Origin of the sequence: Streptomyces stelliscabiei, assembly GCF_014873495.1 — a bacterium.
Classification (GTDB): domain Bacteria; phylum Actinomycetota; class Actinomycetes; order Streptomycetales; family Streptomycetaceae; genus Streptomyces; species Streptomyces bottropensis.
Map to the genome: position 1 here is coordinate 230,687 of NZ_JADBGF010000001.1, position 113,305 is coordinate 343,991.

A 113,305-nucleotide genomic window follows, 5' to 3' on the forward strand; every position below is an offset into this window, starting at 1 on the left:
GCGAACTCGGCGAGCACACTCACGGTGCAAGTCATCCGCGATATCCCGGTCCTCTAGAGCAGGCGGCAGACGGTGTCCGTGAAGTAGGGAGTGAAGCGGGTCATGACGTCAGGGTCGTGGCCGGCCACGACCCTGACGCCCTGCTGTTCCAGCTCCCGGATGCGGTCGTAGGCCCGGTACATCGCGGGCACGTCGGCCACGATCCCGAAGGGACGGTCCCGTTCGTACTCCTCGTACGTGTGGATCGCGTCGGAAGCCAGCGCCACGGTGCCACCCGCCCCGCGCACCAGGACGACGAGCTGGCCGGGAGTGTGTCCGCCGAGCTCCAAAAGCTCGACGCCCGGAGCCAGTTGATACGTCTCCTCGACGAGGGTCAGCCTGCCCGTCGTGCGCAGACTCGAGAGATGGCGGAGTTCCGCGGTCTCCGTGGGGATCGCGAAGTGCCCCCGGACCGCGAACGGCCCCTGCCAGAACTCGTGTTCGCGGCGGCTCATCACCACCTCGGCGGAGGGGAACCGGGCGAGGTTGCCGATGTGGTCGTAGTGGGCATGCGTCACGACCACCGTGCGCACCGTCGACGCGTCCACGCCGAGTCGGCCCAGCAGTTCCATCGGATCGGCCAGGACCTCGCGTCCCCGACGCCTGCCTACCTCGGGGGCGAAGCCGGTGTCGACCACGATGGTTCCGGCGGGGCCACGGATTACCCAGAAGTAGTAGTCCATCGTGACGTCGTCGTCGGGCTCGCCGTATCCGGCGTAGTTCAGGTAGAAGGCGCTCCGCCGCAGCCTGTGACGGCCGAAGCGGACGGCGAAGGCCTCCCAGGAGTCAGTCACCGACGTGCGAGGCGGCGCGGATGCTGACACCGTGACGTGCCTCCAGCGGGCGGACGATCTCTGTGTGGTCGGCATCGGGCGCCAGTTCGGCAGCCAGTTCGCGCCAGCGTGCCTGCACCGCCTCGGCGAGCGGCAGCTCGACGGCCAGGTCCTTGCCGAGCAGAGTGGCGATTCCGACGTCCTTCGCCATGAGCGCCGCGGTGAAGCCGGAGTCGAAGGTCCCGGTCAGCACGAACTTGGGAAACTTGGCCTCGGTGGAGCCGCTGCGACCACTCGCCGAGTTGACTACGGCGAGTGCGGTGGCCGGGTCCATGCCGAAGCGTGTCGCGACGGTCATGGCCTCTGCGGTGATGAGCATGCTGCACGCCGACATCAGGTTGTTCAGCGCCTTGATGACGTGTCCGGCACCGACTGGGCCGACGTGCACGATCGACGAACCGAGCGGTTCGAGGAGCGGCCGGACCCGCTCGTACTGCTCCGCCGTCCCACCCACCATGAGGGTCAGCGTGCCGGCCACGGCACCGCCGACGCCGCCGGAGACCGGCGCGTCGACGAGTTCGATGCCCGACTCGGCCAGACGCGGGGCGAGTCGGCGTGTGCGGCCCGGCTCGGAGGAGCTCATGTCGATGATCCGCCTGCAGCGGGCGCCGGACCGCACGGCGGCGGCGATGCGCTCAGCGACCTGGTCCACGATGTCGCTGTTGGGCAGCATCAGGATGATGTCCTCGGCCGCGTCCGCCAGTTCGTCGACCGACGCCACCGGGGTCAGTCCGTCCGCCGCGAGAGCGACCCGGAGCCGTTCGTCGACGTCGTAGCCGTGGACGGCGTAGCCGGCCGAGACCAGGCGTCGGGCCATCGGGGCGCCCATCTTGCCGAGTCCGGCAAGGGCGGCGGCCCGCGTCTTCTCGGGCAACTCACTCATCTCCCAGCTCCGCGATGACCTGCTGCGCGGCGCGCGAGGCCTCCAGCGCGGCCGGGACCCCGCAGTAGATGGCCGCCTGGAGCAGCACTTCCTGGATCTGCTCCACGGTGCAGCCGTTGTTGAGCGCTCCGCGTACGTGCAGCCGCAGTTCGTCGGGCTTGCCCAGCGCCGTCAGCATCCCGATGTTGAGCAGGCTCCGGGTGGCCGGTTCGAGGCCGGGACGAGTCCAGACCGCTCCCCAGCAGTACTCGGTGACGAGGTCCTGGAGCGGCCGGCTGAAGGGGCTCGCGTTGGCGCGCGAGCGGTTGACGTGCTCGTCGCCGAGCACTTGACGCCGCATGGCGTCACCCGCGGCCAGCCGATCGGTCGTATCCATGTGAGCAGTCACGCCAGTGCCTTCCGGTCAGCGGTTCGATGGCAGCACGATAACCGAGACCTGGACTGAAAGCAGATAGCAGCTGTCAGACAAAGCGCGAAAGATGTCACCTAGCGGCTGTCGGACAGCTGCGGACCTCACGTATCCTCGGCGCATGACCGACATGCAGGTGCAACGACATGCCCCCATCCGCGAGCAGGTCGCGAACATCCTGCGGGACGCCATCGTCGATCAGCGGCTGACACCCGGGCAGCTGCTCGTCGAACGCGAGCTGTGCGAGATGACCTCGGCCAGCCGCGCCTCGGTGCGCGAGGCTCTACGGCAGTTGCAGGCCGAAGGGCTGGTCGAGTCGCACAACGGCCGCGGTACCAGCGTCACGGTCATCTCCACCGCGACCGCCCGGCACGTCTATCAGGTGCGGTCATCCCTCGAGGGACTGGCCGCCCGGCTCTTCGCCGAGCACGCGAGCGACCAGGACCGGGCCGCCTTCCGGGCGGCCGTCACCGAGCTGGCCGAGGAGACCGCGAAGGGTGCGGACGCCGCCGCTCTCCTGAAGGCCAAGTCCAGGGCGTACGACGTGTTGTTCCGGGGTTGCGGCAATCCCGTCCTGCACCAGACCCTGCAGACGCTCCAGCATCGCGTGACCCGGCTGAGGGCGCTGACTCTCGCCCAGGAAGGCCGGGCGGAGCGCAGCGCGGACGAGGTGACCGCGATCGCGGACGCCGTCGACGCACGCGACGGAGAGGCGGCCCAGGCCGCCGCCATGACTCATGTCGAGGAGGCCGCGCGCGTCATGCTCGCGGCCGCCGAGGGCCCGCCTTCGCACTGAGTCCGGAGCGGGGCCCTGTCGTGGCCCCTTGCACCCACCCATTGTCTGACAGCTGCTAGCTGTTCTATACATAGCCGAACGCATGAATCGTGAAGAAGGGTGCACCACATGACTTTCACAGTGGTGGGAATGCGCACTCCGCCGACGACCTACGCATGGAGCCGCTTCGGCGCCCCCGAGTACACCGACTGGCTCGACGAGTCGATGTCGTGGAAGGAGACCTGCTACATCGGCGACTGGTCGTTCCTGTGGCAGCACCGGATCAGCGGACCGGACGCGATCAGGCTGCTGGCGGACACCTCGGTGAACAGTTTCTCCGTGTTCCATCAGGGGCAGTCGAAGCACGCCATCCACACGAACCGCGACGGCAAGGTCATCCACGAGGGGATCGTCACCAAGTTCGGCGACGACGACTACGTCATGCACGGCCGCGGTGGCTTCTGGGTGAATTACCAGCTGTCCAAGGGTGGGTACGACGCGAAGATCACCCCAGGAGGACTGGTTCATCTTCCAAGTGTCGGGTCCCAACGCGGTACGGGTGCTCGACCGGCTGGCCGGGGAGAACCAACTCCGGGACACCAAGTACATGCATGTCACCCCGCTCAGGATCGCGGGACACGACATTTGGGCCCTGCGCCAGGGCATGGCCGGGGAAATCGGTTTCGAGCTCCAGGGGCCCCGCGAATTCGGCGACAAGGTGCATGCCGCGGTAATGGAGGCGGGGCAGGAATTCGGTATTCGGCGGCTGGGCGCCCGCGTCACGATGATCAATCACCTGGAGGCCTGTTTTCCCACGATCGCCACGGATTACATTCCGGCGATCTTCGACGAGGACATGGCCGAGTACCTGGAAATCTTCCGGAGTTCGATGCCCGCTTACGCGCAGCCGGCATATATCGCGGGGAGTTTCGACGGCAGAGACATTTCGGAGTACTACCGCAGTCCTGTAGAGCTCGGCTGGGGCAGGAACATCAAGTTCGACCACGACTTCCTGGGGCGGGCCGCGCTCGAACCGGAGAAGGCGCAGCCGAGACGGGTCATACGCACGCTCGAATGGGACGCGGAGGACATCGAGGACGTCTATGCGTCACTGTTCCGGCCCGGCGCCAACTACCCGTTCATGGACATGCCCCGGGACCAGCGCGGGTTCATGTGGGCGGACAAAGTGACAGCAGACGGCGACCTCGTCGGCGTGGCCACCTCACGCGGTTACAGCTACTACTTCCGCAAGATGCTCTCGCTGGCCACGATCGAGGTGGCGCACGCGGACATCGGCACCTCGCTCACCGTGCACTGGGGCAATCCGGAGGGGCCTCAGAAGCCCATCCGCGCCACCGTCGCACCGGCTCCCTACAAGCAGGACCGGAGCCGGATCGATCTGCATTCCGCCTGAGCCCAGACAGCCATTGCGCCGCCAAGGCCCACCCTGCCCCGGGTGGGCCTTCGTCGTTGCGTCCGTCCGCCGTACCCGTCCGCGCCGCGGAAACGCGGCGGAAACAGGTAGCCGGATCAGGTAGTTCCCCGCGTTTACCCACCGGACCCCGCGCGGCAGGCTGCGACCACTTCGGAAAGAGGTGCTCATGCCTGGACTCACCGGCTCAGCCGCCGTGGCCGACCCGCGCTTCCGCTCGTGCGAGCGCGCGCTGTTCGGTCACCCAGGCGGCGATCTGGGCACGCGAGGTGAAACCCAGCTTGCCCAGGATGCGCTGGACGTGGCCTTCGGCGGTCCGGGTCGAGATGACCAGCGCGGCCGCGATGTGCTTGTTGCCCTGGCCGCCAGCCACCAGTTGCGCCACTTCCCACTCCCGCTTCGACAGCGCCTCCGGAACGTCCGGGGCGGAGACAGGGGCGCCTGCGGGCATACGGCGTCCGCCGGCGACGACCTCGGCCGCCTGAACCAGCGTCAGCGCCCTTCCCTCCTCGATCAGTTCGACGAAAGCGGCCCCGCCCAGCGCGTCGCGGACGTCGTCGACGCAGCCGCGCCGCAGTTCGTCGAGGACCGTGAACGCGGGGAAGCGGTGGGTCTCGGCGGCACCCATGAGGAGCGCGGCTTCCTTGTGGCGTCCCGTCGAGGCGAAGTACAGCGCGGCACTCTGCACACAGGAGCCCATGCCGAAACGGTCGTCGAACCGGCAGGCCAGCTGGGCACTGTGCTTCTGGGCGAGACGCGCGCTGAGGAAGCTGCCGTGCTGCCACTCGGCCAGTGCCGTCGTCCACTGGATGTAGCCGAAACCCCAGTTCTCGCTCGAGGCTGCGGGCATGGCGAGGAACTCCTCGCAGTACCCTCGGCCACGCTCCCAGTCGCCGTTCAGCGTCCAGGCCATGCCGAGCAGGCACAGCGTCTTGCCGGTGCTCATCCTGCTTCCGGACACCCGGAACGCGTCGAGCGCGAGGTCGAGCTTTGCGCAGGCGGTGGCGAGGTCGCGCTGGTGGATAGCCAGGAGCCCTTCGACGAACCGCAGATTTCCTGTGACGGAGGGGTCCGCGAGCTCGGCCGCCGTCGCGTTCGACGCTGCCAGCAGATCGTCGGCGCTGTCGCCACTCATGACGGCGAGATACGCGGCGACCGTGAGGGCCAGCGCGCGGCCGGGCGTCGGCTCGGACGGTGCGATGCCCAGACCTCGTTCCAGCCATGCGCGCCCCTCGGCGACCAGGCCGGTCATCACCCAGTGGTACCAGAGGGCCGCGGCCAGCCGGAACCCGTCCTGCGCCCGCTGCTTGTCCTCGAAGCAGTAGTCGAGCGCCGCGCGGATATTGGCGTGGTTGCCGCGGACCTGGCCGATCCAGTCCTGAGAGCGCTCGGTCAGCAGACCGTCGGAGGCCTGGCTCGCGAGCCAGAGGCACCACTGCACATGGCGTCCGCGCAGCCGGTCCCACTCTCCCGGCTCTCCCGCCCCGGTCACCCGTTGCAGCGCGTACTCGCGCAACAGACGGGGGAGTCGATACCACGACCCGCCGGTCCGCTCCTCACGGACGAGCACCGACTTGTCGATCAGGCCGGCCACGAGGTCGAGCACCCGCTCGTCGGAGATGACCTCGTCGGTGCACACGTGCTCGACCGCGGGGAGGCCGAACCGGCCGGTGAAGACCGTGAGTCGTTCCCACAGCAGCTGTTCCTCGGACGAGCACAGCGCATAGCTCGACTCGACCAGCGCCTGCAGCGTCCGCTGCCGCTGCGGAGCGCCCCGCTTGGCGGAGACCAGCACGCGGTAGGCGTCGTGGAGACGGCCGTCGAGTTCGTCGAGCGCCAGGACGTCGAGGCGATCTGCGGCGAACTCGATCGCCATGGGCAATCCGTCAAGGCGTCGGCAGATGCGTGCGATTGTAGCCAGCCGGGCGTCCGAGTCGACGACGTCGGCCCGCACGGCGGCAGCGCGTTCCACGAAGAGCGCCACCGCGTCGTATCCCATGAGTGCGACGGCCTCGGCTTCCGGCTCGTCCGCGGGCGGGACCGGCAGCGGGCCGACGGCCACCACGGCCTCACCCTCGACGTGGAACGGCCGGCGGCTGGTGCTGAGCACCTTGAGGCCGGGCGCGGCACGCAACAAGCTGGCGACGAGCCTCGCGCACGCGTCGACCACGCCGTCGCACCCGTCGAGCAGCAGCAACGCCTGCTTGGCACGGAAGTGGTCGGCCAGCCGGGCCTCCAGGGGGGCGCCGCCGTCGTCACGCAGCCCGAGGCCGAGCAGCACGGTGGACGGCAGGAGGGCACCGTCGGCGAGATCGTCGAGCTCGATGAGCCATGCCCCGTCGGCGAAGGAGCCGGACACCTCTGCGGCGACCCGACGGGCCAGCCGCGTCTTTCCGACACCCCCGGTGCCGGTCACCGTGACCGCGCGAAAGCGTTCCAGCGTTTTTTTCAGAGTGGGCAGCTCCGCCCGGCGGCCGACGAAACTCGTCACCTCGGCGGGCAGATTGCCTCGTTGCAGTCGTGCCACAGCCGCACCCTAACGAATTGTTTCGGACAGATGAAGAGCCGCAGACAAAAGAATCCGTCTCTCCGCGGCAACCTCGGTTACCCGGTTCACAGAAAAGGCCGGCGGACGCCATGAATTTCCGTGGCCCGAAGGGTTTGCCGATCACCGATCGATGTCTGGTGATGGGCATCGTCAACACCACGCCGGATTCCTTTTCCGACGGCGGCGACTGTCTCGACCCGACGCGAGCAGTCGAGAGAGGACTCGCGCTCGTCGCCGCGGGCGCGGACATCGTCGACGTGGGCGGTGAGTCGACCCGGCCGTCCGCGCGGCGCGTCCCGGAGTCGGTGGAGCTGGAGCGCGTCCTGCCGGTCGTGCGCGGCCTCGCCGCGTCCGGCGCCGTGGTCAGCGTCGACGCCATGCGCGCGCGGGTCGCGGCCGCAGCGGTCGAGGCGGGCGCCTCGCTCGTCAACGACGTGAGCGGTGGGCTCGCGGACCCCGACATGGCACCCGTCGTCGCCGAGGCGGAGGTGCCGTATGTCGCGACGCACTGGCGTGGAAACAGTGCACATATGCAGAAGCAAGCGCACTACGACGACGCCGTGGCGGAGGTGATGGCCGAACTCGGCGGACGCCTCGCCGTCCTCGCCGACGCGGGGGTCCACCCCGACCGCGTCGTGCTCGACCCGGGCCTCGGCTTCGCCAAGACCGCCGAGCACAACTGGGAGATCCTCCGCCGCCTGCACGAGGTGCGGGCGCTGGGACGTCCACTGCTGGTCGGAGCGTCACGGAAGTCCTTCCTGGGCGCACTGCTCGCGAAGGGCGGCCCACCGCCGCCGCCTCTTGAGCGCGACCGGGCCACGGCCGCAGTGTCCGCCCTGGCCGCGGCGTCCGGCGTCTGGTGCGTCCGGGTGCATGACGTCGCCTCCACCGCGGACGCGGTCCGGGTGGCGCGACAGTTCACACATTTCACATCCGCACATATCCATAGTTCATCCCTGAGAAAGGCACTGGCATGACGACGGTTCCCCGCGGGACGACCCCGGCCGCGCTCGACAAGGCGCTCGCCGCCTTCACCGCCGAACTCGGCGACGCCGCCGTGATCAGTGAACCCTCGGCTCTGCGCGAGTTCCGCGACCCCTACACCTACCGGGAGTCCGACGAGTTCGACGCCTCGGCCGCGCTGCTGCCCACCAGTACCGAGCAGGTGCAGGCCGTCGTCCGGATCGCCAATGAGCACGGGGTGCCGCTGTCGACGTTCAGCCAGGGCCGTAACAACACCTACGGCGGCCCGGCCCCGCGGCTGCGCGGCAGCGTGCTGGTGAACCTGCGGCAGATGAACAAGATCCTAGAGATCAACCACGATCTCGCCTACGCGGTCGTCCAGCCGGGCGTGCGCTGGCAGGACCTGTTCGACGGTCTGCAGAAGGACGGCGGCGACCTGTGGACCTCCATCCCGGACCTGGGATGGGGTAGTGTCATCGGCAACTCCCTAGAGTACGGCATCGGTTACACGCCGTTCGGCGACCACGCGCGCAACCTCTGCGGCCTCGAGGTGGTCCTGCCCGACGGGTCCCTGCTGCGCACCGGCATGGGCGCGATGGAGGGCAACCCGGCCCGGTACACCTACCCGCACAGCTACGGCCCCTCCTTCGGCGGGTTGTTCCAGCAGTCCAACCTCGGCATCGTCACCAGCGCGGGCTGGTCGCTCATGCGCCGCCCCGAGACCTACGCGGCCTGCTGGGCCCGCTTCCACGGCTACGAGACCCTCGGCAAGGTCGTCGACGCGCTGCGCGGGCTCATGCTCGACCGCACGATCGAGAACCTGCCGATGCTCAACCGCGGTGTGGAGATCGACGAGAGCGGCAACTTCTTCCTCGACCCCGACAGCGACGGCTGGTCGGCGCGCTTCGCCCTGTACGGCCGGACGGCGATGGTCGACGCCCAGTTCGCGGTGATCGAGGAGACGCTGCGTGCGATACCGGGGGTGGAGGTCGTCCGCCGCACCTTCGACGCCACGGACCTTGCCGGGCCCGCGAACCACGACGAGGGAGTCCAGCGCGGCATCCCGGACATGGACCTGCTCGACCCGAAGATGCTGCCCTACGGCGAGGTGACGGGCCACCTCGACTTCTCGCCGGTCGGCCCGTGCCAGGGCGACGCGGTGGTCCGCGCGGAGAAGCTCATCCGCTCCCTCTACGCCCGGCACGGCCACACCTACGTCAACGGCCTGTACCTCACCCCCCGCAGCGCGCTGCACATCAGCACCACCTTCTTCGACCCCCGCGACGAGGAGCAGACCCGCGGCGTCTACGAGGGGTACACCGACCTGGTCAAGGAGCTGGCCGCGATCGGCTACGCGCCGTACCGCACCAACCTCCAGCACATGGATCTTGTGGCGGAGCAGTTCGCGTTCGGCGACCACGCCCAGCGCAGGCTGGCCGAGACGATCAAGGACGCCATGGACCCGAACGGGATCCTCGCGCCCGGCAAGTCCGGGATCTGGCCGAGTCGGCTGCGCGACCGCGCCTGAATCACCGCGCGCGACCGCGCCCGAACCACCCTCATCGACAGTCAAGGAGGACCGTCATGTCCGTCGACGTAACCGAAACCGACGCCAAGGTCACCCGGCCGGCGCCGGACGCCGGCTTCCCGCAGTCCGCTTCGCCGACCCAGGACCTGGGGCGACTGCTCATCCGCTGCCCGGACCGGCCCGGGGTGGTGTCCGCCGTCAGCACCTTCCTCACGGAGGCGGGCGCGAACATCGTGTCGCTGGACCAGTACTCCACGGAGCCGGTCGGCGGCATGTTCCTGCAGCGCACCGCCTTTCGCCTGCCCGGGTTGAGCGCCGCCTGCGCCGAGTTCGAGCGGGAGTTCGGCGAGACGGTGGCGGCCGATTTCGGGATGGACTTCCGGCTGACGGAGGCGTCGAAGCTGAAGCGGGTCGCGATCATGGTGTCGAAGACCGACCACTGCGTCCTGGACCTGCTGTGGCGCAACCGGCGCGGCGAGCTCGACATGACCGTGGCGATGGTGATCAGCAACCATCCCGACCTCGCCGACGAGATCCGCCCGTTCGGTGTGCCGTTCATCCACACCCCGGCCACCCGCGACAACCGCGCTGAGGCCGAGCAGCGCCAGCTCGAACTCCTCAAGGGCAACGTCGACCTGGTCGTCCTCGCCCGCTACATGCAGATCATCACCCCGACCTTCCTCTCGGAGGTCGGAGCGCCCCTGATCAACATCCACCACTCCTTCCTGCCCGCCTTCATCGGCGCGGCCCCCTACAGGCGGGCTAAGGAGCGGGGCGTGAAGCTCGTCGGGGCAACCGCGCACTACGTGACCGAGGACCTCGACGAGGGCCCGATCATCGACCAGGACGTCGTACGGGTCAGCCATCAGCACACCACCGCCGACCTCGTGCGCCTGGGTGCCGACGTGGAGCGGGCGGTGCTGTCGCGCGCGGTGCGCTGGCACTGCGATGACCGCATCGTCCGGCACGAGAACCAGACCATCGTCTTCTGAAGCCCGCTGGGAGATACGACAGTGACAAAGCCGTCCACCGACGTTCTGGTCGTCGGCGCGGGTCCGGTGGGCCTACTCACCGCACTCGGGCTCGCCCAGGCGGGACTGAACGTGACCGTGCTCGAACGCGACTCCGCCATCGGCGACTCGCCGCGGGCCATGACCTATCTGTGGTTCGTCCTCGACGGACTGGCCGAACTCGGGGTCCTTCCCGACATGGAGCGCGAAGGCGTGCGCTCCCTCGACGGGCTGACCCTGCGAGTGCTGCGCACCGGCGAGGTCATCGAGTGGGGCAAGGTCTCGCTGGAGGAGACCACCGGGCGCCCGTACAACAACATCCACCTGGGCCAGGACCGGCTCGGCGAGATCACCCTGCGCCACCTTGAGAAACAGCCCGGTGTCTCGGTCCACTGGAACACCGCCGTCACCGGACTCGCCCAGAACGACGACGGGGTCCGCGTCACCGCCGACGGCCCGGACGGGCCCATCGAGTACACCGCCTCCTGGGTGGTCGGCACCGACGGCGCGAGCAGCACCGTCCGCAAGTCCCTGGGCCTTGGCTTCGACGGCATCACGTGGCCGGAGCGGTTCGTGGCGACCAACGTCCGCTACCCGTTCGACGCGTACGGGTTCAACGACGCCAACATGGTCGTCGATCCGCGGTACGGCGCGGTTGTCGCGAAGATCGACGACGAGGGCCTGTGGCGGGTGACGTACGCCGAGGACGCCGACCTGCCTGCCGAGCAGGTCCTGGAGCGGATGACCGCCTGGTTCGATGCCTTCCTGCCCGGCTCCAAGGATTTCGAGCTGGTGCATCACTCGCCCTACCGGCTGCACCAGCGGTCCGCCGAGCGGTACCGGGTCGGCCGGGTGCTGCTGGCCGGGGACGCCGCGCACGCCACCAACCCGACCGGCGGCCTGGGCCTGACCTGCGGCCTGCTCGACCTGTACGTGTTGTACCCGGCGCTGGCTGCCGTCGTCCGCGGGGAAGCTCCTGCCGACGTGCTCGACCGCTACGCCGAGGACCGGCGGCAGAAGTTCCTGGACATCGCCTCGCCCATGGCCAGCCAGTTCAAGCGGCTCGTCTACCACTCGACGGATCCGGCGAAACTCGACTCGGACCTGGCCGGGCCGCGCTCCGTCGCGGGTGATCCGGAGAAGGTCCGCGCCGCCCAGCTCGGCATGGCACAGCTGCGCTCCCCGCAGCTCGTTCCGGTGGAGGCGTCATGAGCCGGGGCTTTCGCTGGGTGGGAGGCAGCCGCACTGACACCCCCATGGGCAGAGGACTCAGCGGCGCGATGTACGTCGAGTGGGAGAAGCCGGAGGGGCCCGGCAGCTCCACCCCGGTCGTGCTCGTCCACGGCGGTGGCGGTCAGGGCACCGACTGGCTCGGCACCCCGGACAGTCGCCCCGGATGGGCCCCGCTGCTGGTCGAGCGGGGCCGGTCGGTGTACGTCGTCGACCGGCCCGGATACGGGCGCGCGGCAGGCACCGCCCCGGAAGGCGAGAAACGCGGACCCGCGCCGACGCTGGAGATGACGGCGGGGATCTTCGCCGCCGGCGCCGACCCCCGGCACACCCAGTGGCCGGGGCCGGGCGGGCCCGACGACCCCGCGGTCGTCAATCTCGCGGCGAGTTCTGCGAGCGTCCCGCTGGACCAGGCAGCCGCCCAGCAGCGGGACGGCGACCGGTTGATCGAACTGCTGGAGAGCATCGGCCCCGCCGTGCTGATCACCCACTCCCTGGGGGCACCGGCCGGCTGGCTGGCCGCCGCCGCCCGCCCGGACCTGGTCAAGGCCGTGGTGGCCCTCGAACCGCCGGGACCGCCCTTCCTGAACGCGCCGCAGATGGGCCTGTCCCTGGACTGGGGACTCACCTCCGCTCCCCTCCCCTACGAACCGGCCGTGAGCGCTCCGCAGGAGTTGCGCGAGGGGTCGACATGGACCGTTCCGGGGCTGCGGGGGCTGCCGGTGGCCGTCGTCGAGGCCGAGGCCTCGCCGCTGGGAGGGGGCGCGGGGGCCGTCGCGGACTACCTGCGCCAGGTGGGAGCGCGCGCCGACCACATCCGGCTCGCCGACCACGACGTGCGCGGCAACGGCCACGGCATGGTCCTCGAACTCAACAACCACGACATCCTCGACGTCGTCCTGCGGTGGCTGGACTCCGTCGGTCTCTCCTCATGAAAGGCGCTCCCATGCAGACCGCACAGCAGGACATGGCCGGACGGGTCGCCCTGGTCACCGGGGGAGGCGGCGGCATCGGCCGCGCCACCGCCCACGCCTTCGCCCGCCGCGGGGCACGGGTCGCCGTCCTCGACATCAACGGCGACCTGGCCGCGCAGACACTCAAGGAGATCAAGGCGATCGGCGGTTCCGCCGAGGTGTTCATCGTCGACGTGTCCGACGCGGAGTCCGTCGAGAGCGCCGTGGGCGCCGTGGTCGACCGCTTCGGCCGACTGGACTTCGCGCACAACAACGCCGGTGTGGAAGGCGAGGTGACCCGCCTCGCCGACGTCACCGAAGCCGACTGGAACCGTGTCATCGGCATCAACCTGACCGGCGTCTGGCTGTGCATGCGCGCCGAGATCAAGGCCATGAGCGCCAAGGGCGGCGCGATCGTCAACACGGCCTCCGCGTCCGGGCTGGTGGCGCGTCCGGGCGGCCTGTCGACCTAACGTTGCCAGCAAGCACGGTGTCGTCGGCCTGACCAAGGCCGCGGCGGTGGACTACGCCGCCGACGGCATCCGTGTCAACGCGGTCCTCCCGGGCCCGATCGCCACACCGTTCACCGAAGACCTGCCCCAGGAGATCAAGGACCAGCTCCTGTCCCTGACGCCGATCCGCCGGTTCGCGCAGCCCGAGGAGGTCGCCGAGTCGGTGGTGTGGCTGTGCAGCAACGCCGCCTCGTACTTGGCGGGCGCGGCCCTCGCGGTGGACGGCGTCGTCGTCGCCTTCTGACCGATCCCCCTTCGGAACCCAGCACGGCAGGAGGACGAATGAAATTCGCCATCGGATTCGCGACCATCGGAGCGTCGATGGAGCCGGGCGGGCTGGCAAGCCTCGCACGGACCGCGGAGGAACTCGGCTACGAGTCGATCTGGTCCGTGGAACATCCAGCCATCCCGGAGAACTACACCTCCGTCTACCCCTACAGCCCGACGGGCCGGATCGAGGCACCGTCGGAGGCTCCTCTCCCCGACCCCTTCACCCCGCTCGCGTACGCGGCAGCGGTCACCACGCGGCTGCGGCTGGCCACCGGGGTCTGCATCCTTCCGCAGCACCACCCGATCCAACTCGCCAAGATCTGCGGCACACTCGACACGCTCTCCCAGGGACGCCTGATGCTCGGCGTCGGGGTCGGGTGGCTGCGTGAGGAGTACCAGGCCCTCGACCGTGACTTCGACAACCGCGCGGCACGGGCGCGGGAGTCCGTGGCGGCGATGCGCTCGCTGTGGAGCGAGTCACCCAGCGAGTTCCACGGCCGGTTCTTCGACTGGCCGCCGATCTACTCCTCCCCGAAGCCGGTGCAGAAGGGCGGGGTCCCGATCCACGTGGGCGGCCACACCGAACTGGCCGCCAAGCGCGCCGCCCGCTACGGCAACGGGTTCTTCCCCGCCGTCCCCGGACCGGAGGCCATGGCGCCCCTGCTGGAGACGATGCGGGCCGAGTGCGACAAGCTCGGACGCGACTACGACGAGATCGAGATCAGCGCCGGCGCCACCCAGAACCTCACCGCCGACGTCGTACGCGGATACGAGGAACTCGGCGTCTCGCGCGTGTTCGTGGTTCCGAACGGCTCCTCCCAGGAAGAGGTGCGCGACGGGCTGGTCCGCTACGCAGAGACGGTCATGGCGGAGGTCGGCGCCGAGCAGCCCGAGGCGGTGGCGTCATGAAACTCGAGGAACTGGCCGACCGTCTCGAGATCATCGAGCTCTACGGCCGCTACGTGCACGCCGCGGACGCCAAGCGGGCCGACCTGCTCGACGAGGTGTTCCTGCCGGACTGCGTGATCGACTACACCGACGCCGGTCTGCCCGCCCCCTTCACCTGGGAGCAGGGCAGGGACGGTGGGTTCCTGACCGGCGAAGGCTTCGACCACGTCTTCCACATCTCGGTCAACCAGGTCATCGACTTCGAGGACGACGAGCGGACGATCGCGCACGTCAAGGCCAAGACGATCAACCCGTGGGCACGTCGCAACGACCAGGGCGAGGTCCGGGCCTTCCAGGTCCAGGGCTGGCACACCGACGTCCTGGTGAAGACCGGGAAGGGCTGGCGTTTCCAAAAGCGGCGGTGGACCACTGAGTGGGTCAGCGGCTGGTTCGGCGACGAGCTGCGCGTCTTCCGCGCCGCCGCAGAGATGATGGACTGAGATGGCCACCGCATCGGCGAGCAGCGCCGAACAGCTGCCCCGCGAACAGGCTTGGGTCATCCAGAAACCCTCGGTGGGCCACTACACGCCGGACTGCCTGCGCCTGGAGGAGCGGCCGCAGCGCCCCCTGGAAGAGGGCGAGATCCGGGTGGGCACCGTGTACCTCTCGCTCGACCCCTCGTACCTCACGCAGTTGCGCCTGGGTGACGCGGCGTACGTCGTGCCCCTCGACGTCGGCGACGTGATGAAGGGCGTCGTCCTGGGTGTCGTCGAGGAGACGCGCGCACCGGACTTCGCGCCCGGCGACGTCGTCTCCGCGCTGGCGGACTGGTCGACGCATCCGGTCCTCACGACCGGTGCCGGAGGGCCGATTCCGCCGACCAGGATCGAGCGGCAGCCCGGGGTGCGGCTGAGTGCCCACCTGACCGTCTTCTCCCACATCGGCCTGGTGGCGATGATCGGGATGGGTGAGATCGCCAAGCCGGAGGCGGGCGAGACGGTCCTGGTCTCGGCTGCCGCCGGGGCGGTGGGGACGATCGCGGCACAGATCGCCCAGGCCTACGGCTGCCGGGTGATCGGGATCGCCGGCGGCGAGGAGAAGTGCCGGTTCCTGCTCGACGACCTCGGACTCGACGGTGCCATCGACTACCGCTCGGAGAGTGTGGACGAGGCACTGGGCCGACTGTGCCCCGAGGGTGTCGACGTGTACTTCGACAACGTCGGGGGCGAGATGCTCGACACCGTCCTACTCCACCTCGCGAAGCGGGCGCGCGTGCTGCTGTGCGGGGCGATGTCGCAGTACGACCTTCCCGATCCGTCCCAGCACTACGGGCTGAAGAACACGTTCCGCCTCGTGCTGGCCAGTGCCCGGATGGAGGGCTTCATCCCGCCGGACCACGTCGACCGCTACGAGGCGATCTTCGGTGAGCTGGGTCGGCTGTCCATGACCGGGGCCGTCCGGCACCGTCCGCACGTCGTGGCCGGCATGGAGCAGGTGGCGTCCGCGCTGCAGCTGCTCCTCACCGGCGGCAACCAGGGCAAGCTCATGGTTCAGGTGTCGCACGACCCGTGGGATGGCGTCTCCGGCTGACTTGGCGCGAACACAAGTTGCGCACTGAGGCGCCGCTGACCAACGGAGAGATGACCCGGGTGGTCAGCGGCGCCTCTACCTGTCCGTCACACGGGTGTGTCCGGCACACGGGTTCGGCGGCCGCGGTCACAGACTGCCGGGAACGGAACCGCGCCACGCGCGTTCGAGAAGGGCGCGCACCGCCGTCTCCTCCACGGGGGCCGGATTGGCGTAGGGGGAGGCCAGCACGCCGCGGGCCACGTCGTCGAGGGCGTCGTGGCGCAGTCCGAGATCGCGCAGCCGGGTCGGTGCCGCCATGGTCACGGCGAGCTCGTGCAGCGCGAGACCGGCCTCCGCGCCCGGCCTGCCCAGGGCCGTTGCGACCACGTCCGCGGCCTGCGGGGCGGCGCCGGCGTTGTAGGCGAGCACGTGCGGCAGCACGACTGTGTGCGCCGAGGCGTGCGACAGGCCGAGCCCACCGAGTACATGACACAGCTTGTGGTGCAGGGACATCGTGGTCGAGTCCAGGGCGGCCCCGGACAGCCACGCTCCGCGAAGGGCCTCCGACCGGGCCTCTGGATCGGTCGCGAGTCGTGGCAGGGCACCGATGATCCGCCGTACCGCCTCCCCCGCAACCAGGTCGGTCATGGGCGTGCGGTCCGGGGCGTAGAGCGCTTCCACCGCGTGCGCGAGGGCATTGAAGGCCGAGGGGACCGCCAGTACGGCCGGGAACGTGGCGAACAGGGCCGGGTCGTACAGGACGGTGCGCGGCGCGACCACGGGGTCGCGGCCGGTGCGCTTGACGCCGTCCCGGGATATGCCCCACACCCGGGTCATCTCAGAGCCCGAGTACGTCGTCGGAACGGCCACGATCGGGATGCCCAGGGTGAGCGCGACGGCCTTGGCCAGGCCGACCGCCGAGCCGCCGCCCACGGCCACGAGTCCGTCGGCCTCCGCGTCGGCACACTGGGCCCGCACCGCCTCGGCCTGCTCCACGGGAACGTGCATACGCGCGTCCTCGACGGCGGTCACCAGCCGGGAACTGAGAACGTCCGCCGTGCGCCCGGCATGGCGGGGGCCGGCGATTGCCGCCACCCTGGTCAGTCCGAGCCGGTCCGTCTCGGCCGCGAGGTCGTCGAGCGCGCCGTCACGGAAGACCACCCGGCCCGCTCGCTGCTCGTGGACGAACACGTCCTTCGGGAGGTCAGGCACCCTCATCCCTCCTCGGGTCGCAGGGCGATCTCGACATGCGCGTGCCGGAACGGCACGGGGAGGTCGTGCGCGGCGGCCAACTCGCCTCCGCTCACCTCCTCGAAGTCCAGCACCAGACTCTCTTTGACCCCGAACACCGCGTCGGAGTCCAGGTAGTCGGAGCCCGCGACGAACACATGGGTGGTCAGCGGCTGGTGGCCCTCGGCGCCGACGATGAAGTGGATGTGCGCCGGTCGGTAGGGATGCCGGGCAGTGGCTTCGAGCAGCTGCCCGACCGGGCCGTCGTCGGGGATCGGGTAAGCCGCGGGCAGGATCGTCCGGAAGTGGAACCGGCCCTGCTCGTCGCAGGTGAACAGGCCGCGCAGATTGCGGTCCGGGACCTCGCCGGGACGCTGGACGTCGTAGAACCCCTTCTCATCCGCCTGCCACACGTCGATGAGCGCCCCTCCGAGCGGGCGGCCGTCGGGACCGAGGACCTGGCCGGTGACCAGGGTGGGTTCGCCGCCCTCGGCGAGGGAGATGGAGTCGCCGAGGGCGCGCGGCGGGGAGTCGACCATGTGGAACGGGCCGAGCACCGTCGACTCGGTCGTCGTCGGGCCGGGGCCTGCGTGGTCGAGGGAGTCGACGAGCATCGACATGCCGAGGACGTCGGAGAGCAGTTGGAACTCCTGCCGTACGTCGGTGCAGGCGTGGCCGGTCCGGGTCAGGAAGTCGATCGCGGTGTCCAGTTCCGCCTGAGTGAGGTCGACTTCCTTCGCGAAGGCATGCAGGTGCTCGACCAGTGCGGTGATCACCGTACGCAGTCGTGCATCCGGCGTGTCGCTGAAGGCCTGGGTCACGACCTCGGCGGATCGCTCTGCGGAGAACAACGGGCGGCTACGGGGCGCTGGGGGCACGATGTCAGTCCCTCGGGTGTGCGGCGGTCGCGGCCGCCAGGGTGTTGGACAGCAGCATGGCGATGGTCATCGGGCCGACTCCGCCGGGCACGGGGGTCAGCAGGCCAGCGACCTCGGCGACGGCCGGTGCGTCCACGTCGCCGATCAGACCGTCGGGGGCGCGGTGGATGCCGACGTCGATCACGGTGGTGCCCGGGGCGACCGCATCGGCGCCGATGATCCCCGGCTTGCCGGCGGCCACCACGAGGACGTCGGCCGACCGGCACATCCCCACAAGATCGCGGGTGCGCGAGTGACACACGGTGACCGTGGCGTTCCGCTGCTGGAGCAGCTGTGCCATGGGCTGCCCCACGAGCACCGACCGGCCCACGACCACGGCGTGGGTTCCCTCCAGGGGAACGTCGTACGCGTCGAGGATCCGCATCACGCCGGCCGGGGTGCAGGGGCGCAGGCCTGGGCGCCCCTGGGCCAGAAGGCCGGCGCTCGTCGTGGTCAGGCCGTCGACGTCCTTGGCCGCCGGGATGCGCTCGACCAGCGTCGGTGCGTCCAGGTGCGCCGGGAGCGGCAGCTGGAGCAGGATGCCGGAGACGGCCGGGTCCGCCGCCAACTCGTCGATGAGCGCTGCGACTTCGGCCTGCTCGGCAGTGGCGGGAAGACGGCGGTGCAGGTCGAGCATGCCCGCCTCGACGCACAGCCGACGCTTGTTGCGGACGTACACCTCCGATGCCGGGTCGTCGCCCACGAGCACGGTGGCGAGTCCGGGCGTCGTACCGCCCGCGGCCCGGAACGCCGCCACTCCCTTCGCGACCTCTTCGCTCACCTGGCGGGCCAGGGCGGTGCCGTCGAGTCTTCCTGCAGTCATGCGTCGTCCTTCGAAGTGTCCCCGCGTCGGTCTGCCCAGCGGCCCGCAAAGATGTCTGACAGCTGACAGCCGACGATTGTCTGCCGTCGCACGCTAACCGACGCCTGCGTCCCGCGGCGGGCCTCGTACCTGGAGCAGGTACCGCTAACGCGTAGTTCTGCCCTATCTGGCGGTCCTGGGCCGGGCGCAGCATCCACGGGACTTCTCCGCAGGACTTCATCCAGGGAGAGGGAGCCGTTCACCGGTGCCGACCACAGCGTCGTACCGCACCGAGCCAGAGAGGTTCGACATGGCCGAGATGCCGCAGAGCAAGACCTTTCCCCACACCCCGTTCGTGCCGTACGACCCCATCGTCCAGTTCCACGAGACGGCGGCCTGGTGCTTCGGCGGCGACGCGGAGGCGTGGGAGTACACGGGCTGGCGGGACGAGGTGCTGGCCGCGACGACGACCGTGTCGCTGCACGGCCACCTGAACCCCTCGCCGACGCTGCGGCTGACCGGACCGGACGCGCTGGCCTTCCTGTCCAGTGTGTGCGTCAACAGCCTCGCCACCTTCCGGGTGGGCGCGTCCCGGCACGCGATCATGACGGACGATCAGGGCCGGGTCGCCGCGCACGGGATGCTGCTGCGGCTGGCCGAGGACGACTTCGTCACGTACTGGCTCTCGCCCTACCTGGGCTACCGGCTGGCGCAGCGCCCCGACCTCGATGTGACCGCCGAGGACCTCACCGGCCGGGTCTTCCTCTTCCAGCTCAGCGGCCCGCGTTCGCTGGAGGTGCTGGAGGGCGCCGCCGAGGAGAACCTGCACGACATCAAGTTCCTCCGGCACCGCCTGGCGACGATCGCCGGCGCGGAGGTCCGGGTCATCCGGATTGGCATGTCGGGCACCCTCGCCTACGAGGTGCACGGTCCGGTGGAACACGCCATCCCCGTGTACGAGGCGCTGATGGCGGCCGGCGAGGAGTACGGGATCCGCAAGATGGGCGTGCAGGCCTACATGTGCCAGCACACCCAAGGCGGCTTCGGGCAGATGTACTACCACTTCCCGCTGCCCTGGGGCGAGGACGAGAACCTCCAGGCGTTCTTCGCAGGCCTCGGCTTCCCGCCGATCGGCAAGGACCTGCGGCTGCACGGCAGCGCGGGTAAGGACCTGGACCGCCGGTACCGGACCCCGTACGAGCTGGGCTGGGGGCACATGGTCAAGTTCGACCACGACTTCATCGGGTGCGAGGCGCTGGCGCGGGAGGCCGCGGCGGCGGCCAGGACCATGGTCACCCTGGTCTGGAACCCCGAGGACATCGCCGATGTGTACCAGTCGCAGTTCCGCAAGGGCGCGGAGCACCCGTACATGAACATGCCCAATCACTTCATGTACGAGGTCGGCGACCGCGAGCACCAGCAGAGCCTGTGGGCGGACCGCGTCCTGGTGGGCGGGCGGGACGTCGGCACGTCGTCCGGCCGGTGCTTCAGCGTGCACTCCGGCGAGATGCTCTCGCTCGCCACGGTGGAGACCGCCGTCGCCGACGAGGGCACCGAGGTCGTCGTGCTGTGGGGCGATCCCGGCACCCGCCAGAAGGAAATCCGGGCCACCGTCGCCCGCTTCCCGTACCTCGTCGATCCGGTCCGCAACGAGAAGTTCGACGTGTCGACGATCCCGAGCAAGTACGAGCCGGCGGCGGCCGCCGCGGGCGAAACGCGTACTGCCAACGCGTAGTTCTGCGCTACGGCGCCATGCGGCAGGAATTCGAGGATCACCTCACCACCGGGTAATGACGGAAGGAAGACGATGAAGTCGTTGCGGGGCAAGGTCGCCGTCGTGACAGGAGCCGCGAGTGGTGTGGGCCTGGGCCTGGCCGAGAGGTTCGCGAAGGAGGGGATGAAGGTCGTCCTCGCCGATGTCGAGGACACGCCCCTGCAGGAGGCCGTCGAGCGGATCCGTGCCCGGGGCAGCGAGGCGATCGCGGTCCGTACGGACGTGCGCTTTGAGGAGGAGGTCCAGCGGCTGGCCGACGCGGCCGTGGAGGCGTTCGGCGGCGTGCACGTCCTGTGCAACAACGCGGGCGTCGAGACCGGCGCCGAGTTCTCCGCCATCGCGGCGGAGAGCTGGAAGTGGGTCCTGGACGTCAACCTCTGGGGCGTCATCCACGGCTGCCGGGTCTTCCTGCCCCTGCTGCGGCAGCAGGAGGAGGCGCACATCGTCAACACCGGTTCCGGTGCCTCCTTCTCGGCCCAGCTGCCGACCTTTGCCCCGTACATCACGTCGAAGTTCGCCGTCCTCGGTCTGAGCGAGAGCCTCGACATGGAGCTGCGGGCCAACAACGAATCCGTGCGGGTGTCGTTCCTCGCGCCGATCGCCAAGACCCGGATGCCGGAGGCGGAGCGCAACCGGCCCGAGAACGTTCCCTCCAGCGAGGGAGACGCGCTGCGCGGCAAGGTGCTGGACACGATTCGCGCGGTCACCGCCCAGATCGGGCTGGAGCCCGCGGAGTTCGCCGAGCTGGTCGTGGACGCTCTTCACGAGAACCGGTTCTTCGTCGTCGTACGCCCTGAGGACTCCGTAGCAGCGCTGGAGCAGCGCATCGCATGGCTGAAGGGCGGCCCGGCACCCGAGCAGGCCAGGCCGTGACCATCGACAAACTGCGCCTGCGGGTACGGGACCGCTTCGCCGCCTCGTCGACGGTGGCCGGGATCGTGCTGGAGCACCCGGAGGACGCCGCGTTGCCGGCCTGGGCTCCCGGCGCTCACCTGACGCTGCATCTGCCGACCGGTCTGGAACGCCAGTACTCGCTGTGCGGAGACCCGTCCGACCCCACCACGTACCGCCTCGGCGTGCTCCTCGAACCGGCCGGGCGCGGCGGGTCGGCCTGGGTGCACGAGCACCTGCACCTCGGTGAGCACATCACCGTCAGCGGGCCGCGCAACAACTTCGAGCTGGTCCCGGCCGCCCGCCACCACTTCATGGCGGGCGGCGTCGGGATCACACCGATCCTGCCGATGGTGCGGGAGTGCGTGGAGCGCGGAACGGACTGGCGGCTCACCTATCTGGGCCGGTCCCGTGAATCGATGGCGTTCCTCGACGAGTTGGGCCCGTTCGACGGGCATGTGCGTGTGCACGTCGACGAGGAGTCCGGCGTCGCCGACATCGAAAAGCTCCTCGACGGCGTCGACGAGGACTGTCTCATGTACGCCTGTGGGCCGGAAGGCCTGCTGCGGGCCGTGGAGGCCGCCATGACCTCTCGGCCGGCGGGGAGCCTGCGCGTCGAACGGTTCGCGCCCCGGGAGCCCGGCCCCTCCGTCGACCGGCCCTTCACCGTGACCTTCGCGAGCTCCGGGATCACGGCGGAGGTGCCCGCCGACGCGTCGATCCTCGACGTGGCCGAGCGGCACGGGCTGCCCGTCGACTACTCGTGCCGCGAGGGCACGTGCGGCACCTGCGAGACGGCGATCCTCCGCGGTCGGGCGGACCACCGGGATTCGGTGCTGTCGGCCGAGGAGAAGGGAATCGGCGAGACGATGCTGATCTGCGTCTCCAGGGCCCTGACCGCCGAGATCGCACTCGATCTCTAGTTCCGGAACTTGTGAGGAGAACACCCACCGATGGGCCAGACAGGTTTCGCCCAGGACCGCCTAGACCACTTCTGCGAGGTCGTCGAACGTGATGTGCGGTCAGGGCTCTACTACGGCGGCGCCTTCCGCATCGCGCGGGGCGGGGAGACCGCCCTGGACGTCGCGATCGGCCACGGCGATGCCGACGGCACCGTCCCGGTCCGCACGGACTCCGTCTTCTCAGTGTTCTCGGTGACGAAGGCGTTCATCAATGTCCTCGTGCTACGGGCCGTCGAGCGGGGCCAGTTCGGGCTGACCACCAAGATGGTCGACCTGGTGCCCGAGTTCGCCGGCCCGCCCCGGGACCGGGCCACGATCCTGCACTTCCTCACTCACACCACCGGCATGCCGGGTGTCTGGGAGCCGAAGGCCGGGCAGCCCTGGGACCGTCTGGACGAGACGTTCGCCGCCGTGTGCGAGCTGATCCACGGCACCAGCGAGCCCGGCACCCGGTGCGACTACGCGCCCATGGCCAACCACGCCCTGCTCGCCACGGCCCTGGTCCGCACCGACCCGCAGCAACGCTCCATCACCGAGATCCTGCACCAGGACCTCTTCGACCCGCTGGACATGCGCGACACGACTCTGGGCATCCGCCCCGAGTCCCGGGCCCGGCACCTCGTCCCCGACACGCGCGGCACCGTCCCGATCAAGGTGCTGTCCCACGAGAACGACGACGAGTTCGGGCTCTTCACCGCGGAGCGCAACGAGTGCACCTGGGCGGGCGCCTCTTCCACCTCGGGCGACCTGTTCCGTCTCGCCGAGATGCTGCGGGGCGAGGGCGCCCTCGGGGAGGCGCGCATCCTCTCCCCCCGGACCGTGCGCATGGCCCGTCGGGTGTGGACCGGGGACCTGCCCAACGAGCTGTACAAGGCGGTCGCCCTGCGCGCGGGCTACCCGCCGCCCCCGGCCAACATGGGCCTGGGCTTCAACGTCCGCGGCTCCGAGCTCGTCAACCACCAGCTCGGCACGCTCACTTCGCCGGAGACCTTCGGCAACTACGGTGCGGGCAGCATGGTCTTCTGGATCGATCCCGAGCTGGACATCACGTTCGTCGGCCTGACCGCCGGTCTGCTGCCCCAGGCCCGCAACATCGAACGCTTCGAACGACTCGCCGACATCGTCGTCGGCGCCGCCCTGTGACCCGGGAGCCACCGATGACCCTCACCGACGTGCCCTGGATCACCGCGGGCACCACCGATCTGCGCGAACTGGAAAAGGCCCGTGTCAAGAGTTGGATCGCGCGCAGCGACCGGGGTTACGAGGTGCTCAGGTACGGCCCCGGCCTGGGCGTCCTGGAGCACCCGTCCCTCCTCAAGGGCCCCTCGTTCCTGAAGCGGCTCGACGACCTGGGCATCGTCGACGGTGAGCTCCGCAGGTTCTGGAACCAGGTCGTCACCACCACCGAGGGCGATCAGCGCAAGCGGATGCGGGTGCCGCTGGCGAAACTCCTGCGGCCGATGCAGATCTCGAAGCTCAAGGACACCGTCCGGCAGACCGTCCACGACATCCTCGACGAGGTCGACGACCCCACCGACGTCGCTCTGCTCGACGGGCTCGCGTGGAAGATCCCCTCCCGCCTCTACTGCCACCTGGTCTCGGCCCCCGTCGAGCTGGCCCCGACGGTGGCCCGGCTCTCGGACAGCGTGCTCGGCCCGCTACTCAACAACGAACTCGACCGCAGGCAGGAGTTCATCGACGCCACCTGGGAGGCGATCGCTCTCGCCCGTGACCACATCGGGGCCCGGCGCCGGGACCTCGGGGACGACTTCACCTCGGCGATGATCAGGCAGGAGGAGGCCGGTGATCTGACCGAGGAGGAGGTCCACGCAGAAGCGGTGGCCATCCTGACGGCCAGCATCGACAACACGGTCCACCAGATCGGCATCACCTTCGGCAAGCTCCTCGAAGAGCCCTCCCGCTGGCAGGACGTCGTCGCCGATCCGGCGAAGATCCCCGCCGCCACCGAAGAGGCCATCCGACTGCGCCCGCGCTTCAACACGATCTTCCGGCTCGCCGCCGAGGACGTGGAGATCGACGGGTTCCCGATCGAAGCCGGCGCCTGGGTGTACGTGTCGGTCCGCGCCTCGCAACGGGACCCCGAGGTGTTCAACGACCCCGGGACCTGGCGCCTGGACCGTCCGACCGTGCGGCAGATGATGTTCGGCGCCGGCCCTTACAACTGCCTGGGCCAACACCTGGCGCGCCTGGAGATCAACGAAGCGGTGCTGGCCGTTGCCCAGCGCTTCCCGGGACTACGGCTCACCGAGGACTTCACGACCCGGGAGAACAACGCGGTTACGGAGGTCACACGTCTCCAGGTCTCGCTCGTCTGACTCCCCACTCCGTCAAAGATCTCCTCAAGGAAACGATCAATGACCATCACTTCCAAGGTCGCCGTGGTGACCGGTGCCGGACGCGGGATCGGCCGAGCCGTCGCCGCTCGGCTGTCCAAGGACGGCTTCCACGTCGTCGCGGCGGACCTCGACGCACAGGGCGCGCACGACTGCGCCGAAAGGGTACGGGATTCGGGCGGACAGGCCGAGGCCCTGGCCCTGGACGTCACCGACCGCACCGCCGTCCGGGCCGCGTTCGCCGACATCCACCAGCGCCTGGGACGTATCGACGCGCTGGTCAACAACGCCATGTGGATCAAGTACGCACCCCTCGTCGACTTCGACGAGGACGCCGTCGACGCGATGTTCGGCATCGGGGTGAAGTCCTCGATCTGGACCATGCAGGCCGCCATCCCCGTCATGAAGGCACAGGGCGGCGGAGCGATCGTCAACCTGTCCTCCCCAGCCGCCATACGCAGTGTTCCCGGCGGCGCCCTGTACTCGGCGGTCAAGGGCGCGGTCACCAGCCTGACCCTGCAGTCGGCGGGCGAACTGGGCCGGGACGGGATACGGGTCAACGCCGTCATGCCCGGCTCCGTGCCCACCGAGGGAGCCAGGGCCGTGGTCGACGACTCCGGGTTCGAACTCCGCAAGACCCGCACACCGGTGGGCCGCCTCGGCCGCCCCGAGGACATCGCCGCCGCCATCGCGTTCATCGTCTCCCCCGACGCCGACTTCGTCACCGGGCACGTGCTGGCGGCGGACGGCGGATTCAGCGTCACCTGAGCCAGGCGTCAACGGTGACGCCCACGAAGAAAGCAGATACTCATGAAGACTCATGCCTGGGTTGTCGCGGAAGCTTCCGTGGGCAAGTACGACCCCAAGTGCCTGCGCTGGGAGGAACGCGAAGTGCCTGAGCTGGCCGACGGTCAAGTCCTGGTCAGAACCACCCTGCTCTCCATCGACCCCACCTCCCGCAACTGGCTCAAGCTCGACCCCGAAACGACGCTCATCCCGATCGGCGTGGGCGACGTCATGATCGGCGCGGCCGTGGGAGAGGTGGTCGCATCACGCGTCGCGGGGTTCGAGCGGGGTGACCTGGTCAGCGGTCTGTGGGGCTGGGCGCGGTACTCCCTCGCCGACCCCCGGTACATCCAGCGCCACGACCGGGACGAACGCATCCCCGAAGAGGCGTATCTGTCCGTCTTCTCCCACGTCGGCCGGGCGGCCGCGATCGGCCTCGTCGAGATCGGCCGGCTCAAGCCCTCGGACACGGTCGTCGTCTCCGCGGCGGCGGGGGCGACCGGGTCGCTCGCAGTGCAGATCGCCAAGGCGAGGGGCTGCCGGGTCATCGGCATCGCCGGCGGGGAGCGCAAGTGCCGCCAGATCGTGGAGGAGTTCGGAGCCGACGACGCCATCGACTACCGGACGGCGGACGTGCGAGCGGCTATCGCCGAGAAGTGCCCGCAGGGTGTGGATCTCTTCTTCGACAACGTCGGCGGCCCGATCCTCGACGCTGTTCTGGCGAACATGGCGTGGAACTGCCGGATCGTCGTCTGCGGCGCGATGTCGCAGTACGACCTCTCGGGCCCCGAAGCGGCGTACGGCCTCACCAACGTCCCGCTCCTGCTGTACAAGTGCGCCCGCATGGAGGGCTACGTGGCCGCCGCGTACGCCGACCGCTACGAGGAGTTCGACGCCGTCCTGCGCACTCTGTACCTCGACGGTTCCCTCACCGCCCGCTCTCACATGATCCAGGGCTTGGAGAACGCACCGGACTCGATCTCTCTGCTGCTTGACGGCAGCAATGAGGGAAAGCTCATGGTGAAGGTCTAGAAGCCCACCGCGGCGGGGCCAGTCCGCTGTCCCCGCCGCCTGGTTGCTACGGCTCATCTCCGGCTCACCCGCCCCAGTAACCCTGCCAGACGGTCAGCGCTCTGCGGCGTTTCGGTGGCGCCCTCCCTTCTTGGCATTGCCGAAGCGGACCCGCAAGGTCTCGAGGAGCTACCGATAGGTGGGCGTCATCGTTCTACGCCCGCCGAGCGAAGCGCGACGTTGGTGACGAACTTTGCGATCGAGTCGTTCACGACCGCCTCTGCCTCGTCCATGATGAAGTGCCCGGCATCGCGAATGAGAACGGCTCGGAAGTCCGCGATGCGACCGGCAAGATCGTCCAGGTATGGCGTGGAGGTCTCGTCGCTGCGAACACGACGCATCGGGGTTGCGGCGTCGACGTAGGTCGCCTGCAGGGCGAGTACGGGAACGGTCGGCCCGATGCGGTCGATCGCAGCGTCGAACTGGTTGAGTCCCAGTGCTCGATGGCCTGACCGTAGCTCATGAACTCCGGGGCGGGCGTGCGGTCCATTTCCGCGAGCATCTTGGCGCGGCCCTTCGCGTCCGGGTCGGTGTGCAAGGCAGCGAAGGCGCTGCGCACGAAGCCCTTGAACTGCTCGTCCGTAAGATCAGACACGTCAGTGAGATCGGCCATCCTGCTCCCATCGAGGAGAACGACCCCGAGCGTGCGATCCGGCCGGTCTGCGGCTATCTGCAGCGCAACGCGGGAACCGAGGCTGTGACCGGCCACAACGACATCTCTGAGGTCGAGCGTGTCGATGAGGTCCTCGATGTCACGCGCCGACTGGTCGACGCTGAAGTCCACATACTCGCCTGAGGATTCGCCATGACAGCGCTGATGCGCGGCGATCACGGTGAACCGATCGCTCAGCCTCGTCTCCCGAGCCGTCGTCGTCGCCACCGGCATCACCGAAGACGGCAATCGCGAGGTCCTAGGGCGGCCTCCGACTACCTCAGTGATGAGGACTATGACCAGCTCGCTGATGACTGGGCCGAGAAGGCAAGAACCGCTCCTACCTGAAGATATGAGGGCCGGGCCCCCTTCCGTGCTAAGCCCGGTGGATTCTGTATCCGGGTCCCATGCGAACTCGGGAAGGAGGCCCGGGAGCCGACCAAGGCGGTGGGATCAACGTCAACAGGAAGCCGTCAGCCGGTCCTGTTTTGCCAGGGCGGTGTGCGGCGAGTTGTGCCCGCACAGGTACACGTGCTCGGCAAGGCGTAGGGGAAAGGGATCAAGTGCCGGGGGCGGTCCGCGCGTGCCGTGCCGGATCGATCGGGTGTGGCATACGTCAGTTGTTCGCGGGCACGTAGTTCGCGGGCACGCCGGTGGCGCGGCGCATGAAGGCGTCGAAGGTGCGGTTGGGCAGCGTGTTGTGCAGGAAGATCATGGGCTTGGCGCCGAAGCCGACGGCGTAGCGCGTCTTGGGCCGGCGTGCCCGGACGGACTTGACGATGGTCTTGGCGATCAAGTCCGGCGAGGACAGGCGGCGTTCGTTGGCCTCCGAACTGAGCGAGTCGGCCACGGCGTTGGCCTGCGGGGCGTACGGGCCGGTGCCGGAGACGGCCCGGGCCTTCTGCGCGGCGATGCCGCCCCACTCGGACTTGACCCCGCCCGGTTCGATCACCACGACGTCGATCCCGAAGGGCTTGAGCTCCATGCGCAGGCAGTCGCTGAGCGCTTCCAGCGCGTACTTCGTGGCGTGGTACCAGCCTCCCAGTGAGGTGCACATGCGGCCACCCACCGAGGTGATGTTGACGATGGTTCCCGAGCGCTGCGCCCGCATGTGCGGCAGGACAAGCTGGGTCAGGCGCGCCGCGCCGAACACGTTGACCTCGAACTGTTCCCTGGCCTCCTGCAGGGGGACGTCCTCGACGGCGCCGTAGGAACCGTAGCCGGCGTTGTTGACGAGGACGTCGAGCCGGCCGGTGTCGGCGATGAGCTTCTCGACGCCTTCCCGCATGGAAGTGTCGTCGGTGACGTCCATGGCCAGCAGCCGGATCCCCTGCTCGGTCAGGTGTTGCATGCGCTGCACACGCCGCGCCGCGCCGTAGACGGTGTAGCCGGCCTCGCGCAGCTTGAGCGCGGTGGCCTCGCCGATCCCCGACGAAGCTCCGGTGACGAGTGCGACCTTGCGGGTCATGGTGGCGATCCTTTCGGTGGACGTGGTGACCTTTCGCCGTGAACGCTAGAAGTGGATCTGCGGCCAGGCACTAGCGTGGTGCGCCAACTCACTTGCATATGACGCCAGCTTTCGGCGGCGCGTTTGGCGAGAGGAATGGCGCCATCTGTTGGTGACAGGCCTGTCGGCGGCCGTTACGCTCCCGTCGTGAGCACCGGACGATTCACCCTGGATCCCAGCATCAAAGCCCTGCTGAAGGACCTCGGCGTGTCATCCACCCGGGTGCTCCGGCGCGCCCAGCTGCCTGCCGACCTGTTCGGCCGCGGCCCGGTCGACCTCCCCCTCGAGGAGTACTTCCGGCTGTGGGAGGCGCTCGACGCCGAGAGTGGCGATCCGGACCTGGCTGTCGCGATCGGCCGGTCGATCTCGGTCGAGATGTTCAACCCGCCGATCTTCGCCGCCCTGTGCAGCCCCGACCTGCGGACCGCAGCTGAGCGCATCGCCCTCTACAAGCCCCTCATCGGCCCCCTGCACCTGCGGCTCGACAACGGCGACGAAGGCTTGACGATCAGCTTCCGGTGGCCGCCGGACACGCCCCCGCCGCCCCAGCTGGCCGCCGCCGAGATGGTGTTCTGGGTCGCTCTGGCCCGGATCGCGACCCGCCACGACGTCCGGCCGGTCCGGGCCGTCGATCCCTGGCTGCCTGCCGAGCACGCCGGCCTGGACGACTACCTCGGCGTAGAAGTCCACAAGGGACAGACGCACGCGATCACCTTCGCGCCCGCCGACGCGAACCGCCCGTTCCTCACCGAGAACGAGCAACTCTGGCGGTTCTTCGCCCCGGAACTCCGCCGACGCCTGTCCGACCTGCAGGCGACGGCCAGCGTCGCCGAGCGGGTGCGGGCCGCGCTGCACGAAACACTTCCCGCCGGCGGCAGCTCCATGACCGCGGTCACCCGTCACCTCGCCGTCAGCAACCGCACCCTGCAACGACAACTGCAGCTCGAAGGAACCAGCTTCCAGGAAATCCTCGCCACGACCCGCGAAAACCTGGCCCGCCACTACCTCGGCAACAGCACCATGCGCATCGCCGAAATCGCCTACCTACTCGGCTACGACGACACCAACTCCTTCTACCGCGCCTTCCGCACCTGGACCGGAACCACCCCCGACGCCCTCCGGACCGCAGCAGTCGCCGGAGTCTGAATGGGCCGTCGCGGGACCTCGACCGGCTCGCTCATGCGGCCCATCGGATCGCGAGCGACGAGATGGCGGCGGAGTCATCAACGAGTACAGGCACGCCGCGTGAGGTGCCGCGATGACTTATCGAGCGGCGCATGATCGGGCGACCTCGTCCACCTTCCGGGAGCAGGGTGCCGACCTGGCCTGTCACTCCGCGGGGCTCGGAACCTCCGGTACCGGGAGCAGGCGTCGCAGCAAGGACTCCTCCAGTTCGATCAGGATGGCCTCATTGCCGGCGGCGGAACTCGGCAGGGTGCGCCACAGAACGAGCTGACCGTGCAGGGCGGTCCACAGGTGGACACCCAGGTCCTGCGCCTCGGCCCGACGGCCGGGGACCACTTCGGCGAGGTAGGCGTGGTCGGTGGTCGGTGGCCGGTGGCCGGTCGGGCTCGTACTCCAGGCTGAACATCAGCCGGTAGCGGCCGACCCGCCGGCCTCGCTCATCACGACGGCCAGTGCGCGGTAGGTGACGTCGAGCACTGTGGTCACCAGTTCGGCCTTGTTCTTGAAGTGCCGGTAGACGCTGGGTGCGGAAATGCCGACCTCGCGGGCGCCTCCCCCGCAGGGAGAGCGCTTCCTCGCAACCCCGGGCTGGTCAGGGCTGGAACCCCTCCCTGGTCGGGGCTGGTTCCCGCGGCACAAGCCAAGGCGGTTGCGGGCGACCTACCACCGCACCCGCGGTGTTCGGCACCTGCTCGGTGTGCTGGATCTGGCTACCGGGAAGATCCACTACCGGATCCGTGATCGTAAGCGGCGTCAGGAGTTCCTCGGGTTGTTGAAGTCGCTGCGAGTCCGCTGGCCCGACGACAAGCTCTACGTCATCGCCAACACCTTCTCGGCCGATGTCCGGGACTGGGCCGCAACTCATGACGTGGAACTGGTGTTAACGACTCCCGATGCACCTGGGGGCGGGGAGGCCGAGTGCGGCGGCCTCGTCGCGAACGGCGACGAACTCGTCGCGCAGGAGGCGCGCGTGTCGTTCGGCAATGCTGTGGTCGAGCTGGCTCATGAAATCCCTCGGGTCGGCGGCGCAGTGCGTCGAGCCTCGCACGCGAGCGACACGCGGTCAACTATCTAGTTGATTTCAATCAACTAGATAGTTGTAGTCGCGCTCGAGCGGCCTTATGGTCGCCGCACAGGCTCGATCGTGCGACGTGCCCGACCTCGAAGTCACCTGTGCTTTTGTCAGCGACGACAAGAAAGAGTGATCATGGGGATCATCGATGAACTGAAGGGTCCGTGGGACCTGGTCGTGGTGGGACACGGTTTCGCCGGTCTGTCCGCCGCGCGCGCCGCCCTCGAGGACGCGGCAGCCGAGGGGCGGTCGCTCCGGGTCGCGGTGCTCGAGCGTGCCGCCGCGGCGGACCGCGGCGGCTCGACGGCGTGGACGCACGCGTACCTGCGACTCACCGGCGACGGAGAGCTGGACCCGTCGTGGCAGCGGAACGTGCGGGAGAACGCCGGTGCCCGCGCCAACGAGGACTACATCGAGGCGTTCGGCAGCAACGTGCCCACCACGCTGCGGTGGCTGCGCGAGGCGGGGGTGCGTACCCCGAGCTCGCCGAGCCCCTTCTCGCCGTCGGGTCACAGCTGGAACATCGAGGGCGGCGGCCGGGCGGTCATCGAGGCGTACGTGCCCCGAATCACCGCCGCGGGCGGTTCGTTCTTCTACGAGACGACCGCGCGCGAGCTCGTCGTGGCCGAAGACGGCTCGATCGCCGGTCTCGTCGTGACGGCCCTCAACGGCGCCATCGTCACGATGGAGTCCCGCGCCGTCGTGCTGGCGTGCGGCGGATTCGAGGGCAACCCGGAGATGCTGACCCGCTACCTTCCCAATGCACACCAGCTCACGACGGTGTCGCCGGGAACCGACAACAACCGCGGCGACGGCATCCGGATGGCGGTCGGGGCGGGAGCGGACACGGCCGGACAGTTCGACGGTGCGCACATCGAGCCGTGCGACCCGCGGGTCACCGGTCCGGAACCGCTCGTGGGTGCGTGGTACTACGGCATCCTCGTCGACGGCGACGGCCGTCGGTTCATGGACGAGGCTTGCCAGGGGTACGACCTGCAGTTCGACCGGGTGGCCAACGAGATCTTCCGCAAGCAGATCGGCACCGCGTACGCCATCATCGACGTCGGCGCCCAGCGCACCGTGCCCTGGGCGACCGCGATGAACGACGGCGCGGCGGAACCCGTCGTGGCCGAGACGATCGCGGAGCTCGCGACGCAGCTGGGCATCGACGCCGCCGCCCTCACGCAGACGGTGGAGGAGTTCAACGCGGCGGTCCAGGGGAACATCATCAACCCGTTCACGCCCCTGGACGGCATCGGCACGCGCGGCCTGTCGCCGGCCAAGAGCAACTTCGCCGCGCCTCTCACCGAGGGGCCCTACTCGGCGTGGCCGATCGCCCCGCGCATCTGCTTCACCTACGGGGGGCTCCGCGTCGACGGCTCGAGCCGCGTGCTCACCCCGGCGGGCAAGCCGGTCCCCGGCCTGTACGCGGCGGGGGAGATCGCCGGCATCTTCTACAACGAGTACCCCGCGGGCAGCTCGGGCCTGCGGTCGATGACCTTCGGGCGCCTCGCGGGCAAAGCGGTCGTCAGTGACGCCGCCGTCGCGCTGACGGTCTGAGCCGTCGCGCGAGGGGTCGGGTGCGAAAGCGCCCGGCCCCTCGTCTTTCCGCGGCTCGCGCCGCACCGCTATTCCCGAGTCGCCGCGTTGCGCGCCGCCCGGTCTCTGTCAAGGATGACTCCCGGCGGCCAAGGATGACTCCCGGCGGCATCGTGACCACGCCGGCCCCGATGAGCGACAGGCCGAAACCTCCGACGCTCTGGGGCCTCTCGAGCAGCTGCGGATGGACGATGCTCGAGGCGAAGAGCGAGAACCCGACCGCGAACGAGGTCAGATCGGTCACGACCCACCCGGCCAGCACCATCAGCGCCGCCGCGGACGTGAGGAAGGTGGCCGGCGAGGTCCAACCCCACGTGGCCCCGTAGGACAGCAGCACCAGGAGCGCACTGGTGACGAGGGCCAACCCCGCCGCGTCCAGGGCGTCGAACCGTCCGCCGCTGCGCCGCGCGCTCTCGGGGACGGCCGCCACCACGAGCGCCGCGAAACCGCGGTCGCCCCGAACGTCCAGCGCCAGCCGGTGAGCTGATTGACGATCGCGCTGATCGGCAGTCCGAGGACGCCTCCGACGCCGAGCGTCGCGCTCATCAGAGCGATCGAGGTGTCGAGGCGGCGCGCGGGAACGGTGTCGCGGAGGATGGCGATCCTCACCGGGATGATGCCGGTCGTCGCCCCCTGCAGTCCGCGGCCGAGGACGAGCATCCACAGCTCTTGTGCGCCCGCCAACACGACGACGGAGCCGAGGGCCAGCAGCGCGAGGAGCGCGAGCACGACGCGGCGTTTGCCGATCATGCCGGCCAGCCGCCCCGAGATCGGGGTGAGGACCGCCGCGACGAGGAGCGTCGCCGTGACGGCCCACGCGGTCTCTTCGCGTCCCGACGCGAAGAGGTCGAGCAGGTGCGCCTGGATGGGGGTGATCGCGGTGAAGGCGAACGACGATCCGAGGCCCGCCACGGCGAGCAAGGCGACCACCCTACCCGGGTGCGGGTGATGGTCATCCGCTCGGCGCGCATCGAACGGCTCGTCCACGGTGGCTCCTCTGTGTCGGCGTCGGCCGCGCGCGACCCGGCTTGGCGGGTGCGACCGCCGAGCAGGTCCTTGAGGGCGCGTCCTCGACGATCGACCACCGCGAGACTCGACGGTGTCGAATGACGGCCCTAGTATGAAGAAATCAACTAAGCGGTTGAAGTGGCCGTGGTGGCCCTCGCCGCATCGAAGAAAGGCCGGTCGATGACGACTTCACCCGCCACCGCCCCGACCCGCTTCCCGGAGATGGACCCGGAACGGCGATACGGAATGATCATCGACGGTCGCAGCACGCAGGCCGCCGACGGCGCCGTCTTCCGCTGCTTCGACCCGTACGAGGAAGCCGAGTGGGGGTACGTCCCGGAAGCGTCGGCGCACGACGTCGACCGCGCCGTCGCGGCTGCCCGTGCCGCCCAACCCGCGTGGGCGGCGACCTCCCCGTTCCAGCGCCTCGCGCTGTTCCAGCGCTGGGCGGCTCTCGTGCGCGAGCATGTGGCGGAGATCGCGCGCATCCAGGTGCACGAGAACGGCAAGACGCTGACCGAGATGACCCTGGCGATGGGCTCGATCGCCAACGCGATCGAGTTCTGCGCGCACTACGCCACGACGCTCCACGGCGACACGGTGACCCCGATGATGCCGGGGCACCGGGCGTGGACGACGAAGGTGCCCGTCGGCGTCGTCGCGGCGATCACCCCGTGGAACAACCCCATCGGTCTGCTCGGGTGGAAGCTGTTCCCGGCCCTGGCGGTCGGCAACGCGGTGATCGTGAAGCCGAGCGAGGTCACTCCGGTCTCGACGGTCCGGCTCGTCGAGCTCGCCGTCGAGGCGGGCTTCCCCCCGGGCGTCATCAGTGTCGTCACCGGCGCTGGCGCGGCGGGCGCGGCGCTCGTCGAGCACGAGGGGATCGACAAGATCGCCTTCACCGGCTCGACCGCGACCGGTCGCCGGATCGCGCAGGCCGCCTCCGGCCGTCTCGTTCGCACGACCCTCGAGCTGGGCGGCAAGGGGGCCAACATCGTCTTCGCGGATGCCGACCTGGATCGCGCCGTCGAGGGTATCGTCGTCGGCCTCACCGCGGGGACCGGTCAGGCCTGCAACGCGGGCTCGCGCGTCCTAGTCCACGAAGACGTCAAGGACGAGGTGCTCGAGCGGCTCACGAAGGCCCTGGCGGCGCTACCCATCGGCGACCCGCTCGACCCCGGCACAGCGATCGGGCCGATCGCGTCGCGCCCTCAGTACGCGAAGGTGTGCGGCTACCTTGACGTCGCCGAGTCGGAGTCCACGACGCGGCTCGTCGCCGGTGGGCGCCGCGGAGCGGAGCCGTTCGGTATCGCCCGGGGGCTCTTCGTGGAACCCACGCTGTACGAGACCCCGGACGAGCAGTCGCGCCTGCGGCGGGAGGAGATCTTCGGCCCCGTCGGTTCGCTCATCACCTTCGCCACCGATGACGAGGCCGTGCGCATCGCGAACGAGAGCGAGTACGGCCTCGTGGGCGGACTGTGGACCACGGACGTGGACCGGGCGCGCCGCGTGTCGGAGCGACTCGACGTCGGCGTCGTGTGGATCAACACCTGGCGCGCCTTCAGCGGAAACGTGCCGTTCGGGGGACGCAAGAACAGCGGTGTCGGTCACGAGATGGGCCTCGACCTGTTCGACGAGTACACCCATGTCAAGGCCTACTGGCTGGGGCCGGAGGGGCGCTGATCCTCTGAGGTGCGCGCCAGCAGCGCAGCGATGACCTGATCGACCCCGTCGGCGACCGCGGGGTCGTCGGGCTCGAGCCCCGTCACGAGCTTGGTGATCTGGGGGAAGGCGGCGGAGCCCAACGAGGCGAAGATCAGCAGCAGCGAGGCGAAGCGCGCATCGACGTCGGCGGGGAACGCGCCGCTCTGCTGCGCGCGCTCCAGCACTTCCCGCTGATTGTCGTACGCGGCCTTGCGGATGTCTTCGCGATGCACCGGACTGTCGCGGTTCTCCCAGTACTCCAGGCCTTCCCAGGCCAAGAGGCGCCGCCACATGATGCCGTCGCGCGCGTGCTGGGCGCGCAGGCGGATCATGTCGTCGAGGCTGCCCTCGCGCATCGCGGCCCACATCGGTCGATACGTGTCGACGAGCCGATCGAGGACGGCGTCGTACAGGCCCGACTTCGACGAGAAGTAGTAGTAGATCAGCTGCTTGTTCGCGTTGGCCCGCGCAGCGATCGAGTCGATGCGCACCGCCGCGAACCCCTTCGAGGAAAACTCCTCTACGGCCACGTCCAGGATGCGCTCGCGCGCGGAGGCGTTTTCCGATTCCGTGGACGCGCGTGTCGAAGAAGAAGACATGAGGTCATTCAACCATCGGGTTGGACGGTTCCGTGTCGCCAGGGGCCTCGTCGTTGCGGAACTTTCGCTGCTCCACTATGTTTCAACTATCTAGTTGATTGACCGAGGATGATCATGACTGAAGCTCCCTTGTCTGCACAGACGCAGAATCCCGACGAGCCGCTGGTGCTCATCGATGACCACGACGGGTACGCCGTGCTGACCCTGAACCGCCCGGCCAAGCGCAACGCGATGAGCCGCGAGGCGGTGCGACAGCTGCGCGAAGCCCTGGCCGTGGTCCGGGACAAGCAGGCCGTCGTCCTGACGGGTGCCGGCCCGGCCTTCTGCGCCGGAGTCGACCTCAGTGAGCAGACGGGAGACGGGTTCTCCTCGCGCTCCAGCCAGCAGACGCACTACTGGACCGAGGTGCAAGCCGACATCCGCTCGCATCCCGCGATCTTCATCGCCGCCGTCAACGGCTACGCCCTCGGCGGAGGATCGACGCTCATCCACAGCTGCGACCTCGCCATCGCGGCGGAATCGGCGCAGATCGGCGCACCGGAGATGGGCTTCGGAGGATTTCCCTCTCACGCCGGCCCGGCGGCGGTGAAGCGGCTCGCGCCCAAGTACGCGGCACAGATCATCCTGCTGGCGCGCCGGGTCGACGCCTACGAGGCCCTTCGCATGGCGATCGTCAACAAGGTCGTGCCCGACGACCAGCTGCTGGCCGAGGCCACGGACTGGGCCAAGCAGCTCGCGACGTTCAACCCGGTGGCGCTGGACTGGGGCAAGCGCACCATCCAGGCGATGGAGAACCTTTCGTGGGACGACGCGATCGCCTACACCGAGATGACGGGTCGCATCGTCAGCGGGCAGACGCCGGCCTCCCGCGACGGCATCGCAGCGTTCCTGCGCGGTCACCGGGGAGTGGGGCAGGGAGCGTGAGCACCGCCGACTCGACGCGTGTCACCGGGCTGCTCCCGGCCTCTACGCGTGTCGTCGAGCTGGGGGAGATGTTCTCGACGGCTCTCGCCGGGCGCTTCCTCGAGCGACTGGGCGCCCACGTGACGCGCGTGGTGCCCACCGGCGAGGAGGCCGAACTCGACACTCTCGGGCCGCGGCTCGGCGACGATGAGCACGGCCCGTCGGCGGCCGGAGTCTGGTTGCGTCAGAACAAGGACACCATCGACCTTGATCCGCGCGCGCCCGAGGCGCGCGCGCCTCGACGACCTGCTGGGCGACGCTGACGTCGTGCTCATCGCCGGGACTACCTCGCGGTGGAGCGAGAAAGGGATCGACCTCGACGACGTGCGTCGCCGGGCCAGGAGGGCCGTCATCGGCCATGTGACGGCGTGGGGCGATGACGGACCGCGCACGCACCTGCGCTCGAACGAACTCCTCCTGCAGGCAGCGGGCGGCTTCATGAACCTCATCGGCTCGGCGAGCCGCGAGCCGGTGCGCCTGGGCAGTCACCCCCTGCAGGCGACGGCGGGACTGCTCGTCCTGGACGGCGTGATGATCGGACTCTTCCACCGTCAGTCGACCGGCCAGGCCACGTCGTTCGAGACGTCGGAGTTCGAAGCGGCGACGCACGTGGAGTGGAAGATCGCCAGCACCTTTCAGACCGGCCGGCCCATCGAACGGCGGGGCGACGAAGGCGGGGGACCGCTGGTCGCGCGCACGCGCGACGGGCACTTCGGCTTGTTCTTCACCCCCCGCGACTGGGACGGCGTGAAGGAGATGCTGGGCGACCCGCGCCTCGACGATCCCCGTTTCGCGACCAGCCGTTCTCGAGCGCTCCACGAGAGAGAGCTCAAAGAGTTCGTCGAGGAGACCACCCTTCCGATGTCGAAGAAAGAGCTGTACGCCCACACACAGGCGAGGAGCATCCCGTCGGGGTACGTCGCGACGATGTCGGATCTGCTGGATTCTCCCCAGTACCGCGCGCGCGACTTCTTCCAGCGGGTCGAGGTGCCCGGGGTGGGATCGGGGGAGATCCCGGACGCCCCGTGGATGGTTCGGACCATCGACGATCTCGACGAGGAGGATGCCGTATGAGCGGGCTGTTGCAGGGGCTGAAGGTCGCCGATCTCTCGATCGTCACCGCGGGAGCGGCGGCCACGCAGGTGCTCGCCGACTTCGGAGCGGACGTCGTGAAGATCGAGAGCGGGAACCGGCCGGATCTCTACCGGCTGGGCTTCACCGGCGACAAGGGCGGCTCGAGCGACCTCGCTTTCCCCCCCTTCCGCGTCGCCAACCGCAACAAGCGGGGCCTTGCGGTGGATCTGAAGACCGAGGAGGGGCACGGGATCGCCCGCCGGCTCATCAGTCGCAGTGATGTCGTGGTCGAGAACTTCCGCCGGGGAGCGATCGAGCGGCTCGGGTTGGGATTCGCCGATCTGGTTGCTCTGCGCCCCGACATCGTTCTCGTCTCGATCTCCAGCCAGGGCGCCACCGGCCCCAATCGGGGCTTCACCTCGTTCGGCACGACCCTGGACTCCCTCGGTGGCATCCAATCGCTCAGCGGATACGACGCGAACACTCCGACGTGGTCGAGTGGCCGGATCAACTATCCCGACCAAACGGCCAACTCCCTCGCGCCCGCGGTGATCCTGGCGGCCGTGATGGCCGCCCGGGCCGACGGTCGAGCCCGGTGGGTCGACATGTCGCAGCGTGAGACCGTGACCAGCCTGCTCGGAGACCACATCCTCGCCACGTCGCTCGGCGCCCCGAACCCGCAGCCCGACGCCAACAATGCGCCGGGCGCACCGGGATGGCTCTCGCGCTGCCTCGGCGACGACCAGTGGGTCGCGGTCTCGCTCGAGACCCGCGAGGACCGTTCGCGCCTGCACGCGGTCGTCGGTGACGCCGACGAGGGCGACGACGAGGCGCTGCGCCGTGCCACGGATGCGTGGGCCGCCGGACGCACCCGGGAGGAGGCCGCCGCAGAACTGCAGGCGGCGGGCCTGGCAGCCGCAGCGGTCGTCAGCGGTCACGAACTGCTCGAGGATCCCGACCTGCACGAGCGGGGCTGGTGGCAGACGGTCGAGCTCGCCGAGGGGGGAACCGAGAGGCAACGCGGACCGGTCGTGCGCTTCGCCGCGAACGACCCGCTCATCCGGAGGCGTGCCCCCCACGTCGGAGAGCACACCGCCGAGGTGCTCGCCGAGCTCGAGTACACCGCAGACGAGATCGATGCCCTGCTCGCGCGGGGCATCGTGTCGGCACCGCAGGCGACGACAACACCGAACTGAGAGACGAAGACACGGTGGAAGACATCCGCGGCAAAGTCGCGATCGTCGGAGTGGGACACTCCGACCAGGGCACATTCCCGGGAAAGAGCGCCGAACGGCTGTCGATCGAGGCCATCACGGCCGCGCTGGCCGACGCGGGCATCACGCGGGAGCAGGTCGACGGCCTCATCACGTGCAAGTCCATCCAGGGCGGGAACGCGGACGTTTCCGTCGGGCCGCTGTTCGGAATGAGTCCGAAGTACGCCCAGACGCTCGACTACGGCACGTGCAACTTCTCGCTGCACCTGGCGGTACAGGCGATCCTCACCGGGCTCGCCGAGACGATCGTCCTGGTCTACGGCGCCAACGCTCGCTCGTCGAAGGTCAACTTCGCCGCCCCCACGCCGTCTCTCGAGGGGGCGTCGGGCTTCGTGCACATCGCCGGGCAGGCGGGCATGGCGTTGCAGCGCCACAAAGCGCTCTACGGGACGACGGATGAGGAGTTCGGCTGGTTCGCCGTATCGGAACGCGAGTGGGCGCAGCGCAATCCCCTGGCGATCTTCCGCGATCCGCTCACGATCGAGGACTACCTGGCCAAGCCGTATCTCGTCGAGCCGCTGCGGCGCGAAGACGTCACGATGATCTCCGACGGCGGGGTTGCGCTGATCGTCACCAGCGCCGAGCGAGCAAAGGACTACCCGAACAAGCCGGTGTACATCCTCGGCATGGCCGAGGGGACGGAAATCATCGGTGATCGCTTCGCCGACTTCCCCTCCCGGCCCAACATCGGGGGCACCGCCGCCCGCATCTGGCAGAACACCGGGTTCACTCCGTCGGACATCGACATCCTCTACATCCAGAACCCCACCGCCGTGTGGAACCTGCAGATGGTCGAGCACTACGGATTCGCGCCGGTCGGCGAGGGCGGGCGCTGGGTGGCCGAGGGGCACACCCGGCCCGGGGGAGACATGCCGCTCAACACCAACGGCGGTCAGCTGTCCGAGAGCTACATGTGGGGCTGGCTCCACATGGTCGAAGCCGTACGTCAACTGCGCGGGACGGTCGAGCCCGACCGCCAGGTGCCCCACCCCGAACTCGCCCTCTACTGCTCCACCATGGCGTTCTTCAAGAGCGCCGCCTCGATCATCGGGACTTCGCAATGACCTACGCACCGACCTCGAACGCGACGCCGCAGAACCTTCCGGACGTCACCGACCCCGCCACCGCCGCCTTCTGGGAGGCGGCACGCGAGCACCGGCTCCTGGCGCAGAGCTGCGGCGCGTGCGGCGACCTGCGCTATCCGGCGACCGAGATCTGCCCCCGGTGCTGGTCGGACTCGCAGTCGTGGGTGCCGATCGCGCCGACCGGCGAGCTCTACACCTACGTCGTCTACCACCGCGCGCTCGACCCGTCGATGAAGGACGAGATCCCCTACGTCGTCGGACGCGTGCTCACCGATGACGGCGTGGTCTTCACGGTCCGTCTCGACCTGGAGCCCGACGAGGCGCGAGTGGGGATGCGACTGGTGGCGTCGTGGAACGACGTCACCGATGCCGTGTCCCTCCTCCGATTCGCGGCACCGTGACATGCCCGCCATGACGGCGCCCGGCGGCACGCTCGACTGGGTCGAGCGGAACCTTGCCGTGCCGGCCCGCGAGTACCGGGTCGCCGTGGGCGGCGCTCAGATCGCCTACTGCGCATGGGGTCCGCGAGATGCGGACGGAATCCTGCTCGTGCACGGCGGGCTGGCGCACGCGCGGTGGTGGGACCACATCGGGCCGGCTCTCACCGGCTCCCGGGTGGTAGCCATCGACCTCTCCGGCAACGGCGACAGCACGCACCGCGACGCCTATGCGATCGACGGGTGGGCCGACGAGGTGGCGGCCGTCGCGCGAGCCGCCGGGCTCCGCCGCACCGTGCTGGTCGGGCACAGCATGGGCGGTGTTGTCGGCGTCGCCGCGGCCATACGTCATCCGCGGCTGTTCCGGACGGTCGTGACGGTCGACACCCGCTTCAACGATGCCGGTTGGCCGGGGCGCGACAAGCCCAGTCCGCGCTTCGATTCGGCGGAAGAGGGCATCGCCCGATTCTCGACTGGCCATTCGCGCACCGACGCGCCCCTCCCCGAGGTGCTGCGCCGCCATCTGGCGCAGACGTCCCTCCGGCGCGAGGGCGACGGGTGGCGGTGGAAACGTTCCGATCGCCTGTGGATCGAGAACGCGTCGCTGCGCGACCTCCTCCGTCGGCTCGTTGTGCCCCTCGCCATCATCCGCACCGACGGGGGAGTGCTCGACGCGGATGCCGCGGCCGAGATGCGGGCCCTCACCCCGGCTCCATCCGCGGAAGCCGTCATCGCGGTATCCGGTCACAACCCGTTCCTGGATCAGCCGGTGGCCTTCGTCGCGGTGCTGCAGGCCCTGATGACCACTTGGCTGCCCGCGATCGAGCAGCTGGAACCGCAGAACACTTCCCGTACCCACAGAGGAATCGGATGATCATGTCCCATACCTTCCCCGAAACCCACCGCCTGCTGAGCCACTTGTGGAGCGCTCTGGGCGGCGACGCCGAGCTCACGAGCAACGTCACCTTCACCGGCGAGGGGGCCATGCCCTCGCCCTTCGCGTTGACCGATCTCGCGGGCGCGTCCAACGCCCTTGTCGCCACCGCCGTGGGCGAACTCCTCGGCGAGGTGGGTGAGCCGCACCCCGCGATAGAGGTCGACCGCTACATCGCCAGCGGCTGGTTCCGCCTGCCCCTCGGGCCCTCGCAGCCGCTGGGCGAACCGCTCATCGTCCCCATGCCGGCGAACCTCGACTTCTTCACCGAACTGCCCACGGCCGACGACCGGTGGCTGCGTCTGCACGGCATTTTCCCCTCGGCCCGCGCGCGGATCGTCAAGGCCCTCGGTGTCGCCGACGACATCGACGCCGTCGCGGCCGTCGTGAAGGCGGCCCCGGCCGACGAGATCGAGCAGCGGCTCGTCGACGGCAACGCCATCGTCGCCGCGAGCCGGACGCCCGAAGAGTGGCTCGAGACGCCGGCGGGGCGCGCGGTCGACGCCGAGCCGCTGGCGGCGTACACCGAGCACCCGGCGTCGGGTTCCCTGTGGCGGCCCACTCCGGGCCGGCCCCTGGCGGGGATCAAGGTCCTCGACATGACCCGTGTGATCGCGGGCCCGGTGGGAACGCGGTGGCTCGCCGCGCTCGGCGCGGAGGTGCTGCGCATCGAGCGGCCCGGCTCCGACGAGGCCATCAGCCACGGGGGCCGCGGCGCAGAGATGGTGCTCGGCAAGCGCTGGGCCTTCCTCGACATCAAGACGCCCGAGGGCCTGGAGCAGTTCAAGCGTCTGCTCGCCGAAGCCGACGTCTTCGTCCACGGCTACCGGCCCGGGGCGATCGACGCGATCATCAGCGAGGAGGAGCGGCGCGTGATCAAGCCCGACCTCGTCGAGGTGGCCGTGCGTGCCTACGGCTGGACGGGCCCGTGGGCCCTGCGCCGCGGCTTCGACACCGTGGTGCAGTTCAGCGTCGGGCTGGCGAACGAGACGCAGCGGTGGGCGCTGGAAGACCCCGAGACGCGCGTGCCGATCTCGGTGAACGGGCTGATGGTCGACGCCTCGCGTCCCCGGCACACCACGGTCGAGGGGCTCGATTTCACCACGGGCCACATGATGGCCGCTGCGGCGATTCGCGGCCTGACCACGCGCGCCCGCACGGGCGCCGGATCGACGTGGAAGTTCTCGCTGGCGCGAACGGCCTCGCTGGTCATCAAGGACGCACGGTCGACGGCGGATCCGGGCCCGGCCATCCAGATCCCCATCGACGGGCCGTGGGAGGACCGCATCTACGCGGGTCCGTTCGGCCCGGTCAAGCGGCTCGTGTTCCCGGTGCGGATCGAGGGGACTCCCCTGTTCTGGGAGCGCCCGGCCGAGCGCGTGGGCTCCGCGACACCGAATTGGGCCTTCTGAACCGGGCACGCGATGCAGGAGGGGATGCCATGAGCATCACGTCATCACCGGTCCGGCGCCCTCTCGAGCAGTAGTCGAAGCTGAGGAACGTCCTGCACGGGATCCGTGGGAAGGCAGTCGTCGCTGCGCAGTCCGGAGAACAGCCAGGTCAGCGTGAGCGCCGAACCAAGTCCATTAAGGCAGTAGCTGCCGGCGGGGTCACCAGGTAGGTCAGCGGCTTGCAGGTTCAGCCCAGCCCAGCTCGGCCCACACCTCGTCGGCGATCCCCCTGGGGTCGGCGCCGATCAGCGCGGCGACGCGGCGCGGCACTGCCAGCGCGCGGGCCGGGTCGAACCGGCGGGGAATCCACTCCCACTCCTGCAGATCGCGGAAGATTGCGCGGACGGCCATCAGATTGTGGGACTTGGTGCGCGGAGAGATCGGTTTGCCGACACGGCCGCGCAAGTGGTCGCGCCGCTGCACGTAGTCACCGACGCTCATGCGGCCCACCGCCGCGACCCGGGCGGCGCAGGTCGCCCACGTCCACTGCGCCGGTTCGTGGATCTCTGGGTGCTCGGCGGCCGGCTAGCGGCCTGCCTTGGCCACGACTGTGCGGATGATCGAGCGGACCTTGGGCGTCAGCGTCGAGGTGTCGTGTCAGCGCTGGATCCAATCCGCCCAGGCAGGATCGGTGCCCGCAATGGCAGGAGCAGGGTTGAAACCCGGCCGCGTGGGCACGGGACCTGTCCCGGACTCCTCTCCGCAGCGATCGACGCCTCAGGCCAGGTGTCCGGGAATCCGGCCGGGCCCCTGGATCCCTCGCGCTCGACTGATCGCATGGCGCGATCAGTCGCGTACGCAACCTGCTCGGTGTTCCCGATTGCGGTAACCAACTAGTTGATTTACTGTGTGCGCGAGGTCTACGCCGACCTCCCGTCGCCTCAAGGAGGATGCGATGTCGACGACCGCTCAGGCCCTGTTGCCTGATCTGACCGACCCCGCAAGTTTTCAGGATGCAGTGCCGTTCGACGCCTTCGACCACATGCGAAGCCAGCCTGGCTTCTACTGGCAGGACGCATCGATCGGCGTCGCGAACGGTGGCTTCTGGGCCGTCACACGGTTCCAGGACATTCTCGACATCGAAGCGCGGCCCGACCTCTTCAGCTCCGTCCCGGGCGCGGCTTGGCCGGGCACCAACCTGCCTGCCGATCCGCAGCTCAACCCCAACATCGACCTGTTGATGCACATGGACCCGCCCCGCCACAGCTCGGTGCGTCGCGTCGCGGCGAAGGCGTTCGGTCCCCGGGTCGTGAAGAACTTCGACCCGTGGGTCCGCGAGATCGTGGTCGAGACGCTGGATCACATCGGCACGCTCACGTCCTTCGACTACATCACGGAGGTCGCTCAAGTCGTTCCGGCCCTGGTGATCGCGCAGATCCAAGGGGTGCCGCGTGAGCAGCGGCAGTGGATCGTCGATCGCACGCTCGACGCGTTCGCTGCACAGGGGACGGGTGACCTCGCCCAGACGGCAGAAGCGATCGAGAAGACGATGGCGTACTACCGCGAGGAGCTCATCCCTCTGAAGCTCAGGGAGCCGCAGGACGACATGACGACCGTGATCGCCCACGCGATCGAGCGAGGCGACGTCACGATCGACGAGGGCCACAGCTTTCTGAACCTGCTGCAGGGCGCCGGCTTCGAGACGACGCACACGTTGATCGGTCAATCGATGCGGCTATTCCTCGAGGATCCGGAGGTCGCGGAGAGGACGGTGCGTGGCATCGACGAACTGGGCCCCGACAAGGTAGTCGACGAGTTCCTGCGCATTATCACGCCAGCCATGTTCATGTCACGGACGGCGACCGAGGACACCGTGGTCGGCGGCCAGGAGGTGCGCAAGAACGACCTCTTCAACCTGTACTTCATCGCGGCGAACCGCGACGAAAGGGTGTTCGATCGCCCCGATGAGTTCGACCCGTGGCGCACGGAGACGGCATCGCTGACGTTCGGTTCGGGAACACATCGCTGTATCGGCAACGCGCTCGCGAAGCTGGAGTTGCGGATCCTCTTCGAGGAGATGTCGAAGCGCGGGTTCTCGCTCAGGCTGGACGGTGAGCCGCAACGCGGCCGGTCCGTCTTCATCAATCAGATCCGATCCCTTCCGGTGGCCTGGTCATGAGCGCGGTGGAGACGAGCCTGGACGGCCAGACGGCTCTCGTGACCGGAGCCGCCACCGGCGTCGGCAAGGCCATTGCGACAGAGCTGGCGCGCCGTGGAGCGTTCGTGGTCGTGAGCGACATCGACGACGAGGGCGGACGGAGGGCGGCCGCGGACATCAACGGGTCCGGTGGACGCGCAACGTACGTCCACGCCGACGTGACGTCGACCACCGACCTGGCGGGCGTGCTGAAGGCGGCCGGAGTAGCCCAGGACGGCCTCAATATCGTGGTGGCCAACGTCATGGGGGGAGGCGCTTCCGGCTCAATCTGGGAGACGGATCCGGAGACCGCCCGACGCACCTTCGACATCATGGTGTTCGGTGTCTACAACGTGATCCGCGCATTCGCGCCGGCTCTGATCGGCACGTCCCGTTCCGGGTCCCCGGCCCGCCTCCTGGTCGTGGGGTCCGAGCACTCACTCGGCGTGCCGCCGCATGTCTTCCCCGCCAGCGTTTATACGGTGGCGAAGTATGCGTCGCTCGGGCTGGTGGATACGGCCCGGCGCGACTTCGCCGACTCGGGGGTCTCAGTGACTCTGCTCGCCCCGAGCTGGGTGAGGACCGAGAAGCTGGTCGAGCTGATCCACTCATCGCGCGAACTCGCCGAAGCCATCGAGCCGAACGCTCAGAACGCCGACGAGGTCGCCCGGCAAGCGGTTGACGGCCTGATGAAGGGCGACTACATCACCGCCACCAACCCCGTGACCCGGGAGTTCGCTCTCGAGCGTGCGCGTCAGGTCATGGCGTCGGTCCAAACGTTGCCCGTCGTCGGTCCTTCCGACGATGCGTCTGTGCACGACGGCACCGGTGATACCGCGAAGTGTCCTGTCGCCGGGCACATGTGACGTCCTGACGGCACCGATAGGGAAGTAGCGAAATGCCCGAAGTTACCTTCACGCAGCCCAGCGGGGAACGCATCACCGTCTCGGCCGATGTGGGCCGAAGCTTGATGAAAGTGGCGGTCGAGAATCTCGTAGCTGGCATCGTCGGTGAGTGCGGAGGAGACCTGTCCTGCGCTACGTGTCACGTCTTCGTCGACGATCCGTGGCTGGCGAAGCTGCCCCCGATGACGGCGGAAGAGGAGCAGATGCTCGACGTGACCGCGGAGGAGCCGACTGCCGCCAGCAGGCTCTGCTGCCAGATCACCCTGACGGAGGACCTGGACGGCTTGTCGCTCCACGTCCCCGAGACGCAGCGATGACCGCCGACAGCGACCTCCTGATCATCGGCGGGGGGCAGGCTGCCGGAGAGCTGGCCGCCGCCCTGCGATCTCGCGATTGGGGTGGCAGCATCGCCATCGTCGGGGAGGAGGACCACGTCCCCTATACCCGACCGCCGCTGTCGAAGGCATACCTCCGAGGGGAGGTCGAAGCGGCCGACCTCTACCTGCGCCGGCCCGATTTCTACGATCGCCACGGTATCGCGGTCTCGGCCGGTGTCGCCGTGGCCGACGTCGACGTCGAGGCTCAGACCGTGACCCTCGACGACGGACGTGTCCGGACCTGGCGGAAGCTGGTCTTCGCGACCGGCGGCCGACCGCGACGGCTGCCGGACTCCATCCTGCGATCGGCGCCCAACGTTCACTACATCCGCACGTTGGCCGACGTCGACAGGCTGAAGGCGGTGCGAACGGACGGCGCGTCCTTCGTGGTCGTCGGCGGGGGCTATGTCGGACTCGAGATCGCATCGGTGCTCCGCTCCCTCGACGCTCAGGTGACGCTTGTCGAGGCTGCAGATCGCCTGTTGGGCCGGGTCACATCGCCCGTCGTGTCGGAATTCTTCCGGCGCCTCCATCGCGACCGAGGCGTCGACGTGCGCGTCGGCACGGCGGTCGTCGAGTACCAGTACTCCGACGCCGGGAACGTGATCGGAGCCGTCCTGAGTGACGGCTCGCGGGTTGCCGTGGATCAGCTCCTCGTGGGAATCGGAATGGTTCCCAACGACGAGTTGGCGGCGCGCGCCGGGATCGACGTGGACGGTGGCATCCTGGTCGACCGCTTCTGCCGGACCAGCGCGAACGACGTGTTCGCGGTCGGCGACGTCGCGAAGGTCACCGATCTCGACGGCCAAGCGCCGAGGAGACTGGAATCGATGCCGAACGCGGTCTCCCACGCCCGCGTCCTCGCCGATTACCTCTCGGGAGTGGAACAGCCGGCCGTCGACCCGCCCTGGTTCTGGAGCGACCAGTACGATATCAAGCTTCAGGCCGCCGGCCTCGTCGTCCCGGACGACGAGCTGGTCATCCGGGGCAACCCCGACGAGCGCAGGTTCTCGGTTTTGTACCTGTGCGATGGAGTCGTCACAGCCGTAGACGCGATCGGCTCGCCTGCCGACTACGCGGCGGCGCGGAAACTCATCGCGCAGCGCGTCCCGGTGGACGCCGGCATCGCCGCGGATCCGGGCCGCCGCCTTCTCGAGGCTGCGCTGGCGAGTGCCGGCACCACGGACTGAGGGTACAGCCGAGCCGACCGTTGAGACCAGTTCTCATGCCGACCAGGGCTGACGGGTCGGGGAGGCTTCTCCCTGACCCGTCACTTATGCCGGCGTGGCAATACCGAGCACACTCAGCACGAGGCCGAGCACGCCGAGGACGAGTACCACGGCGTCCGCCCTGACACCCGGATTGCGCTGAACACTCCCGTTGTCGGCGTACACCTGAACGTGGCCCGGCAAGATTTCCGTGAAGCAGGCGCATGCCACCGTGCGCCGGTGACGCTCCGTCACACATAGCGGCGTCGGAGCAGGGCCATGAGGATGACACGGTGGCGGAGCAGCGGGACTCCCGCGCGTCCGGCCATGATCCGCTTCTGGAGCTTCAGATCGGTGATGCGGCCTTCATCGACGCCGGAGTTGAACCGGGTGGTGATGCCCTGCACGACTGCGGCTGGTGCTCGCGGATGGCTTTGGCCAGGCTGGCCAGGGCCGGGATATCACGCCACAACTGATCCCCACCGTGCCCGACTCGAGTGCCGCACCAACGCGCAGCGCCCGTTCCAGATCACGGGTGTAAATCTCGGCACGCTCGCGAGCCGGGGTGGCGGCCCACTCGGGCTGCGCCTTCGCTGCGGCATCCAGCGTGCGGACGCCATCGGCGGAGCCGGCCGGTTGAGTCGGCCTGGAGCGCGGTGCCAGTGTTGCCACCGGCCCGTTTCTCCAGGCCGCTCGCCGAACCCGGCGTACCCGTTACCGAGTACCGGGCTCTCCACAGTTCCTGCCGTGGGCTGTTCGTCAGGCGGTCGTCCAGGGGGTGGGAATTGTGTCGCCCCGGTAGCGGTATCGCGTGATCGCGGGTGTCCGCGCCGGGTTGATCAGTTCCACCCCGTCCACCGCGATCGGCAGCCAGGACCCGTTGGGGCCGAGGAGCCATCTGCGGATGTCCTTCCACGACCAGCGGTGCAGCGTCTTCAACCACATGATCACTCGATGCCAGAGGAAGATCCCCAACATCCGGAACGTGTGTTTCGCGACGGCGTGCCGGAAGTAGTTGGTCCAGCCGTGCACGATCTGGTTGAGCCGGATCAGCACGTCTGCGGGACTGGCCTGTGATGTCCTGCGGGTCAGGGCACGGATCTTGTCCTTCACCGAGCGGATGGGCCGCGCGGCGACGAAGAAGTAGACGTACCACTTGTCGGTTCCCCGCTTGCGTTTCCACTGGATGCGGAAGCCGAGGAAGTCGAACCCGTCCTCCATGTGCACGATCCGGGTTTTGGCTGGCGCCAGCCGCAGCCCCAGGGGTTCGAGTACGGAGGTCACTTCGTCCTGGAGTGCGCGGGCGTCGTCGGCGGAGCCGTGCACCAAGATCGCGAAATCGTCCGCGTAGCGGGCGGTTCGCCAGTTGGGCAGGCCGTGGCGACGACGCTTCTTGCGTGGGTACTGGCCATCCATCCGCCCGCCGGGCTTCCAGTCGCGGTGCAGGTGCTCGTCGAGCGCCGACAGCGCGATGTTGAAGATCAGCGGGGAGAGGATGCCGCCTTGCGGGGTGCCGGTGTGGGTGTCCCTTCGTCGGTCGTCCTCAGTGAGGATGCCCGACTTCAAGAACGCCTTTACCAGCGCCAGGACGCGCTTGTCTTTGACCCGTGCCCGCACCGCGTCCATGACGGCGCAGTGTGAGACGTTGTCAAAGGCCGCCTCGATGTCGGCGTCCAGCACCCATCGGTAGCCCTTGGTGCCGAACCGCTGGATCTCGGCGATCGCGTCCTGGGCCCGCCTCTTGGGCCGGAACCCGTAGGAGACCGGCAGGAAGTCGGCCTCGAATATGGGCTCCAGCACCAGCTTCCGCGCGGCCTGAGCGGTCCGGTCAGCCACGGAAGGAATCCCGAGGCTTCTGACCTTCCCGGACCCGCCCGGCTTGGGGATCTTGCGTTCCCTCACCGGAAGCGGCCGAAACGATCCGGACTTCAGATCCGCGCGCAAAGCCTCCAGGAACCCGGGCGCTCCCGGAGCCGACTCGACATCGGCGACCGTCAGGCCGTCCACGCCGGCGGTCCGGGAACCCTGGTTGCCCGCGACCCGGTCGAACGCCACCATCAGCGTCGCCGGGTCGTGCACGAAGTTGAACAAGTCGTCGAACCGGCGGCCAGGTTCGGCCACCGCCCAACGGTGAAGCTTGGTCTGCATCTCCAGTACCCGGCCCGACGGTCCCAGCGGGGCCGATCCGGCCGGAGCACTGCCGTTCGGCGGTGCGTCTTCTGGCATTGCAGTCTCCATCCCTTCCCGTAACTGCTGCCGCCCTTCCCCCTGTTCCGGGCTCTCCCCGGCTCCGAGTACTACGGCGGCTCCGCCCCGTCCCGAACCGATCGGCCGACGATGGGCCCAGCCGCCGTGCCGCGCTGGCCGCGCGGCACGGCGGCAGATCCGGGACGGTTCCCGTGTTCACTGCTGACCGTTCGTCGCAGTAGGCGCCCGACTCTGCCCCGGCGGCCTCGCCGTGGTTACGCCGCAGGCATTCTCCACAGCCACCCGGACCTGCAAATACAAACCTGCCCAGAAGTTCCCCATCTCCTGAAGGGAGTTGGGTACGCACCGCATCCGGCCCAGATCCGCCAGGTTCGAGCCGGTGACTCATTTCGGGGCGTAAACGCCGGTTCCTCTCGTACACCTCTGCGTCTCGCTCGCCGGACCCGACCCATCTGGCAGTACTGGGTCGTCCCGGCTTTGTCGCGGCTGCTCCCGCCCTCCCCGGCACCTCCCGGCTCAGGCTGCCGCCAGCTACGCTCACCCCGCTGCGACGGGGCGAGCGGTGCAGGTCTTCCACCTCCACTCGGTCAAACAGCGCTTTCCACGGCGCACGAAGATTTCAAGTCCAGTGAGACGGTTGTGATGCTATGAGGTTTGTGGTGCGGGTTCGCGGCGCTTGGCCGGGTCGTTGATCCACGCCTGCTGGGGTATCTCGGGTAGTCGGGGTCGGCGGCCGAAGCGTTCGGGGTGGCGGGTGTATGCCTCGGCGAGGGTGACGGCCCGCTGGTCGCGGACCTCCTCGGCGGTGCCGAAGTGGACGGAGGCGGGTGTGTGCCAGCCGATGCCCGAGTGCCGGTGCTCATGGTTGTAGTAGGCGGTGAAGGCGTCGAACCATTCGCGGGCGTGGGCCAGGGAGTCGAACCGTTCGGGATAGTCGGACATGTACTTCGTGGTCTTGAACTGGGCCTCGCTGTAGGGGTTGTCGTTGGAGACCTTCGGCCGCGAGTGCGATCTCGTCACCCCCAGATCGATGAGCAGCTGGGAGACCTTCTTGCTCGTCATCGAGGTGCCGCGGTCGGCGTGCACGGTCTCGGGCACGATGCCGTTGCGGATGATGGTCTCGCGGATCAGCTCCTCGGCCCGTTCGGCGGATTCGGCTGCTTCGACGGTGTGGCCGACGATGTAGCGGCTGAAGATGTCGATGATGACGTAGGCGTGGTACCAGATGCCCTTGGCCGGTCCGGCCGCCTTGGCGATGTCCCAGGTGAACACCTGCGACGGGCCGGTGGCCACCAGCTCGGGCACCGTCCTGGCGGGGTGGGCGGCCTGTCTTCGGCGCTCGCCGTTCTGCCCCTTTTCGCGCAGGATCCGGTACATCGTGGAGACGGAGCAGTGGTAGCGCCCGGCATCCAGCTCGCGGGCCCAGATCTGTGCGGGCGGGAGCTCGGCGTACTCGCCCGAGTTCATCAACTCCAGTACCGCAGCCCGCTCTTCGGCCGTCAGAGCCGAGGGCTGAACCTGCGGCGAGCGGGGCCCTGGCGGTGGCGCCGGCCGCAGCCGACGGTAGTGGGTCGCCCGGGAACGGCCGGTCAGCCGGCACGCGGCTGTAATGCCCAGCTCGCCCTCGACGCCGGTGAACGCGTCATCGACCACCGGGTCGGCGGCAGCCTTCAGTCCGCGCCCTCGGAGATCATTTCCAAGAGCGCGGAAGCTTTTCCCATAACCTCCAACGCGGCCTTGTTCCCGGCCAGTTCCTTCTCCAGCCGTTCCACCTGGCGGCGCAGCTTCTCGTTCTCCGCCTCGGCGGACGACTTCTTCGGCCTCGCCGGGCTGGTGCGCTTGTCGACCAGCTTCTCCAGGGCCCCGGCATCCCGCGCGGCCCGCCACTCCTTCATGTGCGAGTGGTACAGCCGCTCGCGGCGCAGGATCGCGCCCTTCTCGTTCTTCGGCGCGGCGTCGTACTCGGCCACGATCCGCAGCTTGTAGTCGGGGCTGAATGTGCGGCGCTTCGGCCGGGGAGCCGGGTCGGATCCGGCAGGCTTGGTGCTGGTCATGAGGGGATGGTTCTCCTGTCGTGCCCTCTCAGGCTAACCCGCCGAAGCGGGACGTCTCACCCAAGGCTGACAGAGAGGGGGCCGCGGCGGCCTCGTTCAGTACCTGGCCATCGGCCGGATCGAACACCGGAAATGTGCGTCCGTCGATGGCCGGCACCTGTTCACCACCGACCTACAGCCCGGTCGGAACCGATGCGATGACTGTGTCCCTGCCGGGAGTATCTTCTTCTCCTGGTCGGATGATCACCGAATGGATGGTGTTGTGGTGCGCGGCCCGGCGGGGCAGCGGCGGAGGACTCAGATGATTCCGTTGCGGACCAAGGTGTTCGCCGCTTCGAGCTTGGTGATCTCCTCGGTGGTGAGTTCGAGTTCGAGACCGGCGACGGCGTCGTCGATATGGCGTTCCTTCGTGGCACCCACAATCGGCGCGGCCACCGGGGATTTATTCGCCACCCAGGACACCGCGACCTGCGCCATCGGCACCCCGCGAGCCTCGGCGACTTCCTGCACAGCGGTCACGACCCGCTTGTGCGATTCCTCGTCACGGGTATACAGCTGTGGAGACAGTGTGTCGTTGGCTTCACGCCCGGACCCTTCCGCGCCCCACGGCCGGGTGAGCCGTCCGCGTGCGAGCGGGCTCCAGGGCAGAATTCCCATGCCTGTGGCTTCGGCATAGGGCGCGACCTCGCGTTCCAGCTCCCGCGCCAGCAAGTTGTAGTGCAGCTGATTCGACACGAACTGGGTCCACCCGTGTCGGTCTGCCGCGTTCTGCATGAGCGCGAGCTGCCACATCAGGAGATTGCATGCGCCGATATAGCGGGCTTTGCCAGCCTTGACCACGTCGTGCAGTGCTTCCATCGTCTCTTCGATCGGTGTATTCGGATCGAAAGCATGGATTTGATAAAGGTCGACGTAGTCGGTACCAAGGCGGCGCAGCGAGGCGTCGATCTCGTGCATGATGGCGACCCGGCTCAGGCCGGAGCCGTTGCGAGACGGGCGCTGATGCCCGTACACCTTCGTCGCGATCTGGAACTCTTCGCGTGGACCCAACTCTCTGGTCAGCGTGCCCAGGATTTCCTCACTTGTGCCGCTGGAATATACGTTGGAGGTGTCGAAGGTCGTGATACCCGCCTCGTAGGCGCGGCGGACGAACGGACGGGCCTCATCGAGGCCGATGGTCCACGACGGGTAGCCCTGCTCGGGGTCACCGTAGGTCATCATGCCCAGGATGAGGCCGCTCATCTCCAGGCCGCTCTTGCCCAGTCGGACAGTTTTCACCTGTGATTCCTTTCATGTGCGTTCAGTTCGTGTGGATTCGGTTGCTCGGGATCGGCTGCCACTGCCGTGCGCCCTGCTTGTCACGGATGATGCGACCGCCCTGGGTCCCCGGGAAATGTGCGCCGAGACCGATAGCTCCGGTACGTTCCATCTCCTGCGCGAGCCGGTCGCGGGCCCTGGCCGCCGCGGCGCGATCTTCGTCCAGGCGGTCGGTCCACCCATCCTCGACCAGGAGTGCGGGGTGATGCGCGGTGTCCCCCAGCAGCAATACTCGTGCTTCGCCGGTCTCGATCTCGCCGACGCAGTTGCCGGGCGTGTGACCGGCGAACAGCCGCAGCGCGACCGAATCCGCGATCTCCGTTCGCTCCCCCTCGGCCAGGTCGAGAAGGTCGGAAACGGCACGGATGGTATCGGTCACCCGGGCCGTGGCAGGGTTGCTGCCGGGATCAGCACGCATCCAGTCGTAATCAGCGCGGTGGCAGTGGTGCCGGGCGTGAGTGAAGATCGGTTCACCCGCAGGAGCGACCCAGCCGACGTGGTCCAAGTGCAGGTGGGTGAGCACGACATCGGTGATCTGCTCGGGTGTGACGCCAAGATCGGCGAGCGAGTCGAACAGCTTTCCGCGCGTTTCGACGATATCGATGTTCGGTCCCAGTCCCGCGTCGACCAGGATCGTCCGGTCTCCCGAACGCAGCAGGAAACCGCCCATCGGCATGATCCAGCCCGCACCGTCGAACCACGGTGGCGCGGTCTGCCAATCCTGGCCCGCGCTGGGCGGCGGGTCGAAGAATTCGCCCGGCGGTACGGGATGCTGAGCATCGAGTACGGGATCGATGCTGGTAACGACCACAAGGTCCTCCTCGGCGTTGTGTGGCGTGCACCGTGGGCGCCGGCTGTCGGCGGTGCAGCGGCGACAGCACAGCCTTGGACGGCCTCATCGGTTCGCAGGTCGCCCCGCGGTGACGTCGTCGCGGTTTTGTCGGGTGCAGTGCTGCGGGTCCTCCGTGCCCGCGACGAGGGGTGGAGCCGGATGAGGGGGCTCAGAAGGTGAAGACGGTTCGCAGGCCGGTGCCCGACTTCAGGTCGGCGATGGCCTCGTTGATCTCGGCCAGGGGACGACGCCGGGTGATGAGCTCGTCGAGCTTGAGGGTCCCTTCGAGGTACTCGCGCACCAGAACGGGGAAGTCGCGGGCCGAGTAGCCGCTGCCCATCAGCGAGCCGGTGATCACCTTCTCCTGGAGGATGATGTCGGCGATGTTGTCGAGGGCGAGTGCGGAGCAGCCGGGTGCCATGCCCAGGAGGACCGCGGTTCCGCCTGGGCGGGCCGCGGAGACGACCTGCGCCATGCAGTCCGTCAGACCGGTGCTCTCGAACGTGAAGTGGGCGCCGAAGGGGCCGGTGACGGCGCGGACGGCGTCGGGTACCTGCACGTGGCGGGCGTCGATGACGTGGGTCGCGCCGAACGCGGTCGCGGCCGCCAGCTTCTCCTCACTGACGTCGACGGCGATCACGCTGCCGGCGCCCGCCCGTCGTGCCGCCTGGACGATGTTCAGGCCCACTCCGCCGCAGCCGAGGACCGCGACGTGGTCGCCGGGCCGTACCGTGACCCGATTGCGGACGGCACCCACTCCCGTGGAGACCGCGCAGCCGATGAGGCACGCGAGGTCCAGCGGCATGGCCTTGTCGATGGCGATGGCGCATTCCGCGGGCACGATCGTCTCCTCGGTGAACGTGCCGAGGGGGCCGAAGGGGGTCACCGGGGTGCCGTCGACCGACAGGGCGGGGCCGTTCCCCGTGCGCGGGTCCGCCAGCTGAAGGCTCCGCAGGCACAACGAGGGATGACCGTCCGTACAGAACTCGCACGTGCCATCGTGCCCCAGGGCGGAGAGGATCACGTGGTCGCCGACGGTGGGGCCCAAGACGTCCGGGCCGACCTCGGTCACCACGCCGGCGCCCTCGTGTCCGGCGACCGCCGGTGGCGGCATGGTCATGCTGGCGACGCCGCCGTAGAGGGCCTGCACGTCCGTGTGGCACAGGCCGGCGGCGGCCATCCGGACACGGACTTCTCCAGGACCTGGCGGCCGGACGTCGACCTCGATGAATTCGACGGGGCCGTCTGCCTTTAATTGCACGGCTGCCTTGGTCATGTCTGTTTCCTTTCGTGTTGCTGATGTTGCTGGTGATCTCGTCGGCTGGGGTGCCGCGCTCCCGGCAGCGCGGGAGCGCGGCGGGAGGGTTCAGGGCCGCAGCATGGTCTTGACGAAGTCGCGTGCCATGAACGACTGGTAGGTCTCGGCGGCGGCAGACAGGGGGGCTTCGTGGTCGATGACGATGCCCGGCTCGATCCTCCCCGCGGTGATCATGGTGGTGAGGCTGTCGTTGGCCGCGTACGGGTTGCCGGTGACCGGCACGATGGTCACCTGGCGTCCGAACAGGTTCTGCGCGGTGACCGGCAGGTCGCCGTCGAGCAGGACACCGACGAGACCGACGGTGCCGCCGAGAGCCACACACGCCAGGGCGGTGCTGATCGCAGGGATGGCGCCGACGGCGTCGATGGCCACGTCGACGCCGTTCCCACCGGTCAGTTCGAGAACGCGCTCGGCGGCACCCTCACCGCCGGGCACCGGCACCGCGCCGAGCTTCTCCGCCTGCTTCAGGCGACGCTGGTCCAGGTCCACGAGGTAGACGGCGGCCGCGCCGCGGGCGAGGGCCAGTTGCGCGATGAGGAGGCCGACCGGGCCGGAGCCGACGACGCCCACGGTCGCACCGCTCTGGAAGCCGGTCTTGACGAGCGCCTCCCAGGCGGTGGGGAGGATGTCGGTGAGGACGAGCGCGTCCTGGTCGGACACGGAGGCGTCGAGTTCGCTGAGTGTGAAGTCGGCGCGCGGGACGCGGACGTACTCGGCCTGGCCTCCGTCGAGGATGCCTCCGCCGAAGAGCCGGTATTCGGCGCACCGGGGCTGGTTCGCGGTGCGGCAGGGTTTGCACCGTCCGCAGGCGACGAACATCTTCGACAGCACCCGCTGCCCCTCGGTCACATGGTGTACCTGGGGGCCCGTCTCGACGACGGTGCCGATGAACTCGTGCCCCAGCGTGAGGGTGGGCAGCAGGAACGGGCGCCGGACGAAGTGCAGATCCGTCCCGCACACGGCGGCCGCGCTCACCTTGACGATCACGTCATCGGGTTCCACGACAGTGGGCTTGGGAGCATCCGTCACTTCGACGGTGCCATTGCCCTCGGTAACGACAGCGAGCATTCCTGGTTCCTTTGCCGACGCACGTCCGTCCTTGGCCGTGCGCATCAATTCGTCAGGCGGAGGTGGTGCCGGCGCTCGTGGAGCGCAGGGCGTGCTCGATGTAGGACAGTTCCATCACGTGCTCGGCCGTCTTCCAGTACAGGTCGAGCATTCCGGGCCTCGGGGTCGCGAACGACGACGGTGCCCAGGCGCCGTCGTGGCGCTGGCGCTGTACGAACCACTCGCCCATCCGGACCGTCCAGGGGAGGTGGCCGCCGTCCGGGTCGGCCGTGAGCATGGCGGCGGCGCCCCAGCCGAACTTGCAGATCTGCACCGACGTCGGGTCGTCGTACTGCTCCTCGGTGCCGCCTGTGGTGAGGGTGAGGTACTCACGGCCCAGCCGGAGCGCGGAGGCGTCGCTGGTCTGTCGTGCGTATCCGGCGAGGAAGGCGGCGGCGATGCCGGGGTGGAAGTACGCCTGCCGGGGCGCCCGGAAGTCGACCACGCGGAGGAAGGCCGTCTCGTCCGGGAAGTCGGTGACCAGGGTGTCGCCGCGGCGGCTGGTGAACAGCCGGTGGGGCGCGTCGGGCTGGTCGGCGAGGTTGCGACTCAGCCACCGGTGGACGCCGTCGGCTGTGTCACGGTCACCGGTGACCAGCGCGGAGAAGCCCAGTTGGGCGGTCTTGAGGTTGTCCTCCAGGGGGTCCTGCGCGAAGTCGCGAAGGTCGTAGGCTCCGCCGGTGTCGGGGTTCTGGAAGCGCGCGAGCGTGGTGTTGATCGCGATCGCGGTGTCGTAGCGGCCGAGCAGCCAGGAGGCGATCGCGAGGGGGGAGAGGTGGTACACGGGGCTGCCGCCGCCGGGGGCGTCGTAAGGGCCGGAGCGGAGGTCGCCTTCGTCGGTGAGGGCCTCGCGTTCGGCCCAGCCCATCATCGCGGCGGCGGCGTCCGGGGCTCCGCCGACGCACAGGGCCCAAGGGGCGCGCCACCACGAGTTGGCGGTCTCGGCGCCTTCGGGGCGGCCGTCGTCGGCAATGCGGTCGCGCAGCCAGGCCACCCCTTTGGCCCGTGCCTGGCTGATCCGGGTCAGCAGGTCGGGGGTGGGTTCGGTCGGCCAGGGGGCCGTTTCCGTGTCCGACGCGAGGGTCGTCATGGTGTCTTCTCCAGGGCGGTTGTGGAGGACGGAGTGAGGAGGATGGTCAGGTCGTCGAATGGTTCGTCCACGGGGTAGACCCCGTTGAAGAGTTCGGATCCCTGAGCCGTCAGCCGGACGTGCGTGCCGAGGCAAAAGCCGGTGCGGTCCGTCGGATCGGCGGTCCGCAGGTGGAGGGTGGTCAGAGGGATGCGCTCGGGTGACTGGCCGGGCGGTGCCGCGATGGTCAGGGTTCCCACGCCGGCGGTGACGGACAGCCAGGGGTCGGCGATGCGGAGGAAGAGCAGCCCGTGGTGGGCGGCGAAGCGTACGTCTCCCCGGAACTTCAGCAGGCCGGTGACCGTGTCGGCGTTGAATGCCGACGCATCGTCCGGGCTGAAGAGGAACATGTGCTCGTCGACGACCGAGGCGCCGTCGGTGACCGAGCAGCGGCCCTCTGGAGAGCGGGCGATGTAGCGCAGGAACGGGACTTTGACGCTCCATCGCAGTCCGGGCAGGGTGGCCGGGCCGGCGGTCATGCCACTGCCTGCCGGGGATTGTCGGCGATGAGCTTCTTCAACGGCACCGTGGTGTCAGTGGCCGCTTCGGGCGGGATGGTCCGGCCCGCGGCCAAGGCGGAGCGTACGGCGAGGAAGTCGGCCGCCCGGTTGACGAAGTCACCGGCGACCAGATGTCCGCCGCGGTAGTAGAGGACGGCGAACTTCTCCGTGTCCGGCTCGCCGCGTACGACGTACCGGTCATGGCCGGTCGACAGGCCCGCGACCTGGAGCTTGAGGTCGTACTGGTCGGACCAGAACCAGGGCACGGCCCAGTAGGGGACCGGCCTGTCGGCGAGCAGGGCGGCGGCGGTCTTCGCCTGTTCGACGGCGGTGTTCACCGACTCGAAGCGGACCCGGTCCGGGCCGTCGGGGAGGTCCACCGGCGGGGGGCAGGCGACGCAGTCGCCCGCGGCGACCGTGGTGCCGTCGGAGGTGAGGCCGTACTCGTTGACGACGATGCCGTTGTCGACGGTCAGTCCGAGCTGCTCGGCGAGTTCGGTGCGGGGCACGGCGCCGATCCCGACGACCACCAGATCGGCCGACAGCGCGCTGCCGTCGGGGAGTTCGGCGCCACGGACGCGCCCGTGACCGTCGTCCAGGAGGCGTACGGGCGGCGCTCCGAGGTGCACCCGCACCCCGCGCCGGATGTGGGCGTCGAGGAAGAACTCGCTGGTCGGAACCCCTACGGCACGTTCGAGCAGTCGGTTGTCGGCGAGGGCGACGGTGACCTCGCAGCCGAGCCCCCGGGCACTGGCCGCGACTTCGAGTCCGATGAAGCCACCGCCGATGACCAGGACGTCGCCCCCCTCTGCCAGGGCCGCACGCAGGGCGAGCGCGTCGTCGGCGTCCCGGAGGTAGTGGACGCCGGCCAGATCGGCGCCGGGGACGGGCAGTCGGCGCGGGCGGGCGCCCACAGTGAGCGCGAGCCGGTCGAACGCGAAGCTACGGCCGGAGTGCGCGTACGCGACCCCCGCACCGCCGTCGCCCCGGTCGACCCGGATGATGCGTTCCCCGAGCACCAGCCGGATGCCGTGGTCGGCGTAGAACGCCTCCGATCGCAGTGCGATCGCGTCGGGCGACGTCTCCGCGTGCAGGAGGGTCTTGGAGAGCGGTGGACGCTGGTAGGGCGCGTGCCGTTCGGCGCCGACCACGGTGATCGGGGCCGTGTAGCCGTACTCGCGGAGGGAACAGGCCAGCTGGATGCCGGCCTGACAGGCGCCCACCACGAGCACGCCGGTGTCGCGCGGGGCGACGGCGGTGCTGTTCATGAGGAGCTACTCCTGGGCTTCCGGGGTGGTCACGCGCAGATCGCCGAGCCCTTCGGAGAGCTTGATCTGGCAGGACAGCCGGGAGTTGGGGCAGCGGTCGACGACCGTGCCGTCGAGCATCTCGTCCTCCAGGCCGCTGACCGGTTCCAGGCGATCCAGGTCGGCTTCGTCCACGAAGACGTGACAGGTGGCGCAGGACAGGACGCCGCCGCATTCGCCGGTGATGCCGGGGACGCCGTTGCGGACTGCGGTCTGCATCACCGAGTCGCCGACCAGGCCGTCGACGACGCGGACCTCACCGGCGTCGGACACGTAAGTGACCTTGGGCATGTTCGTCACACCTCCGTCGGGGTCGAAGTGGGAGTGAAGGTCGCGGGGACCGAGATGTAGCCGTGCGCGCCCCCGATGCTCGGGTAGCCGACCACGGCGTCCGGGTCGATGCGCAGGCCGGGCAGCCGGGTGAGGATCGTCTCCAGCATGGCGTCGAGTTCGGCCTTGGCCAGGGGCGAGCCGAGGCAGCGGTGGTTTCCGGTGCTGAAGGAGACGTGGTCGCGCGCGTTGTCCCGCTCCAGGTCGAGCCGGTCCGGGTCGGGGAACTTCAGCGGGTCGCGGTTGGCGCCGGCCAGCCACATGTAGACGCTCTCCCCACGGGCGATCGGCTGCCCGAGGATCTCGGTGTCCCGTACGGCGGTACGGGCGATGCCGGTCCCCGGTGGCCAGAACCGCAGGAATTCCTCGATGGCGTTCTTCCGGTACGCGGCGTCCGTGCGCACCCGCTCCGCCTGGTCCGGGTGCTGAGTGAGATGGATCAGCGCACTCGCGGTCGCGGCGGTAGTGGTGTCGAAGCCGCCGAAGACCAGCGCGTTCACCATGCTCTCGGCCACCTCGAGACCGAGCGGTTCGCCCTGCACCGTACCGGTGGCCAGGGCCGAGAGGACGTCACCGGCCGGGTTCTGGCTGCGGGCGGCCAGCATGTCGCGGAAGCGGACCCGGAGCCGTGCCTGTGCCTCGTGCGGGTAGCGGGGATCGTCCGGCAGCAGGTACACACCCTCGTGCGCGGCGTAGGCGGCGTCGTGCCAGTCGTCGGCGTCGTATCCGAGGACGTAGAGCGTGGTGCGTGCCGTGGTCGGGATGATCACGTCGTCGATCAGCTCGGCTTGCCCCCGCCCCGCCACCTTGTCGAGGGCCTCGTCGAGGTACTGCCGGGCGACGGGAGCCCACTGGCGCAGGGCTTTCGGGGTGAAGAACGGCGCTTCGATGCGGCGGCGTTCGGTGTGCAGCGGCGGGTCGGACTCCCCGAGGTGCAGCCGGTAGGGCATCTGGGGGATGAGCTGGCCCTTGCCGCCGTTCTCGGTGCCGGTCAGGTCGTTGACGGAGGTGAAGGTCTCCCAGTCGGAGCCGATGCGCTGCACCTCCTCCCACGAGGCCACCACCCAGTAGCCGCCGTGGTGTTCGGTCCAGGCGATGGGGCTGCCGGTGGCGTGGAACCGGGCGGCGAGTTGCTTCCAGGTGTCGCGGTAGGCGGGCGAGTGGTGGTCGAAGTCGATGACCGGCCTGCCGGTGGCCGACCGCCGGACGAGGTCGTGGGTGACACTCATGTCGTACGGGCCTTTCTTCGCGGGAGCGGCATCAGGACTGGCCGGCGGAGGCAGCTTTGGCGATGACCTCGTCGAGGATCGGGACGATGGCGTCGCCGAACCCGATGGGGTCGTCGCAGGGGGCGAAGTGCCCGAGCCCGGCGACCTTGATGAACTTGGCGCCGGGGATGAACTTCTCCACGGCCGGGCCGCCGTTGACGTCGTCGTCGCTGGCCGGGTCGTACTCGCCGGTGACGACGTAGACGGGCTTCGCGTGGGCGTCGATCTTGTGCCCGTTCTCCTTGAGGTCGTGCTCGTAGGCGAAGTAGTCGTTGTCGCCCGCGTAGATGCCGGGGAACGCCGAGCGGTAGATCCAGTACGTCTCGTGCGCGTTCGGCTCGGGTGCCTGGGGCGCGGTCGCACCGAAGTTGAGCGCGGGGGCATAGCTGTCGGCGATCGACGGGGTACGGAACATGTCGTTGGAGAAGCCGTCGAACAGCGGCGGGTTGCCGTACCAGCCGTTGAGGGAGATGAACGCGCCGAAGCGGTCGCCGCGTTCGGCCGCGAGGTCGAGGGCGAGCTGGCCGCCGACCGAGCAGCCCATGAAGTACGGGTTGTCCAGGCCCAGGGTGTCGGCGATCGCGACCACCCAGTTGATCAGGCCGTCGCGGCCGGGGCGGTAGGTCTCCTCCCACCAGCGCACCCCGATCGGAGGCAGCGACTTGCCGTGGTAGGGCAGGTCGTAGGCGTACATCGTGAAGCGTTCCTGCATCCGCGGGTCGGCCAGCAGGTGGCGGTATTGGCGGCCGTCGGCGCCTGCGGTCGCCTGCAGCAGCAGCGGGATCGGGCCGTGGCCGGAGGTCTCGTAGTAAATCCGTGCCTCCTGGCCGTTCGCGGAGACGTAGACGTACCGTCCGACGGCGTTGTCCGTCTCGCGGAAGGGGTCCTGGAAGGGCTTGCGGACCGGCGCGCCGGCCACCGTCTCGCGCACCACCTGGTACAGGCGGGCCCAGCCGCTCTGCCAGGGGGCGACGGTGCCGCCGAAGTCGCCGACGATCCTCAGACCGCGGGTCATGCCGACGACGCAGCTCTCGTAGCCGGCCGGGGGGACAGCAGCGGAGAACGCGGTCGACCAGAACTCGGCCGGCGCGGAGAAGGTCACATCGGCGGCGAGGTCCGCGTGCACCTCCTCGGCCCTGGCGGGGACACCGTCCTCGACCACCAGGTCGAACGCCCCCTCGGGCAGATCGAACCGGACGCGGCCGGAGTAGGTGCGCAGCTTGTAGGCCAGTTCCTTGTCGGAACCGGCCGCCGCGAGGATCTTCTGTCGATCGACGAGAGCAGTCATGGGAGCCCGCTTCCTTGCGTGCCGGGAGGGGAGAGAAGCGGCCGACGGGCCATGCCGTACGGCCGTCCATTTCGTGTCACACTGTGACTCGAAGTCGGTGTCACCGTATGACACGAACCTGGGTGTGGCAAGAGGTGGGGAAACGTGATGGAAATCAATGGCGGTCGAACGCCTGAACAGTCGCCTGTCGCCGGATTCGCTAGCCTGGCCCGGTGAGGGACGAGAGCTGGGCCACCGGAGCGAGCGCCGCGCTGCTCGCCGCCGTACAAGGAGTCGCGGCGGTCACCGAGGAGCGGCGCGGAACGACCCTGCGCGACACCAGGAGCATCGCGCGCAGGCTCGGCACGAGCGCAGTTGCGCTCTTCGCCCAACGGGGCTTCGACGACGTGAAGGTCAGCGAGATCGCCGCGCACGCGGGGGTCACGTCACGGACGTTCTTCCGGTACTTCCCGTCGAAGGAAACCGTGATCCTCGACATCTGGGACCAGACGAACGCACGTCTCATGGAGCTGATCGAGACGGTGGGGCAACCCGAGGCCGAGGTGCTGCCGACGCTCACCGAAGCCGTCGTGGCCTGGTGTCGCGAATACGGGGACCTCTTCCGCGCCCTGGCTCCGATGACCGAGCAGTCCGAGACCCTCATGGCGGCTGTCAACCTCCGCACTGTCGTCTGGGAGGACCATCTCGCGGACGCGCTGCGTGTGCGGTACCCGGAACTCGACGAAATGGACGCCAAGGTGTGGAGTTCCACGACGATGGCCCTGCTCCGCCTCTTCCAACGCAACGCCGTCGCCCACGGCCTCAGTTACGCGGAGGCCGCCCAGGACGTCTTCGACCGGCTCGCCGCCCTGACGTCAAGGAGCTCGTCGCATCGGATCACAGCCGGCTCCCGTCGCCCCAGCGACATCGCCTGACGCCTCGACTCCGAGCTCAGCCCTCCCGCCAGTGACGGTCGAGGGGCTCGTTCAAGATCTGCAGGGCCTGCTCACGCAGCCGGGCCAGATCCTCCGCCGTGCCCTGGGGAAGAGCCGCCCAGCGGTGATGGGCGGCGCGCAGGGCCGTGCCGACCGCGCCGACGGCGAGAAAGGGACGCAGGTCGGTGTCCGGGTCCACACCCTCGCGCTCGGCGAGCTTGCGCGCGAGACGGTCCTCGATCGACAGGAGGCGCTGGAAATAGGCGGCTAGCAGCGGCGGGGAGTTCTCCAGCAGCCACACGATGCGCGTCCACAGTTCGCCGGTGCCGTCGTCGGCCTCCATCAGCTGCTCCACGACGGTACGGGCCGCGTTGGCGAACGCGGTAACCGGCGGCTCCTCGGCCGGGCGTGCCTCCAGGGCGGGAAAGATGGCCTCGTCGGCCTCGGTGATCAGGGCCAGGGCGACCTCGTCCTTGGTCGCGAAGTAGCGGAAGAAGGTGCGGGGAGCAACCTCGGCGGCTTCGGCGATCTCGGCGACGGTGGTCTCGTCGTAACCGCGTTCCACGAACAGGGTTACGGCGGTCGAGATGATCGCATACCGGGTGCGCATCTTCTTGCGCTCCCGCAGACCAGGCTTCGCCTCAGCCGTCATGTCGTCCTGCCTCCGCTCTTTCCGCTGGAAGTCTGCCACAGGGCAGAAGGAGAGGCCGGGGCCCGCCGTCCCCACGAGGGCCCCGGCCGAGCGGGGAGTGTTTCGTGGCCCTCCGTCCGGCACCGCTCAAAGCCGGGCGGCGCGCTCCCCGCGCCTGCGGGCGGACCGCCGGCCCGCCTGGCAGGACGTCAGATGTGCACGGCGGCGCCTTCGACCTTGCGGCCCTGCTTGGTCAGCAGACCGATCGCGGCGCCCACGAGGGCGACGACGCCGGCGACGACGAACGCGAGATGCATGCCGTCCATGAAGGCGCTGTGCGTCATGTTCGTGATGACCTCGGCGACGGGCGCCGGGGTCTTGGGGGCGACCGGGGCGACGCCGACGGAGACCGCCTCCTTGGCCTGGGCGAGCTGCTCGCCGCTGAGGGGCGGCAGGTGGGCGGCCGACCAGCGTTCGGCGAAGACGTCGTTGAGCTTGGCCGTCATCACCGCGCCCAGGACCGCGGTGCCGAGGGTACCGCCGACCTGCATGGCGGTGGACTGCAGACCGCCGGCCACACCGGCCAGCTCGACCTCGGCGTTGCCGACGATGACCTCGGTGGCGCCGACCATGATCGGGGCCAGGCCGAGGCCCAGCATGCCGAACCACACCAGGGTGTCGTTGGCGCCCGAACCGGTGTTGAGGCCGGCGAGACCGAACAGGGCTCCGGCCGTCAGGAGCATGCCGGCGACCATCGGCGGCCGCGGACCGAACCGATTGATGAGCGCGCCGGCCAGCGGTGCGCCGACAACCATCAGGCCCGTCAGGGGAAGCATCCGCACGGCGGCGTCGACGGCGCTCATGCCGTGCACATTCTGCAGGTAGAAGGTCATGTAGAACATGGCCCCGAACAGGCAGAACGACAGCATCAGCATCAGTACGGCGCCCGCCGACAGGGGCAGGGAGCGGAACAGTCGCAGCGGCAGAAGCGGCTCCTTCGTGCGGCGCTCACGCAGCACGAACAGCAGGCCCACGACCAGGGTGGCGCCGAGGAAGCCAAGGGTCCTGGTGTCGCCCCAGCCGTAGTCGGGGGCCTTGATCAGGGCCCACACCAGCAGGAACAGGGTGCCGGACAGCAGCACGATCCCGGGGACGTCGAAGGACTTGGAGTTCTGGTCGCGCTCGGTGTCCTTCAGGAACAGCAGACCCATGACGACGGCGACGATGCCGACGGGCACGTTGATGTAGAAGCAGGACTCCCAGTTCACGTGCTCGACCAGCAGACCGCCGACGATCGGGCCGGCCGCGGTGGACGCGGCGACCACCGCGCCCCAGATGCCGATCGCGGAGTTCAGCTTCTCGGCCGGGAACGTGGAGCGGATGATGCCGAGCGCGGTCGGCTGGAGCATCGCGCCGAACAAGCCCTGCACCACGCGCAGGCCGATCATGACCTTGATGTCGTCGGTCAGGCCGATGCCGGCGGAGGAGGCGACGAAGCCGACCGCACCTATCAGGAAGATCTTCGTGTGCCCGAAGCGGTCGCCGAGCTTGCCGACGGTGATCAGGCTGACCGCGAGGGCCAGCAGGTATGCGTTGGTCACCCACTGGATGTCGGAGAGTGAGGCGTCCAGGTCCTTCTGGATGGCCGGGCTGGCGATGGCGACGATCGTCCCGTCCAGCGCGACGAGCATCACGCCGAGCGCGACGGCCAGCAACGACAGCCACGGATGGCCACGCAGTCGGCGGATGCCCAGGGCGGCTGGGACCGGCTTCTGGACGGGAGCTTCGGCAACGGTGGACTTGCTCACGGTGAGGGTTCTCCTGAACTCACGGTTCGATCGGATGAACCCACGTTATGGCATCAAGTGCCATATGGCATTCAAGTGCCAAGTTAATTCCAAGTGACATATGGCACGTGGCGTCGGCAGCTGGTAGGAGGCTCGGCGGCTGTCCGCGGCCCGTTCCCCGACTCCAGCCCGGCAGTTGTCGGAGTGGAGCTCTCAAGCCGGATTAACGGATGTCGAACCGGCCTGGTCTGCCCGCTCAGAGGTATCCGGCGCAGTCAGGAGAACCGCTGTGCGGCGGATGGGGTGGAGGGGGTCGTTGGTGTGCTGGGCTTCGTTGAGGATGCGCTCCAGGCGCAGGCGGCCGGTCTGGTGGCCGTAGGGGCGCAGGGTTTTGGTGATCGCTTGGATCGACACCAGGCTGGGTGGAGGGCAGCGGGCTGGAGGGGCCAGTGCCCCGAGGTGAACGCGTCGTCGCGGGGCGGCACGGCGGAACTGGGCCGGCCCCGCATGCAGGCGGCTACGGCCGTAGACGCGTGAACTCGCTTGGCAGCGGCCACAGTTCCCCAAGCGGCCCATGTGCACCCGCCGCGCGTGCACTGCCACGGCCCGGGCTGACTCCCCGCTGACTCAGGCCCGTCCGTTCACCGTGTGCGAGGCCGACGCCCACCACGGCCCAGCTGACCCCTTTCCCCGACTCACTGCCAGCGCATACCAACAGCGGACAGCTCCTCCACTCGTTCGGGAGCAAGACTCGCTTTGCGAGTACGGGCGTTGGCGATGAACACACCGAGGGCCAGCTCCGCCCCGTCAACAGTTTCGATGTGCGATCGAGGTACGTTCAGATGCCCCTCCCGGGTGCGGTACTGGCGGGACGCCGCCAAGTTCGCCTCCCATTTCTGCGCCCGGCTGCGCCGCGGAGAGACCGCGGGGACGGGCGGTCGCTCCGGAAGAGGCTCGATGCCCAGCACCTCGCCGAGCAGCCACTGCTGCAGACCGCTGGGGACTGTGGTCGGCGCGGTGCACCGCAGGGAGACACAGGATGTGCGTGGTGTGAGGCCATTCGCCACTGCTCCTCGGGCCGCAGGCCGGATCTGGGGTGCGCTGCAGCGCTGCTGGCCGGGGACAGCTGACTCGACACGTGGCGGGACGTTGGGACCTTCAGCCACACCACGATGCTAGGTATGGCACTGAACAGTTCACCGCGCTACTGAACTGACCGCTGAACAGTTTCGTGCGCAACTGAACTCTTCAGTGCCGTTCAACACAGGTCGGCAGCCTGCTGGACGGCCGGCATCCGTGCGCCCCAGACGGCCATCACGACCCCGAGCGCGGCGAAGTACCCCGTCAGCAGACGGCGGCCGTGGACCGGGGCGTGAGCAGTCGTCGTGCTCACGTGGCCGAGTCCTGTGCGGGGACGGCGGTCGGGTGCGGGGCGACCTGGACAGTGAGGTGGCGGTATGCCTCCTGGGAACGGTCCTGGGCCACGTCGGCGGTCGGGCCGGTGGTGATCAGGAACCCGATGCGGGCGGTGAACAGATCGCAGTCCGGCGGCAGCATCAGCTGGTCGCCGACGTCGCGGTGGAAGTGGGCCCGCTCCAGCCACGGCGCCTGCTCGGCGAAGCCGTCGGTGAGGTGGCGGGCGGTGAGGGTGCCCGGGTGGGCGGGGTAGATCATGCGGATCGCCGCTGCCCGGCTGTGCGTCCGGGTGAGGTCCGGGGCGCGTCCGCAGGCGATGTCCGCCGCCGCCCGGGCGAGGTCGACGCCGGTGGCGAGGTGCACGAGGTGGCCGATCATGTCCCCGCCGAGGCGGGCGTTGACCTCGATCAGCCGGGGGCGGCCGTCGACGAGGCGGAGTTCGACGTGGCTGACGCCGTCGGTGACGCCGAGGGCCTGCACGGCGGCCTGGGCAGTTGGGGCAACGGTGGCCAGCAGCGGGTCGGCGGCGTCGACGGCGTGCGCGATCTCCTCGAAGTACGGCGGGAGTCCTACCGTCTTGCGGGTGACGGCGACCACGGTGGTGGTGCCTTGGTAGGTGACGCATTCGACGCTCACCTCCGGACCGTCGAGGTATTCCTCGACCAGCACCTCGGTGCCCTCGGGCCCGAGGCGGGCGGCCTGGGCGGCGAAGGCGTAGGCGTCCGGCAGTTCTTCGGGGGTGTCGACGCGGATCACGCCGGCGCTCGCGGCACGCGCAGCGGGCTTGAGGACGATTGGGTAGCCGATGTGCTGTGCGGCGCGGGCCGCCTCCGCAACGGTGCGGACGCCGTTCGAGGTTGCCGAGGGCACCGCGTGCCGGGCGAACAGGGCACGGGAGGTGGCCTTGTTGCGGCAGCCCTGCATCACCTCCGGGCCGGGGGTGGGCAGGCCGAGGCGGCGGGCGAGGCGGGCCACGGGCAGGAGGTACCACTCGGTCCACGTCATCACCCCGGCCACCGGGTGCCGCTCGGTCAGGGCCAGGGCGGCGGCGGTCAGGGCCGCCTGGTCCGTCGGGTCGGCGACCTCCCAGTCCAGAAGGTAGGGGCGTTCCCACGTCGGTTCGGCATCGGTGATCAGGACGACGTCGTAGTGGACGGCGACGTTCTCAAGGCAGTACGCGCGGTATGCCTCGGCCCCAATGCAAGCGGCGGCGACGATCAGGACGACAGGGCGAAACGGCAACAGAGTGCTCCAAATTGGCGTTGCGGTGAGGGGAGTTGGTTAGGTCTGGTTCGCCGTCGGGTCAGGGGGTACGTCTGCGGCGGAGTCCGAAAGCGCCAGCCCAGTCGGGGTGATCGGCGATCAGCTTGCGTGTGTACAAGGCCGTGAAGTTGTTGTTCAGCCCGCGCAAACCCTGTGGGAGTCGCCAACGCAGCGCTTCGAAGAGGGCCTTCAGTCCGATGCGGGTAGCTCCCGCCGCTATCCGGTCTGCGGTGAGCGGCTCAACGCGCGGTACACGTATGGGTGGTCGGTGTCGAGGGCGTGGAACTGCTCCGTGATTGTTCGCCTGTCGATGCGAAGGCCAACAGGTTCGGGAAGCGGCAGGACGTGCTGCTTGACGGCGTGGGGCATGGGAATCGGGCAGCCCTCCAGGAAGGCGGGCGGGTGGGCGAGGCGGGTGCGAGGTGGAAGTCAGGCAGCTGACGGGCGCAGGTCCGGGAGGGTGCGCAGCCGGGTGAAGGCGGTGGCGAGGCCGATTGCCTGCAGGACGGCGCAGGCGGTGATCGCATGGCCGAGCTGGCTGGGCGGGATGGCGGCAACGAGCAGGCCGGCGACCGGGAAGGGCGTAAGGAGCAACAGGATCGTCACCGCGAGGGTGTTGCCGAAGACGTCGGCGGGGATCAGGTGGGAGCGCAGGGTGCGCAGCACGACGGTCATGCCGCTTTCGCCGGCCATGAATAGCGCGATCAGCGCCAGATAGGCGGGGTAGGTGTGCGTGAGGGCGAGGGTGAGGCAGGCCGAGGCCGTGATCGTCGCGCAGACGGCCCCGGCGGGCCACAGACCGCAGCGGTCGATGGCGTGGCGGCACAGGGAGATCGCGATCAGGGAGGCTGCGGCGGCTGCCGACCAGAGCAGGCCGACATCGGCGCTGGAGTGGCCGAACTGCTGGACGACGATCACCGGGGCGGCGGCCTGCAGGAGGCCGACGGCGAGGTTGGACAGCGTCAGCCCCGCGACGAGCCAGCCGAGTGCCGGCAGCACGCGCAGGGTCTGCCAGCCCGTCTTCCATCCCTGCCGTACGGCCGCCGGGGTAGTGGCGTGCTGGTCGGTGTGCTGCTTGGGGGCGAGGGCGGCGGCGAGCAGGGAGAAGGCGGCGGTCGCGGCGAGCATGCCGGTGGCGCCGGTGTGGGCGAGGAGCAGTCCGGCGAGCGTGGGTCCGGCCAGGGTCGCCGTCTGATCGATGCCGAGGAGCACCGACTGCACACGGTGAGCACGCGCACCGGCGGTACGGCTTGCCAGCCCGCCCGCGGTTTCGGCCGCGACGTAGCTGAACTCGGTGAGCACACCGGTGCCGGCGGCGAGCGCCATCACCGTGATGGTCTTCCCCAGCCCGCCCGTCTGGGCCCCAAGGAGCAGCGCGGCGGCCAGGACGAGGGTGGCCCGGGCGGTGGCCGCGAGGCGGAAGACGCGGGTGGTGCCGTGGCGGTCGACCAGGGCACCAGCCACGGCGAAGGCCATCAGCCGCGGCGCCCATTCCAGGGCGAAGGCCAGGCCCGTGAGGGCCGCGGATCCGGTGGTGGCGAGGACCAGCAGGGGGATGCCGTACGTCGTCATGGCGAACGCGGCGGCGTCCATGCTGCGCGGGAGATAGACACTGCGCAGCAGGGGGGAAACCGGTCGGTGGGAGGGCCGGTTTCCGGTACGGGCTCTCACGCAGCGTGCTCCGTCTCATCCGCCGCGTGGGAAGAGCGGGATGCCACGGCGTTAAGGACCTGCGGATGCGTCTGGAGCCAGTCGGCCAGAGTCGTCCGCAGTTGACCAAGCGCGAAGGTCGCCTCGGTGGGGAGGACGGCGCCGTTGTCCCCGAGCAGTTTCAGGGTGTGCTGGACGCGGGTGACGAAGTCCCTCGCCGTGTTGGGGTATTGGTGAGTGCGGGACCAGCGGGCGACGGTGTCGTACACCGAGGCGAGGTCCTCGCCTGCTTCGGTGAGCCGGTAGCGGGCCGGTGCGTGGTCGGTGAAGTGCACCAGGCCCAGTGCGCGGGCGACGTCGATGGCGTAGCGCAGCTGGTGGCGGGTGAGGTCGCCGAAGGCGCCCTGGAGGCTGCCGCGTCGGTGGCTGATGGGGCCGTTGTCGTCGATCTCGCTGACCAGGCGGATCAGGGATGGCAGAGACAGGGGGTTGATGACCTGGCCGGTGTGCGGGTGGTTGAGGATGGCGGTGCTGGTCATCGGCGCGGGCCTCCTGCCGGAGAGATCGCCAGGGGGCGGGCGGGTATCGGGTGGGAGAAGAGGTCGCCGGGCTGCCACGGTGCGGCCGGGGCCTTGGCCATCTGGCCCTGGGCGGGCGCGGCCGGTGGCGCGGGCAGTCGAGACCGGGTGGTCAGCCATGGTCCCGAGCGGGCTGAGGAAGACGGTGTCAGGGCCTGGCCCCACAGGGAGTGGGTAGCTTCGGCGAGGGGGTATCCGGCAGCCCACGCGGAGAGGGCCTGGTAGACCGGGCGAGGGCCCGCCCGCTGGCGGAGAGCTGGTAGTCGCCGGCCGGTGTGGTCTCGGCCAGCCCGTCGTCGATCACCCGGCGCAGCGGCGGGTAGACGCGGCTGAGGCTGTAGGTGGGCATGACCTCGGCGGCCAGTGCCTTGGCGCTCGCCGGCCCGCGGGCTTTCAGCGCCCACACCAGCGGCGTGGAATGCCGCGGGCTGATCAGAGCGATCGTGTCCTCGATGTTCTGTGCCACCGCGACCGGCTGCGGCTGAAGCTCGCCGGTGGCCTTGTTCCGTACGAGAGGCTTCTCCAGATGCGTGTCCCCCCAGGCGGCGAGCACGGGCATGACGGGCATCAGGTCGGCGCCGCGACGGGTCAGTCCGTAGGTGACGTGCCGGGGGGTGTGCTCGGTGCGTTCGACGAGACCGGCGTCGACGAGCTTGCCCAGCTTCGGGTGGAGCTGGCCGTCCGCGAGCAGAGCGAGCTTTGCCTTGACCTCGCTGTAGCGCAGCGGCTGGGCGGCGAGGGTCATCAGCACCCACACGCTCCAGTTGGGGGCGAGCATCTGAAGGCTCTCGGTGACGCGGGACAGGTCGTTCAGGGTGGTGCGGGACAGACCGGTGGCGGCCAAGGGGGAATCTCCTCAGGCGGGGCGATGGGTCAACGGGTGCGGGCGACGGCACGCGCGGAAGCGGGAACCGGTGCGGCAGTGGGGGCGGCCGGCGCGGGCTCGGGCTTCGCGTCCGGGGCGGGGACGCGGTGCAGGCTGGCCAGGACGCCGCTCAGGGTCTTGGCATGGGCGTCGCGGGTGGCGACGGCGTCGGAGATCCGGCGCGCGCAGTCGAGGATGTGACCTGCCTCGAAGGTGCCGATCTCCCGTTCCGGATCGGCTAGTTGAAGCAGCCGCTGGCGTTGGAAGTCGATGTTGCGCTCGGCGAACTGCAGGTCGGTGAGGCCGGCGATCAGGGCGGCGAGCATGCTGCCGTCGGGGTTGAGGCCAGCCAAGGTTCCGAGGTCGGCCAGCGGCTGGGCGTACAGGTCCTCGATGCGCTCGGCGATCGTCTGGGCCGTGGCGTCAGGTGCGGGCAATCGGGGCTTTCACGGTCGGGGCCCTCGCACTGCCCCGGCTCGGATGTCGGCCGGGGCAGGCGGAAGGGCGGTGGTGGTCGTCGGCTGCGTGAGCCGTACGGGTCGGCGTGGCACCGGCCCGGGTGGAGGCATGGTGCGCAGCAGCTGGCCGAGGGCGGCGACGTAGCCGTTGCGCCCGGCCAGGGCCGCCTCCAGCCACTGCGCGTCGAAGCGCAGGTCGTCGGCGGACAACCCGCTCATGTCACGATCGGCGGCGGTGGCCTCGTGGACGCGGTCCCGTACCCAGGCCACCTGCTCCTCGGCCACCACGAGGAAGGAGCGCAGCTCCAGCGCCCGCCGCAGCGCCGCGGACGCATCGCGGCCGGACGCCTGCGTGTACAGCTCACGCACGGGGGCGCCGAACGTCTGCTCCAGCAGGCTGTCCTGGCTGGAGGTCTTGTGGGTCACACTCACCGCGCCGCCCCGCGTACGGGTGCCTGCGCGGTGTCCGGCACAGACGGTGCGGTGGTGGGCAGGGCAGGGCCCCGGCGGGCGGTGGGCGCCGTCCCGCGCCACGCCCCCGGGCTGCGGTTCCCGATCGCCTGAGGGTCGAGGAGGTGGCGCACCGTCATGGCGCGTCCCTCCCGCACGGTGTGCGCGCTGTTCACCGAGTCCGCGAGCCGCATGACGTGTTCGGGCAGCTCGACGAATTCGCCGTCGGGCACCGTGTCGACGTGGTGGGCGAGGGCTTGGGCAAGGGCCTCTTCGGCGCTGTTCAGCACCTGCTGGGCCTCGGTAAGCAGTCCGTGCCACCGCACGATCGTGGTGGCTTCCGAGTGGGCCTGCGGGGCGGCGACTACCGCGCGTCGCAGCTCGGCAATCGGCATCTGGAAGTGGGACTGGATCTGCTCGGTCAGGACGCCCAGCACGTCGTCGGCGTCAGGCACAGCGCAATTCCTTTCCGTTGGATTCGGGGAGACAGGGCGTGGCATTTCCACTGCCCAACCGCCTTACAGACGAGTGCGATTCAGGGCCGTTCACCGACGCGGCCCTGGCCCGGCCCGGCACGCGCGTCTTCGACATGACCGGCCGCCCCATGCGCGGCTGGATCCTCGTCGCCGGGACCGCTCTCAGCGAGGATGACGTCCTCGGCGAGTGGGTCGACGAGGGACGTGCCTTCGCGGTGAGCCTGCCGCCCAAGTAGCGGCCCTCGACGCCCCGGCCCGCGCACCACAACTGGGCCGCCGACCCCTACGCGGACACGCTGCGGGCCGGTCACGGACCGCTCTTCCTGCGCCGCAGCGACGGCTGGCTGCTACCCCGGGACGTGGAGCGGTGGTGCGCGCCCGCCGACGTCGTTCGTGGACCGCATCGTGCCCGGCAGCGATGTCCTGGGGACCGCCGGCGCCCCGTTCTCCTGGGCCCGGCTCGGCACCCCGGCCCTGCTCCGGTACGCCCGCCCACCGGGCTGGCATGCCGTCGATCAGTGGGCGGCCGGTGGCCGCTGCTTCGTCGCCCTGCGCAGCCGCAGCACCAGCAGCAGCGCCGAGCCGCCGAAGAGCACGGCGGTGATCAGCAGCCAGCGGGCGAGGAAGCCCTCCCCTGACAGGCCGGTCGCCGAGGGGTAGTGGTCCGCCACCCTCCCGCTGATCAGCGGGAACCACACCAGCAGGAGCAGCCCGGACAGAGCGGCCGGCACACGGACGTACAGGGCCCACTCCCGGTGGCCGACCGCGCCGAGCGACCCTACGACCGCGCGGTCCGCCATCGCGTACAGCGGCAGCAGCACCAAGTCGTGGACCAGCGCCGCCCCCACGAACCACAGCGCCACCTGGAACCAGTCATCCGCCAGCAGCCGCACACCCGCGTAACTGGCCAACGCGAACGAGCATGCCAGAAGCGGCAGTTGCAGCGGGCTGCCCACCTTCACACGGATGCGCGCCATAGGTCTCATCGGAAGTCCTCTCAGAGGTCGCCGAACGTCATCCGGGCCACCCACTTGGTGTTCAGCACGCCGGGAGCGGCGGGGACGATGATGCGGGCCGGGTAGCCGTGGTCGGGGGTCAGGGGCTCGCCGTTGACGTCCAGGGCGAGTAGGGAACGCGGGTCGCGCACCTGGTTGGCGCGCAGGGCCGCCGAGCGGAACGCCCCTCGGCGCTGGAGGGACTCCACGAGGACGTCGGGCGCCGCGTGCGCGTCGTATCCCACCAAGGCGGCGAGATCACGCAGCCGTAAGCCCCGCCACCACTGGTCGGAGGTTGACCAGCCCTCTACGCAGGCGATGGGCAGCGCCGCACTGTGCAGGGGCAGATCCAGCAGCTCGGCCCGGCTCAACCGAACGGTCCCGGAGCGCCCCCTGACGACCAGCCGCCACGCCGTCTCGCTCGTCTCGGCGGCGCTGATCCCCCTGGACGCGGCCGTCTTGTTGATCTGGAAGCCGTTCGGGCCGCTGCCCGGATCGGCGCCTCCGTGCGGTGCGAGGAGAGCCGTCCGCCGCAGCGGACCGTCGCAGTTCTGCCCCACAGTCGTCCCGAACAGCAGCAGCGAACCGCCCCCGACGAACCACAGCGCCCCGCGCCGCGACACGGTGGGCTCCTCGGGCCGCGGGGAGACCAGCGGGAACTCCGGATCGACGCCGGCCTCCTCCTGAGGGCCCTTCCCTTCCCGCATGCGACGCAGATTGCGTACGGCGGCCGGCGCCCGCAACACCACATGCACGACGAACGCGGCGAAGAACACCCACGCCCCGTAGAAGTGCAGCGGGTAGAAGGAGCCGGGAAAGACGTAGTCCAGCTGGATGTTGAGCACACCGGTGACGAACTCGAAGAGCGCGCCGCCGACCAGCAGGAGCAGGGAGATCCGTTCCAGGGCGTGGGCGAGCGACCGGGCCGGCGGCAGCGCGAACAGTTTGGGCACCACCGACCACAGTTTGGCCAGCAGGACGGGGACGAGCGTGATCCCGAGCGTGACGTGGACGCCCTGGTTGAGCCGGTACAGCCAGTGCGGATCGGTCGGCCAGGAGAAGAGGTAGAAGCCGAGCAGTCCCTTGTCCGGAGTCTTGTCGTTGACCGGCGAGAGGTCGGGGTTGTACGCGGCGTAGGACAGCAGCCCGGTCACGAACAGCACGGTGATCCCGCCGAGCAGCACGGCACCGAGCACCGAGGTGAGCCACGGACCGCGCAGGGGACTGCGCCAGAAACCGGGAGAGGAAGGCAGGCGTGGGTCGGGCATGTTCCGACGTTAGGCAGGAACCTGCCTGTGAAGGGTGTGCGACCCATGACGAAACTCTGACGTCAACAGCGTGGACGATCCTGTTCGCCCCTTCCGCCCTAGCGTTCCGCGTGTGATCCGCACCCCGTTCCGCGATCCGGCCGCCGTCCTCCTCGTCGTGGCGGCCGTCCTGGTCGGCCGGCACCTCCTTTTCGCCTACGACAACCTGCACGTGGGCTGGCCGCCCCTGTACGCCGACTGGGGTCCCCACGTCGGCCCCGGCACCCCGGCTGCTCTGGTCGTCGGGGTCGCGGTCGTGGCGTACGGCCCGCGCGTGGCCGCCCGGCTGCCGTGGCGCGCGCTGCTCGGCGCGGCCTGGGGTGCGGCGATGGCGTGGACGTGGCCGCTGGCGCTGATCGACGGCTGGCAGCGCGGTATCGCGGTGCGGCTCACGACCAGGTACGAGTATCTGCGGGTCATCGACCGCTTTCAGGACATCCCCGCGACGCTGCGGGACTTCACCCACCACATCCTGCTCCACTCCCCCGGCCACTGGCCCCCGCATGTGGCGGGCCATCCGCCGGGGGCGACGGTCACGTTCGTCCTCCTCGACCGGGCCGGGCTCGGCGGCGGGGGCTGGGCCGGAGTCTGGTGCATCACCGTCGGCGCGTCCGCGTACGTGGCGGTACTGGTCGCGGTGCGAACGCTCGCGGACGAGGCGCTCGCACGCCGGGCGGCACCGTTCCTGGTACTGACGCCGGCCGCGGTACGGGGGGACGTCCGCGGACGTCTACTTCGCCGCGGTCGCCGCCTGGACCGTCGCGTTCCTCACCCTCGCGGTCACCGGCCGCCGGCCGCGGCTCACCGGCTTCGCCGCCGGGCTCCTCCTCGGCCTCACCTGCTATCTCTCCTACGGACTCACCCTCTTCGCCGTCATCGCGGGCGCCGCCCTGCTGCTCGGCCCGCGGCGAACCCGGCCCCTGCCCCACGTCCTCGCCGGGGTCACGATCGTCCCGCTGGTCTTCACCCTCGCGGGCTTCAACTGGTGGGAGGCGTACGACCTGCTCGTCGAGCGCTACTACCACGGGGCTGGCGGCATCCGGCCGTACGGCGACTGGGTGTGGGCCAACCTCGCCCGCGCGGTCCTGATCGTGGGCCCGGCGACGGTGGCGGGCCTGCGGTGAGCCGACGCCACGCTCCTGGGGCTCCGGCACGCCTCACGGCACGTTCTCCCTTCAACACTCCGGAGGCGGGGCTGCGGACGGACGACCGCCACGGCGCTTCCGTACGTGTCGTCTCTGCCCTCCGCTGGCGGGAGGTGCCCGGGCGGACCTCTCCGGCACCTGTCCCGACGTCCGCCTCGCCCTGCTCGTCGCCGCCGCGTTCGCTGCTCTGCTCATCGCCGACCTGTCCGGGATGAGCAGAGCGGATCTGGCTGCCGTTCGCCGTGTGGCTCCTGGCCGCATGCGCGTATCTGCCCCGGCCCTGGGTCACGGCGCAGGCCGTGCTCGCTCTGCTTCTCAATCACCTGCTGATGAACGGCTGGTTACGGGAGGTGACGGGAGTGACTGGTCCCGGGGAAGTTCGCCACGCCGGTGCGTGAGCGGGTGAGACCGTCGCCGAGGCCGGTCGACGACGGGCGTGGGACGTGGGGGACCCGCCGCTCCCCCTTTCAGCCGTCGGGCCCCAGACACACGACGGGGACGCGCTGGACGAGGTTGTTGGCGAAACCGCCCCGGTTCCAGGGCTGGTCCAGCGGCTGGGTGTGCCCCTCGGCGTCGGTGGCCCGCGCAGACAGGACGTGGTCGCCCAGGGTGGCTGTCCACGCGAAGCGCCACCGGCGCCAGGCCCAGCGATGCGCGCCCGCCGGCTCGACCTCGGCCTCGCCCCATGAGCCGCCGTCGTCCGTGCTGACCTCCACCCGCGTCACCGGCGCCCGCCCCGACCAGGCGCGGCCCTCCAGCGTCACCGTGCCCGGCCGGACGACCCGTGCCCGGGACATGAAGTCCGGGAAGCCGGGCGGGACCAGCAGGGCACGCGGCGCGATCCGGGTGACCGGCTCGCCCTCCTCCTCCGGGTGCCGTCCGAGCCGGTAGGCGACGGACTGCTGGTACCCCGTGAACTGCCCGTCGGTGACAGTGATGTCACGCAGCCACTTCACGTGCGCCATGCCGTACCAGCCGGGCACCACCAGACGCAGCGGCAGGCCGTGCTGCGGGGGCAGCGCGGCACCGTTCATCCCGTAGGCGACCAGCACGTCGGACTCCTCGCCGACGGCCACACCCACGGGGAGGGCGCGCTGGTAGTCCTGTTCGACGCCGCGCTCCACACCGTGGTCGGCGCCGGTGAAGACGACGTCGACGGCACCGTCCTCGACTCCGGCATCGGCAAGCAGCAGCCGCAGCGGTACGCCCGTCCACTCCGCGGTGCCGACGGCCTCGACCAGCCACGGCTGACTGACCGGCCGGGGCGTCAGCAGGGCCCGCCCGTTACCCGCGCACTCCAGGGTGACACGGAGGGTGACGGCGGGGTACGCGCGCAGGTCCGCCGGTTCGAGGCGCATCGGACGGCGGACGCTGCCGCCGATGGTCAGCTCCGCCGGCTGGTCGCCGCCGGATGACGTCACCGAACCGTGTGTGCGCTGCCCCGCGCCGGGCGGGCCCATCGGCTCTACAGTCACTGCCGATCCCGACTCACGGGAGCCGTCATGCGTGCCCGCTCTCGCTTCCCGGCCGTCCTGGCCGCCGCTCTGTTCGCCGTCACGAGGTGCAGCTCCGACGGCGGAACCGGCTCCGGCGGTGCTGCCCAGGTCGCACCGTCGAAGACGGCATCCGCCGAGCAGGAGTCCGCCGACTCGGGCGAGGACGGCGCAGCACAGGCTCCCCAGGCGCTGTGGTTCACCGGCACGACGGTGGACGGCAAGCCGTTCGACGCCAAGACGCTTGCGGGCAAGCCTGCCGTACTGTGGTTCCGGGCCCCGTGGTGCCCCAAGTGCCGGGCCCAGGCCGCCGAGACGGCCAAGGTCGCCACCGACAACCAGGGCAAGCCAACGTCCTTGGCCTCCACGCCTGCGAGCGTAGGCACGGGATGTCACTTCATGTGACCGCGTAAGGATTCCGTAGACACCGGCCGACCTCCGGCCGCGTGGCTCGGACGGCTCGAGAGCGCAGGGCTACGCGACTCGCATGGAGGAAGCCGTCAGTGCCGTCCTCACCCTCTTCGCGCGGCACGGCCCCTCGGCCCTGTGGGCGGCTGCCCAAGCCGGCAGGAAAGAAGGCGTCGGCGCCGCCTCTTCGAAACCCCGGGAGTTGCGGTGCCGGTACCCAAAGGAAGATGGCGAGTTGGCCGTGGTCCGGCGGCGAATCGGCCCAGCGGGAGCCAACACGGGCGTCGGCTTCGGAATCGCCAGGTACGTCGCCGCACGCGGCGCCCCGGTGGTACCGGCCGTGCAGGAGGCAGAGCAATACGGACGCGGAAGTCCGGCGTGCGAAAGTGTTCCACCAGCCGGGCTGGCGTGATCGCTCCGACGTTTGCTGGCCGTCGTTCTCGACCAGTGCCGCCAGCGGCATGTCGGCGGACCGGGTCTGTGGATCACAGGGGTCTGGGCGGCCAGTCGAGCAGGCGGGCGCCCACGGGCTGTCACGGCGGTCCTGGCGACAGCCGTGGGTGAGCTCAGTCGCCGGACGTCTGCCCCCGGCGCGGCACCTGGGGCGACATCGCGGCTGCGGCCTCCGCCTTGGCGTCGCTCACCGCGGCGGCGGCCTGCTTCTCGGCCTCGTCCGCGGCCGCCGCGGCGTCGAGCGAAACCGTCGAGCCTGCATCGAGCTCTGGAACCCGGCTTTCGTGCGACGTGTCGTCGGTGTCGGCGGTGGCTGCTTCCTCGGGTTGCGCGGGTGTGTGCGGACCCGCCATCGGCTGGTCACCGAACGCACGGGTGACGGTCCGCACCGCCTCGGTCAGCTCTCCCGGGATCACCCAGAATGTGTTGTTGTCGCTCTTCGCCAGGTGTGGGAGCGTCTCCAGGTACTTGTAGGCCAGGACCTTCGGGTCGGCGTTGTTGCGATGGACGGCCTGGAAGACGAGCTCCACCGCTTTGGCCTCGCCGTCCGCCCGCAGGATCATGGCTTGCTGCGTACCCTGGGCCTCCAGGATGTCCTTCTGCTTCGTGCCTTCCGCGGTGAGGATCTTGGCCTGCCGCTCCCCTTCGGCGTGCAGGATGGCCGCGCGCTTGTCCCGCTCGGCCCGCATCTGCTTCTCCATCGCCTCCTTGATGGTGTGCGGTGGATCGATGGCCTTGATCTCCACACGGTTGACCCGGATGCCCCACTTGCCGGTCGCGTCGTCGAGAACGGCACGGAGCCGGGAGTTGATCTCCTCACGCGAGGTGAGCGTCTCCTCCAGGTCCATGCTGCCGATGACGTTGCGCAGCGTGGTCACGGTGAGCTGATCGATCGCCTGCAGGTAGTCGGCGACCTCGTAGGCCGCCGCCCTCGGGTCCGTGATCTGGTAGTAGAGCACGGTATCGATGTTCACCACGAGGTTGTCCTCGGTGATCACCGGCCTGGGATCGGAGGAGTAGACCTGCTCGCGCACGTCGAGTTTGGTGTTGATGCGGTCCGCCACCGGCACGACGAAGTTCAGGCCGGGTTGCAGCGTCCGGCGATATCGGCCGAACCGCTCGATGTTGTAGCGGCGCGCCTGCGGAACGATCCGCACAGTGGAGGCCACGAGGAAGACGACGACGATGGCCGCCACAAGAGTGAGGATGACAACGGGATCCACAGTGCCTCCGTTGCTGTGTGCTCAGCCGTTCACGGAAGTAGTTCGCGGGGGTAGACGATGGCTGTCGCGCCTTCGATCTCCATGACATCCACCAGCGCTCCGACGGGTATCACCAGGCTCTCGTCGAGGGCGCGGGCGGACCACTCCTCGCCGGAGAGTTTGATCAGGCCGCGGGTGGCGGTGACCTCCTGCATGACCTCGGCCCGCCGGCCGACCAGCGCATCGCTGCCCTCGCGTGTGAGGGGTTGCTGGGCCATGTGCCGCAGCGCGATGGGACGGACAATGACGAGACCCGCTGCCGCTGCTATCGCGAAGGCGACGAGCTGGCCGAGAACGCCGATGCCCACACCCGCGACGACGGCGGCCACCAACGCCGCGCCCGCCAGCAACCCGAAGACCAGTGTCAGGGTGAAGAATTCCGCGGCACCCAGCACCCCGGCGGCGAGCAGCCATACGAACCACGGCATCAGAGCGCCCTCCTTACAGGGGCCTTCTCCACCAAGCTACCTGCCGTAACGCCGGGCAGAACAGACACGGGTGCCGTGGTTCTTCATCGTTGAAGGGTTCGCCCTGACCGGCGAGGGTAGATGCAGGCAGCTGAAGACCGCGCCAACGGTGCCGGACCAGCAGGCGCCGGGGACGTCAGGACACTGCGCGGTCGCCGCACGTCGGCGGCGGTGCGCGCCCGCAACAGGCGACGCCGTCCAGGACGGGAGCGGGGACGATGACCATGGGACGCATCGCCACAGAGAGGGCCACCAGCGCCAAGGCCGGGGGCCACGCCGTCGCCGGGATTCGCGCGGCCGACGCGGGCATCCTAGTCTCCATACCACGGGCGAACTGAGGACCGCTTCGCCGCGTCAGCGCCGTAAGTTCCTGCGGCGGATCAGTGCCGGGCTGCGTCATGGCTCCTCCTCCCGGGGAACCGACACATAAGGCTCCATGCCACTGTCATGACAGATGGCGTGGTCATGGATGCATGGTCGGGGTTTCCGCCTCGGGCGGTTGGTGTAGTGCCGGTACCGACTTGCGCCGCTTGGTGGGCCGGTCGGCCCAGCGTCGCCTCAGCCAGTCGCCGGCCTCCCCGACCGCGACGAGGAACGCGGCTGAGGTGATGCACTGTGCGAGCGTGGCGGGCTGGTCGAGCGCCTGGCCCGCGAGCCAGAGGACAAGAGCGATCAGCGCCCACCAGACGGTGAGGGAAACGGCGAGGCGCCGCACGTGCCGTCGGCTGGTCACGGGGTGGCCTTCCTGACTCGGTGTGGTGCAAGGGCTGCGTACGTGCAGCCCACTGCGGCCACGAGGGCCGCAGTGACCGTAGCCACCAGGGTGATCACGGGCGATGCCTCGGCCAGGCGCGGCACCGCGTTGAGGGGCGCGACGGCGTAGAGCGCGAGCAGGGCCAGGCCGCGCGGGCGCATGGGTGCGAGCCGGTGCCGTAGTGAGTGGGGTATCCGGCCGCTGACCAGGGCCAGTCCGGCCGGGAGCAGAGTGAGGGAGAAGAAGACGAGACCGATCCAGTGCCAGGTCATGCGTGCAAGGACTCCTCTGGTGAGCGGTGGGCCGACGGGGCCACGGGGCGGCTTCGGCCGCGATGGCGGCGGTCGACTGGGCCGGAGAGGGTTGGGGCACGGGTGGAGCGGGCCGGGAGGTGTAGGTCGACGGTGCTCTGGCAGCCGGGACGATCCGGACGTGCCTGATGGCGATCAATCACGGTTGGCCCTCGTCTCGGTGGACGAGATGGGCCGTGAGCGCTCCGACGAGTAGGGCCCAGGCCACAGCGGCGTGGCCCGCCTGGTACCAGCCGAGCAGGACAGTGGCCGCTGCTGTTGTCGCTCCCGCAGCTACAGCGCGGCGGTCGGTGGCGAACGCCCATTGTTCACGGGCGGTTCCTCGGTGCCGGAGTTCACCGAGTGCCGTTCTGACCACCAGGGCGGCGATGATGATTGCGAGCGAGGCGTCCGTGGCCATCAGCCGGAGGTTCCGTCAGGTCGCTCCGTCATCACGGCACCATCGGGCCGTCGGTCGTCTCTGCCCCCGGAGCGTGAGCAACCGCCTGCCACGCCCACAGAGAAAACCCTGGTTGCCCGTGTGCGGAATCGTGAGCGAGCGGCCATGGCGGCACACCTCCGGAAACAGCGACCGACGGGCGCAAGGCCCCTTCCGCCGACCAGACTTCCCGGCACACCGCACGTCACTTGACGCGTTCTTTGCACTCTATCTGCTGTCGGCGCCCCCGGACAGCCCTGTGAGGACGGTGTGCACCGTGGCCCGCAGACTGGCCGCCCACCTCCTCGGACCGCGAACCAGGTCAAGCGGCTGCTGCCCCGGCCAACGGCACCCAGAGGAGCAGGCTGTTCAGTCAGGATGTCGTCCACTCTGGTCCACGCGCCCCCCAGTTCAGTGCTTGGGCTTCCCATGTAAATCAGGTGACAGCGAGTTCTTGCGGCGCCGAAGGAGACGTCGGAGCGTCTCCTTCGGCGCGCTCGAATCGCGCTAGGAAGTCATGCCGTGCACGAACGACCACGTCGAAACGGCGCCTATGAGGGCTCCGACGATCCTGATGGGGAGTGGGCTGGATCCGGAGCCAACGGCGACAAATGGTCCGCGATTCGTGGCGGACCCGTAGATCCGGTAGGCGGAGTCGCCGACATTGAGGCCGAGGCAGAACCCAAGGATTCCAAGTATTCCCTTGCCAGGTAAAGGAATCCAGCGGTCCCTTCAGTGGCGGCTGTCGTTGTCCCGCTTCCCGGCATTTCCTCTCCAGCTTTGCGAAGTGGGTAAAGGGTACGGATACTGCCGCGCGGCATGCTGCTACGGCAACGCCTCGCCCGCCACCCCGTGTGCTATCCGAGGGGGAAGGACGTCGCGACCCAGCCGGCTCCCAGGAGAACCGCGAACATTCCCACCATTCAGAAAGTTCCGGCGGTGACACGTCCGGGGTTCATGAAATCGGCGAAGAAGGTGTAGAGGCGGGTCGCGACGCTTCCGACGTCCCTGATGAGGCAAACACCGAACAGGATCAGGAGGATGCCGAAGATCAGACCGCGCATGCCCGGATCTCTCTGGAGATCACCGAGAGAACCATGTGCTGCTGCACGTCTTGTTCACGCTGGCACATCCCTCGTACTCGAGACCGACACCGATGCCCATCTCGAGTGTGAGTACCTGCTCTCCTGCGAGTTGTCCGTGCCGATAGCGTGGCTCGTGGTTGATCGTATCGCCGACACCACTGAAGACGGATGAGCGTCGGCCGGGGATACCTCCGAGGCCGGTGGGCTTCATCCCCTTGGCTACGTGTGGGACGGCCTCCGCAGCGGCACGCTGACGCCGAGGCCGGAGGGGGCGGCGATGGTCGCCGCGTTCTGGACCCTGTAGCTGTAGCCGTTGAGGGTCTGCCCCACGCCGGTCTGCAGGAGCGGGTCGACGCTGATGAACTGGCCGAGCTCGGGGTCGTACTGGCGTACGTCGACGTGGGTGAGACCGGTGCCGGTGTCGACCGACATGGCACGCGATGGGGGGGTGCCGCGGCCAGTCGGCCAGGGGCATTCACGGCCTGCTCTGAGGACTGTCCCGGCGGATCCGATACAGGCGGTGCAGGCTGAGTACGACCAGCGCCCCTGCGATCATCGGCCACGAAGGTGAAGCGCCGTGTCTGGTCAGCTCTATCGCCTTCATCAGCAGAGAAGTCGCAGCCAGCACGCCGAGCCATCCCATCGCGATGTCGACCGCACCGCCACGCCTGAACGGATTCCACACCTTCGGCCCCCTTGTCGTTGCGGCGCATGCCGTCAAAGTGTCGGCGCGTGCAGTGGTGATCCCACTGGAGTGATCGCCCCAGCCCGGGTTGAGAACAGGCGCCGTTCAGCTCGTGCCCTCGACACCATCACGGCCGGAGGCGGTGCGCTGGTAGATGTCGGGGATGCCGTCGGCATCATCGTCCCGGGTCTCGGCCTCCCACAGGCGGCGGTAGATTCCGTTGCGGCGCTTGACCAGCAGCGCCGCGACGGCCGCGGCAAGCAGCGAGCCGAGCAGGACGGCGGCCTTGATGTACTCGACGTCGGCCGGGTCGGTGAAGGCGAGTTCACCGATCAGCAGGGCAACGGTGAAGCCGATGCCGGCCAGCACCGCGAGGGCGAACACGTCCGCCCATGCCAGGTCCGGATTGAGGCGGGCCCGGGTGAACCGGGCGGCCAGGTAGGTGCCGGCGAAGACCCCTACCGTCTTGCCCACGACCAGACCCAACACCACGCCCAGCGGCTCCGGGCGGGTGAAGACCTCGCCCACCCCCTCGGTCGACACACTCACCCCGGCGGCGAACAGCGCGAACAACGGCACCGCCACGCCGGCCGACACCGGCCGCAGCAGATGCTCGGTCCGCTCCCCGGGCGAGGCGTCCTCGCCCTCGTCCCGGACGGTCCGCAGGATCAGGCCCATGGCCACACCGGCGACCGTGGCGTGCACGCCGCCGTTGTACATCAGCGCCCAGATCACCACGCCCAGCGGCACGTACCACCACCAGCCACGCACCCGGAACCGCTGCAACAGATAGAACACGACCAGACCGGCCACGGCCCCGGCGAGGGCGGCGGGGTTCAGGTCGCTGGTGAAGAAGAGGGCTATCACCAGGATCGCGCCGAGATCGTCGACCACTGCCAAGGTCAGCAGGAAGGCCCGCAGGGCGGACGGCAGGTGGGTGGAGAGCACCGCGAGGACGGCGAGCGCGAAGGCGATGTCGGTGGCCATCGGCACCGCCCAGCCCTGACCGCTGCCCCCGCCGATCCCTGTGGTGGCCAGGTAGACGCCGGCGGGGACCGCCATGCCGCACAGGGCGGCGACCACGGGCAGGGCTGCCGTGGCCGGGGTCCGCAGCTCACCGACGACCAGTTCGCGTTTCAGCTCGATTCCGGCGACCAGGAAGAAGATGGTCAGCAGTCCGTCCGACGTCCAGTGCCCCACCGACAGGTCCAGTCCGATCGCGGGTAGCCCGAAGTGGAAGTCGCGGATCTCCTCGTACGTGCCGCTCCACGGAGTGTTCGCCCAGACCAGCGCCACCACGGCCGCCGCCAGCAGCACCAGCCCGCCGACCGTCTCCGTGCGCAGGGCGCGGGCCACACGCACCCGCTCCGGCCAGGGCAGCAGGCCGAGGAACACAGAACGCTCACGCTGACCATCAGGCATCCGGGAGAACCTCCACAGCATCGGATTTCGGGCACACGTGCCCCTTCGACGCCGACCAGACTTCCCGGCACACCCCGCGTCGCTTGACGCGTTCTTTACACCCTATCCGCGGCCACCGCAGGTATGCGGATCGGGTGCCTCCGGACGCCGTACATCACCGTGATCGTCGTCACGGCATCACTCGGGTTTCGTCGGCCAGTCCAGCAGCCGGGCTCCGATCACCGCGGTCTGCAGGGTGTAGCGGTGGACGGGGTCGGAGGGGTCCGCGCCGGTGAGCTTGTGGATGCGCTCCAGCCGGTAGGTGAAGGCGCGCACGCTCAGCGACAGCCGCCGTGCCGCCTCCGCGGACACACAGCCTGAATCAAAGTAGGCGGTGAGGGTGTCCAGCAACGGCTGGGCGCCGCCACGGGCTCCGCGCAGCGGGCCGAGGGCGCTTTCCACCAGGTCGGCCATGGCCTGCCGGTCTCGGGTGAGGACCGGGTAGACGAGAAGGTCGGCCGCGTGCAGCACGGGCTCGTCGAGTTCGAGGCGTTCGCCCAGGTCGAGGGCGTTCAGGGCCTCCTCGTAGGACTGGACGACGCCAGCGGCGCCGGGTTGCGGGCGGCCGATTCCCACCTGGCCGCCGCCGGTGGCGGCGAACGCCTGCTTGGCGAAGTGGGCGAGTACCTCGCCCTGGTCTCCCGGGGCGATGCACACCAGGCGGCCGTCCTTGGTGGTGAGCAGGATGCTGCGGTCGCCGAACCGGCCGATCAGCGCGTGCTCCACCTCCCGCAGGACCGTGTCCCCCTCCTCGTACGCGGCCGTGCCGCGTGCCACGGCGACCGCGTGCTCGTACGACAGCCGCAGCCCGTACCGTTCCGCGCGCTGGGCCAGGCGGCCCAGGTCGCTTCGGCCGTACAGCAGGTCGTCGATGAACTCACGGCGAGCGGCTTCCTCCTGGCGTACGGCGATCCGCTGCGCCCGCTCATAGCCCTCGGCGAACGCGTCGACGGCCTGCGCTACGGCGCCGAGCACGTCGTCCGCGGAAACGTCGTTCCCGGTCGGCCAGTGCGACCGGGTGGCTGCCATGTGGGCGCCGACCATGACGCGCAGGCCCAGGCCCGCCTCCGCGGCCTGCTCGCCCAGCGCGCGACGCGAATCCAGTTCACTCCGGGTCAGCCGACGCCCGGTCGCCGAGGCGTCCGCGAGGATGTCGGCATATCCCTCCAGGTACTCGTCGTACTCCCCGGACGCGTCCCGCCCCGCCATGTGAGTACCCCCGATGTCGATGCCTTGTTGACGCCTTTCTAGCGCATGCCCGCAGGAGTGGCTCCGTACAGGTTGGCTCGTTGCCGGTCTCCGGCAGTTGTCGAAGGCGCTGGCATGCCGACTGTCGGCAAGGCATCGCTGCCGCACTGAGGGCCGGGACTCCGCAGGCCAGGGCAGGGACGCGCGCAACGGGCGCGCAACGGGCGCCACGCGTACGCTGCCCCTAGGTGTGCCGGGAAGCCTGGTCGGCGGACATGTCCGCCTGCCCGGAGGCTCTGATGCACCTCTTCCGCTTCCGCCGCCGCCCAACGGCCGGTCCCGGACCGCGTGCCGGTCATGAGGTTGTCAGGCTGCACGGTGACCTTGACGCCCGCAGCTCGGGACGGACGGCCCGGCGCCTGTTGCGGCTGGTCGAAACAGGACCGGATGTCCTGGAGGTGGACCTGGCGGAGCTTCGGCACCTCAGCCCAGCCGGATGCGCGGCGCTCTTCACCGCACTGCGAGCCGCACGGGCCCGTGGAACGCGGCTGATCATCACCCATCCCAGTCACCAGGCTCGGGCGGTCATGCGGCAGATCGGCCTGACCTACGCGTTGACGCATAAGCAGGCGGGAACCGGGTGAGGCGCGTCCCGCTCGGCGCTCCATGCCGGATCGCGGCAATGCCGGACGGCCCAGAGTGCACGACAAGAGCCTGTCGGCACGGCGTAAGGAACGTGTAGGGTTCCCCGCGGTGTGCCGGGAAGTCTGGTCGGCGGTTCAGGGAGAACTCTCTTCGCCGATCGGGGGTCGCGAGCATGGTGCTCGTCATGGTTTTCGGGGTGGCACTGCTCATCGCGGTGCTGCTGTCAGGTCTCGCCGCCCGCACGGTGCTGTCGACATCGCTGTTGTTCCTGGTCGGCGGGGCGCTCGTCAGTGACGGGTTTCTGGGCCTGATCCACATCACGCCGGACAGCGAGATCGTGTCCGTGACAGCCGATCTGGCCCTGTTCGCGGTGCTGTTCACCGACGGCATGCACGTCTCCTTCCCCAAGCTGCGCGAGAACTGGCGCAATCCGGTCCGTGCGCTCGGGCTCGGCATGCCCCTGGCGTTCGTCGGCATGGCACTGATCACGCACTACCTGGTGGGCCTGGACTGGACGACCTCCTTCCTCGTCGGCGCGGTGCTCGCGCCCACCGACCCGGTGTTCGCCTCCGCGATCGTCGGGCGCAAGGAAGTCCCGGCGAAGCTGCGGCAGTTGCTGAACGTGGAGAGCGGCATCAACGACGGGCTCGCGCTGCCCGTCGTGCTGATCCTGATCGCCGCGGCCGGACCGACCTCCGGGCACGCCGAGGCATCCCTGGGCAAGATCGCCCTGGAGCTGGTCCTCGGGCTGGTCTTCGGCATCGTCCTGCCCTACATCGTCATCGAGCTCGTACGGTTCAGGCTGCTGGGTGCCGAGCCCAAGCTGCAGCCGCTGCTGCCACTGGCGATCGGCGTGACCCTGTACGCGGTCTGCCACCTCACGCACGCCAACCCCTACCTCGCCGCGTTCTCCGCCGGCGCTGTGCTCACCGCCCGGTCCCTGGAAGCGAAGGAGGCGTTCGAACCACTCGGCGAGGCGCTCGCCGAGCTGGCCAAGTTCGCGGCCCTGCTGGTCTTCGGCGCGCTGCTGACACCATCGCTGCTCGGGAACCTGTCCTTCGGCGGATACGTCGCCGTGATCTTCGCCATCGTGCTGATCCGCCCGGCCTCCCTGCTGCTCTCCCTGCTCGGCACGCGCTTCACCCGCCAGGAAAAGCTGGTCGCGGCCTGGTTCGGCCCGAAGGGCTTCGCGTCCGTGGTCTACGGGCTGCTCGTGCTGCAGGCCGGCATCCCGCAAGGCCAGGAAGCGTTCACCCTCATCGCCGTCTGCATCGCCTTCTCGATCATCGCGCACAGCTCCACCGACGTCCCGATCGCCCGCCTCTTCGACGTCGACGACCTCGCTGGAATCCCTGCCGGACACAAGGGCGACGACCAGCAGCCCGAGACCCGCGTGGTGGCCTGAAGCAGCGGGGGTACGTGGCCCGGCGCGGTCGGAAGCAGGTCGCCGGAGCTTGGCCGATCCCGCTCACCGGGCAGAGAGCAGGAGGGTCACCCTTGATGACCGGGTTCTCGGACGACGGCTCCCCTGACGGTCGATCGTTACGACTGAGCCGCGTCGCCGCCGTAGCTGCGAGCGGTCCGGTCGAGTTGGTCCTGACCGGCCCGTGCGGCCGTGTCATCGGCCGACTTCGTTTCCGTACCTGCCGGACGTGCCGCACCGGGCGCATCCTGGACCTCTGGATCTGCGACGCGTGGCAACGCCAAGGGCTGGGGCGAGAGCTCGTGTGTTTCGTGTTGGCCCAGTGTCGCGGCTACCGGTGGAACACCACCCTGCAGAGCCGCCCCGGGCGGGCGTTCTTCGCGGCGATGACCCGGGAAACCGCCGTGAGCCTGCACCACGGCAGCCCGTTGTGCCCCCATCTGATGGGCCGGTTCCGCCGGACCTGGCGCCGCCTGCTGCACGCCTGCTGACGGCTTCGCTCCGCAACGCCGGTCCTACCGGGCCCGTACCGGATCGCCCTACGGTGTCCGACCGGCTGCCAGCCGTGCTTGCTCACCAGGAGCTGCGGCCAGGGCTTGGGCGAATTTTCGACAGAAACCGGCATTCGAACCGTGGGGAACACTGCCGGGTTCCGGCAGTGCGGCCACCGCGGCTGTGCGCGCAAGATAAATGTGGGGAGCCTGGTCGCGGTCCCGGTGCCCTGCATCGTCTTGGCCTGCGGCACGGAGACCAAGGCCGTTTTTCCCCTGCAGCATGCTGGAAGCGAGCTGCCGGTACTCACGAAGGGGTGTCGGCCGATGGCAACGGCACCGTGTGCCAAGGTTCGATGCTGGCGGTGGCGGCGAAACCCGCTACGGCGGCTCAGCGACGTCATCGAAGCCTGGATCATCCTCGCTGGATGGGTGATGGCTCTGGTGGGCGGCCTGTACGCGGGGCTTGCAGCGGCAGACGCGATCGAGCGGTCCGCCGACCGGCAGCGGACGGAGCGCCGCGAGGTGTCGGCCGTACTCGCGGAAGACGCCAAGGGCAAGGTGCCCGCCAGGGCGACCGGCGATCCCCGAGTGTGGGCGACGGTCCGCTGGACCGCGCCGGACGGTTCGACACGTACTGGTGAGGCCAGGGTGTCGGCCACGAGTCCTGCCGGCGACCGGGTCACGGTCTGGATCGACAAGAGCGGTCACCTCACCGCCCCGCCCCTGACCGACGGGCAGGCGCGATCCCATGGGGCCGCCGGAGGGTTGCTGGTCGCCACAGGTGTGGGTGGCATCGCCCTGGCCGCTGTCCGCGTGGCGCGCTTCCACTTGAATCAGCGGCGTATGGAACAGTGGGCCGTGGAGTGGGAGCGGGTCGACACGCGGTGGGGGAGGAAAACCGGCTGACCAGATCAGTCAGCCAGTGATAGCGAGCGGGGCACCGGGGTCGGCCCCGCCAATCGGTCGGCCAGTCATCACGACCGCCCGCTGATGCCCTCAGCCTGGTCGACCACCTGTGCTCGCACGGCCCGCCGGTAGAACCACTCGCCCAGCCGCGATCCGGCCACCAGCCCTCCCGCGAAGACGAGGATTCCGCCCTGCACCACGGAAGCGAGAAAACCGGCGTCCGCGGAGTCCAGGTCGCTCCACCGCAGCAACGGGCCCGTCAGCCCGCCGAGCCAGATCACCAGCAGTGCGACACCCCGGACGCGGATACTCCAAGGGCTCGTACGGCTACGGACTCGCTTGGGTGCCCAGCCCCGCAGCGAGGCGACGGCCAGGGGGAGGGCGAATGCCGACCAGCCGATCAGCCAGAGCCACAGAAACATCACGCGTACCTCCCGTACGGAAAGCCGTCCCGGCGGCGAAGAACCTGCACCCTTGCTCCGGTGCGATTCAAGACAGCTGCAGCGCCTTCTCGCACAAGCCCGAGCGGTTGCAGGACCGCCCGGGCTTTCTCTCTTCGATGTCGGCGTCAGCCGGTGATCTCGACCTTCCCGTTGGTCTCAGCGGGCGCCGTCGGCGCGGGCCGCGCGCCGCCGGCCCGCCCGGTGATGCCCTTCAGCAGCTCAGCGAGGTCGACTCCGGTGGTGGAACCGAGCAGTTCGAGGCCCTGGGCCACGTTGTCGGCGACCGTACGGGACAGCTGGCTGGCGCCGTCGGTGGAGATCACCGTCATCTTGTCGATCGCGCTGAGCGGCTCGGACGCCTTGGCGACCACCTGCGGCAGTACCTCCACCAGCATCTGCAGCACGGCCGCGTCGCCGTACTGGGCGAACGCGTCGGCCTTCTTCTGCATCGCGTCGGCCTCGGCAGCCCCCTTCGCACCGATGGCGGCGGCCTCCGCCTCACCCTCGATGCGTACTGCCGCGGCGAGCGCGGCGCGCTGCGCCTTCTCGCCCTCACCGGTCAGCCTGGATCGCTCGGCGGTCGCCTCGGCCTCCTTGACCAGCGCGATGCGGCGGGCCTCGGCCTCCTGCTCGGCCTGGTAGCGGGCGGCGTCGGCGGGCTTGCGGACCTTGGTGTCCAGCTCGCGGTCGGTCAACGCGGCCTGGCGTTCGGCGACCTTCTCCTGCTCGCTGAGCACCTCCTGCTGACGGGCAGCCTCGGCCAGCGGGCCGGCGGCGGCCGCACGGGCTGCGGCCTCGTCGGTCTCGGCCTTGATCTCGGCCTGCTTCAGCGCAAAAGTCCGCTGGGCGATCGCTATTTCCTCCTCGGCCTTCAGCCGGGCCTGCTCGGCCGCACGCCGGGCGACGGCCTCGGCGATGTCGGCCTCCTGCTTGGCGCGGGCGGCCTCGGGGCGGCCGAGGTCCTCCAGGTAGGAGCCCTCGGTGGTGATGTCCTGGATCTGGAAGGCGTCCAGCACCAGGCCCTGCCCGGACAGGCTCGCCTCGGCCTCCTCGGCGACCTGACCGGCGAACACGGCGCGGTCGCGGATGATGTCCTCCACCGACATCCGGCCGACTATGGCCCGCAGGGCACCGGAGAGCACCTCCTGGGTGAAGCCGACGATGCCGTCCTGCTGCATCAAGAACCGCTGCGCGGCGGCCCAGATCGAGTCCTCGGTACCGCCGACCTTGACGATGGCGACACCCTCCAGGTGCGCCTTCACACCCCGCAGCGTGACCGCGCCGCGCACCGCGACCGGGATGTGCCGGGACGACAGGTCGAGGGTGAATTTCTGCTGCACGAACGGAACGACGAACACACCGCCGCCGACCACGACCTTCTGCCCGCTGTTGTCGGTGAACACCCGCCCGGTCTCCGGGTCAGTGGCCTGCTTGCCGCGCCGCCCGGTGACGATGAACGCCTCGCTGGGGCCCGCCACCTTGTAGCGGGTGACCACGACGAGGCCGAGCAGGACAAGGAGTACGACGACTCCTATCACGGCGATGACTACTGGACTCATGGTGTTTTCCCCTCAGCCCTCCCAGGGGACGGCAGATCGATGTGGGTCGTGTGGATGCAAGAGCGTCGATGTATCCGCTGTTTCGGCGCCCGATGTGCGACGGGGTGGGGGTGGGTCAGCGTTCGACCGGGCGGACGGAAACCGCCGTCTGCGACAGCGCCTCCTCCACCCAGATCTCGGCGCCTCGCGCAACCGGGGCCGGACTCTTCGCCGCGAGCTTCACCGGTTGCCCGGCCAGGTGGACCAGCACCTCGCCGTAGCCGCCGGCCGGAATGGCCGTCACCACCGAGCCCGCGGCGCCGATCAGGTCGTCGTCGCGCGGGGCGGCACCGGCCCGGTCGTTCAACAGCGCGCGGCTGAAGCGGTAGGCGAGCCAGCCCGTGGCGGCCCCGGCGGGCACTCCGATCACGGTGGCACCGACCGCGCCGAGCCCGGTGGTACCCATGACGATCGCACCGGAGAAGCCGAGCATGGACACAAAACCGGCGATGACCGGGAGCGACAGCCAGCCGTCGAAGAGGCCGTCCAGCGCATCGACGCCGTCGAAGAGGCCCTCAAGGACACCGTCGAAAACGAGAGACAAGACGAGGAGTACGACCCCTGTTATGCCGAGACCCAGAAACCAGGTCATCTGCAATTCACCGCCTCTCCCCCACTGCCACCGCGCCGATGACCGCATGCTCACATAGAGGCGATGCCAAAACACTGCATGGTTCCGGCAATCTTTACGCTCCCTTGGTGCCGGTCTCTGCACAGCTTCCGTGCAGCTCGCACTTGATCCGGCCAGCCGGACAGCGCATGGAGAAGGTCTGCGGTGTGGCAGGGCCCGCCGGTTTCTACGGTGCGGCGGGATCGGCCGGGGCGGATGGTGGCCGAGGAGTTCGGCGAGACCCTGCCGGGTGGTGGCCGGCACGACCCGGTCCTCGGGCCGCAGGACATATCCGGGTTGTGGTTCCCAGACCAGCCCGGCAGGCCGGTCGTCACCGTCGGCCGGATGTGCCGCGGCAAGGTCGGGGCGCCGGTCGGCAGGAGCGGCGGCACCCAGGGCCAGGACGCACCAGGCCCCGTGGCGGAAGGCTTCGGCACCGTGCGGCCCTCCAACTGGGGATGCCCTGCGACGACGAGGGCGGCGAACAACAGCACCTTGCGTTCGACAGGGATGGCTCCGAGGATCTGGCGGCCCATCATCGCACCAGCGAAGGCAGGGGCTGCGAGACTGGAGACACTGCGGCTGCGGGTGAGAGCGTGGGGATGGGTGGCCCGCACGGTGCGGTAGACGGCGGTGGCGAAGTCGTCGTACAGCCGCAGCGCGACACGCAGACGGACTTGCTTGACGGAGCGGGCGTACAGGGTGGCTTCGAGGTTGATGGTGTCGGAGCTGGTCAGGGCGAGCAGAGCGTGCGCGCGGTGAATCTCGGCGGACTCCAGGACGCCTTCCTCGGTGACGTCTCCGATGACGGTGGGGATGCGCAGCCGGCGGGCAAGCGGGATGCCGCGCGCCCCTTGTCCGCGACCCGCACGAACGGAGCGGTCCACAAGCACGGCGGGGGCCTGTGCGATGCGGACGCCGCCGGATAGAGTGCAAAGAACGCGTCATGGAGGCGCGGGGTGTGCCGGGAAGTCTGGTCGGCGTCCAGGGGCCGTGTGCCCAAAACGCCGATGCCCCGGAGGTCTGCCCCGATGGCCGCTACCCGCCGTGACCGCTCCCCTTCCCTCGGACTGCTGACCTGGCCGGAGCGACCGGACGTCAGTCGGGCCCTGCACACCGTGACGGTCGGCGGACTGGCGCGGCTCGCCGCGGGGCCCTTCTGTGGGCGAACACCCGACCATCACAGGCTTTGTTCGCACTCTCCCCTTGCTGAGCTTTCGGTTTGAGTCGGGTGATGACCGTGGGGCAGACAGGCAGAACCGGCGGCGCAGACATGCGGCAGCTCCTGCTGACACTCGGCGAACCGGTGATCGGTGTGGTCGCCGCCCCCGCCGGGCTCGATGTCAGCATCGAGAACGTGGTGATCGTGGATCCCGACGACGAGCCGGCGCCCTGCCCTGGAGCACTCGTACTGATCATCGGCCTCCGTGGCCGCAGAGCACTCCGCCTCATCCGCACCGCGGCGCGCCAGGGCGCTGCCGCGGTGGCTGTCAAGATCGACCACACCGATGATCTGGACGACTTCAAGCGGGTCGCCGCCGAGACCGGCGTCGCCGCGCTCGGTGTGCGTCCTGAGGTTCGCTGGGGACAACTCGACTCCGTGGCCAGAGGCGTTGTCGACGACGCGCGGGTGGCGACGGTGCCGGACCCCGGCCAGTCGACGGAGCTGTTCGCCTTGGCCGAGACGGTGGCGGCTCTCACCGACGGCATCGTCAGCATCGAGGACAGCACCAACCGCGTGCTGGCCTACTCCCGGTCGGACGACGAAGTGGACAAGCTGCGCCGACGGTCGATCCTGGGCTGGCAGGGCCCCGCCGAATACCTCGACCTGCTGCGGCAGTGGGGCGTTCTCGAACGGCTGCGCGCCGGTGACGACGTGGTGCACATCGACGAGCACCCGCAACGGGGAATCAGGAGGCGGCTGGCGATCGGCATCCGTGTCGACTCACAGCTTCTCGGGTCGATCTGGGTACAAGAAGGCCGGCACAAGCTGGCGGACAAGGCCGACACCGCGTTGATCGGCGCTGCCCGGGCAGCAGCGCTGCATCTCGTCCGTCGGCGTACGGGTACGACCACCGACCTTCAACTGGAGCAGAATCTGCTGAGCCGGATGCTCGACGGCCACATCGACCCCCGCACCTTCGCCGACGACATCGGTGCCGACCTGACAAAGCCGGCGGTGGTCACGGCGTTCACACTGAACGGGCGGCTGCCCGGCACCGATGGCGGCGCGGAGGCCGAGGCCGGTTCCGACCGTCCGAGGTTCGAACTGCGCAGGTCGATGATGACCGGTCTGATCTCCGTCCACGCCGCCGCGTACCGGCGCCGGGCGCTGGTCACGGACGGCTCCCCCCGCTTCTACATGCTGCTGCCAGGGCTGCCGGAACATTCCGCCGAGAGCATCGCGCTCGGTCTGGCCGGTGACATCGTGCGGGCGGCCCATCAGCGCCTGAATCTCGACGTCCGCGCGGCCGTCGGTTCCGCGGTCGGCGGCCTGGACTCGATCGCCGAGTCGAGAGCCGAGGCCGACTGCGTCCTCGACATCCTGACCTCGGGCGGAGATCGGAATGTGGCCACCATTGCCGACGTCCGCTCGGAAGTCCTGGTCAGACAGACTCTGTCGCTGCTCGAGAAGAACCCGCACCTGAGGGACCCCCGGATCAGCTGCCTCGTCGCGTACGACGCGGAGCACGGCACCGACCTCGTGCCGGCCGTGCTCTCCTATCTCGGCGCACAGGGCAACGTGCGCGCGGCGGCCCGGTCCCTTCACATCCATACGAACACCCTGCGCTACCGCCTGAGGCGGGCGAACACGATCAGTGGAATCGATCTCGCCGATCCGCACCAGGGCCTGTTCTCCCACCTCCAGTTGCTCCTGGAGTCCGGATCGGTGCCCGCGGCGCACGGGCACTGATCCGGGCCCCCGCGGCTCACCGCCGCTCGACGACCCCGCTACCCCGGTGTCACACGGTCTCGTCCGCCGCGGCAGGTTCCGTGGCGTCGCCCCGGGAGTGCAGCGACTGCCGGAATCGTGCCAGCTCCCTCTTGACCACGGGGGCGAGCAGATAGAGGCCGATGATGTTGATCAGTGCGAGCAGGAAGAGTACGGCGTCGGTGAACGCGAGCACGCTGCCGAAGGACAGCACCGCACCGATCACGATGAACGCACAGAAGATCAGCTGGAAGATGCGTTCGCTGACCTTGCTCCTGCCGAAGAGGTGGGTCCACGCCTTCTGGCCGTAGTAGGCCCAGGTGATCATGGTGGAGACGGCGAAGAGCACCACCGCCACGGTGAGGACGTGCGGGAACCACGGGAGTACCGTCTCGAAGGCTTCGGAGGTGACCGTGACGCCGTCCACGGCCGTACCGTTGGCCGCGTACTCCGCCTTCGTGTCGTTCCAGTACCCGGTGTCCGCGATGACGATGGTCAGCGCGGTCATCGTGCAGATGACCACCGTGTCGATGAACGGCTCGAACAGGGCGACGAGCCCCTCGGTGGCCGGGTACTTCGTCTTCACGGCGGAGTGAGCGATGGGTGCCGACCCCAGACCCGCCTCGTTGGAGAACGCGGCACGGGTGAAGCCGACGATCAGCGCACCGATGACACCGCCGACCACCCCTTCGCCGGTGAAGGCGCCCGAGAAGATCTCACCGAACGCCGCCGGAACCGACGTGATGTTGAACAGGATGACGATCAGGCAGGCCACGACGTAGATGATGGCCATGGAAGGGACCAGGCGGCTGGTCACCCTGCCGATCGACTTTATTCCGCCGACGATCACGGCGCCGACGACGACAGCGAGCACAACGCCCATGATCAGTGCCGATCCGTCGCCGGCGAGCGGGCCGTCGTCGCCTCCAGCGCTGTTACGGATCTGGCTGACGGTCTGGTTGGCCTGGAACATGTTGCCGCCACCGAGGCCGAAGAACAGGATCATGACCGCGGCGAGCCCGGCGAGGATCTTGCCGGTGACCGCACCGGCGGCTCCAGGGATCCTCTCCGCAACTCCCTTGCGCAGGTACTGCATGGGGCCGCCGGACACGGAGCCGTCGGGGTGGTAGTCGCGGTAGCGGACACCGAGCGTGCACTCGGTGAATTTGGAGGCCATACCGAGCAGGCCGCAGAGCACCATCCAGAAGGTCGCGCCCGCGCCGCCGATGGTGACCGCAACGCCCACGCCGGCGATGTTGCCCAGGCCAACCGTTCCGGACACGGCAGAGGTCAGCGCCTGGAAGTGAGTGATCTCCCCCGGGTCCTCGGGCTTGCTGTGCCTGCCGCGCAGAACCTGCAGGGCCAGTTTGAGCCCACGCACCTGGATGAAACCGAAGTAGAGAGTGAAGACCAGACCCGCGAGGACAAGCCACGCCACGATCCAGGGGAAATCGGTCCCGAAGACCGTCACTTCCGCGAAGTGAGGTTCCCCCGTCATGCAGGAGGTGCTGATCAGCTGGTCAGGAGGGGGTGATGGGTGTTCAGATTCGTTGGTTCGGCCGTCGCCTGCTCGGCGTAGTGCTTCTCCTCGAACTCGATCGGGCTGAGGAAGCCGAGCCGTTCCTGGATGCGGCGGGAGTTATAGAAGCCGTCGATGTATTCGAAGAGCGCGAGGTTGGCCTCGGCCCTCGTCGTGAAGGTGCGGCCGCGGATGCATTCGGTTTTGATCAGCATCCAGAGGTTCTCCGCGAGGGCGTTGTCGTACGAGTCCCCGACGGACCCCATGGATGCTTCAACTCCCACTCGCAGCAGCCGAGTTGTGAGCTTGATGGATGTGTACTGACAGCCGTGGTCGGCGTGATGGATGAGCTTGCCGGGCTCGACCTCGCGGGACGCGAGCGCGTACTCCAGGGTGGTCAGGACCAGGTCGGCGTCCGCGCGGGCAGAGGTCTCCCACGCGACCACCCGGCGGGAGAAGGCGTCCCGGATCGCCGAGAGCCACAACGGTCCCTCGCCGGTGGAGATCATCGTCAGGTCGGTGACCCACAGCCGGTTCGGCGCCGGTGCGGTGAAGTTCCGGTTGACCAGGTCCGGGGCGAGCGTGGCCTTGGGATCGCGGCGCGTGAAGCCCTTGCGCCGCGGGCTGACGCCTGCGATGTCGGCCTCGCGCATCAGCCGCTCGACCCGCTTGCGGCCCACGCGCGTGCCCTCGCGTCTGAGGACGGCGTGCACGCGCGGCGAGCCGTAATTGCCGCCGGACTCCGCGTGGATCTCCTTGATCCGCTCGGTCAGCTCGACGTCCCGGCGCCGCCGTTCGCACGGCTCCTTCTCCGCGAGGCGCCAGCGGTAGTAGGTGGAGGAGGCGATGTGCAGTTCCCGCAGAACGCACTCGACTCCCAGGCGGGGATGCTCGTCGAGGAGCGCCGTCACCTGGGCCGGGTCGGGTCGAGCTGCGCCGCGAAAAAAGCCGAGGCCGTCCGCAGCACGTCGTTGGCCCGCTTGAGCTGGGCGTTCTCCTTGCGCAGGGCTACGAGCTCGGCCCGCTCGTCGGTGGTGAGCCGGTCGTCGCGCTCGCCGGCATCGGCCTCGGCCTGCCGGATCCAGCCGCGCAGGGCCTCGGGATGCACACCGAGATCGACGGCCAGCTTCTTGATCTGCGGCTTCGGGTCGGAGGCCCGGTACATCCGCACCGCACGCTCACGCAACTCCAGCGAGTACTTTCTGGGGGCGGCCATGGTCGATGTTCCTCTCATGAGAACCATCTGACCCTCTGTCAACACACTCCGCATCTCGGGGGAACCTCAAAGACGAAATCGCCCAGTCCCGTGGCCACCGGGTCGAAGAACGAGTTGATGTTGCTCTCGATCGTTCCCAGAAGGCCCTCTTCAGCTTCCTGGGCCTGGAACCGGACACTCGCGAGTGCAGGCTCCAGCTCTTCCATCCGAACCATGGCGATCCCTTTCTCCAGCCCGGAGACACCGACGCTGGCAAGCCCCGGACCCGGGGCTTCACATGTCCGGAAACCGTAGGGTGCGCCGAAGGGCGGGGTCCCGGTGCGATTGGCCAAAGATTCAGCCAGTGATTGGTCAATCGGTCCGTCCGCGCCTGCCGTCGTGCGGATTCCGCACGACGGCAGGCGCGGACGAGCTCTCTTTGGGAAGTGCCGCACCGGCGACGAGAGGTCCCGACGACTGCCGGGCCACCAGCGTCATCAGCGCAGGCCCGGAACCGGAGGCGGCGTCGCCGACCGTGGTGCTGGTGCCCGGCATCAACATGAACGGCATCGTCCACCGGCACATCGCCCAGGCTCTGGCATCGCAGTGGCCCACGGTCGTTCTCGACGTGCCGGGGCGCCCGGCCTGAGCGTGGACGTCCGTCCGCGCCGCGGACGGTCGGCTTGGTACGGGCAGTGGCTCTCCTAGGCGTTGGAGCAGTCGGTGCCGTGCGAGATCCTGGCCATGGGGCACTCACTCGGGGAAGCCATCGTCCTCGCCTCCGCATCGGCGCGGATCGTCGGACGTGTCCTGTTGTCCAACGCTGGTCTGTCCGCCTGCCGGATTGCGAAGGTGCCGCCCCGACTACGCGGTTGAAGACCCCCCTGTCACGACCGTCGTCGACGAGAAGCACGCCGACCGGCTCTGCGAGGCGTCGGTGTCGGTGTCGGTGACTGCTTTTCCAGCAGGGCGGAACCGCCCCAATCGTCGACCCCGCCGACACCGCGCTGCAGGTTGCCGCGCTGATGGCCCGGGTGCGCAACCCACTGGTGGCGGTCGCTGCGAAGGGCAAGGCCGGGACGCATCTGACCGGCCTGATCAAGGCCTCGCACCTGCTGCGCGAGCTCGTGGGCGCGGCGGGGCCTTGAGCCCCGCTTGGCGCACCGGGCAGGTGCGGTCAGCCGATCCCGCCCAGCTCCACCAGCGCAGTGACGTACCCGCAGATGCCCAGTACCAGGACAAGGAACGCGAGAACCGTGTGCACGGCGATCCGCCCGGGCCGATCTCCGTCAAGATCAGCGCGGGCCGCTCGGCTCACCCGTGGGGGCGGCAGGCTCCCGTCTCCCGGCCGCCGATCCAGTGCCCTGCGCAGCGCGCGCTTTCTGGCGTCGGTGGTGATGCCGAGCCACACACCGTCGGCGTCACGGACTAGGAGGGTCCGGTAGACGGACCCGTACGAGAAGGACGTCAGTAGCCGAACGCGGGTGAGGCGGGCCAGGTCGACGGAGCGTATGCCGGTCAGGGTCCGTGCGGTGATCCTGCGCATCGAGTGGCGGGCCGGCATGGACTCCTCGACCAGCATTCCGTGCAGCACGAAGGCGAGTGTGCCGGTCACCAACCCGAGGAGCGCCCCCGCCTCGCGCGCCCCGGGCAGGACGCCGACTGCGAAGGGGAGCACGAGCAGCGCCCCGAGCAGGCACATGCCCGTGCGGGCCCGACGGCGGACCTTGCCCACGTCGGGCAGATCCGCAGGCAGGGGCGCCGTACGGGCGCACCCCATCTCACTCCTCCCCGGGGACGGCAGCCGGGCGGGCCGCGTGCCGGGCGGCCAGGTTCGCCATGAGATGGCGTGGGTCAGCGGCACGGTTGATCGCTGTCTCCACGGCCGCGACCCGGTCGGCGAGCAGACCGAGGGCGGCAATCGCTCGGATGAGAGGATCGTTCCCAGGGCCGCCGAGGGTCTGGGTGCGCATGTACGCCGCCTTCAGCTCGGCCCGGCGCACAGCCCGTTCGGGCGACTGCGTGCCACGCAGCTCGCCCAGTTTCAGCAGGTTGGCCTCGGCGCCGGTGGTCAGGGTCTGGGCCTCGGCCCGGTAGTGGTCGTCGATCAGTGCCGCCAACTCGGCGTCGTTCATCACCGGCTGGATGCGCTGGGCGATCTTGTTCATGTTGCGGTAGGAGCCCTGGAGCTGGAAGGGCGGTTCGGTCCGGGTGGCGTCGGACTGGGCCGCCGAGGCGATGTAGGCGGCGTTCACCGCCAGAACCGTCTCGCGGGCCGCGAGCAGGTGCCGCAGGACGGCCAGGATCCGCTCCAACTCGGCCGGGGCATACGGGTGGATCAGCCGGTCGGCGCGGGCTGCCGAGTCGCCCTCCGCGAGACGGATCAGTAGATCGAGATCGGTGCGGTCGCGGCCGGCGAGCGGCGCGAGGACCGGGTTGGCGATCAGCGTGTTCTCGATGAAGCTGAGCGCGAAGGCGTCCCCCTTCCCGGTCAGGACGTCGCCCAGGTTCCACACGTCGGCGCGGTTGGCAAGCATGTCGGGGACGCGGAAGCGGGTGCCGGACTCGGTGTAGGGGTTGCCCGCCATGCAGACCGCGAAGCGCTTGCCGCGCAGGTCGTACGTGCGTGGCTCGCCGTCCCGTACGCCCTCGATGCGGCGCGTGGCGTCGCACAGCGGGATGAACTTCTGCAGCAGCTCGGGCGAGGTGTGCTGGATGTCGTCCAGGTACAGGAGGGTGTTGTTGCCCGCCTCCAGCGCGAAGTTGATCTTCTCGACCTCCTGGCGGGCGGTCGCGTTCGGGGCCTCGGCCGGGTCGAGCGAGGTCGCCGCATGGCCGAGCGCGGGGCCGTTGACCTTCACCAGGATGAGGCCGAGGCGGTCGGCGACGTACTCCATGAGCGTCGTCTTGCCGTAGCCGGGCGGGGAGATGAGCAGCAGCAGACCGCCGGTGTCGGTGCGCTTGGACTCGCCCGTGGTGCCGAGCTGCTTGGCGAGGCTGTCGCCGATCAGCGGCAGGTACACCTCGTCGATGAGCCTGCTTCGTACGAACGCGGACATCACCCGCGGCCGGTACTCGTCCAGGCGGATGCGCGATCGTTCAGCGGCCACCAGTGCCGTGCGGCGGCGCTGGTAGGCGCGGTGTGCGGGGACTTCGTGGGTCCGGAACGCCTTTGTGCGGGCAAGGAGTTCGTCGACGCGGACGGTGAGGGTGCGGTCGTGGATGCGCGGGTGGGTGCCGAGCAGTCCCTCGACGGTCTCGGTCAGGGTGGCGGCGGACTCGTAGCGGTCGAGCTCCGGGCAGAGCTCGGCGGTCACCGCCTCGGCCAGGTCGCCGGGGGCGATGTCCGTGCCGGTGGCCGCGGTGTACGTCGTCAGCCACGCCTCGACCAGCTGCTTGCGGGCAGCCAGGTCACCGAGTGCGGCAAGGTCGTCGTCGTAGGGCGACGTGCCCACCGTACGGCGGAACTTGTCGAGCAGCGTGCGGGCGCCGGCGCTGACGACGAAGCCGTCGGGGCCGCTCGACAGCTCCTCGAAGAGGTAGGCGGCCGCCGCTTCCGTGCCGATCGCCTCCGCCATCTCGGCCCGCAGGTCGGCGATCGCCGGCCCGAGCCCGAACATGTCCCGGGCACGCGCCAGCGAGACCGCACGCCGGGTCCAGCTCTCGCGCTCCTCGGCTGTCGTGCCGTGCGCCCAGAACAGCTGGGCGGCGGCGCGGGCCGCGGGCTCGTGGCGGAGCGGGCCGGCGTCCTCATGCAGGCGCAGAAGCGCGGCGAGGATCAGGCTCGCGTCGTGGTCGTGGACGCCGCGCTCGTATCCCTCGTCGTACGCCGCCTCCGCCGCCTGCCGGACCAGGAGGGGAAGGTCGGCCTCCGCGAGCGCGGCCGGGCCGTGTTCGTCGAGCAGTCGGGCGGCGAGGTGTTCGGAGCGGTAGACCTCGGGCGACTCGGAGGGCAGAGGGCGGTCCCAGTACGGGCGCGTCGCGGCGAAGGCGGGGTCGGTGACCGGGGAGCGGTAGTCGGTGCCGGTGATCGCGAAGGCCAGGCCGTCGCCGTGCGGGACGAGGGTGAGGTCGAGCGGCTGGGTGTTCACGGCGAAGCGGTGGGTGCCCAGGCGGATCGTGCGGCCGTCGTCGGCGTACAGGTCGGTGCGGTCGCGCAGGGCGCGCAACGCTTCTTGGCGGGCCGACTTCAGGCGGCCGTCCAGTTCCTCCGCCTTGACCTGGTCGCCGAGTTCGCGCAGCTCGGCGGCGATGCGGCGGACTTTGACGGGCATCGGGTCGGAGGTGAAGTACGTGGCGATGGCGTCCGCGTCGGGGAGCGTGGCGGCGCGGCGGGTGACCGTCTGCAGGACGCGGATCGCGGAGTCGGCCAGGCGTTCGGCGCGGCGGGCGCGGGCATCGGCGAGGGTCTGTTTGCGGGCGGAGAACGCCTCGTGGACCTCGTCGCGCTTGTCCGCCAGCTCGCCTAGGAAGTCGTCGAACTCTGCGAACCGGGACTCCAGGTTCTCCACCTGCACCAGCATGCGGGCGAGTTGCTCATCGCACGCCTCGGGGCTGTCGGCGGCCGCGAGCGCACCGATGACGGCCTGGCCGAGCAGCGCGAACTCGGCGGCGAACTCGGCCCGCCCCTCCCGGTCGAGGAGCGCGCGGCGGCGGCCGTCGAGGGTGGCGCGGGCGCGGTTGGCGCCACCGAGGACCTCGGAGATCCGCTCCAGGATGGAGGTGCGGGCGGTGGCGTCGCCGATGTCGAGTCCGGCGACGACCTCGGTCACCGTGCGCAGTCCGTCGGCGAGTTGGTCGAGGCGGGCGGCGACGGGCGCGGCCTCGGCGACGGTGGTGATCGCCTCGGCGTCGGCGACGAGCTGCTCGATGTCGGCCTGGTGGCCGGCGAAGGCGTCCTCGCGGGCGAGGTGGGCGACGGCCCGCTGACCGAACGAGGTGAGGTCTGCCTCGGCGTCGGCGGCGAGGTGGTCGATGCGGGCGGTGTCCGCGTACCGCATGTCCTTGAGGGTGAGCAGGTGGCCCTGGGCGTGCCGCAGTTCGGTCAGGCCAGTCACCCAGGCGGCGGCGCTGCGCGGGGCTTCGCCGCGCAGGCGTCGTACGACTTGGGCGACGCGTGTGGCGGCTTCGGCGAGCGCGTCGGCAGCCTGCCGGGTGAGCGCCTGTACGGTCTCGAACTCGGCCAGCACCTGTTCGGCAGCGGCCCGGATCTGCGTGAGCGGCGTGTGCAGGTCTCCGAGTTCGGGCTCGCTCAGCCAGTGGTAGGAGTCGGTGGCCCGCACGCACGCGGCGGCCAGTGCCTCGTAGACCCCGCTCGTCGGGGTCGTCTCGGTGACAGCGCGCGTGATGGACAGGCAGTCGGAGATGCCGCGTACGAGGTCGGCGTTGCCGACGCGAGCGAGGGGGCCGGTGCCGACGGGCTGGGCGGCGGCATGGGTGTCGGAGACGTACGGGGAGTTCCAGAGCTGGAGCAGATGGACACGCTGCGGTTCGTCGCTGTCGGCACGCAGCACCATCAAAGTGCCGTCGTCGAACAGCGCCCAGCCGTGGCAGGACAGCGGTGTGGCGACCTCCTTGCGGATCACGTTGTACGGCAGCAGCAGGCTGCGGCCCTCCACGCGCGCGTGGAAGGCGAACAGCACGTCCTCGCCGTTCGGGGAGCGGACCGCGCGCTCGAACTCCAGGTCCGCCATGTCCGAGGAGGCGGCGATGCCGTCGAAGGTCTTGTACGTCCCGGTGGCGAGGCAGTATCCGCCGGGGAAGACGATCCCCTGGTCCTCGGGCAGTGTCCGGCAGGCCCGGCCGATGCCGTCGAGGCGGACGACGCTCTTGGTGAGCGTGTTGAAGACCAGGTAGCGGTGGACGTCCTCCTTGTACGGCAGGACGTCCAGCAGGATGAGAGCGCCCACACGCGCGTACGTGATGTCGGCGTCGGCGAGGGACTGCAGCGGCTCGGCGACCGGCTCGGCGTAGATCCCCTCGCACGTCTCGGTGTTGTCCTCGACCTTGACCGTGAGGGAGCCGCCGACGGTCTCCACGAAGACCTCGCCCTCGATGGAGACATGCGGGTGGCGGCCCAGAACGTGGTGCTCACGGGTCGTCCGTGTCCAGGCGAAGTCGTGAGAGGGAGGGAATACGTTGTGGTGCTCGCCGCGCTCGCCCCGCGCGTCCAGGAAGGATGCCCGTCCGTCGTCGGTCACCGCCCAGCGCAGGACGCGGATGTCGCCGGCCTTCTCCCCTGTCTGGAAGACGGCGAGCAACTTGCCGTTGATGCGGCGGAGTTGCAGGAGGTGGGCCTGGCGGTAGTAGCGGTAGAGGGCGGCGAACTCGCGGACGAAGGCGGGGTCGTCGAGCAGGCCCGGCACGGCTTCCTCGGGCAGCCGGTTCAAGGCGCGGTCGTACAGCGCGAAGACATCGCCCACCGCCGTCTCCGGTTTGAGGCCGAGGAAGACGTTGTGGCCGAACAGCAGCGTGTCGCCGACGGCGACGATGTCGCGGGGTACGCAGTTGTGCTCGGTGCGCAGCCGCTCGGTACTCGTCAGCTCCAGCACGGTGGAGCCGAACTCCTCGGTCCGGCGGGTGTTGAGCGCCTCGGCGCGCCGGGCGAGCTCCGCAGCCTGCGCGGTGAGCCGGTCGCGCAGCACCTCGTACGTGCCGGTGTCCAGACCGCTGGTCCCGGTGGTCATGGGGTCCCTCTCGGATGGTCGGAGAGAAGTCGAAAGAAACGTGGTCCGGAGCCGCCGTCCCCTGTGCGGCAGCTCCGGACCACGGGCCGGGGGGGCTTCGCGGCGCGGATGGGGTCCTGGCGTGCCTGGAGCCGCAGCGGCGCGGGTCAGGCCCTGACGCTGCCGTTGAGCGCGGTAAGCGAGGTGTCGGCGAGGCCCAGCTCACCGGCCTTGTCCAGGAGCTGCTGGAACTGTCCCGCGTTCGCGCCGCCGTTGTTCATGAGCTTCACCAGCAGGGCGGAGACGGTCAGGTCCCGCACGTCGGCCGTGGACACCGAGCCCAGGACGCGGCTGAGGTCGTCGGTGAAGCTGGAGGTGCCGTCCAGCCAGGGCTTCGCCAGCGCCTGGGCGGTCTTGGAGTTCTGGACGAAGCCGTCGACGCCCTTGCCGAGCGCGATCGAGGACACCAGCCGGTCGAGGACCGACTCTCCTCCGACAATGCTGATGTCGGCGTTCTCCAGCCCGGTGGCCAGCACCGTGGCCTGCGCCTCGGCGACCTGCCGCTGCACGTCCAGCCCGGCCAGCCGTACGTCCTTCTCGGCCGCAAGGCGCAGCCGGAACTCCTCGTGGCCACGGGACGCCTCGTCCAGCGCGGCCATCGCCGCCGCCTTCTCCGTCAGCCCGGCCGCCTCCGCCTTCAGCTTCTCGCCGATGGCCTCCGCCTCCGCGAGCGCCTGCGCGCGGGCACCTTCCGCCTCGGCCCGCATGCGCGCCTCGGTCGCCTCGGCCTCCGCGCGGCCGGCCTTCTCGATGACCTCGGCCTCCTTGCCGCGGACCTGGACGGCGGCCAGCCCCTCTGCGGCGGCCTCCGCCTGCACGCCCTCGGCGAGGCGCAGCTTGGCCCGCGCGTCGAGGTCGGCCGTCTTCAACCGGGCCTCGGCCAGGGTCAGTTCCTCGGCGGCGCGGTGGGTGGCGGCCTGCTCGGCGGCCTCCGCGGCCTTGATGTCCTTGACCAGCTTCTCCTGCGCCTCGGCCTCGGCCGCGATGATCACGGTCTGTCGCTGCCGCTCCGCCTCCTCCACGGCCCGCAGCTTCTTGATGGCCTCCTCCTGCTCGGCGACGGTACGGTCCACCGCGACCCGCTCGCGGATGACCTCGGCGATCTCCCGCTTCTCCGCCTCGACCTCCTTCGACGCCGCGATCTGCGTCAGCTGGGTCTCCCGCTCCCGGGCGATGACTTCGAGCTGCCGGTCCTTCTCGATGCGCTCGTTCTCGACGGCGATGACCCGCTCGCGGTTCTTCGCGGCGACGGCGACCTCGCGGGCCTGGTTCTCCCGCTGGATCCCGAGCTGCTCCTCGGTCTTCAGGAACGCGCCCTGCGCCCGCAGCCGCTCCTCCTCCACCACCCGCGCCGTCTCGGCCTCTTCCCTCGCCCGTACGGTGTCGATCTCCCGCCGCTGCTTGATCTCCGCGTCGGCCTGCCGGCGCTCCAGCTCCAGGATCGCCTCGCGGGCGTCGACGTTCTGCCGGGTGATCTCCTTCTCCTCGGTGCGCTGGGCCTCGTTGGTGCGTACGTGTTCCACGGCTGTCAGCTCGGTGATCTTCCGGATGCCCTGGGCGTCGAGCACGTTGGCCGGGTCGAGCTGGGTCAGCGGCGTCTGCTCCAGGTAGTCGATCGCCGCGTCCTCCAGGTGGTAGCCGTTGAGGTCGACACCGATGACCTCGATGATCCGGTACCGCAGCTCCTCACGCTTGGTGTAGAGGTCGGTGAAGTCCAGCTGCTTGCCGACAGTCTTCAGCGCCTCTGAGAACTTCGCGTGGAACAGTTCCTGCAGCGTGTTGCGGTCGCTGGCCCGTGCCGTGCCGACGGCCTGGGCGACCTTGACGACGTCCTCGACGGTCTTGTTGACCTTGACGAAGAACGAGATCCGGATGTCCGCGCGGATGTTGTCCCGGCAGATCAGCCCTTCCTTGCCGGCTCGCGTGATCTCGATGGTCTTCACCGAGATGTCCATCACCTCGGCCTTGTGCAGCACCGGCAGCACGACCTGTCCGGTGAAGGTCACGTCGACCTTGCGCATCTTGGAGACGATCAGTGCCTTGCCCTGCTCCACTTTGCGGAACAAATGGGCGACGACAAGTACAAGGAGCAGGCAGACGGCGACGAGCACGCCGATGCCCACGATCATGGCGACCATGGCATACGTCCTTCAGGCGTAAGGGAGTTGAGCGCGAGGAAGAGAGGCCGGAGGATCCGGCGGCGGCGCGGCTCAGGCAGCGCGGTCCCGCGGACGGAGCGCGGCGTCGTGCGGCACGCCCTCGTGGGGATGTCCGCCGCGGGTGTGCGGCAGTGTGGCGGCATCGCCCGTGCGAGCCTCGCTCGGCACGGACGACCCGGGTTCGTCCGGGAAGAGGCGGTGCAGCGGCCGTACGATCAGACAGGTCGCGGCCCAGGCGACGAAGAGCGCCCCCACGGATGCGACCAGGCGCAGCATCCCGGCGACCGGTGCCGGGAGCGCGAACACGGCAAGCAGAACCGCCGCTCCGACGCTCAGGGACCAGGCGAGCACCGTCAGCAGCGAGAAGGCGACCGTCACAGGCACGCCGCCCATGCGCCATGCCCACAGATCCACGTCCGTGTCGAAGCTGTCGACGCGGGCGACACCCACGGCGGCAAGGAGCCAGAAGCAGACGACCACGATGAGGGCAGTGGTCAGCAGGATCGTGGGCAGGCCCGTGGCCGCCGCCAAAATTGTCCGCATCTCCCGGTCCCCCTCCGTTCGTCTCCGCCCGCGGCGCGCATGAGTCGCCTCCGACGGTGCACGGTCGTTCCGGATCTCGGTGCCGGACACCTGCCGGTGTCCGGCACCGAATCCATCCGCCGTGCTCCCCACGAGCCATGCTGCACGATCCGATCCCGGCCGCGCATTGCCGGTTCCCGGCAGTGTTCATGAGGGCCTGCATGCCGGTGGCTGCTAAGAAGCCGTCACCGGCGTGTCAAGGATGCGGGGGAGACGACGTGACGGACCGGGAACTTTCGAGCAGTATCTGGACGGTTACGCCGAGATCCTTGCCACGGCGTCGGCCACCGGGCGACACCGCTCCGGAACGAGATAGCCTCCCGCCACACCCTGGGCGGACCGCCCAGGCCAGCCATGGGCTGCGCGCCCTCGTCAGCGTGCACCTGACCGCTGCCCCCGGCCTGGCAGGTAGGCCCGACGCCGCCGGGTCGCGCTCGCCGCCGTGCAGCAGGCCATCGATGCCTTCGCCAAGGGAGACGAACGCGCCCAACTTCTCGCCGTACCCAGGGAAGGGGCTGTCCGCCGCGAGTTCGTCGACGGCCTCCTCTACGGCCGCAGCGGCCTCGGCCACTCCTCGGCACCCTCACCGCGTACTTCGACTCCGACTGCATCTTCGCGGAGGCCGCCCGACGCCTCACCCCCAGCGTGCGCCTTGGCCTACCGTCTGGAACGCTTCCACGACACTCACCGGCGCCAACCCCGCCCACCACTACATGCTCAAGTCCGCGGTCATCGGCGCTCGGCTGGTTGACTGGCCAGCCAACGGGCTATGCCACCCGCCTCCGCCCCGGCAGTCGGGGGCCCGACGGCGCCTACGCCGACAGCCAAGCAGCCAAGACGCTTGTGTCCTCGCAGTTCGACGGTGAGTCGGAGCTCCTGCTGTCCACGTCATGTTGACAGCAGGAGCCGAATCGGCGGGCGATCCTGCAACGGCGACCTGGAATTGGCCCCGCCAACCTGAGCCGACAGCGCCCGCGACGACGACACCCATCGCCACGTTGCCTGGCCTGCCCGCCATTGCCCCGGCCGTACACCGAAGGAACCTGCCGTACATGGCTTCAACAGGCTGGCCGAGAGACATACTTGACCATGCGGGGCCCATCCCGTGACGGCCTGACATGGGAGAGGCAGCAATCCGGTGAGCAGCGACAGCCAGGGCGTGAGAAAGGCCGAGGTGCGGCTCAAGTGGGACCCCAGTCCCTGGAATCAGCCACCTCACCATCTCGACATCATCGCCACGACCTACTCGGCGGATGCTCCCCACGGACGGCCGGTGTACGTCGTCCACTCCGACAGCCGCTCACCGGACGGCACCATCAACATGAGCCGGCACAGCCAGACCGGCCAGGGCTTCGGCTACGTCGAAGTGATGACCCTCGAACTCGATCGCCTCGCTTCCTCCTTCGCACGGGTCGTCGTGGGCGTGGCGATCCACCAGAACAGCGGCCCCAAGACCTTCGGTGATCTATCGAACGCCGGAGTGCTGGTTGTCGAGGGGTACACGGAACTGCTGAAGGATGACTTCGCGCAGGTCTCCGAATCCACCGCGGCAACGGTTGCGGAGTTCACCCGGCACGCCTCCGGAGTGTGGGAGTTCCACGAGACGGTCCGCGGGTTCGACAGCGACCCCGTGGGCTTCACCGCCGAGATGGGCAGCACCCCACAGCCCTGACCGCGGACCAGTGCAGAGATGTACAGCCGACCGCAGTCGTCCTCCGCTCGTCCCGGCGCTACTCGTCCGACTCGGTGGCTGGTCGTAGGCTCTCAGGAGCCCTTCGATGCGCTGGTTGTTGCTGGACTGCCGGCCGTAGAGGCACTTCGCGTACCGGGACAGCAGAGCCTCGACGCTGTTACCTGCCCGATGGGCGACCTCAGCCGGGTCGGCCCCCGCGCACAGCCATGTGGACAGGGCCTCGGATTGTTGTCGCGTCGGCCTGTGTGCTCGGTCAGGGGGTATGTGAGGTCGCACTACCCCGGGAATGGTGCTGTCCTGGAACCAAGCCGCAGGAGTACATGCCGATGCGTCACAGCCGGACTTCCGCGTTCGCATCCGCCCGGTCGCCCGCGCCGACCGGAGCGGGCGGCGGTCTGCTGCCGAAGCGGGACCTCGCGGCCGCCTGGTTCCTGGTCGTCCTGATCGCGGCGCCCGCCTGGGCGCTTACAGTCGGGCAGGCCCGGGAGATGGGGGTCGAGCCCGGCACGATGGGGATGGCGCTGCCGCTGTTCCTGCTGCTGTGGGTCACGATGATGGCGGCGATGATGCTGCCGTCCATGGCGCCGGTGGCCATCACATGGGTGCGCGGGATCGGCCGGCAGTCCTCCGGCTGGACGCGGACCGTACGTACAGTCGAGTTCGCGGGCGGGTATCTGCTGGTCTGGACCACCTTCGGACTACTCGCCTACGCGGCCCTGGCCCTCACCGGCAACCTGGTCGACGACCATCCGACCGCCGGACGCTGGATCGGCGCGGCGGCTTTCTTGCTCGCGGGCCTGTACCAGCTCGGCCCCCTCAAGCACGTCTGCCTACGGCACTGTCGCGACCCCATGAGCCACCTGGTGCGCTACGCCGGTTTCCGGCAGCCGGCCCGCGACCTGCGAGTGGGCGTCCATCACGGCGCCTACTGTGTCGGCTGCTGCGCGGGACTGATGGTCGTCCTCGTTCCGCTCGGTGTGATGAACGTGGCGGCCATGGCCGGACTGGCCGTGGTGATCTTCGTCGAGAAGCTGTGGTCCCGTGGCCCGCTGCTCGCCCGGGTGGTGGGTGTTGCGTTTCTCGTGCTGGCCGCGCTCGCGCCGTTCCAGGACGGGCTGCTGCCCGGACTTCAGGGGTCGATGCCGACAATGGGCGGCATGTGACCTACCTGGCGCCCGAAGACGTGTCGTACACGTCATTGTCACGAGCAGGACAGCGATCGGTGCCACGAATCGTGGTGCCTCGCCGACGCTCATGTGTGTGATCGCTCAGACCCGCCGCTGGCGACCTCTTTTCGGTCTCCTCACTGCCGAACACCTACGTGGCCGAACACGTACGTGGCCGAACACGTACGTGGCGATCTCACCGTACGACGCCTCGCAGCTCAGCTCGAAGGCGCTGGACCGGCCGACGGCCGTACCGACTTCGGATTCGGGCGAATCCGAACATGGGCGCTCTTGATCCTCATCGAGCCGCCGTCGGGTCGGTGAGCGGCCGGCAAGCGAGTACCGTCCCACCCTCGTCAGCAAGGCCAGCACCCATCCGACCGCAGGTGCCGGATGTCGCCCACGACATGACTGGTCCCCCTTCTCCGACGGGGACGCCGGTCGAGTTCGCCGTCGGAGGGTGGGACTGAATGCCCGACAATGCCGATGCCACGATTTTGCCCGCATGATCTGGCGTCGCCGGTGGCCGATCACGCTGCGGACAATGGGGGGCTCACTGAGCAGGCACGCGCGCTCCTCGGGTAACGGGTCCCCTCCGCACTCGGGCCCAGTCGGAATCTAGTCGGGACCGCTCCAGTCGAACGGGAAGTGTTTGCTCGACTTCCCCGTGCGTTCCCAGGAGAAGCCGAATGCGTCGACGCGGTCGGCGGTGGCCCGTCCCCAGGTGGCGACCTGGCCGGGCCCGACCTCGGCGCCTGGGGCGTTGTGGACCTGGACGCGTGCGCCATCCGGCGTCGTCGGACCCGTGAGCGCCTCGGCGGTGGCCGTGACCTTGCCGGGAACCTCGGCCCGCCAGGTGGCGAGATCCTCGTCTATCTCGACGTGGACGGGGGCGACGTCCATGCCGCGCATCTCGGGGTGGAACATCGCCCCGAACTGCGCAGGCCATCCGCCAGCCTCACCGCCGAAGATGGCCCCGAGTGCACCGCGCTGCCGCTCGTCGGCCCGTTCGTCAAGGAAAATCGCGGCGTACGGGTCGGTGTGGGTGCCGGCCCAGGGGTTACCGGTGAAGGAGCCGAGCATCAGGACGTTGAGATCGTCGAGCCGCACGTCGCCGAAGCCGCCTTCCCGGATGTGCCAGACCAGCACCCCTTCGCAGTCGCCGTAGGTCGGGGGCTGTGCAAACGTACAGGGGCACGGTATGGCGCACTTGCACACATCGAACCAATCACCGGCCAGGCGCCAACGTGTACCGGTGCTGACTTGCTCTGTCATCTCGCTTCCCTCCTGCCGGGCCGGAAGGAGCCACTCGGAGTGGCGGAGCCGCTGTGCCGAGCCTTGTCCCAGGACGGCCAGGCGGTCTCTCTTCCAGCTTGCACCTCACAGCCCCGGCAGAAAAGCCTGCTCATGGCTGTTCTGTTGTCCACCGAGGCCTGCGGCGTGGTCATGGGTGCATGGCCGGGGGTCCGCGTCAGGGGTGCCGTGCTGGGGCCGTTGGCCCTGGTGAACCGTTGAAACCTCAGGCGTCACCGGAACCAGTCGCCGACCTCGCCGACCACGACCAGGAACGAGGACGAAGCAGCACACTGCCGGAGCATGGCTGGCCGGTCGAGCACCGTGCCCACGAGCCACAGGACGACGGCGATCATTTTCCACCAAAGGGTGAGCGACAGGGCGACGCGGCGCAGGCGCCGCCGACCGGTCACGGGGTGGCCTCTTCGACTCGGCACAGGGTAAGACCCGTGTACGCGCAGTCTGCTGCGGCGATACCCGCGGTTGCCGTGGCCACCAGAGTGATCACAGGCGGCGCCTCGGTCAGGCGGAGGACGGCGTTGAGGGGGCCGCAGCGTAGAGCGCGAGCAGAGCCAAACCGCACGAGCCCATGGGCGCGAGCCGGTGCCACAGCCGGTGGGGTATCGGGCCGCTGACCATGGCCAGTCCGGCCGGAAGCACGGTGAGGGAGAAGGAGACAAGGCCGGTCCAGTGCCGGATCATGGCGGGGAGGACCCCTGTTGCGTGCGGGTGCGTCTGAGTCGGTAGGTGGCGCCCGGGAAAGCGACGCGGTCGGCGCTGAGCGGCCGGCAAGGGCTGGCAGCGATCTGGACGGGACGTGCGTCGGCGCTACGCCGATGGCGGCCAGGGAGGCCCCGTACTGCTCTCCGATAGCGAGCGATCATGGTCGGCGCCTGGCTCGATGACCGAGGTATGCGGTGAGCACCCCGATGAGCAATGCCCAGGCGGCAAGTGCTGGGCCCGCCTGTTGCCAGCCGGGCAGGACATGGCCGCTGCCGTTTCGCTCCGGCTGCCCCAGTGCGACGGTCGGTGGTAAACGCCCATTGTTCGCGGGCGGTTCCTCGGTGACGGACTTCGCCGAGTGCCGTTCTGAGCACCAGGGCGACGACGATGATCGCGGGTGCCGGTAGTGAGGAGTCCGTGGCCATCGGCAGGACACCCCGTCAAGCCGGTCCACCATCACGGCGTCGAGCGCGCCGTGGGCAGATTCCGTCGCATCCGCTGCCTGGGCCTTGGGACAGTCCCTCAGGAGACGGTAGGCCGTGGCCTCGCAAGCGCGTCTCCGGCGGATCGTCCACAGCCAAGCCCCCTCGCAGACCTGAACAGAGGAGTTCGCAGCCACGCTGCGTGAGCGTCATCCGTGAACGGCGCAACAGCCCGTATCCCATGGCCGGTCGAATCGCCGTGCCGGAAACGGGACGAAGACCTGGTCGAGGCGGGCCGGGGGACCGGCATGGCCCCTTCCGGAGTTGCTGAGGGCAAAAGGATCCCCAGCCCGCGGGAGGACCTGAGCTCCACTGGCGCATTCATTTGTCTTATGCAAA

At 69.4% G+C, this 113,305-nt stretch carries 111 protein-coding genes and 5 pseudogenes; 48 read left to right on the forward strand and 68 right to left on the reverse strand.

Annotation, left to right across the window (positions count from 1 at the left end):
* Positions 1-53 precede the first annotated feature (53 nt).
* From H4687_RS01005 to H4687_RS01015, 3 genes are read right to left on the reverse strand one after another with little or no spacing between them, the layout of a single operon-like run.
* Complete coding sequence (locus H4687_RS01005; protein ID WP_050399389.1) at positions 54-833, reverse strand: N-acyl homoserine lactonase family protein; 780 nt, start codon at positions 831-833, stop codon at positions 54-56.
* Positions 826-1,755 (reverse strand): NAD(P)-dependent oxidoreductase, encoded by a 930-nt coding sequence (locus tag H4687_RS01010; RefSeq protein WP_046915477.1) that lies wholly within the window; start codon positions 1,753-1,755, stop codon positions 826-828. The genes H4687_RS01005 and H4687_RS01010 overlap by 8 nt, the downstream gene beginning before the upstream one ends.
* Positions 1,748-2,131, reverse strand: a complete 384-nt coding sequence (locus tag H4687_RS01015; protein ID WP_046915476.1) for a carboxymuconolactone decarboxylase family protein — start codon at positions 2,129-2,131, stop codon at positions 1,748-1,750. Before H4687_RS01015 ends, H4687_RS01010 begins: the two co-directional genes overlap by 8 nt.
* Positions 2,132-2,285: 154 nt before the next feature.
* Here H4687_RS01015 and H4687_RS01020 point away from each other — a divergent pair, with 154 nt between their 5' ends.
* From H4687_RS01020 to H4687_RS01025, 3 genes and pseudogenes are all read left to right on the forward strand, one after another.
* The gene (locus tag H4687_RS01020) at positions 2,286-2,960 is read left to right on the forward strand and encodes a GntR family transcriptional regulator (protein WP_046915475.1); all 675 of its coding nucleotides are present in this window, start codon (positions 2,286-2,288) and stop codon (positions 2,958-2,960) included.
* 129 nt (positions 2,961-3,089) lie between these two features.
* A pseudogene (locus H4687_RS48385) lies at positions 3,090-3,377 on the forward strand (hypothetical protein); the annotation flags it as partial.
* Positions 3,378-3,426: 49 nt separating this feature from the next.
* A complete protein-coding gene (locus H4687_RS01025; RefSeq protein ID WP_267886921.1) occupies positions 3,427-4,353 on the forward strand; it encodes a glycine cleavage T C-terminal barrel domain-containing protein in 927 nt (308 codons plus the stop codon).
* A 205-nt stretch (positions 4,354-4,558) separates the two neighbouring features.
* On the opposite strand, the gene H4687_RS01030 is transcribed toward H4687_RS01025, so the two are convergent.
* Positions 4,559-6,898, reverse strand: coding sequence for an ATP-binding protein (locus H4687_RS01030; protein ID WP_046915474.1), 2,340 nt, complete (start codon positions 6,896-6,898; stop codon positions 4,559-4,561).
* A 110-nt stretch (positions 6,899-7,008) separates the two neighbouring features.
* Here H4687_RS01030 and folP point away from each other — a divergent pair, with 110 nt between their 5' ends.
* Genes folP through H4687_RS01075 form a run of 10 tightly spaced genes read left to right on the forward strand, consistent with a single transcriptional unit; the run spans position 7,009 to position 15,863 of the window.
* Complete coding sequence (gene folP, locus H4687_RS01035) at positions 7,009-7,896, forward strand: dihydropteroate synthase (protein WP_046915473.1); 888 nt, start codon at positions 7,009-7,011, stop codon at positions 7,894-7,896.
* Entirely contained in the window at positions 7,893-9,410 is a 1,518-nt protein-coding gene (locus tag H4687_RS01040; RefSeq protein WP_046915472.1) for an FAD-binding oxidoreductase, read from the forward strand. The genes folP and H4687_RS01040 overlap by 4 nt, the downstream gene beginning before the upstream one ends.
* A gap of 56 nt (positions 9,411-9,466) precedes the next feature.
* Positions 9,467-10,402 carry a formyltetrahydrofolate deformylase gene (gene purU, locus H4687_RS01045; protein ID WP_078907531.1) on the forward strand — a complete coding sequence of 312 codons (936 nt, stop codon included), beginning with the start codon at positions 9,467-9,469 and terminating at the stop codon, positions 10,400-10,402.
* A 21-nt stretch (positions 10,403-10,423) separates the two neighbouring features.
* Complete coding sequence (locus H4687_RS01050; RefSeq protein ID WP_046915471.1) at positions 10,424-11,632, forward strand: FAD-dependent oxidoreductase; 1,209 nt, start codon at positions 10,424-10,426, stop codon at positions 11,630-11,632.
* 44 nt (positions 11,633-11,676) lie between these two features.
* A complete protein-coding gene (locus tag H4687_RS01055) occupies positions 11,677-12,585 on the forward strand; it encodes an alpha/beta fold hydrolase (protein ID WP_159026151.1) in 909 nt (302 codons plus the stop codon).
* A gap of 11 nt (positions 12,586-12,596) precedes the next feature.
* Positions 12,597-13,076 carry an SDR family NAD(P)-dependent oxidoreductase gene (locus H4687_RS47910; protein WP_306790945.1) on the forward strand — a complete coding sequence of 160 codons (480 nt, stop codon included), beginning with the start codon at positions 12,597-12,599 and terminating at the stop codon, positions 13,074-13,076.
* A gap of 46 nt (positions 13,077-13,122) precedes the next feature.
* On the forward strand, positions 13,123-13,359 hold the full coding sequence (locus H4687_RS47915; RefSeq protein ID WP_306790946.1) for an SDR family oxidoreductase: 237 nt from the start codon (positions 13,123-13,125) through the stop codon (positions 13,357-13,359).
* 38 nt (positions 13,360-13,397) lie between these two features.
* Positions 13,398-14,294: an LLM class F420-dependent oxidoreductase gene (locus H4687_RS01065; protein WP_046915469.1), complete on the forward strand. Its 897-nt coding sequence runs from the start codon at positions 13,398-13,400 to the stop codon at positions 14,292-14,294.
* Positions 14,291-14,773 carry a nuclear transport factor 2 family protein gene (locus H4687_RS01070; protein ID WP_046915468.1) on the forward strand — a complete coding sequence of 161 codons (483 nt, stop codon included), beginning with the start codon at positions 14,291-14,293 and terminating at the stop codon, positions 14,771-14,773. The genes H4687_RS01065 and H4687_RS01070 overlap by 4 nt, the downstream gene beginning before the upstream one ends.
* Before the next feature lies 1 nt (position 14,774).
* The gene (locus tag H4687_RS01075) at positions 14,775-15,863 is read left to right on the forward strand and encodes an NADP-dependent oxidoreductase (protein WP_050399393.1); all 1,089 of its coding nucleotides are present in this window, start codon (positions 14,775-14,777) and stop codon (positions 15,861-15,863) included.
* Positions 15,864-15,989: 126 nt separating this feature from the next.
* Here the strand turns inward: H4687_RS01075 and H4687_RS01080 are convergent, their stop codons facing one another.
* From H4687_RS01080 to folD, 3 genes are all read right to left on the reverse strand, one after another.
* Positions 15,990-17,054 carry a maleylacetate reductase gene (locus H4687_RS01080; RefSeq protein ID WP_233443629.1) on the reverse strand — a complete coding sequence of 355 codons (1,065 nt, stop codon included), beginning with the start codon at positions 17,052-17,054 and terminating at the stop codon, positions 15,990-15,992.
* 2 nt (positions 17,055-17,056) lie between these two features.
* The gene (locus H4687_RS01085) at positions 17,057-17,893 is read right to left on the reverse strand and encodes a dioxygenase family protein (protein WP_233443630.1); all 837 of its coding nucleotides are present in this window, start codon (positions 17,891-17,893) and stop codon (positions 17,057-17,059) included.
* A gap of 61 nt (positions 17,894-17,954) precedes the next feature.
* Positions 17,955-18,812: a bifunctional methylenetetrahydrofolate dehydrogenase/methenyltetrahydrofolate cyclohydrolase FolD gene (folD, locus tag H4687_RS01090; RefSeq protein ID WP_046915465.1), complete on the reverse strand. Its 858-nt coding sequence runs from the start codon at positions 18,810-18,812 to the stop codon at positions 17,955-17,957.
* A gap of 244 nt (positions 18,813-19,056) precedes the next feature.
* Between folD and H4687_RS01095 the strand changes: the two genes are divergently transcribed.
* The 7 genes from H4687_RS01095 to H4687_RS01125 all read left to right on the forward strand — a co-directional run bounded on the left by H4687_RS01095 (position 19,057) and on the right by H4687_RS01125 (position 26,590).
* Positions 19,057-20,526, forward strand: a complete 1,470-nt coding sequence (locus tag H4687_RS01095) for a hypothetical protein (RefSeq protein ID WP_050399394.1) — start codon at positions 19,057-19,059, stop codon at positions 20,524-20,526.
* Positions 20,527-20,598: 72 nt separating this feature from the next.
* Entirely contained in the window at positions 20,599-21,438 is an 840-nt protein-coding gene (locus tag H4687_RS01100) for an SDR family NAD(P)-dependent oxidoreductase (RefSeq protein ID WP_046915464.1), read from the forward strand.
* Positions 21,435-22,379 (forward strand): PDR/VanB family oxidoreductase, encoded by a 945-nt coding sequence (locus H4687_RS47920; RefSeq protein ID WP_046915501.1) that lies wholly within the window; start codon positions 21,435-21,437, stop codon positions 22,377-22,379. The genes H4687_RS01100 and H4687_RS47920 overlap by 4 nt, the downstream gene beginning before the upstream one ends.
* A 30-nt stretch (positions 22,380-22,409) precedes the next feature.
* Entirely contained in the window at positions 22,410-23,561 is a 1,152-nt protein-coding gene (locus H4687_RS01110; protein WP_046915463.1) for a serine hydrolase domain-containing protein, read from the forward strand.
* 14 nt (positions 23,562-23,575) lie between these two features.
* Positions 23,576-24,754 (forward strand): cytochrome P450, encoded by a 1,179-nt coding sequence (locus H4687_RS01115; RefSeq protein ID WP_050399396.1) that lies wholly within the window; start codon positions 23,576-23,578, stop codon positions 24,752-24,754.
* Positions 24,755-24,793: 39 nt separating this feature from the next.
* Positions 24,794-25,540, forward strand: a complete 747-nt coding sequence (locus tag H4687_RS01120) for an SDR family NAD(P)-dependent oxidoreductase (protein ID WP_046915462.1) — start codon at positions 24,794-24,796, stop codon at positions 25,538-25,540.
* Between the two features lie 42 nt (positions 25,541-25,582).
* Complete coding sequence (locus H4687_RS01125) at positions 25,583-26,590, forward strand: NADP-dependent oxidoreductase (protein WP_063778526.1); 1,008 nt, start codon at positions 25,583-25,585, stop codon at positions 26,588-26,590.
* A gap of 247 nt (positions 26,591-26,837) precedes the next feature.
* On the opposite strand, the gene H4687_RS01130 is transcribed toward H4687_RS01125, so the two are convergent.
* A complete protein-coding gene (locus H4687_RS01130; protein ID WP_159026150.1) occupies positions 26,838-27,509 on the reverse strand; it encodes an alpha/beta fold hydrolase in 672 nt (223 codons plus the stop codon).
* 388 nt (positions 27,510-27,897) lie between these two features.
* The gene (locus tag H4687_RS01135; protein ID WP_046915459.1) at positions 27,898-28,749 is read right to left on the reverse strand and encodes an oxidoreductase; all 852 of its coding nucleotides are present in this window, start codon (positions 28,747-28,749) and stop codon (positions 27,898-27,900) included.
* Positions 28,750-28,935: 186 nt separating this feature from the next.
* Between H4687_RS01135 and H4687_RS01140 the strand changes: the two genes are divergently transcribed.
* Positions 28,936-29,934, forward strand: a complete 999-nt coding sequence (locus tag H4687_RS01140) for an AraC family transcriptional regulator (protein WP_046915458.1) — start codon at positions 28,936-28,938, stop codon at positions 29,932-29,934.
* A 183-nt stretch (positions 29,935-30,117) separates the two neighbouring features.
* Here H4687_RS01140 and H4687_RS46025 read toward each other — a convergent pair whose 3' ends face one another.
* Positions 30,118-30,309: a hypothetical protein gene (locus tag H4687_RS46025; protein ID WP_050399397.1), complete on the reverse strand. Its 192-nt coding sequence runs from the start codon at positions 30,307-30,309 to the stop codon at positions 30,118-30,120.
* A 69-nt stretch (positions 30,310-30,378) separates the two neighbouring features.
* Positions 30,379-30,612, reverse strand: coding sequence for a TetR/AcrR family transcriptional regulator (locus tag H4687_RS46030; RefSeq protein WP_225966545.1), 234 nt, complete (start codon positions 30,610-30,612; stop codon positions 30,379-30,381).
* A 10-nt stretch (positions 30,613-30,622) separates the two neighbouring features.
* Between H4687_RS46030 and H4687_RS01150 the strand changes: the two genes are divergently transcribed.
* Together H4687_RS01150 and H4687_RS01155 are read left to right on the forward strand one after the other, a co-directional pair.
* Complete coding sequence (locus H4687_RS01150; protein ID WP_159026149.1) at positions 30,623-31,048, forward strand: hypothetical protein; 426 nt, start codon at positions 30,623-30,625, stop codon at positions 31,046-31,048.
* 132 nt (positions 31,049-31,180) lie between these two features.
* Positions 31,181-32,605 carry an FAD-binding protein gene (locus tag H4687_RS01155; RefSeq protein ID WP_046915457.1) on the forward strand — a complete coding sequence of 475 codons (1,425 nt, stop codon included), beginning with the start codon at positions 31,181-31,183 and terminating at the stop codon, positions 32,603-32,605.
* A gap of 303 nt (positions 32,606-32,908) precedes the next feature.
* Here the strand turns inward: H4687_RS01155 and H4687_RS01160 are convergent, their stop codons facing one another.
* Positions 32,909-33,631 carry an MFS transporter gene (locus H4687_RS01160; RefSeq protein WP_078907533.1) on the reverse strand — a complete coding sequence of 241 codons (723 nt, stop codon included), beginning with the start codon at positions 33,629-33,631 and terminating at the stop codon, positions 32,909-32,911.
* 201 nt (positions 33,632-33,832) lie between these two features.
* On the opposite strand from H4687_RS01160, the gene H4687_RS01165 reads away from it, so the two are divergent.
* Complete coding sequence (locus tag H4687_RS01165) at positions 33,833-35,335, forward strand: aldehyde dehydrogenase family protein (RefSeq protein ID WP_050399425.1); 1,503 nt, start codon at positions 33,833-33,835, stop codon at positions 35,333-35,335.
* Here H4687_RS01165 and H4687_RS01170 read toward each other — a convergent pair.
* Positions 35,308-35,955 carry a TetR/AcrR family transcriptional regulator gene (locus H4687_RS01170; RefSeq protein ID WP_078907534.1) on the reverse strand — a complete coding sequence of 216 codons (648 nt, stop codon included), beginning with the start codon at positions 35,953-35,955 and terminating at the stop codon, positions 35,308-35,310. The two genes, H4687_RS01165 and H4687_RS01170, sit on opposite strands and share 28 nt — an antisense overlap.
* A 114-nt stretch (positions 35,956-36,069) precedes the next feature.
* Here H4687_RS01170 and H4687_RS01175 point away from each other — a divergent pair, with 114 nt between their 5' ends.
* From H4687_RS01175 to H4687_RS01210, 8 genes are read left to right on the forward strand one after another with little or no spacing between them, the layout of a single operon-like run.
* On the forward strand, positions 36,070-36,879 hold the full coding sequence (locus H4687_RS01175; RefSeq protein WP_159026147.1) for an enoyl-CoA hydratase/isomerase family protein: 810 nt from the start codon (positions 36,070-36,072) through the stop codon (positions 36,877-36,879).
* The gene (locus tag H4687_RS01180) at positions 36,876-37,181 is read left to right on the forward strand and encodes a CoA transferase (protein WP_046915454.1); all 306 of its coding nucleotides are present in this window, start codon (positions 36,876-36,878) and stop codon (positions 37,179-37,181) included. The genes H4687_RS01175 and H4687_RS01180 overlap by 4 nt, the downstream gene beginning before the upstream one ends.
* Entirely contained in the window at positions 37,126-37,992 is an 867-nt protein-coding gene (locus H4687_RS01185; RefSeq protein ID WP_046915453.1) for a CoA transferase, read from the forward strand. Before H4687_RS01180 ends, H4687_RS01185 begins: the two co-directional genes overlap by 56 nt.
* On the forward strand, positions 37,989-39,188 hold the full coding sequence (locus H4687_RS01190; RefSeq protein ID WP_046915452.1) for a CaiB/BaiF CoA transferase family protein: 1,200 nt from the start codon (positions 37,989-37,991) through the stop codon (positions 39,186-39,188). Before H4687_RS01185 ends, H4687_RS01190 begins: the two co-directional genes overlap by 4 nt.
* A 14-nt stretch (positions 39,189-39,202) precedes the next feature.
* Positions 39,203-40,330 carry a thiolase family protein gene (locus tag H4687_RS01195; protein WP_078907537.1) on the forward strand — a complete coding sequence of 376 codons (1,128 nt, stop codon included), beginning with the start codon at positions 39,203-39,205 and terminating at the stop codon, positions 40,328-40,330.
* Positions 40,327-40,752 (forward strand): Zn-ribbon domain-containing OB-fold protein, encoded by a 426-nt coding sequence (locus H4687_RS01200; protein WP_046915451.1) that lies wholly within the window; start codon positions 40,327-40,329, stop codon positions 40,750-40,752. The genes H4687_RS01195 and H4687_RS01200 overlap by 4 nt, the downstream gene beginning before the upstream one ends.
* A 1-nt stretch (position 40,753) precedes the next feature.
* The gene (locus H4687_RS01205) at positions 40,754-41,662 is read left to right on the forward strand and encodes an alpha/beta fold hydrolase (RefSeq protein WP_050399402.1); all 909 of its coding nucleotides are present in this window, start codon (positions 40,754-40,756) and stop codon (positions 41,660-41,662) included.
* Positions 41,663-41,664: 2 nt separating this feature from the next.
* Positions 41,665-43,134, forward strand: a complete 1,470-nt coding sequence (locus H4687_RS01210) for a CoA transferase (RefSeq protein ID WP_063778529.1) — start codon at positions 41,665-41,667, stop codon at positions 43,132-43,134.
* A 210-nt stretch (positions 43,135-43,344) separates the two neighbouring features.
* Here H4687_RS01210 and H4687_RS01215 read toward each other — a convergent pair whose 3' ends face one another.
* A complete protein-coding gene (locus H4687_RS01215; RefSeq protein WP_046915449.1) occupies positions 43,345-43,614 on the reverse strand; it encodes a hypothetical protein in 270 nt (89 codons plus the stop codon).
* Positions 43,615-44,068: 454 nt separating this feature from the next.
* On the opposite strand from H4687_RS01215, the gene H4687_RS01220 reads away from it, so the two are divergent.
* From H4687_RS01220 to H4687_RS01235, 4 genes are read left to right on the forward strand one after another with little or no spacing between them, the layout of a single operon-like run.
* The gene (locus H4687_RS01220; protein WP_078907539.1) at positions 44,069-45,292 is read left to right on the forward strand and encodes a cytochrome P450; all 1,224 of its coding nucleotides are present in this window, start codon (positions 44,069-44,071) and stop codon (positions 45,290-45,292) included.
* A complete protein-coding gene (locus tag H4687_RS01225; RefSeq protein ID WP_078907540.1) occupies positions 45,289-46,176 on the forward strand; it encodes an SDR family NAD(P)-dependent oxidoreductase in 888 nt (295 codons plus the stop codon). Before H4687_RS01220 ends, H4687_RS01225 begins: the two co-directional genes overlap by 4 nt.
* A 32-nt stretch (positions 46,177-46,208) precedes the next feature.
* Positions 46,209-46,532: a 2Fe-2S iron-sulfur cluster-binding protein gene (locus H4687_RS01230; RefSeq protein ID WP_046915446.1), complete on the forward strand. Its 324-nt coding sequence runs from the start codon at positions 46,209-46,211 to the stop codon at positions 46,530-46,532.
* Entirely contained in the window at positions 46,529-47,782 is a 1,254-nt protein-coding gene (locus H4687_RS01235; RefSeq protein WP_046915445.1) for an NAD(P)/FAD-dependent oxidoreductase, read from the forward strand. Before H4687_RS01230 ends, H4687_RS01235 begins: the two co-directional genes overlap by 4 nt.
* 269 nt (positions 47,783-48,051) lie before the next feature.
* Here the strand turns inward: H4687_RS01235 and H4687_RS01240 are convergent, their stop codons facing one another.
* The 14 genes from H4687_RS01240 to H4687_RS01305 all read right to left on the reverse strand — a co-directional run bounded on the left by H4687_RS01240 (position 48,052) and on the right by H4687_RS01305 (position 62,458).
* Positions 48,052-48,207 carry a hypothetical protein gene (locus H4687_RS01240; RefSeq protein WP_225966546.1) on the reverse strand — a complete coding sequence of 52 codons (156 nt, stop codon included), beginning with the start codon at positions 48,205-48,207 and terminating at the stop codon, positions 48,052-48,054.
* A 352-nt stretch (positions 48,208-48,559) separates the two neighbouring features.
* Positions 48,560-50,026 carry a group II intron reverse transcriptase/maturase gene (gene ltrA, locus H4687_RS01245; protein ID WP_046915444.1) on the reverse strand — a complete coding sequence of 489 codons (1,467 nt, stop codon included), beginning with the start codon at positions 50,024-50,026 and terminating at the stop codon, positions 48,560-48,562.
* 627 nt (positions 50,027-50,653) lie between these two features.
* The gene (locus H4687_RS01250) at positions 50,654-51,661 is read right to left on the reverse strand and encodes an IS3 family transposase (RefSeq protein ID WP_099970536.1); all 1,008 of its coding nucleotides are present in this window, start codon (positions 51,659-51,661) and stop codon (positions 50,654-50,656) included.
* A 17-nt stretch (positions 51,662-51,678) separates the two neighbouring features.
* Complete coding sequence (locus H4687_RS01255) at positions 51,679-52,062, reverse strand: hypothetical protein (protein WP_046915442.1); 384 nt, start codon at positions 52,060-52,062, stop codon at positions 51,679-51,681.
* Between the two features lie 297 nt (positions 52,063-52,359).
* Positions 52,360-53,340: an aldo/keto reductase gene (locus H4687_RS01260; RefSeq protein WP_046915441.1), complete on the reverse strand. Its 981-nt coding sequence runs from the start codon at positions 53,338-53,340 to the stop codon at positions 52,360-52,362.
* A 22-nt stretch (positions 53,341-53,362) separates the two neighbouring features.
* A complete protein-coding gene (locus H4687_RS01265; protein WP_050399403.1) occupies positions 53,363-54,190 on the reverse strand; it encodes an MBL fold metallo-hydrolase in 828 nt (275 codons plus the stop codon).
* Positions 54,191-54,380: 190 nt separating this feature from the next.
* A complete protein-coding gene (locus tag H4687_RS01270) occupies positions 54,381-55,487 on the reverse strand; it encodes a zinc-binding dehydrogenase (protein ID WP_046915440.1) in 1,107 nt (368 codons plus the stop codon).
* Between the two features lie 90 nt (positions 55,488-55,577).
* Positions 55,578-56,597 carry an alcohol dehydrogenase catalytic domain-containing protein gene (locus H4687_RS01275; RefSeq protein ID WP_046915439.1) on the reverse strand — a complete coding sequence of 340 codons (1,020 nt, stop codon included), beginning with the start codon at positions 56,595-56,597 and terminating at the stop codon, positions 55,578-55,580.
* Positions 56,598-56,649: 52 nt separating this feature from the next.
* Positions 56,650-57,726, reverse strand: a complete 1,077-nt coding sequence (locus tag H4687_RS01280) for a hypothetical protein (protein WP_046915438.1) — start codon at positions 57,724-57,726, stop codon at positions 56,650-56,652.
* Positions 57,723-58,244: an HtaA domain-containing protein gene (locus H4687_RS01285; RefSeq protein ID WP_046915437.1), complete on the reverse strand. Its 522-nt coding sequence runs from the start codon at positions 58,242-58,244 to the stop codon at positions 57,723-57,725. Before H4687_RS01285 ends, H4687_RS01280 begins: the two co-directional genes overlap by 4 nt.
* Positions 58,241-59,533, reverse strand: a complete 1,293-nt coding sequence (locus H4687_RS01290) for an NAD(P)/FAD-dependent oxidoreductase (RefSeq protein ID WP_046915436.1) — start codon at positions 59,531-59,533, stop codon at positions 58,241-58,243. Before H4687_RS01290 ends, H4687_RS01285 begins: the two co-directional genes overlap by 4 nt.
* Positions 59,534-59,539: 6 nt before the next feature.
* Positions 59,540-59,863 (reverse strand): 2Fe-2S iron-sulfur cluster-binding protein, encoded by a 324-nt coding sequence (locus H4687_RS01295; RefSeq protein ID WP_046915492.1) that lies wholly within the window; start codon positions 59,861-59,863, stop codon positions 59,540-59,542.
* A gap of 5 nt (positions 59,864-59,868) precedes the next feature.
* Positions 59,869-61,131 carry a cytochrome P450 gene (locus H4687_RS01300; RefSeq protein WP_050399405.1) on the reverse strand — a complete coding sequence of 421 codons (1,263 nt, stop codon included), beginning with the start codon at positions 61,129-61,131 and terminating at the stop codon, positions 59,869-59,871.
* Between the two features lie 31 nt (positions 61,132-61,162).
* Positions 61,163-62,458: an alpha/beta fold hydrolase gene (locus H4687_RS01305; protein ID WP_050399406.1), complete on the reverse strand. Its 1,296-nt coding sequence runs from the start codon at positions 62,456-62,458 to the stop codon at positions 61,163-61,165.
* A gap of 212 nt (positions 62,459-62,670) precedes the next feature.
* On the opposite strand from H4687_RS01305, the gene H4687_RS01310 reads away from it, so the two are divergent.
* Positions 62,671-63,372 carry a TetR/AcrR family transcriptional regulator gene (locus H4687_RS01310; RefSeq protein ID WP_020276842.1) on the forward strand — a complete coding sequence of 234 codons (702 nt, stop codon included), beginning with the start codon at positions 62,671-62,673 and terminating at the stop codon, positions 63,370-63,372.
* Between the two features lie 16 nt (positions 63,373-63,388).
* Here the strand turns inward: H4687_RS01310 and H4687_RS01315 are convergent, their stop codons facing one another.
* From H4687_RS01315 to H4687_RS01365, 13 genes and pseudogenes are all read right to left on the reverse strand, one after another.
* Positions 63,389-64,024, reverse strand: coding sequence for a TetR/AcrR family transcriptional regulator (locus tag H4687_RS01315; RefSeq protein WP_020276841.1), 636 nt, complete (start codon positions 64,022-64,024; stop codon positions 63,389-63,391).
* Between the two features lie 188 nt (positions 64,025-64,212).
* Positions 64,213-65,757, reverse strand: a complete 1,545-nt coding sequence (locus H4687_RS01320; RefSeq protein WP_225967069.1) for an MFS transporter — start codon at positions 65,755-65,757, stop codon at positions 64,213-64,215.
* Positions 65,758-66,003: 246 nt separating this feature from the next.
* Positions 66,004-66,204 (reverse strand): hypothetical protein, encoded by a 201-nt coding sequence (locus tag H4687_RS01325; protein ID WP_159026144.1) that lies wholly within the window; start codon positions 66,202-66,204, stop codon positions 66,004-66,006.
* Positions 66,205-66,485: 281 nt separating this feature from the next.
* Positions 66,486-66,857, reverse strand: coding sequence for a helicase associated domain-containing protein (locus tag H4687_RS01330; RefSeq protein ID WP_234317464.1), 372 nt, complete (start codon positions 66,855-66,857; stop codon positions 66,486-66,488).
* 191 nt (positions 66,858-67,048) lie between these two features.
* Positions 67,049-67,183, reverse strand: coding sequence for a hypothetical protein (locus H4687_RS47310; protein ID WP_264086495.1), 135 nt, complete (start codon positions 67,181-67,183; stop codon positions 67,049-67,051).
* Entirely contained in the window at positions 67,180-68,448 is a 1,269-nt protein-coding gene (locus H4687_RS01335) for an ATP-grasp domain-containing protein (protein WP_225966547.1), read from the reverse strand. Before H4687_RS01335 ends, H4687_RS47310 begins: the two co-directional genes overlap by 4 nt.
* 61 nt (positions 68,449-68,509) lie before the next feature.
* A pseudogene (locus tag H4687_RS46035) lies at positions 68,510-68,838 on the reverse strand (hypothetical protein).
* A gap of 60 nt (positions 68,839-68,898) precedes the next feature.
* The gene (locus H4687_RS01340) at positions 68,899-70,140 is read right to left on the reverse strand and encodes an MFS transporter (RefSeq protein WP_397961492.1); all 1,242 of its coding nucleotides are present in this window, start codon (positions 70,138-70,140) and stop codon (positions 68,899-68,901) included.
* On the reverse strand, positions 70,137-70,658 hold the full coding sequence (locus tag H4687_RS01345) for a hypothetical protein (protein ID WP_046920207.1): 522 nt from the start codon (positions 70,656-70,658) through the stop codon (positions 70,137-70,139). The genes H4687_RS01340 and H4687_RS01345 overlap by 4 nt, the downstream gene beginning before the upstream one ends.
* A gap of 187 nt (positions 70,659-70,845) precedes the next feature.
* On the reverse strand, positions 70,846-71,541 hold the full coding sequence (locus H4687_RS01350; RefSeq protein ID WP_063778523.1) for a winged helix-turn-helix transcriptional regulator: 696 nt from the start codon (positions 71,539-71,541) through the stop codon (positions 70,846-70,848).
* A 29-nt stretch (positions 71,542-71,570) separates the two neighbouring features.
* Positions 71,571-71,999, reverse strand: coding sequence for a hypothetical protein (locus H4687_RS01355; protein ID WP_046915125.1), 429 nt, complete (start codon positions 71,997-71,999; stop codon positions 71,571-71,573).
* Between the two features lie 9 nt (positions 72,000-72,008).
* Positions 72,009-72,452 carry a hypothetical protein gene (locus H4687_RS01360; protein ID WP_046915126.1) on the reverse strand — a complete coding sequence of 148 codons (444 nt, stop codon included), beginning with the start codon at positions 72,450-72,452 and terminating at the stop codon, positions 72,009-72,011.
* A complete protein-coding gene (locus H4687_RS01365) occupies positions 72,449-72,925 on the reverse strand; it encodes a hypothetical protein (protein ID WP_050399408.1) in 477 nt (158 codons plus the stop codon). Before H4687_RS01365 ends, H4687_RS01360 begins: the two co-directional genes overlap by 4 nt.
* Positions 72,926-72,963: 38 nt before the next feature.
* Between H4687_RS01365 and H4687_RS01370 the strand changes: the two genes are divergently transcribed.
* A complete protein-coding gene (locus tag H4687_RS01370; protein ID WP_107082339.1) occupies positions 72,964-73,182 on the forward strand; it encodes a hypothetical protein in 219 nt (72 codons plus the stop codon).
* Between the two features lie 279 nt (positions 73,183-73,461).
* On the opposite strand, the gene H4687_RS01375 is transcribed toward H4687_RS01370, so the two are convergent.
* Both H4687_RS01375 and H4687_RS01380 read right to left on the reverse strand, forming a co-directional pair.
* Complete coding sequence (locus H4687_RS01375; protein WP_192781638.1) at positions 73,462-73,923, reverse strand: hypothetical protein; 462 nt, start codon at positions 73,921-73,923, stop codon at positions 73,462-73,464.
* 20 nt (positions 73,924-73,943) lie between these two features.
* A complete protein-coding gene (locus tag H4687_RS01380) occupies positions 73,944-75,209 on the reverse strand; it encodes a molybdopterin-dependent oxidoreductase (protein WP_046915129.1) in 1,266 nt (421 codons plus the stop codon).
* Positions 75,210-75,321: 112 nt separating this feature from the next.
* Here H4687_RS01380 and H4687_RS46040 point away from each other — a divergent pair.
* Positions 75,322-76,791, forward strand: a pseudogene (locus H4687_RS46040) (hypothetical protein).
* A gap of 69 nt (positions 76,792-76,860) precedes the next feature.
* On the opposite strand, the gene H4687_RS01390 reads toward H4687_RS46040, so the two are convergent.
* Positions 76,861-77,997: a sulfite oxidase gene (locus tag H4687_RS01390; protein ID WP_397961510.1), complete on the reverse strand. Its 1,137-nt coding sequence runs from the start codon at positions 77,995-77,997 to the stop codon at positions 76,861-76,863.
* On the opposite strand from H4687_RS01390, the gene H4687_RS01395 reads away from it, so the two are divergent.
* On the forward strand, positions 77,896-78,291 hold the full coding sequence (locus H4687_RS01395; RefSeq protein ID WP_050399409.1) for a redoxin domain-containing protein: 396 nt from the start codon (positions 77,896-77,898) through the stop codon (positions 78,289-78,291). The two genes, H4687_RS01390 and H4687_RS01395, sit on opposite strands and share 102 nt — an antisense overlap.
* 569 nt (positions 78,292-78,860) lie before the next feature.
* Here the strand turns inward: H4687_RS01395 and H4687_RS01400 are convergent.
* The 9 genes from H4687_RS01400 to H4687_RS01440 all read right to left on the reverse strand — a co-directional run bounded on the left by H4687_RS01400 (position 78,861) and on the right by H4687_RS01440 (position 86,399).
* Entirely contained in the window at positions 78,861-79,970 is a 1,110-nt protein-coding gene (locus tag H4687_RS01400) for an SPFH domain-containing protein (RefSeq protein WP_046915131.1), read from the reverse strand.
* Positions 79,971-79,999: 29 nt separating this feature from the next.
* A complete protein-coding gene (locus H4687_RS01405; protein ID WP_037723772.1) occupies positions 80,000-80,437 on the reverse strand; it encodes an NfeD family protein in 438 nt (145 codons plus the stop codon).
* Between the two features lie 502 nt (positions 80,438-80,939).
* On the reverse strand, positions 80,940-81,209 hold the full coding sequence (locus H4687_RS01410) for a hypothetical protein (protein ID WP_037723770.1): 270 nt from the start codon (positions 81,207-81,209) through the stop codon (positions 80,940-80,942).
* Positions 81,206-81,502 (reverse strand): hypothetical protein, encoded by a 297-nt coding sequence (locus H4687_RS01415; RefSeq protein WP_037723769.1) that lies wholly within the window; start codon positions 81,500-81,502, stop codon positions 81,206-81,208. The genes H4687_RS01410 and H4687_RS01415 overlap by 4 nt, the downstream gene beginning before the upstream one ends.
* 178 nt (positions 81,503-81,680) lie before the next feature.
* Positions 81,681-81,941 (reverse strand): hypothetical protein, encoded by a 261-nt coding sequence (locus H4687_RS01420; protein WP_037723768.1) that lies wholly within the window; start codon positions 81,939-81,941, stop codon positions 81,681-81,683.
* A 941-nt stretch (positions 81,942-82,882) separates the two neighbouring features.
* Complete coding sequence (locus H4687_RS01425; RefSeq protein WP_158952890.1) at positions 82,883-83,023, reverse strand: hypothetical protein; 141 nt, start codon at positions 83,021-83,023, stop codon at positions 82,883-82,885.
* Positions 83,024-83,263: 240 nt separating this feature from the next.
* Entirely contained in the window at positions 83,264-83,476 is a 213-nt protein-coding gene (locus H4687_RS01430) for an RHS repeat-associated core domain-containing protein (protein ID WP_037723767.1), read from the reverse strand.
* 358 nt (positions 83,477-83,834) lie between these two features.
* Positions 83,835-85,151 carry a Na+/H+ antiporter NhaA gene (nhaA, locus tag H4687_RS01435; RefSeq protein ID WP_037723766.1) on the reverse strand — a complete coding sequence of 439 codons (1,317 nt, stop codon included), beginning with the start codon at positions 85,149-85,151 and terminating at the stop codon, positions 83,835-83,837.
* A 177-nt stretch (positions 85,152-85,328) separates the two neighbouring features.
* Positions 85,329-86,399, reverse strand: a complete 1,071-nt coding sequence (locus H4687_RS01440; RefSeq protein WP_046915132.1) for a PucR family transcriptional regulator — start codon at positions 86,397-86,399, stop codon at positions 85,329-85,331.
* A 278-nt stretch (positions 86,400-86,677) separates the two neighbouring features.
* Here H4687_RS01440 and H4687_RS01445 point away from each other — a divergent pair, with 278 nt between their 5' ends.
* From H4687_RS01445 to H4687_RS01460, 4 genes are all read left to right on the forward strand, one after another.
* On the forward strand, positions 86,678-87,022 hold the full coding sequence (locus tag H4687_RS01445) for an STAS domain-containing protein (RefSeq protein WP_046773431.1): 345 nt from the start codon (positions 86,678-86,680) through the stop codon (positions 87,020-87,022).
* A gap of 173 nt (positions 87,023-87,195) precedes the next feature.
* Positions 87,196-88,428 (forward strand): cation:proton antiporter, encoded by a 1,233-nt coding sequence (locus H4687_RS01450; protein WP_037723763.1) that lies wholly within the window; start codon positions 87,196-87,198, stop codon positions 88,426-88,428.
* 329 nt (positions 88,429-88,757) lie between these two features.
* On the forward strand, positions 88,758-88,937 hold the full coding sequence (locus H4687_RS01455) for a hypothetical protein (protein WP_158952888.1): 180 nt from the start codon (positions 88,758-88,760) through the stop codon (positions 88,935-88,937).
* A 327-nt stretch (positions 88,938-89,264) separates the two neighbouring features.
* Positions 89,265-89,846: an Rv1733c family protein gene (locus tag H4687_RS01460; protein ID WP_037723780.1), complete on the forward strand. Its 582-nt coding sequence runs from the start codon at positions 89,265-89,267 to the stop codon at positions 89,844-89,846.
* A 68-nt stretch (positions 89,847-89,914) separates the two neighbouring features.
* Here H4687_RS01460 and H4687_RS01465 read toward each other — a convergent pair whose 3' ends face one another.
* The 4 genes and pseudogenes from H4687_RS01465 to H4687_RS01480 all read right to left on the reverse strand — a co-directional run.
* A complete protein-coding gene (locus tag H4687_RS01465) occupies positions 89,915-90,271 on the reverse strand; it encodes a hypothetical protein (protein WP_037723761.1) in 357 nt (118 codons plus the stop codon).
* Positions 90,272-90,414: 143 nt separating this feature from the next.
* Entirely contained in the window at positions 90,415-91,848 is a 1,434-nt protein-coding gene (locus H4687_RS01470) for a flotillin family protein (protein ID WP_037723758.1), read from the reverse strand.
* A 115-nt stretch (positions 91,849-91,963) separates the two neighbouring features.
* A complete protein-coding gene (locus H4687_RS01475) occupies positions 91,964-92,479 on the reverse strand; it encodes a hypothetical protein (RefSeq protein ID WP_037723756.1) in 516 nt (171 codons plus the stop codon).
* 234 nt (positions 92,480-92,713) lie between these two features.
* A pseudogene (locus H4687_RS01480) lies at positions 92,714-93,348 on the reverse strand (NAD-binding protein); the annotation flags it as partial.
* Between the two features lie 389 nt (positions 93,349-93,737).
* Between H4687_RS01480 and H4687_RS01485 the strand changes: the two are divergent.
* Entirely contained in the window at positions 93,738-95,411 is a 1,674-nt protein-coding gene (locus H4687_RS01485; protein WP_037723778.1) for a PucR family transcriptional regulator, read from the forward strand.
* Positions 95,412-95,460: 49 nt separating this feature from the next.
* Here H4687_RS01485 and H4687_RS01490 read toward each other — a convergent pair whose 3' ends face one another.
* From H4687_RS01490 to H4687_RS01500, 3 genes are read right to left on the reverse strand one after another with little or no spacing between them, the layout of a single operon-like run.
* On the reverse strand, positions 95,461-96,927 hold the full coding sequence (locus H4687_RS01490) for an alanine/glycine:cation symporter family protein (protein ID WP_078907544.1): 1,467 nt from the start codon (positions 96,925-96,927) through the stop codon (positions 95,461-95,463).
* A 14-nt stretch (positions 96,928-96,941) separates the two neighbouring features.
* Positions 96,942-97,859: an IS3 family transposase gene (locus H4687_RS01495; protein ID WP_046913450.1), complete on the reverse strand. Its 918-nt coding sequence runs from the start codon at positions 97,857-97,859 to the stop codon at positions 96,942-96,944.
* Positions 97,856-98,164, reverse strand: coding sequence for a transposase (locus H4687_RS01500; protein WP_046913449.1), 309 nt, complete (start codon positions 98,162-98,164; stop codon positions 97,856-97,858). The genes H4687_RS01495 and H4687_RS01500 overlap by 4 nt, the downstream gene beginning before the upstream one ends.
* A 418-nt stretch (positions 98,165-98,582) precedes the next feature.
* On the opposite strand from H4687_RS01500, the gene H4687_RS01505 reads away from it, so the two are divergent.
* Entirely contained in the window at positions 98,583-98,792 is a 210-nt protein-coding gene (locus tag H4687_RS01505; RefSeq protein ID WP_050399410.1) for a hypothetical protein, read from the forward strand.
* 528 nt (positions 98,793-99,320) lie between these two features.
* On the opposite strand, the gene H4687_RS01510 is transcribed toward H4687_RS01505, so the two are convergent.
* The 4 genes from H4687_RS01510 to H4687_RS01525 all read right to left on the reverse strand — a co-directional run bounded on the left by H4687_RS01510 (position 99,321) and on the right by H4687_RS01525 (position 107,570).
* Positions 99,321-99,923, reverse strand: a complete 603-nt coding sequence (locus H4687_RS01510) for a hypothetical protein (protein WP_225966549.1) — start codon at positions 99,921-99,923, stop codon at positions 99,321-99,323.
* A 1-nt stretch (position 99,924) separates the two neighbouring features.
* On the reverse strand, positions 99,925-104,829 hold the full coding sequence (locus tag H4687_RS01515; protein ID WP_037723751.1) for a DNA repair ATPase: 4,905 nt from the start codon (positions 104,827-104,829) through the stop codon (positions 99,925-99,927).
* 146 nt (positions 104,830-104,975) lie between these two features.
* Positions 104,976-107,006 carry an SPFH domain-containing protein gene (locus H4687_RS01520; protein WP_046916280.1) on the reverse strand — a complete coding sequence of 677 codons (2,031 nt, stop codon included), beginning with the start codon at positions 107,004-107,006 and terminating at the stop codon, positions 104,976-104,978.
* A 72-nt stretch (positions 107,007-107,078) separates the two neighbouring features.
* On the reverse strand, positions 107,079-107,570 hold the full coding sequence (locus tag H4687_RS01525) for a hypothetical protein (protein WP_192781640.1): 492 nt from the start codon (positions 107,568-107,570) through the stop codon (positions 107,079-107,081).
* Between the two features lie 1,177 nt (positions 107,571-108,747).
* Between H4687_RS01525 and H4687_RS01530 the strand changes: the two genes are divergently transcribed.
* On the forward strand, positions 108,748-109,281 hold the full coding sequence (locus H4687_RS01530) for a TerD family protein (protein ID WP_037723748.1): 534 nt from the start codon (positions 108,748-108,750) through the stop codon (positions 109,279-109,281).
* 81 nt (positions 109,282-109,362) lie between these two features.
* Here H4687_RS01530 and H4687_RS46050 read toward each other — a convergent pair.
* Positions 109,363-109,524: pseudogene (locus H4687_RS46050) on the reverse strand (tyrosine-type recombinase/integrase); the annotation flags it as partial.
* A gap of 104 nt (positions 109,525-109,628) precedes the next feature.
* On the opposite strand from H4687_RS46050, the gene H4687_RS01535 reads away from it, so the two are divergent.
* Positions 109,629-110,465 (forward strand): DUF2182 domain-containing protein, encoded by an 837-nt coding sequence (locus H4687_RS01535; protein ID WP_037723747.1) that lies wholly within the window; start codon positions 109,629-109,631, stop codon positions 110,463-110,465.
* Positions 110,466-111,086: 621 nt separating this feature from the next.
* Here the strand turns inward: H4687_RS01535 and H4687_RS01540 are convergent.
* From H4687_RS01540 to H4687_RS46055, 3 genes are all read right to left on the reverse strand, one after another.
* Positions 111,087-111,743: a DUF1326 domain-containing protein gene (locus tag H4687_RS01540; protein WP_037723745.1), complete on the reverse strand. Its 657-nt coding sequence runs from the start codon at positions 111,741-111,743 to the stop codon at positions 111,087-111,089.
* A 251-nt stretch (positions 111,744-111,994) separates the two neighbouring features.
* Positions 111,995-112,174: a hypothetical protein gene (locus H4687_RS01545; protein WP_037723743.1), complete on the reverse strand. Its 180-nt coding sequence runs from the start codon at positions 112,172-112,174 to the stop codon at positions 111,995-111,997.
* Positions 112,175-112,283: 109 nt separating this feature from the next.
* The gene (locus tag H4687_RS46055) at positions 112,284-112,463 is read right to left on the reverse strand and encodes a hypothetical protein (protein ID WP_225966550.1); all 180 of its coding nucleotides are present in this window, start codon (positions 112,461-112,463) and stop codon (positions 112,284-112,286) included.
* Positions 112,464-113,305 lie beyond the last annotated feature (842 nt).

Excerpts from the sequence above, each read along its gene's own strand:
- H4687_RS01275 (WP_046915439.1), bottom strand. The coding sequence starts at position 56,597 with ATGCTCGCTGTCGTTACCGAGGGCAATGGCACCGTCGAAGTGACGGAT.
- folP (WP_046915473.1), top strand. The coding sequence starts at position 7,009 with ATGAATTTCCGTGGCCCGAAGGGTTTGCCGATCACCGATCGATGTCTG.
- H4687_RS01535 (WP_037723747.1), top strand. The coding sequence starts at position 109,629 with ATGCGTCACAGCCGGACTTCCGCGTTCGCATCCGCCCGGTCGCCCGCG.
- H4687_RS01270 (WP_046915440.1), bottom strand. The coding sequence starts at position 55,487 with ATGACCAAGGCAGCCGTGCAATTAAAGGCAGACGGCCCCGTCGAATTC.
- H4687_RS01540 (WP_037723745.1), bottom strand. The coding sequence starts at position 111,743 with ATGACAGAGCAAGTCAGCACCGGTACACGTTGGCGCCTGGCCGGTGAT.
- H4687_RS01200 (WP_046915451.1), top strand. The coding sequence starts at position 40,327 with ATGACCTACGCACCGACCTCGAACGCGACGCCGCAGAACCTTCCGGAC.
- H4687_RS01395 (WP_050399409.1), top strand. The coding sequence starts at position 77,896 with ATGCGTGCCCGCTCTCGCTTCCCGGCCGTCCTGGCCGCCGCTCTGTTC.
- H4687_RS01300 (WP_050399405.1), bottom strand. The coding sequence starts at position 61,131 with ATGAGTGTCACCCACGACCTCGTCCGGCGGTCGGCCACCGGCAGGCCG.
- H4687_RS01120 (WP_046915462.1), top strand. The coding sequence starts at position 24,794 with ATGACCATCACTTCCAAGGTCGCCGTGGTGACCGGTGCCGGACGCGGG.
- H4687_RS01205 (WP_050399402.1), top strand. The coding sequence starts at position 40,754 with ATGCCCGCCATGACGGCGCCCGGCGGCACGCTCGACTGGGTCGAGCGG.
- nhaA (WP_037723766.1), bottom strand. The coding sequence starts at position 85,151 with ATGCCTGATGGTCAGCGTGAGCGTTCTGTGTTCCTCGGCCTGCTGCCC.
- H4687_RS01290 (WP_046915436.1), bottom strand. The coding sequence starts at position 59,533 with ATGAACAGCACCGCCGTCGCCCCGCGCGACACCGGCGTGCTCGTGGTG.
- H4687_RS01020 (WP_046915475.1), top strand. The coding sequence starts at position 2,286 with ATGACCGACATGCAGGTGCAACGACATGCCCCCATCCGCGAGCAGGTC.
- H4687_RS01500 (WP_046913449.1), bottom strand. The coding sequence starts at position 98,164 with ATGGCCGCCCCCAGAAAGTACTCGCTGGAGTTGCGTGAGCGTGCGGTG.
- H4687_RS01170 (WP_078907534.1), bottom strand. The coding sequence starts at position 35,955 with ATGTCTTCTTCTTCGACACGCGCGTCCACGGAATCGGAAAACGCCTCC.
- purU (WP_078907531.1), top strand. The coding sequence starts at position 9,467 with ATGTCCGTCGACGTAACCGAAACCGACGCCAAGGTCACCCGGCCGGCG.
- H4687_RS01175 (WP_159026147.1), top strand. The coding sequence starts at position 36,070 with ATGACTGAAGCTCCCTTGTCTGCACAGACGCAGAATCCCGACGAGCCG.
- H4687_RS01210 (WP_063778529.1), top strand. The coding sequence starts at position 41,665 with ATGTCCCATACCTTCCCCGAAACCCACCGCCTGCTGAGCCACTTGTGG.
- H4687_RS01380 (WP_046915129.1), bottom strand. The coding sequence starts at position 75,209 with ATGCCCGACCCACGCCTGCCTTCCTCTCCCGGTTTCTGGCGCAGTCCC.
- H4687_RS01450 (WP_037723763.1), top strand. The coding sequence starts at position 87,196 with ATGGTGCTCGTCATGGTTTTCGGGGTGGCACTGCTCATCGCGGTGCTG.
- H4687_RS01015 (WP_046915476.1), bottom strand. The coding sequence starts at position 2,131 with ATGGATACGACCGATCGGCTGGCCGCGGGTGACGCCATGCGGCGTCAA.
- H4687_RS01515 (WP_037723751.1), bottom strand. The coding sequence starts at position 104,829 with ATGACCACCGGGACCAGCGGTCTGGACACCGGCACGTACGAGGTGCTG.
- H4687_RS01235 (WP_046915445.1), top strand. The coding sequence starts at position 46,529 with ATGACCGCCGACAGCGACCTCCTGATCATCGGCGGGGGGCAGGCTGCC.
- H4687_RS01065 (WP_046915469.1), top strand. The coding sequence starts at position 13,398 with ATGAAATTCGCCATCGGATTCGCGACCATCGGAGCGTCGATGGAGCCG.
- H4687_RS01070 (WP_046915468.1), top strand. The coding sequence starts at position 14,291 with ATGAAACTCGAGGAACTGGCCGACCGTCTCGAGATCATCGAGCTCTAC.
- H4687_RS01280 (WP_046915438.1), bottom strand. The coding sequence starts at position 57,726 with ATGACGACCCTCGCGTCGGACACGGAAACGGCCCCCTGGCCGACCGAA.
- H4687_RS01470 (WP_037723758.1), bottom strand. The coding sequence starts at position 91,848 with ATGAGTCCAGTAGTCATCGCCGTGATAGGAGTCGTCGTACTCCTTGTC.
- H4687_RS01230 (WP_046915446.1), top strand. The coding sequence starts at position 46,209 with ATGCCCGAAGTTACCTTCACGCAGCCCAGCGGGGAACGCATCACCGTC.
- H4687_RS01055 (WP_159026151.1), top strand. The coding sequence starts at position 11,677 with ATGGGCAGAGGACTCAGCGGCGCGATGTACGTCGAGTGGGAGAAGCCG.
- H4687_RS01420 (WP_037723768.1), bottom strand. The coding sequence starts at position 81,941 with ATGGCCACGGACGCCTCGCTCGCAATCATCATCGCCGCCCTGGTGGTC.
- H4687_RS01110 (WP_046915463.1), top strand. The coding sequence starts at position 22,410 with ATGGGCCAGACAGGTTTCGCCCAGGACCGCCTAGACCACTTCTGCGAG.
- H4687_RS01255 (WP_046915442.1), bottom strand. The coding sequence starts at position 52,062 with ATGACCAGCACCAAGCCTGCCGGATCCGACCCGGCTCCCCGGCCGAAG.
- H4687_RS01135 (WP_046915459.1), bottom strand. The coding sequence starts at position 28,749 with ATGACCCGCAAGGTCGCACTCGTCACCGGAGCTTCGTCGGGGATCGGC.
- folD (WP_046915465.1), bottom strand. The coding sequence starts at position 18,812 with ATGACTGCAGGAAGACTCGACGGCACCGCCCTGGCCCGCCAGGTGAGC.
- H4687_RS01430 (WP_037723767.1), bottom strand. The coding sequence starts at position 83,476 with ATGTCGGTCGACACCGGCACCGGTCTCACCCACGTCGACGTACGCCAG.
- H4687_RS01040 (WP_046915472.1), top strand. The coding sequence starts at position 7,893 with ATGACGACGGTTCCCCGCGGGACGACCCCGGCCGCGCTCGACAAGGCG.
- H4687_RS01345 (WP_046920207.1), bottom strand. The coding sequence starts at position 70,658 with ATGACCAGCACCGCCATCCTCAACCACCCGCACACCGGCCAGGTCATC.
- H4687_RS01190 (WP_046915452.1), top strand. The coding sequence starts at position 37,989 with ATGAGCGGGCTGTTGCAGGGGCTGAAGGTCGCCGATCTCTCGATCGTC.
- H4687_RS01510 (WP_225966549.1), bottom strand. The coding sequence starts at position 99,923 with ATGGGGTGCGCCCGTACGGCGCCCCTGCCTGCGGATCTGCCCGACGTG.
- H4687_RS01075 (WP_050399393.1), top strand. The coding sequence starts at position 14,775 with ATGGCCACCGCATCGGCGAGCAGCGCCGAACAGCTGCCCCGCGAACAG.
- H4687_RS01315 (WP_020276841.1), bottom strand. The coding sequence starts at position 64,024 with ATGACGGCTGAGGCGAAGCCTGGTCTGCGGGAGCGCAAGAAGATGCGC.
- H4687_RS01295 (WP_046915492.1), bottom strand. The coding sequence starts at position 59,863 with ATGCCCAAGGTCACTTACGTGTCCGACGCCGGTGAGGTCCGCGTCGTC.
- H4687_RS01460 (WP_037723780.1), top strand. The coding sequence starts at position 89,265 with ATGGCAACGGCACCGTGTGCCAAGGTTCGATGCTGGCGGTGGCGGCGA.
- H4687_RS01225 (WP_078907540.1), top strand. The coding sequence starts at position 45,289 with ATGAGCGCGGTGGAGACGAGCCTGGACGGCCAGACGGCTCTCGTGACC.
- H4687_RS01115 (WP_050399396.1), top strand. The coding sequence starts at position 23,576 with ATGACCCTCACCGACGTGCCCTGGATCACCGCGGGCACCACCGATCTG.
- H4687_RS01285 (WP_046915437.1), bottom strand. The coding sequence starts at position 58,244 with ATGACCGCCGGCCCGGCCACCCTGCCCGGACTGCGATGGAGCGTCAAA.
- H4687_RS01155 (WP_046915457.1), top strand. The coding sequence starts at position 31,181 with ATGGGGATCATCGATGAACTGAAGGGTCCGTGGGACCTGGTCGTGGTG.
- H4687_RS01100 (WP_046915464.1), top strand. The coding sequence starts at position 20,599 with ATGAAGTCGTTGCGGGGCAAGGTCGCCGTCGTGACAGGAGCCGCGAGT.
- H4687_RS01125 (WP_063778526.1), top strand. The coding sequence starts at position 25,583 with ATGAAGACTCATGCCTGGGTTGTCGCGGAAGCTTCCGTGGGCAAGTAC.
- H4687_RS01375 (WP_192781638.1), bottom strand. The coding sequence starts at position 73,923 with ATGGCGCGCATCCGTGTGAAGGTGGGCAGCCCGCTGCAACTGCCGCTT.
- H4687_RS01520 (WP_046916280.1), bottom strand. The coding sequence starts at position 107,006 with ATGGTCGCCATGATCGTGGGCATCGGCGTGCTCGTCGCCGTCTGCCTG.
- H4687_RS01215 (WP_046915449.1), bottom strand. The coding sequence starts at position 43,614 with ATGAGCGTCGGTGACTACGTGCAGCGGCGCGACCACTTGCGCGGCCGT.
- H4687_RS01440 (WP_046915132.1), bottom strand. The coding sequence starts at position 86,399 with ATGGCGGGGCGGGACGCGTCCGGGGAGTACGACGAGTACCTGGAGGGA.
- H4687_RS01010 (WP_046915477.1), bottom strand. The coding sequence starts at position 1,755 with ATGAGTGAGTTGCCCGAGAAGACGCGGGCCGCCGCCCTTGCCGGACTC.
- H4687_RS46055 (WP_225966550.1), bottom strand. The coding sequence starts at position 112,463 with ATGATCCGGCACTGGACCGGCCTTGTCTCCTTCTCCCTCACCGTGCTT.
- H4687_RS01490 (WP_078907544.1), bottom strand. The coding sequence starts at position 96,927 with ATGACGGGGGAACCTCACTTCGCGGAAGTGACGGTCTTCGGGACCGAT.
- H4687_RS01475 (WP_037723756.1), bottom strand. The coding sequence starts at position 92,479 with ATGACCTGGTTTCTGGGTCTCGGCATAACAGGGGTCGTACTCCTCGTC.
- ltrA (WP_046915444.1), bottom strand. The coding sequence starts at position 50,026 with ATGCCAGAAGACGCACCGCCGAACGGCAGTGCTCCGGCCGGATCGGCC.
- H4687_RS01525 (WP_192781640.1), bottom strand. The coding sequence starts at position 107,570 with ATGCGGACAATTTTGGCGGCGGCCACGGGCCTGCCCACGATCCTGCTG.
- H4687_RS01405 (WP_037723772.1), bottom strand. The coding sequence starts at position 80,437 with ATGCCGTGGTTCGTATGGCTGCTCGCCGCCGGGGTGCTGGGTGCCGCG.
- H4687_RS01425 (WP_158952890.1), bottom strand. The coding sequence starts at position 83,023 with ATGCGCGGTCTGATCTTCGGCATCCTCCTGATCCTGTTCGGTGTTTGC.
- H4687_RS47910 (WP_306790945.1), top strand. The coding sequence starts at position 12,597 with ATGCAGACCGCACAGCAGGACATGGCCGGACGGGTCGCCCTGGTCACC.
- H4687_RS01415 (WP_037723769.1), bottom strand. The coding sequence starts at position 81,502 with ATGACCTGGCACTGGATCGGTCTCGTCTTCTTCTCCCTCACTCTGCTC.
- H4687_RS01445 (WP_046773431.1), top strand. The coding sequence starts at position 86,678 with ATGCACCTCTTCCGCTTCCGCCGCCGCCCAACGGCCGGTCCCGGACCG.
- H4687_RS01305 (WP_050399406.1), bottom strand. The coding sequence starts at position 62,458 with ATGACTGCTCTCGTCGATCGACAGAAGATCCTCGCGGCGGCCGGTTCC.
- H4687_RS01220 (WP_078907539.1), top strand. The coding sequence starts at position 44,069 with ATGTCGACGACCGCTCAGGCCCTGTTGCCTGATCTGACCGACCCCGCA.
- H4687_RS01165 (WP_050399425.1), top strand. The coding sequence starts at position 33,833 with ATGACGACTTCACCCGCCACCGCCCCGACCCGCTTCCCGGAGATGGAC.